The sequence below is a fragment of the Streptomyces sp. NPDC021224 genome (assembly GCF_044332905.1).
Taxonomy (GTDB): Bacteria; Actinomycetota; Actinomycetes; order Streptomycetales; family Streptomycetaceae; genus Actinacidiphila.
Window position 1 is genome coordinate 284006 of record NZ_JBIRPW010000006.1, and the last position, 115343, is coordinate 399348.

Here is a 115343-nt window from a genome sequence, read left to right on the forward strand (position 1 = left end):
GGCCGCGCCGACCGAGCCGTTCGCGGCGACCGGGCACAGGCCGGAGGCGGGGTAGCGGGTCGCGTCGGCCTCGCCCGGATCGACCTCGACCGGCTGCGGCACCGCCTTCGTCTCGGCCCACAGCTGCGCGCCGCCGCCGAGGTCGATGTACGCGCGGACGCGCACGGGGCTGTAGTTCTGCGTGAGGCGCACCCACGTCGGCAGGTTGACGGTCTGGGTCTTGGCCGGGCTCGTCACCACGGTGACGCCGGGCACCCGGGTGTTCGCGTACGCCAGCTTCGACAGCATCTCGACGGTGATGACGTTCGGGGTGCCGGCGGGCGGCAGCTTGCCGTTGTCGACCCAGAAGGGCAGCGTGCCGTTGCAGTCCATGGTGCGCGGGTCGTTGCCCATCTCCGGGTTGGAGATCGGACCCCAGAACTGGCCCTTGCCCTGCTTGTCGAGGTTGAAGTCCTTGTAGCCGTCACCCCCGCCGTCCCAGGTGTAGCCCTCCTGGTAGTGCCGCTGGAGTTCGTTCATGGCCTCCAGCGCGTAGTTCGCCTGGCCGGGCACATTGGTGTCGGCGACCTGCTTGAGGACCTTCTCCTTGAACGTCTTCGGGTCGCCGACCGGGCCGATCCAGCACGGCGGTGGCGTCCACGTCACGTTCGACGAGCCCATGGGCACGGTGGCGCCCTTGCTCGTCCTGCCGGACGGGTAGGTGACGTGCACCCCTGCCGCCAGCAAACCGCTGCCGTCGCTGCCGCCGGAGGCGGACTTCGACGGGCTGGTGTACGCGAAACCCGGACCCGCGGCGGCCAGCACCAGCACCCCGGCGACCACGAATCCGCGGCATATCGCCGCGGGCACTCCTACTGCATGCACTGCTTCGCCCCTTCCTGCACGGCGAGTCCCTGGACCTGCCAGAACGGGTGCGCCGTAGCGACCTTGACCACGACCAGGGAGTAGCCGAGGTAGTTGCGGGGGTCGTCACCGGTCACGCGCACCTTCCCGGTGGCGATCTCCTTGCTGTAGAGCTTCGACTGGTCCTCGCACAGCGTGATGCCCACCGACGTGGCCTTCGCGCCGCCGCTGCCCTCGGTGAAGGCGGGCAGGTAGAAGCGGTCGGTGCCGCTGAGCGTGAGCTTGCCGCTGATGTTGGCCCGCACGAAGTCCTTGCCGTGCTCCAGCGCGGTGTTCGCCGCGTGCGCGTACAGCGGCGGGTCCTGGAGGTTCTGCTTCACCACGGCGTGGTCGACCGCCTGGAGGTAGTTCGCGGCGGCCGTGAGCGCGGCGTTCTGCGCCGTGTCGGCCGGCATCGTCCAGTCGAAGACGACCTTCACGTCGGCGGGCAGCGCCACGGCGGGGTCGATCGTCAGCGGCGCCCCGGGCCTGGACCCGGACGACGACGGCGTTGTCGATGCCGGAGCGGAGGCCGTGGTGGCGGACGGCACATCGATCGTCTTGCCCTTGTCCGACCCCGAGCTGCTCCCGCACCCCGCCGTCGCCACCGCGGCGACCGCGGCGGCAACCGCCACCGCACAGCCTGTCAGCGCCCTGTGGGCTCGCATACGTTCGGCTCCCCGTCCGGCCGTCCCGACACGGGACCGCGGGGTACGGCGCAGACGCGTACCACCCAACTGGTCCCCGATTCCAGGAAACTCACCGTACAGAAAGCGGAAGGCGCAAACGAGTGCCCCGGTGTGCGGATTCGGTCACGGCCGTGTCTCGAACGCGCCCCCGCCGCGCGCCCGGATCACAACTCGCCGCGCCGGCTGAGCTGGGTGAAGGACAGCCAGCCGGGCAGCACGGGCAGCCAGAACGTCAGCAAGCGGAAGAACAGCACCGCGGGCGTGGCCACCTCCTTGGGCAGGCCCGCCGCGATCAGACCACCGGTCAGGGCCAGCTCGACCGCGCCCACCCCGCCCGGCGTCGGGGCGGCCGAACCCAGCGCGTTGCCCGCGAGGAAGACCACCGCGATCGTCGCGTAGCTCAGGCTCCCGCCGAAGGCGCGCACACAGCCGTCCAGGCAGACCACGAAGGTCACCGTGACCATCAGCGTGCCGCCCAGGCCCGTGGCGAGCTTGCCGGGGCGCTGGAGGACGTCCAGCATGCGCGGCACCACGCCCGCGAAGAGCGCCCGCACACGCGTCGAGACGAACTTGCGCAGCGCCGGCACCGCCGTGACGACCAGCACCAGCACGCCCGCCGTCAGCAGCCCCGCCATGACCGTGCGGGACGGCGACAGCGACGGCGTCTTCTCCGTGCCCGTGATGAAGCCGAAGATCATCAGCAGCAGCACATGCATCCCGAGGCCGACGAGCTGGGAGGCGCCCACGCTCGCCACCGCCAGGCCCGGGCGCACCCCGGCCTTCTGCAGGTAGCGGGTGTTGAGCGCCACACCGCCGACCGCGGCCGGCGCCACCAGCTTCACGAACGACCCGGCGACCTGCGCGTGCACCGTCCGCGGCAGCGACAGCCGCTCGGGGACGAAACCGGCCAGCGCGCACGCGGCCGCCACATAGCTCGCCGCCGAGCCCGCCACCGCCACCAGCGCCCACTGCCAGTCCGCGTGCGCGATGGCGTGGCCGATCGGCACCGAGCTGAGCTGCGACAGCAGGAAGTACGCGGCGAAGGCGCCCGCGATGACGGTGATCAGTGTGCGCGGCTTGATGCGCTCCAGCCGTACCGGCTCCACCGGGGCCTGCGGGCGGATCAGCAGCACCTGCTGCCGGATCCGCGACAGCAGATCCTCCTCGCGGGCCTCCTCCAGGGCGATCTCTATGGCCCGCTTCTCCGCCTTGCGCTCCGCCTTCGAGACCGCCTTGCCGTCCCGTTCGTCCGCCTCGGGCTGCTCGGCGTCGGCCCGCACCGCACCCCGGCGGCCCGCCGCCTCCAGGTGTTCCTGGGCCCGCCGCTGGTCGCGGGCCTCCTTCTCGCGCGCGGACGCCGCGAGCACCGCCTCCCGCTCGCGCTGCGCCCGCTCCCGGCCGAGCTGCTTGAGCTGGGCGCGGGTGGCGCGGCTCAGCGCGATCGGCTGGAGCAGCGGCAGCGCGTTCGCGGCCGCGTCCGGCCCGAGCACGGCGACCGCGGAGGCGACCGCGCGTTCCGGGCCGACCCGCAGCGCCATCGTCGTCAGCAACTGCGCGACGTCCATCCGCAGCACGATGTCCCCGGCCGCGATCTCGCCGCCCCGCAGATCGGTCAGGAAGACCCGCCCCGACCGGTCCACCAGCAGTGACTCGCCCACCAGGCGGCGGTGCGCGATACGCCGCGACTGGAGCGCCCGGACCTGCGTCCACGCCTCGCGCAGCAGTGTGTCGGTGATCTCCTCGTCGGCCAGCGCGTCCAGCCGCCGGCCGCCGATGTGCTCGTAGACCAGCATCACGGCGTCCGGGCCCAGCTCGGAGGTCGCGATGAGCTTCGGCGCGTTCGCGCCCGCGGCGATCGCCGCGTACGCCAGCAGGGCCTCCTGCTCCAGGGCCTGGCGCAGCGACAGCAGGCTGCGCCGCTCGTTGATGCCGCCGACCAGGGACAGCCGGCGCCAGGCGCGGTAGAAGAAGCCCTGCGCCTGCTGCTCGCGGTCGACCACCGTGACGTCCAGCGGCGGACCGTCCTCCAGCGTCACCAGGTAGCCGCGCCCGCGGTCGGTGTCCGCCGTCCCCGGCCCGTCCTGCCGCACCCGGCGGGCGGTCTGCGGGCTGAAACCGACCCGGCGCAGCCCGGCGAGCAGCTGGCGGCCGGTCGGCCGGACGTTCGGCGAGCCGACCGCGTAGACCGTGCCGTAGCCGATCGTCCAGCCGATCAGGACCGTCACGGCGATCGAGAACGGCGTCGTGTAGCCGCCGACCAGCACCGCGAAGGCGTCCAGCAGCAGCACGAACCACAGCGCCACCCGCCAGCGCGGGCGGCGCGCCATGCCCACCGCCGTCACATAGGCGATGACCGGCGCCAGATACCCGTGCACGGGGTCGGTCATGCCCGTGCCGGACGGCGAGTTGTGGGTGAGCGCGTCGCGGATCGGGCCGGGCGCCGAATTCGTCACCCACAGGTCGGTGGCCAGCGCGGTGCCGTGCGCCAGCACCGCGGCCAGCACCCCGTCCGCGATCCGCAGCCCGTCCCGCTTGGCCAGCCGCTCGATCGCGAACGCGACCGGCACGATCAGCACGGCGATGCTCGCCGTCAGCCCCGCGAACGACGACAGCACGTCGGGCGCGTGGTCCGTGCCCTTGGTGATGTCCGTCTCCAGGCCCGTCGTGGTCGCGTGCGCGAACCCCGCGACGGCCAGCACGACGGCGATGCCCAGCAGGCCGAGCAGGAAGCGTACGAGGTCGGCGGGCCGGTGCACGCGCGCGGCGAGCAGCGGCTCGTCGACGGCGACGGGCGCCGGGTAGGGCTCGGGCACGACGGTGTGCCCGTGCCCGTGGTCCTCGCCGTGCCCGGGTTCCTCTTCGTGCCCCGGGCCGTCGGCGGAGGGGGAGCCGCCCTCCCCGCCGTCGCCCCGGTCGGCGGGCGGAGTGTCGCCGGAGCCGCCGGTCGGACGGGGGGCGCCGCCGTCGGGGCCCTTCCCGCCGTGCCCGCCCCTGCCGCTCCCGTCACGCGCCGGGTCGGGGGGCGTGCCCCCGGCGTCCGGCCGGTCGGGGGCGCCGCCGGGCCCTTCACCGTCCCGCCCGGGGCCGCCGTCGGCGCCCCCGTCGTCGGAGGCGCCGTGGCCGGGCCGGTCGCGGTGGCCGTCGGCACCGGTGTGCGGACGGGGCCGGGCGCCGCCCCCGTTTCCGGGCGCGGGCAGCGCTCGACGGGCGCGGGAGGCCGCTCCGGCCTCGTCCGCGCCCGGCTGCTGATCCGCTTCGGTCTCTTCTTGATCTCGTATCACCAGTCACCGCCGGGACGATGGTGGCATGAGCACCGTACGGATGACACCGGAACCCCCCGGTGTCGGTGGTCTGCGGCAGGATTGGGCGGATGAGCGACGAGAGCGCGGAGAACGCCGGGAAAGCCCCCGACGGTCCCGGTGAATACGCGGACAAGGTGCTCGACACCGTCGACCTGATCCCGCCCGGACGCGTCATGAGCTACGGCGACGTCGCCGAGTGGCTCGGCGAGGGCGGCCCCCGCCAGGTCGGCCGGGTGCTCTCGCTGTACGGCAGCGGGGTGCCGTGGTGGCGCGTCGTCCGCGCCGACGGGGCGCTGCTGCCCGGCCACGAGCTGAGGGCACTGGACGCCTACCGGGCCGAGGGCACCCCGCTGCGCACCGCGGGTCCCGCCGCCGAGGGCCACGTACCGCGCATCGACATGCGCCGGGCGCGCTGGGACGGGCGCACGCCCGGCGCGGACGGCGGCTGACGGCCGGAAACTCATGCCTCCCAGCTTCCGCCATCCGTGGCCGGACCACGGCATCGCCCCGCCGGGCGGCCGCGCGGGGCACGGCGGCGCCGGGCGCGCGTCCTCAGCGGCGCGGGGTACGGCGCGGGCGACCACCCGCGGTCCGGTGATCCGGCGACGACCGGACCACCCCTCCGCGACGGTGACGACCGCCGCCGACGCCACGGCAGAGGCCGCCGCGAGCACCCGCCCGGCGCACGGCGGCGTGTCCGCCCGCCGGACGGCGTAGCGTCGGGGGCCGGCGCCCCGGGCCGCCGCGTACCGCCCGCGGCACAGCGGCGAGCGCCGCGGCGAGCCCACCCCGGCGTACAGCCGTACGCACCCCACCACCCGGCGCGCCCGCGCGCCCCCGCACCACCGACCACCACGAAACCGGCGAACCACGTGATCCTGTCTCCTCCTCCCGCCCCCGCGGCCTCCGCGGCAACCGGCTACCGGCTGCTGCGGACCCCGCCGGAGCCCGTGCGGCCCCCTGTGCTGGACGCGGACCAGCGGGCGGTGGTTGAGCACCGGGACGGTCCGCTGCTGGTGCTCGCCGGGCCCGGCACCGGCAAGACCACGACGCTCGTGGAATCCGTACTCGCCCGGGTGCGGGCCGGGACGGCGCCGGACCGCGTCCTCGTCCTGACCTTCGGCCGCCGCGCCGCCGTCGATCTGCGCGACCGGATGGCCGCACGCGGCCTCGCCGGGCTGCACGCGAGCACCTTCCACTCCTTCTGCTACGCCCTGATCCGCGAGGAGCAGAGCCCCGAGGCCTTCGAGGAGCCGGTGCGGCTGCTGTCCGGGCCCGAGCAGGACCTGCTGGTCCGCGAGCTGCTCGCCGGGCAGCCCGGGCTGGAGAAGGAGGGCCTCGGCCGGGTCCGCTGGCCCAAGGACCTGCGGGCGGCCCTCACCACGCGGGGCTTCGCCGACGAGGTGCGCGCGGTGCTGGCCCGCACCCGCGAGCTGGGCCTCGGACCGGACGCGCTCGCCGCCTTCGCCACACGCATCGGCCGCCCCGACTGGACCGCGGCGGCCGCCTTCCTGGACGAGTACCTGGAGGTCACCGAGCTGGGCGGGATGGTCGACTACGCCGAACTGGTGCACCGCGCGGTACTGCTGGCCCGGCGCCCCGAGGTGTACGAGCGGCTGTCGCGGCGCTACGACGCCGTCTACGTCGACGAGTACCAGGACACCGACCCCGCGCAGGTGCGGCTGCTGCGGGCGCTCGCCGGGCAGGGCCGCACGCTCGTCGCGTTCGGCGACCCGGACCAGTCCGTCTACGCCTTCCGCGGCGCCGACGTGAACGGCATCCTCGGCTTCCCCGAGCAGTTCCCCGGGCGCGACGGGCGCCCCGCGCCGGTACGGGTGCTGCGCGCCTCGCGGCGGGCGCGCGCCGGACTGCTCGCGGCGACCCGGCAGCTCGCCGCGCGCATGCCGCTGCCCCGCCTCCCCGCCGCCGCCGTCCGCGCCCACCGCGCACCGGCCGCGCTCGCGCCGGGCGGCACGGTGGCCGTTCGCACGTACCCGACGCCGGGCGCGGAGGTCGAGTCCGTCGCGGACACGCTGCGGCGCGCGCACCTGGAGGACGGGCTGCCCTGGCACGACATGGCCGTCCTGACCCGCTCCACCGCCGCCCTCGCCCCCCTCCGCCGCGCCCTCACCACGGCAGGCGTCCCCATCGACCTCCCCCCCTCCACCACCCCCCTCCACACCGACCCCGCCCTGACCCCCCTCCTCCTCGCCCTCCGCCTCGCCGCGACCTCCCTCCTCCCCGACCGAGCGACCGAGAAAGCCGCCGGGAACCCGCCGGAGGCGCCGGTCGGCGGGGACGCGCCGGGTGAGGACTTCTCCGGGCCCCGAGGGCAGGCGGGGACCGCCGGGGACCCGGCGGAGGCGGCGGACGGCGCCGGGGCCGTGCCCGCGGCCCAGACGCCTCCTGCGGGTCCGGTCGGCGGGGACGCGCCGGGTGAGGACTTCCGCGGGCAGGCGGAGACCGCCGGGGATCCGGCGGACGGCGCCCGATCCGTACCGCCCCCCGCCGGAAAGGCGGGCGCCGCCGGAGACGCTGTCTCCTCCGGGGCGGCGGACGGTGTGCGGGTCGGGGTCGAGGACGCGCTCACGTTGCTCGGGTCGCCGCTCGGGGGGATGGACGCCGGGGATCTGCGGCGGCTGGGGCGTGCGCTGCGGGAGGAGGAGCGGGCGGCGGGGGCCGCCGTACCGCGGCCGTCGGACGAGCTGATCGCGGAGGCGCTGAGCGAGCCGCGGCGGCTCGTCGCGCACGACGCCTCGTACGCCCGCGCCCCGCGGCGCCTGGCCGCGCTGCTGGGCCGGGCCCGTGCGGCGCTCGCGGCGGGCGGCACCGCCGAGGACGCCCTGTGGGCGCTGTGGGACGGCACCCCGTGGGCGGCCCGGCTGGAGCGGGCCGCCCTGCGCGGCGGCGCGGCGGGCCGCAACGCCGACCGCGACCTGGACGCGGTGTGCGCGCTGTTCGAGTCGGCGGCCCGCGCGGAGGAGCGCACGGGCGGCCGCGGCGCCCTGAACTTCCTGGAGGAGCTGTCCCACCACGACATCGCCGCCGACACCCTGAGCGGCCGCACCGTCCGCCCGGACGCGGTGCGCCTGATGACCGCGCACCGCGCGAAGGGCCTGGAGTGGCGGCTCGTGGTGGTCGCGGGCGTGCAGGAGGGCGTGTGGCCCGACCTGCGCCGCCGCGGCTCGCTGCTGGAGGCGGACCGGATCGGCCGTGACGGCATCGCCCCGCCGCTGAGCCAGGGCGCGCTGCTCGCGGAGGAGCGCCGGCTGTTCTACGTCGCGGCGACCCGCGCGTCCGAGCGCCTGCTCGTGACGGCGGTGCGGTCCGCAGCGGACGACGGCGACCAGCCGTCCCGCTTCCTCGCGGAGCTGGGCGTGCCGCCGCAGGACGTGACGCACCGGCCGCGCCGCCCGCTCGCGGTGGCCGCGCTGGTCGCGGAGTTGCGGGCGACGGCCGTCGACCCGGCGGCCTCGCCCGCGCTGCGGGACGCCGCCGCCCGCCGCCTGGCGCGGCTAGCGGCGCTGAACGACGACGGCCACCCGCTGGTCCCGGCGGCGCACCCGGGCCGCTGGTGGGGCCTGTACGAGCCGACGGCCTCGGCCGTACCGCTGCGGGACCGCGACCAGCCGGTCGCCCTGTCCGGCAGCGCGCTGGACCAGCTCGCCAACACGTGCGCCCTGCAGTGGTTCCTGGGCCGTGAGGTCAAGGCGGAGCCGCCCGCGACGGCCGCGCAGGGCTTCGGCAACGTCGTGCACGTGCTGGCCGACGAGGTCGCGTCCGGCCGCGCGCCCGCGGACCTGGACGTGCTGATGGCCCGGCTGGACAACGTGTGGGACGCGCTCGCCTTCGACGCGCCGTGGAAGTCGCGGCAGGAGAAGGACAACGCCCGCGCGGCCCTGGAGCGCTTCCTGCGCTGGCACGTCATGGAGCGCGGCCGCACCCCGGTCGCGTCCGAGCACGACTTCGACGTCACCCTCGCCGCGGGCGACGCCCAGGTGCGGATCCGCGGCAGCATGGACCGGGTCGAGACGGACGCGCAGGGCGCCGCCTATGTCGTGGACTTCAAGACCGGCCGTGCCAAGCCGACCGCCGCCGAGGTGGCCCGCCACCCGCAGCTGGCCGTCTATCAGCTGGCGGTGCGCGAGGGCGCCGTCGATCCGCTGTTCGGCGGCGCCACCCCGCCCGCGGGCGGGGCCGAACTCGTCCAGCTGCGGCTGGGCGCGGCCCGCCGCGACGGCGGCGAGACCGTACCTGCGGTGCAGCGGCAGGAGCCGCTCGCGGGGGAGTGGGCCGAGGACCTGCTGGCCACGGCCGCGGCCCGGGTGCTGGACGAGCGTTTCACCCCGGCCGCCGGCCAGCACTGCGCGCACTGCGCCTTCCGCGCCTCCTGCACGGCCCGCCCGGAGGGGCGGCAGGTCGTCGAGTGACGGGAAACCGCCTGCCGGGTGGCCGACATGTTGCCGCCGGGCGACGGGAAAGCGCGCCCGAGCTGCGCGAACGGGCGCGGTCGTCGGTGTCGGTGGCGCCCGCTATGGTTTTCCTGTGCCACCCGGGGTGGGGAAGCGCGCCCACGCGGGCGTTGCCGGCACGGTATCGAGGGGGTACGGGCCATGCCGGCCACACGAACGTTCATCGCGGCGCTCTGCGCCGTAGCGGCGGGAGGCGCCGCCCTCACCGGATGCGGCGGTGACAAGGGCGACGACGCGGCCCCGCTGCTGAAGCCGGCCGCGACGACGGCGGCGCCGACGACGGCCGCCGAGCCCTTCGCGGACAAGACGGCGGAGGAAGTGCTCAAGCAGGCCGAGCAGGGCATGCGCGACACGGGCGCCATGACGTACGAGCTGTCCGGTTCGGACGCGGACACCGGCCAGATGCACGTCAAGGGCACCTTGACGACGACGAACAAGTGCGCCCTCGCCGTGGACATGGGCCAGGGCAAGGTCCAGCTGATCTTCACCGGCGGCGACTACACGTACATGAAGGGCGACAACACCTTCTGGACGGAGAACGCCGACGCCGAGTCCGCGAAGGTCATCGGCGACAAGTGGGTGAAGATCCCCTCCTCCGAGTTCGACTCGGACGACAAGGACAACTTCAAGACCATGTGCGACCTCAACGGCATGATCGACACGCTCAGCGAGGACGACGGGGACACGACCAGCACGCTGACGAAGGGCCACACGGCCACGGTCGGCGGCCAGCAGGTGTTCCAGCTCCTTGAGACCGACAACAAGGACAAGACGACCATATCCGTCACGACGGGCGACAGCCCCGTCATCGTGCGGGCGGAGGGCACCAGCGACGGCCAGCCGATGCTCATGGTCTTCTCCGACTTCGGCAAGCAGCCGAACGTGACGGCGCCGCCGCCCTCGCTGACCATCGACCCGAGCAAGGTCGGCGGCCCCGGCGGCCTGCACATCTGACCGGCACGCCGGCCTGCCGCGGTGCCCCGTGCGGGGTATCGCAGCAGGCCAGCGGCTCCCGGTGTCGGCGGCTCCGGATAGCCTCCATGGGTGGCGACCCGCATCGAATCGCCCGAGCAGCTGAAGGAGCTGCTGGGCATCCCGTTCACCCCGGAGCAGACGGCGTGCATCGTCGCGCCGCTCGCCCCGGGTGTGATCGTGGCCGGCGCGGGCTCCGGCAAGACCACGGTGATGGCCGCCCGGGTGGTCTGGCTCGTCGGTACGGGCCAGGTCGCGCCCGAGCAGGTGCTGGGCCTGACCTTCACCAACAAGGCGGCCGGTGAGCTGGCCGAACGCGTCCGCAAGGCGCTGGTCCGGGCGGGCGTGACGGACGGCGACGCGGACGACGCCCCCGGCCGCCGCGAGGCCCCGGTGGCCGATCCCGGCACGGATTCCGGCGCCGATCCGGACGCCGGGCACCCCGGCGAGCCGCAGATCTCGACCTACCACGCCTTCGCCGGGCAGCTGCTCAAGGACCACGGCCTGCGCATCGGCCTGGAGCCGACCGCCCGGCTGCTGGCCGACGCCACCCGCTACCAGCTCGCCGCCCAGGTGCTGCGGGCCGCCCCCGGGCCCTACCCGGCGCTCACCAAGGGCCTGCCCACGCTCGTCGGGGATCTGCTGGCGCTCGCCGGGGAGCTGTCCGAGCACCTGGTGCCGCCCGAGCGGCTGCGCGCGTACGACGAGCGGCTGGCGGCCGAGCTGGCCGGTCTCGACCCCGCCCGCCGCGGCTTCGCCTGGGTGAAGGACGTCCGCCAGGCGGTGGCCGCCCGCCAGGACCTCGCCGGGCTGGCCGCCGCCTACCGCGAGGGCAAACGGCAGCGCGACCTGCTGGACTTCGGCGACCAGATCGCGCTGTCCGCGACGCTCGCGCAGACCCGCCCCGAGGTCGGCGCCGCGCTGCGCGAGCAGTACCGGGTGGTGCTGCTCGACGAGTACCAGGACACCTCCGTCGCCCAGCGGCTGCTGCTGGCCGGGCTCTTCGGCGGCGGCACGGGCCACGCCGTCACCGCCGTCGGCGACCCCTGCCAGGCCATCTACGGATGGCGCGGCGCCAGCGTCGCCAACCTCGACGACTTCCCCGCGCACTTCCCCCACGCCGACGGCCGCCCCGCCGACCGCTACGCGCTCAGCGAGAACCGCCGCTCCGGCGGCCGCCTGCTCGACCTGGCCAACACCCTCGCCGCGGAGCTGCGCGCCCGGCACGAGGGTGTCGAGGCGCTGCGGCCCGCGCCCGGCGCCGAGCACGACGGCCTGGTGCGCTGCGCCCTGCTGCCCACCCAGGCGGACGAGACGGCCTGGCTCGCCGACTCCGTCGCCCACCTGGTGCGTACCGGCACACCCCCCGGCGGCATCGCGGTGCTGTGCCGTACGGCCGCGCACTTCCCGGAGATCCACGCGGCGCTCGTGGCCCGCGAGGTGCCCGTCGAGGTCGTGGGCCTGTCCGGGCTGCTGCACCTGCCGGAGGTCGCCGACCTGGTCGCGGTGTGCGAGGTGCTGCACGACCCGACCGCCAACGCCTCCCTGGTACGGCTGCTGACCGGCCCGCGCTGGCGGATCGGCCCGCGCGACCTGGCCCTGCTGGGCCGCCGCGCCCGGCTGCTCGTCCGCCACGGGGCCGACGCGGGCGGGGACGGGCGGGACCGGCTGGCCGCCGCCGTGGAGGGCGTCGACCCGGCCGAGGTCGTCTCGCTGGCCGACGCGCTGGAGACCTTCGCCGATCTCCCCGGCCCCGACGACGGCCTGCCCTTCTCCGCCGAGGCCCGGGTGCGCTTCGCGCGGCTCGCGACCGAGATCCGCGACCTGCGCCGCTCGCTGGCCGACCCGCTGATGGACGTGCTGCACCGGGTGCTGGCCGTGACCGGCCTGGAGGTCGAGCTGTCGGCCTCCCCGCACGCCCTCGCCGCCCGCCGCCGCGAGACGCTCACGAACTTCCTGGACGTCGCCGCGGGCTTCGCGGCCCTGGACGGCGAAGCCACGCTGCTGGCCTTCCTGGGCTTCCTGCACACCGCCGCCGAGTACGAGAAGGGCCTGGACAGCTCGCTGCCGGGCGGCGAGAACACCGTCAAGGTGCTGACCGCGCACAAGTCCAAGGGCCTGGAGTGGGACGTGGTGGTGGTGCCCGGACTCGTCGACCGGGGCTTCCCCAGCACCCGAGGGCGCGAGCTGTGGCCCGTCAACGCCAAGGTGCTGCCGCACGGGCTGCGCGGCGACGCCGCCACCCTGCCCGACGTCCCGGAGTGGACGCGTGCCGGGCTCGACGGCTTCCGCGAGGCCATGAAGGAGCACCAGCGCATCGAGGAACTGCGGCTCGGCTACGTCACCTTCACCCGGCCCCGCTCCCTGCTGCTGGGCTCGGGCCACTGGTGGGGGCCGACGCAGAAGTCCCCCTTCGGGCCCTCCGCCTTCCTCGACGCCCTGCGCGCGCACTGCGAGGCCGGGTACGGCGAGATCGAGGCCTGGGCGGAGGAGCCCGAGCAGGGCGCCGCCAACCCTGCCCTGGAGGAGACCGCCGAACCCGCCTGGCCGCTGCCCCTGGACCCGCGGGCGCTGCACCGCCGCCGCACCGCGGCCCGCCGGGTGCTGGCCTACGCGGCGCGGGAGGAGGGCGGCGCCGAGGTGTACGGCGGCGGCCCGGCCGCGATCCCCGGGGCACGGGAGGCGGCCGACCCGGCGCACGGCTTCGACGACCGGGACCCCGACGACCCCGACGACCCCGACGACCCCGACGACCTCGGTGACCGGGGCTTCGGCGGTACGGGCGACGGCGTCACCGGCGGGGACGGGCTGGATCCGGCCGAGGCCCGGCTCGTCGCGTCCTGGGACCGCGACCTGGACGCGCTGGCCGACGAGCTGCGCCGCTCCCGCGCCACCGTGCGGGACGTCCCGCTCCCCCCCACCCTCACCGCGAGCCAGCTCATGCTGCTGGCCTCCGACCCCGACGCGCTGGCCCGCGAGCTGGCCCGCCCGCTGCCGCACCCGCCCGCGCCCGCCGCCCGCCGCGGCACCCGCTTCCACGCCTGGGTCCAGTCCCGCTACGACGCCCGCCCGCTCTTCGGACCCGAGGACCTGCCCGGTATCGAGGGCGGCGACGAGATCGCCGACGAGGCCGACCTGACGGCCCTCAAGGAGGCCTTCCTGCGCAGCCCCTACGCCGACCGCACCCCGTACCGGGTCGAGGTCCCGGTGCACCTCACGCTGGGCGGCCGGGTCGTGCGGGGCCGGATAGACGCGGTGTACCGCCACGCCGTGGCACCGGGCGGGACGCAACCGAGTCCCGGCCGGGACACCGACCCTGACGCGTACACGTACGAGATCGTCGACTGGAAGACCGGGCGTGACCCGGGGGCGACCGCCGACCCGCTGCAACTGGCGATCTACCGGCTGGCCTGGGCGGAGATGCTGGGCGTGCCGCCCGAGCGGGTGTCCGCGGCCTTCCTCTTCGTGCGCAGCGGCGAGATCGTGCGCCCGGCCCCGCTGCCGGACCGCACCGCGCTGGAGAGGCTGCTGGCAGCGGGCTGACCGGGCTCGGCGGGTCCCGTTCCGCGGGCGCACCGCGAGCCGGGCTACGCTCATAGGGCGCGCTCCACCTCGGACGACGTGGCGTATCCGTACCGTCACCGGGAATTTCCCTGGCCGCCGGAGGTTGGCACCTGCCGGACGACAAGGTGGTGCGCCGGTGTACGTACCCACGCTCGACGGGGAGATGGAAACGACCTTGACCGGACTTGACGCGAAGGACCGCCCGCTCGCCCTCACCTACACGGGGGTGGACCGCGCCGCGCACCACCGGACGGACGAGGCATGGCTCGCCGCGGCGTGGAGCCACCCGACGACCCGGGTCTTCGTGGTCTCCGGCGGGCAGGTGCTGGTCGAGGACGCCCCCGACGGCCGTACCGAACTGGTCATGACCCCGGCGTTCGACGCGCCGGAGACCGAGATGCACCGCTACTTCCTCGGTATCGACCCCGACGGCGTGCGCTACTTCGCCCTCCAGAAGGACGCGCTGCCCGGCCGGATGGACGGCGCCGCGCGGCCCGCCGGGCTGCGTGAGGTCGGCGGGCTGCTCTCGCCGCTGGAGGCGGGCCTCATGGTGCACGCGGTGGCACTGGAGAACTGGCAGCGCATGCACCGCTTCTGCTCCCGCTGCGGCGAACGCACCGTCATCGCCGCCGCGGGCCACATCCGGCGCTGCCCCGCGTGCCTGACCGAGCACTACCCGCGCACCGATCCCGCCGTCATCATGCTCGTCACCGACGACCAGGACCGCGCGCTGCTGGGCCGCCAGCTGCACTGGCCGGAGGGCCGCTTCTCCACGCTGGCCGGTTTCGTCGAGCCGGGCGAGGCGATCGAGCAGGCGGTGCGCCGCGAGGTCGCCGAGGAGGTCGGCGTCACGGTCGGCGACGACGTCACGTACATGGCGAGCCAGCCGTGGCCCTTCCCGTCCAGCCTGATGCTGGGCTTCTTCGCGCGCGCGACCTCGTCCGAGATCAGCGTGGACGGCGAGGAGATCCACGAGGCCCGCTGGTTCTCCCGCGAGGAGCTGCGCGCCGCCTTCGCCTCCGGCGAGGTGCTGCCGCCGTTCGGCATCTCCATCGCCGCCCGGCTCATCGAGCAGTGGTACGGAGCGCCGCTGCCCCGCCCCTGAGCGCGGGGCGGGGCAGCGGGGCCGTGCGGTACGGGGCCCCGGGGTACGGGGCCGTCGGGCGCGGTCCCGTGGCGGGCGGGCGGAGGCTCAGACGCCGAGCGCCTGCTTGACCTGGGCCAGGCTCGGGTTGGTCATGACGACCTCGGCAGCGCCCGAGGACGGGACGACCTGGACGGTGGGCACGGTCTGGTTGCCGCCGTTCGCCTCCTCGACGAACTTGGCCGAGTCCGGGTGCTCCTCGATGTTGATCTCGGTGTAGGCGATGCCCTCGCGGTCGAGCTGGGACTTCAGTCGGCGGCAGTAGCCGCACCAGCTGGTGCTGTACATGGTCACGGTGCCCGGCATCGGTGGTCGCTCCTCGTCGCGAGAAAATCTGGCACTTCGCTAACGCCGGGCCCCCGGCGGTCATTCCGGACCCGGCGCGGGGCCCGGTTCGGGTAGGGCCTGTGGACAACTTTCCCGGGCTGTCCGCCGGACCTGGCAGAGTGGCGGTGTGACTGCGACAACCCACGACACGCTCTTTCCCTCGGCGCCCGAGTCGGCGGACGCGGTGCTCGACGGCCTCGATCCCGAGCAGCGCGCCGTGGCGACGGCGCTGCGCGGCCCCGTGTGCGTGCTGGCCGGTGCCGGCACGGGCAAGACCCGGGCGATCACCCACCGGATCGCCTACGGCGTGCGGGCCGGTATCCTCCAGCCGGCGAGCGTGCTCGCGGTCACCTTCACCGCGCGGGCGGCGGGCGAGATGCGCGGCCGGCTGCGGCAGCTCGGCGCGGGCGGCGTCCAGGCCCGTACGTTCCACTCCGCGGCCCTGCGCCAGCTCCAGTACTTCTGGCCGCGCGCGATCGGCGGCGAGATGCCCCGGCTGCTGGAGCGCAAGGTCCAGCTGGTCGCCGAGGCCGGTGCGCGCAGCCGCATCCGGCTCGACCGCAACGAGCTGCGGGACGTCACCAGCGAGATCGAGTGGTGCAAGGTCACCCAGACCGTGCCCGAGGACTACCCGGCGGTCGCCGCCAAGACGGGCCGGGACGTACCGCGCGACCCCGCCGAGGTCGCCCGGATCTACGCCACGTACGAGCAGCTCAAGCGCGACCGCGGCATGATCGACTTCGAGGACGTGCTGCTGCTGACGGTCGGGGTGCTCCAGGACCGGCCGGACGTCGCCGACACCGTCCGCTCCCAGTACCAGCACTTCGTGGTGGACGAGTACCAGGACGTCAGCCCGCTCCAGCAGCGGTTGCTCGACCTGTGGCTCGGCGGCCGGGAGACCCTGTGCGTGGTCGGCGACGCGTCGCAGACCATCTACTCCTTCACCGGCGCCACCCCCGAGTATCTGCTCGGCTTCCGCTCCCGCTACCCGGACGCCACCGTCGTCAAGCTGGTGCGCGACTACCGCTCGACACCCCAGGTGGTGTCCCTGGCCAACGGCCTGCTCGGACAGGCCCGCGGGCAGGCCGCCGCGCACCGCCTGGAACTGGTCTCCCAGCGCGAGGCCGGCCCCGAGCCCTCGTACACCGAGTACGCCGACGAGCCCGCCGAGGCCGCCGGAGCCGCCCGGCGGATCCGCGAGCTGATGGACTCCGGGGTCCGCGCCAGCGAGATCGCGGTGCTCTTCCGGATCAACGCCCAGTCCGAGGTCTACGAGCAGGCCCTCGCCGACGCCGGGGTGCCCTACCAGCTGCGCGGCGCCGAGCGCTTCTTCGAGCGGCCCGAGGTGCGCGAGGCGGGCATGCTGCTGCGCGGCGCCGCCCGCGCCTCCACCGACCCGGAGGAGACCGCGGCCGGTGTGCCGGACCAGGTGCGGGCCGTGCTCAGCTCCCGCGGCTGGGCCTCGGAGCCGCCCGCCGGATCCGGCGCGGTGCGGGACCGCTGGGAGTCGCTGGCCGCGCTGGTGCGGCTCGCGGAGGACTTCGCGACCGCCCGCCCGGCCGCGACGCTCGCCGACTTCGTGGCCGAGCTGGACGAGCGGGCGGGGGTGCAGCACGCCCCGACCGTGGAGGGCGTCACGCTCGCCTCGCTGCACGCGGCCAAGGGCCTGGAGTGGGACGCGGTCTTCGTCGTCGGCCTGACCGAGGGCACGCTGCCCATCACCTACGCCAAGACCGACGAGCAGGTCGAGGAGGAGCGCCGGCTGCTCTACGTCGGCGTCACCCGGGCCCGTGAGCACCTGTCGCTGTCCTGGGCGCTGTCCCGCTCGCCCGGCGGCCGCGGCACCCGCAAGCCCTCCCGGTTCCTGGACGGGCTGCGGCCCGGCTCCGCACCGCGCGGCGCCCGGACGGCGGGCGGCGGCGCGGGCGGGGTGGAGCGCGGCTCCGGCGGGCGCAAGCGGCGCGGCCCGGTGCTGTGCCGGGTGTGCGGGCGGACGCTGTCGGACGCCCGCGAGATCAAGCTCATGCGCTGCGAGGACTGCCCGTCGGATCTGGACGAGGGCCTGTTCGAGCGGCTGCGCGCCTGGCGCTCGGAGCAGGCCAAGGCGCTCGGCCAGCCGGCCTACTGCGTCTTCACCGACCGGACACTGCTGGCGATCGCCGAGGTCAGGCCGGAGGACGCCGGGGGCCTCGCGGTGATCCCCGGGGTGGGCGCGCGCAAGCTCGACAAGTTCGGGGCCGACGTGCTCGCGCTGTGCGCGGGCGAGGCCGCGGGGGAGGCGGCGGACGAGGCCGGGGACGAGGCCGGAGGCGAGGCCGCGGACGGGGCCGAGGGGGCCGCGCGGGAAGCTTCCGAGAAATCTGAAGAAGGAGCCGAAAAATAGTTTGCGCATCCCGCGGGGGTCCCCATAGCCTTCACGAGCGCGGTTGAGAACGGCTCTTCCAAGAGCCCGCCCGATCGTGATGTAATACGCAAGAACGGTCCATCAGCCTTACGAGACGCCGAGAGGAGGCGAGCCAGATGTCCACGCAGATTCTGATCACGAAACTGACCGATCGTCCGGTCGCCCCCGCCATTCTCGGCATGCCCTCGGCTGCCACCGGTCTGATGTCCTCCGCGCTTCTCGCGGCAGCTCCGGCTGCCCGGCTGCGCAGTGAGCGACCGACCGAGGCGTCCGCGGTAGCGGCAGCGCAGGCGAAGGCGTATGCCTTCGGCCGCGCGGCGGCGGCAGCGGATGCCGGCAACCAGACCGTCATCGGTGCCGCAGGCGCCCATGGCTTCGGCAATGGACAGCAGAAGACGCAGCAGTTCGGTAAGTGGGCCTTCCGCGGGCTCGAACCCTGGAGTGATCCAGCCTGACATCGCATCAGGTCGGCACCTCAGGGCCGCGGAATCCCAGACCGGGATCCGCGGCCCTTCTGTTTTCCGCCCGCGGACGGACGCCGTCGTCCGCGGACAGACAGACACAACAGCACACCGGCCGACCCGGCCGGCCCGAAAGACGAGGAACGAACACACCGTGCACACCGCCCAGCACGCACCGTCCGGACCCGCCCCCGACCCGAGCCGCCCGCCCGCACAGCCCCCGGAGACCACCTTGCTTCCCCTGACCGAGCTCGACGACGAGATCGAGCGCCTCGGCGTGCCCGTCCCGTGCCGCACCTACGACCCGGAGGTCTTCTTCGCCGAGTCCCCGGCCGACGTGGAGTACGCCAAGTCCCTCTGCCAGACCTGCCCGGTCCGCGAGGCCTGCCTCGCCGGCGCCAAGGACCGCCGTGAGCCCTGGGGTGTCTGGGGCGGCGAGCTGTTCATCCAGGGCGTCGTCGTACCCCGCAAGCGTCCGCGTGGCCGTCCGCGCAAGAACGCGGTCGCGGCATGAACACGCGCAGGCTCACCACCCCGGGGACGATCGACCGTCCCGCCACCCACGATCCGATGAATCAGGCCCCGATGACTCCCAGCCGCCTCGAACAGACCGCTCGTACCTCTGACGCCATGGCGTCGCACCAGAACAGGAACCACCACATGCAACTCATGCCCGAAGCCCTGGCCCGTGCCCATATGCAACAGCGGATGTCGGAGGCCGAGCAAGAACGCAGGGCCTCCCACCTGCTGGCCGCCCGGCGGCTCCAGCGGCGCGCCGAGCGCGCCTCGCTGCGGGCCCGGCGGGCGCTGGCCCTGGCCGTGATGCAGTAACGGCCGCACCACCCGGCAGTACCGACGACACCGCGGGGCCGGTCCATTCGGACCGGCCCCGCGGTGCGTTGTCCGGCAACCGTGCGCGGGTGGAGGTATCGTCGCCCGGTGGATCACAAGAACGACCGGACCACCACCTGCGCGCGCTGCGGGGCCACGCGCGAGGGACTGCCGCTGACCTGGACCTGCTCCGTCGAGAACGGCCGCCGCGTCTACTTCTGCGACGACTGCGCCCGCCGCCATCTGCGCAGCATCGAGAGCCGCCTCGACTCCTCCTGGTGGTGACCGCCCCGCCCCGCTTCACCCGGCCGCGGCGACGCCCTCAGCCCGCCGCGGCGCCCTCGTCCGGCCCGGACTCCTTCCCGCCCTCCGCGGCGAAGCCGGGCAGCCACTCCTGGAGCTCCGCCCGCAGCCGCACGGTGGCGCCCAGCTGGCACAGCACGCCCACCGTGCTCAGCGTCACCCGGTGGATCAGCAGATAGGACGGCGGCAGGTTGAGCTGCTTGCCCAACTGGTGGGCGGGCGAGCGGGGATCGGCGATCCTGGCCGCCTGCGCGCGCATCCACGCCCGGTCGAAGGCGAACTCCTCGCGCCCGGCCGGTTCGATGATCGGCTTGAGGTAGTCGAGCACCGCGTCGGAGTCGAGCGTGATCGTCGGCTTGACGAAGCCCTCCTCGCGCAGCATCGCGTGCACCTGCTCCGCCTCGCCCTCCAGCGCCAGCCGCAGCGCGGTGCCGATCGGCAGCGGCAGGCCCTCGGGCAGCCGGTCGACCGTGCCGAAGTCCAGCACGCCCAGCCGCCAGCCGGACACCGGGCCCTCGTCCGTCAGCAGCCGGAAGTTGCCCGGATGCGGATCGGCGTGCAGCAGCCCGGTGCGGGCCGGACCCGCGAAGAGGAAGTGCGCCAGCAGCTGGCCCGCCCGGTCGCGCATCTCCGGGCTGCCCCCGGAGATCACCTCCGACAGCGGCACCCCGTCCATCCACTCGGTGACCAGCACCTGGTCGGCCTGGTGCACCACGTCGGGCACCACGACATCCGGATCCCCGGCGAACTCCACCGCGTGGGTGTGCTGCGCCTGCGCCTCCAGGGCGTAGTCCAGCTCCTCCGCGACCCGCTCGCGCAGCTCGGCCAGCAGCGGCTTGACGTCCATACCCGGCACCAGCGGCCCGAACAGCCGTGCCACCCGGCCCAGTTGCGACAGGTCCGACAGCAGCGCGGCGCCCGCGCCCGGATACTGCACCTTCACGGCGACCTTGCGTCCGTCGCCCCACACCGCGCGGTGCACCTGCCCGATCGAGGCGGCCGCGGCCGGGGTGTCCTCGAACTCGGCGAACAGCGAACGCCAGTCCGCGCCCAGCCGCTCGGCCAGCACCCGGTGCACGGTGCGGGCCGGCAGCGGCGGGGCCGCCTCCTGGAGCTTGGTCAGCGCCGCGCGGTAGGGGCTCGCGACGTCCTCGGGAAGCGCCGACTCGAAGACCGACAGGGCCTGGCCGAACTTCATGGCCCCGCCCTTCAGCTCGCCCAGCACCTTGAACAACTGCTCCGCGGTGCGTTCCTGCAACTCGACGGCCACCTCGTCGGCCGGCCTGCCCCCGAGCCGCTTTCCGAGCCCGAGCGTGGCCCGCCCGGCGAATCCCAGGGGCAGTGCAGCCAGCTTCGCGGTACGGGTCACAGCCTTGCGCGGAAGATCGGACATGCGCGCCTCATTTCGCGTCGGTCACTTCGCCATTGTGCCTGGCCCCGCCGCCTGCCCGGTCAAGAGCAGGTCAGAATACGTACGCTGTCACTCTCCGTGTCCACCCCTTCAGAATGCCGTATCGCGCCCCCTCCCCGTACAGGTTGTCCACAGGGTGTGGGGAAGGTCGCCCTGTCGGCCGCAGCCCCTGGGGGGCCGTAAAAACGCAGGTGGGCGACGGGTCTCGGAGGGGATCCGGTGAAGAAAGTCGTTCAATATGCGTAAGAAGGGTCGTGATTCCCCGGGCAACCGGCCTGGAGACGGGACTTCCCGGACGGACAGCAGGTACGGTCGACAGCGTGTCGGCCGATCCAGCGCACAATCTCGCCAGCCAGCCCGCCCGCAGCCACCGGACGAGCACGGTGGAAGTCCGCCGCAGTGCCCGGCGGCGGCGGACCGTGTCCGCCTATCGCGACGGCGACCGCACCGTGGTGCTGATCCCGGCCCGCATGTCGGCGGCCGAGGAGCAGCGCTGGGTCACGGTGATGCTGGAGAAGCTGGCCGCGCAGGAGAGCCGCCGCACCCCCGGCGACGCGGAGCTGGCCGCCCGCGCGGAACGGCTGTCCGGCCAGTACCTGAGCGGACGCGCCGTGCCCGACACGGTGCGCTGGGTCACCAACCAGAACTCCCGCTGGGGCTCGTGCACGCCGTCCGAGGGCACCATCCGGCTCTCGCACCGCCTGCAGGGCATGCCGGAGTACGTCATCGACTACGTCCTGCTGCACGAGCTGGCGCATCTGCTGGTGCCCGGCCACGGCCCCGCCTTCTGGAAGCTGCTGGACAGCTACCCGCGCACCGAGCGGGCCCGCGGCTTCCTGGAGGGGGTGGCGGACCGCGAGGCCAGGGGCGGCCGGGACGAGGGGGACGACCTCCAGGCCACCGAGGCCATGGGGGAATAGCCCCTGTCGGCATGACCGGTTAGCCTGTCGCAACGCACACGCACGCCAGACGGGACGGGGGCCGGTCGATCCATGGCCAGGGAATTCCAGCGCGGCCACAAGGCCAAGATCAGCGATCTGACCGCGGGTACGGATCTGTACGTCGGCGTCTCGATCGCCGCGCCGGGCCTCACCTTCGACATCAGCTGCTTCGGTCTGGACGCCAAGGAAGAGCTGTCGGACGACCGCTACTTCGTCTTCTTCAACCAGCCCAAGTCGCCCGAGGAGTCCATCCAGCTGCTGGGCGCGCAGTCCGGCGACACCGAGTCCTTCCGGGTCACGCTGGACCGCATACCCCCCGCGGTGCACCGGCTCAGCTTCACCGCGACCATCGACGGCGACGGCCAGATGTCGCAGATCGGCCCCGGCTACCTGCGGCTCGTCGCGGGCGGTGAGGAGGTCGTGCGCTATTCGTTCACCGGCGCGGAGTTCTCCACCGAGCGCGCGGTGATGCTCGCCGACATCTACCTCAAGGACGTGTGGCGCTTCGCCGCGGTCGGCCAGGGCTTCGACGGCGGGCTCGCCGCGCTGCTGCAGAACTTCGGTGGCGAGGTCGCCGAGGAGCAGCCCGCCGCGCCCGCCGCCGCCCCCGGTTTCGCGCCGCCCCCCGGCGCGCCCGCGCCCGCCCCGGGCTTCGCCCCGCCGCCGGGCGCCGCCGCCCCGGCCCCGCCCGCCTTCGGCACCCCGCCGCCCGCCCCCGCGGCCCCCGCGTTCGGTACGCCGCCGCCCGCCCCGGCCCCCGCGCCGCCCGCGTTCGGCACCCCGCCCGGCGACGTCCACCAGGCGCCCACCATGGTCGCCCCGCTGGGCCAGCCCACCGCGCCGCCCTTCGGCCAGGTCCCGCCCCCCGGCCCCACCCCCGGCGCCTTCCCGGGCCAGCCCGGCCCGCCGGGATACGCCCAGCCGCCCGGCCCGCCCGGCGCACCCGCCGGATTCGGCCAGCAGCCCCCGCCCGGATACGCGCAGCCGCCCTTCGGCGGCCAGCAGCCCGCCTTCGGCCGGCCCCCCGCCGCGGGGTACGGACAGCCGCCCGTTCCGACGCAGGGCGCGGGGATGGCCGTGGTCATGCAGAAGTACCGCGAGCTGCCCACCGGCCAGCGCTGGACGGCGCAGAATCCGAAGATGATGCGCGCCGACCTCGCCCAGGGCGGCGGTCAGCCGGTGCTCGCCCGGCAGGGCAGCATGGTGCTCTACCAGGGCAAGGTCGACTTCGCCTACAAGGGCGCGGGCTTCACCGGCCGCATCGTCGGCAACATGACCGGCCAGGAGATGCAGCTCATGCGCTGCACCGGCAACGGCCAGGTCTTCTTCGCCGAGAACGCCGCCTACCTGCACCCGATAGAGCTGCAGAACGACGCCATCTGCGTCTCCGCGGAGAATGTGCTCGCCTTCGACGAGAGCCTCCAGCACGAGGTGCGCCGGATCGAGGGCCACGGCATCCCCGGCGGCGCGCTGTTCACCATGCTCTTCCAGGGCACGGGCACGGTGGTCGTCAAGACCCACGGTGTCCCGGTGGTGCTGCCCGTCACCCCGACCACCTACGCCGACAGCAACGCCATCGTGGCGTGGTCGGCCGGCGCCCAGGTGATCGTCTCCAGCCAGGTGCGGCTGCGCAGGAGCGCCTACCCCGGCCACAGCGGCGAGACCGTGAACCTCCAGTTCCGCGGCGCTCCCGGCAACTTCATCGTCGTCCAGCCCTACGAGGTGTGACCCGCCATGGACCAGCAGATGATCGCGGGCTACGCACCCACGCCGGTGGCGGCCCGGATGGAGAACCACGGCTCCCACATGCTCAAGGTCGCCATGGTGACCGGCCAGGACCTCTTCGCGCGCACCGGCTCGATGGTCGCCTACGAGGGCTTCGTGCAGTACGAGCCGAATCCCCCGGCGGTGCGGCAGATGGCCTCGGCGTGGCTGACCGGTGAGGGCACGCCGATCATGAAGTGCAGCGGTGACGGCCTGCTCTACCTGGCCGACTACGGCGCCGACGTGGTGTGCCTGAACCTCAACAACGAGTCGGTGTCGGTCAACGGCACCAATCTGCTCGCCTTCGACGCCCATCTGACCTGGGGCGTCGAACGGGTCAAGGGCCTGGCCAAGTTCGCCGGGCAGGGCCTGTTCAACGTCGGGGTGTCCGGCAGCGGATGGGTCGCCGTCACCTCCCGCGGCACCCCCATCGTGGTCGACTGCGGCCGCGGCGAGGACGAGACGTACGTCGACCCGGACGCGCTGGTGGCCTGGTCGTCCGGCCTGAAGATGAAGGCCAAGCGGAGCTTCAGGGCCGGCTCGCTCATCGGGCGGGGCAGCGGGGAGGCCTTCCAGATCGCCTTCTCCGGGCAGGGCTTCGTGGTGGTACAGCCGAGCGAGGACAGCACCGACCGCCTGCGGGCGCGGGGCTGAGGGGGAGCGACACATCATGCAGAGTCCGCTGTTCGCGTACACCGAGGTCCAGAACCAGGACCACTACAGCCTGCAGAACTCCTACCTGCTGCGGGTGCGCCTCGACGGCAACACCGGGCCCGACTGCCTGGCCCGCAAGGGCTCGATGGTCGCCTACCAGGGGATGATCGAGTTCGACGGCGAGTACCAGTCCCACCAGCAGCGCGGTGCCCGCTACCGCACCGGCGAGGGCCTGGACCTGATGCGCTGCTCCGGCCAGGGCACCGTCTACCTGGCCAACCTCGCGCAGCAGATCCACATCCTCGACGTCGACCACGACGGCCTGACGGTGGACAGCGCCTACGTCCTCGCCCTCGACTCCGGCCTGCACTGGGACGTCATCGCGGTGGACAGCCAGTTCGGCCTGTCCGGCACGGGTCAGTACAACCTCAACATCGCAGGTCAGGGCAAGGTCGCCCTCATGACCTCGGGCAAGCCGCTGCTGATGCAGGTCACGCCGGACAAGTACGTGTCGTGCGACGCGGACGCCGTCGTCGCCTGGTCCAGCAGCCTGCGGGTCCAGATGCAGGCGCAGACCAGCAGCAGCTCGGTCTGGCGCCGCCGGGGCAACACCGGCGAGGGCTGGGAGCTGAACTTCGTCGGTCAGGGCTACGTCCTGGTGCAGCCCAGCGAGCAGATGCCGCCGCAGCACGCCGAGATCGGCGGCGGCCTGCGTGCCCAGTACGGCATGGGCCAGCAGGGCGCCCGCGGGCAGAACCCCGGCAACATCTGGTCCAACTGACCGTCCGGCCGACCCCGCCGACACGCAAGGAGGGCCGGGAGGACGCACCGCGTCCCCGGCCCTCCGGCACGCTCACAGCAGCGCGCGCGCCCCTGCCAGCAGATTGCGCACCGAGGTGTCGGCGACCTCGGCCACCTCGTCGTAACCGAACCACTTCAGATCCAGCGACTCGTCGCTCATCACCGGCGCCGCGCCCTCCGGCGCCAGCGCCGCGTACTGCACGTCCAGATGCCAGGCGCAGGGCGTCAGGTGCCGGTCCAGCCGCACCGGCTGCGACGCCAGCAGCCGCAGCCCCGCGAGGCCCGACTCCTCGGTCGCCTCGCGCAGCGCGGACTGCGCGAGCGCGCCGTCCTCCGGCTCGCAGTGGCCGCCCATCTGGAGCCAGATCTTGATCTTGGCGTGCAGCGTCAGCAGCACCCGCTCCCGCGGCGGGTCCACGACCAGCGCGCTCGCGGTGATGTGCCCGGCCTCGCACGGCTTCCACAGCCCGTTCTCGCCGTGCGCGGCCAGATGCGCCAGATAGTCCTTGCGCAGCACGTCCTGCTCGGCCGAGGGTGCCTGCCAGCCCTCCAGGACGGCGACGGTGTCCGTGTACAGTGCGCTCACTTGCCGCCGTCACCCTTCGACGGGCCCTCGGCGGAACCGCCCTCGTCACCCTCTCCGGCGTCCGCGTCGTCGGCGCGGTCCGTGGTGTCGGTGCTGTCGGCGCCGTCGGTGCCGTCCGCCGCCTCGCCGAGCATGCGGTCCAGCTCGGAGAAGTCGATGTCCAGGGACTCGCGGTGCACGAAGCCGTCCGGGTCGTCGAGGTCGGCGGCGGTCGGCAGCATGTCGGGGTGCGCCCACAGGCCGTCCCGCCCGTCGACCCCCCGGGCGTCCGTCAGCGACGCCCACAGCCGCGAGGCGTCCCGCAGCCGGCGCGGGCGCAGCTGCAGGCCGATCAGCGTCGCGAAGGTCTGCTCGGCGGGCCCGCCGGTCGCCCGGCGGCGGCGCAGCGTCTCGCGCAGCGCGCCCGCGGACGGCAGGTGCGGGGCGGCGGCGGCGTGCACCACCGCGTCCACCCAGCCCTCGACGAGCGCGAGCGCCGTCTCCAGCCGGGCCAGCGCGGCTTTCTGCTCCGGGGTGTCCTCGGGCTGCAGCATGCCGCCCTGGAGGGCTTCCTGGAGCTGCTCGGGCTGCGTCGGGTCGAGCTGGCCGATCGCCTCCTCCAGCCGCGCGGTGTCCACCTTGATGCCTCGCGCATAGCCCTCGACCGCGCCGAACAGATGGGCCCGCAGCCACGGCACGTGCGCGAAGAGCCGCTGGTGGGCGGCCTCGCGCAGGGCCAGATACAGCCGCACCTCCTCCATCGGCACCCCGAGCCCGGCGCCGAACGCCGCCACGTTGGCCGGCAGCAGCGCCGCCTTGCCCGCGGGGCCGAGCGGCAGCCCGACGTCGGTCGAGCCGACGACCTCACCGGCGAGCGTGCCGAGCGCCTGCCCGATCTGGGAGCCGAACATCGCCCCGCCCATGGAGCGCATCATGCCGAGCAGCGGCCCGGTCATGGCCTGCATCTCCTCCGGCATGACGTCGCCCATCGCGCCCGCGACGCGTTCGGCGAGCGGATTCACCAGGTCCTTCCACACCGGGAGCGTGCCCTCGACCCACTCCGCGCGGCTCCAGGCCACGGCGGTGCGGGCGCCCGAGGGCAGCGACGTCACACCGTCCAGCCACAGGTCGGCCAGCCGCACGGCCTCCTCCACCCACGCGCGGTCGGCGCGGCCGACGGAGGCGTCCTTGACGCCGTCCGCGGTGCCCTGCGCGACGGTCTGCCGGGCGATGTCCCGCGCCATGTCCCAGTTCACCGGGCCGCCGTCGTAGGAGAGCATCTGGCCGAGCTGCTGGAAGGCCGCGCCCAGGTCGCCGGGGTTCATCGAGCCGAACATCGCGGCGAAGGGGTTCTCGCCGCCCGCGCCGAAGGGATTGGCGCCGAAGGGGCCCGCGCCGCCGAAACCGAACGGATTGGCCGGACCACCGCTTCCCCCGGTGGCGTCGCCCTCCCCACCGCCCTTGCGCTGCTTGCCTTCGTCGCCGTCCTCGGGCTCCTCCGGAGGGACGCCGAATCCGAATGGGATGTCGCTCACGGGATTCCTCGGATCTGTGTCGTGGTGGGCTGTCGTGGTCGGCCGGGTGTGATGGGCTGTACCTCCAAGCCTAGACACCTGTCCGGCAGGATGGCTGCGTGCGTGGCGGGTACGGGCCGCGTACGCAAGGCCGCGTACGTAACTGAGACAACCGTGGGAGACACCCGGTGAGTTCCCCAGATGGACACGTTCGCCCAGAGCGGAGCGCCGCCCGCGGCGGTACGGGACCGGTGGTCGCCGTCACCGGTGCCGCGTCCGGCGTCGGGCTCGCGCTGGCCCGCCGCCTGACCGAGTCCGACCAGGTCAGGAAGGTGCTGGCGATCGACGAGCGGCGCGGGGAGGTGCCCGAGGCGGCGTGGCGCGTGCTCGACGTGCGCGACCCGGCCATCGCCGAGCGGCTGCGCGGCGCGGACGTGGTGGTGCACCTCGCGGTGGACCTCGACCTGGAGTCCGACCCCAAGGCCCGCTCGGCCTTCAACGTGCGCGGCACCCAGACCGTGCTCACCGCCGCCGCGGCGGCCGGGGTGCGCCGGGTCGTGCTGTGCACCTCCGCGATGGTCTACGGGGCCCAGGCCGACAACGACGTGCCGCTCGCCGAGGACGCGCCGCTGCGCGCCACGTCCGAGGCCAGCTTCGTCGACGATCTGCTGGAGATCGAGCGGCTGGGCCGCCGCGCCCCCCGCGCGCACCCCGGGCTGAACGTCACGATCCTGCGCCCCGCGGTGCTGGTCGGTGGCACAGACACCGCCCTGACCAGGTATTTCGAGTCGCCACGGCTGCTGGTCGTCGCGGGCAGCCGCCCCTGCTGGCAGTTCTGCCACGTCGAGGACCTGGTGTCGGCGCTCGAATACGCGGTGCTGGAGAAGGTCGAGGGGGAGATGGCCGTCGGCTGCGACGGCTGGCTGGAGCAGGAGGAGGTCGAGGAGCTGAGCGGCATCCGGCGCATGGAACTGCCGCCCGCCATCGCTTTCGGCGCCGCCTCCCGGCTGCACCGGCTGGGGCTGACACCCTCGCCCGCGGGCGACCTCGCCTACACCATGCACCCGTGGGTGGTCAGCGGCAGCAGGCTGCACGAGGCGGGCTGGCGGCCGCGGTGGACCAACGAGGAGGTGCTCGCCGAGCTGCTCAAGGAGGTCGCGGGCCGCAACTCGGTGGCCGGGCGGCGGCTCGGCCGCAAGGACGCCACGACGCTGGGCGCGGCGGGCGCCACGGTCGCGCTGGTCGGCACGGCGGCGCTGGTCCGCCGGGCGCGCAAGCGGCGCGGCATCTGAGCGGGCGGGACCGGGGGCGGGACGGGGCACGGGCGGGCAGCGGGGGAGGCGGGGGGAGGCCGGGGGAGGCGGGGCCGCACCGGAAGCGGCTTTCCGCGGCGCGGGAGGATGAGGAAGCATGGCTGGTATGACACCCACCGACCCCGCCGACCGCAGTGACGCCGCCGACCGTGGAGGAACGGCCGCCGACCGCGGGGGAGCGGCCGCCGACCGCGGGGGAGCGGCCGACCGCACCGACGCCGCCGGGCCGATCCGGCTGCTGGCCGTCCGCGACACCCCGCTGTCCGTGGACGAGGTCGTCACGGCGGTCGGCGACGACGCGGCGGGCGGTACGACGCTGTTCGTCGGGACGGTGCGCGACCACGACGGCGGCGCCCGCGCCGCGGTGACCGGGCTGACGTACACCGCGCACCCCACCGCGCAGGAGGCGCTGCGCCAGGTCGCGGAGAAGGTCGCGACCGACTTCCCGGTCACGGCGCTGGCCGCCGTCCACCGGGTGGGCGAACTGCGGGTCGGCGACCTCGCGGTGATCGTCGCGGTGTCGTGCCCGCACCGGGGCGAGGCCTTCGCGGCGAGCCGCAGGCTCATCGACGACCTCAAGAGCCAGGTGCCGATCTGGAAGCAGCAGACCTTCGCCGACGGCACCGAGGAGTGGGTCGGCGTCTGACCGCCCCGTCCCGCGCCGCGGGCGGTCGGCTGCCAGGGGGAATTCCGGTTGCGTAACCCCGCGCCCCGGCCGAGCGTTGACCTGGTGGGTGGTTAATCTGCTCATAGGTCGGTATGTGACGATTTCGTCATGCGTCGGGTCGGGAGTTCGCCGTGGCGGCACTTGCGTGGTTGGTCATTCCCCTGTTCGGTGTGCTGGTCGCCGTGGTCTGGGCGCGCTGGGCGGCCCGCGGCCGCACCAACTCCGACGGCGCGTCACTGGCGGGCTACGAGCGTTTCCGCACGGCCATGCAGCCCGGCGAGCGGCCGCAGCTGACGATCGGCAAGGGCGAGACGGACGAGACCGACGCCGAGCCCGTCTGAGGCCCGCCCGGCTACCCTTCCGGGCTCACCCGGGGGGCCGGACCGCACACCGGTCACGTACTGTCGTTCCATGCCCAGTCGTACCGCGACGCTGATCACCTCGACGCTCACGCTGATAGCGCTGCTCGGCGTCGCGCTGCTCGTCCCGACGCCCTACTCGGAGATGTCACCCGGCCCCACGGTGAACACCCTGGGGACCTACGGCGGCGACACCGTGATCCAGATCTCGGGGCGCAAGACCTACCCCGCCGACGGGCACCTGAACATGACCACGGTCCGGGTCACCGGGGCCGACTACCACATGAACCTGGTCGAGTCGGTCTTCGGCTGGCTGCGGCACGACGACAAGGTCGTCGAGCACGACACGCTCTACCCCAAGGGCCAGACGGCCGAGCAGGCCGACCAGCAGAACGCCGAGGAGTTCACGCAGTCGCAGGACAGCGCCAAGGTGGCGGCGCTGAAGGAGCTGAACATCCCCGTCCCGTCCCGCGTCGTGGTGGCCGCGGTGGTCAGCGGCGGCGCCTCGCAGGGCGTGCTGCACGCCGGCGACGTGATCAAGGCCGTCGACGGCACCGAGGTCAAGCAGCCGGACGACGTGGCGACGCTGGTCACCAAGCACAAGCCGGGCGAGCCGGTGGTCTTCACCGTCGTCCCCGCGGCGCAGGCCAAGGGCAAGGCGGTGGACGACGTGCCCGGCGAGAAGGTCACGGTCACCGCCCGGCAGTCCGCCGACACCGGGCCCAAGCGGGCCGTGGTGGGCATCCAGGCCGGGGTCGAGCACCTCTTCCCGTTCGCCATCGACATCAAGCTCGCGGACGTCGGCGGCCCGAGCGCGGGGACGATGTTCGCCCTGGGCATCATCGACAAGCTGACCCCCGGCAACATGACCGGCGGCCACTTCGTCGCGGGCACCGGCACGATCGACGACGACGGCACTGTCGGGCCGATCGGCGGCATCAGCCTCAAGACGATCGGCGCCCGCAACAAGGGCGCCCAGTACTTCCTGACGCCCGCCGACAACTGCGGTGAGGCCGCCAAGGACATCCCCGGCGGCCTCACCCTGGTCAAGATCACGACCCTGGACGACGCGGTGCAGGCGCTGGCGAACATCAAGTCCGGCAACACCAAGGCGCTGCCCAGCTGCACGAAGAGCTGACGCACCGCCGCACCCGCGGCAGTAAGCGCAGCCCCCGGCCGTATGCGCAGCCCGTCACATACGTGCCGCCCGTGGCGGTACGCGCCCGCGCTACGCCTCGAACGTCGCCGACAGCGCGTCCGCGAGCCCCGGCACCAGGCCGCCGCCGGTCAGCACCTCCGACGCGGTGTCCTTCGACCGCAGCCGCACCGCCGACTCGCGCGCGCCGTCCCGCAGCACCGCGACCGTCATGCGCACCTCCTGCCGCTCCGGGTGCGCGGCCACCCAGGCGGACAGCGACGCGTCGTCCATGCCCTTCGGGATCGCCGCCTCGGCGGACGGCGGCAGCATCAGCCGCTCCACGGTCAGGGCGCAGCCGGTGATCACGTCGGGCCAGGCGATGGTGGCCAGGAACTCGTCGAGCGGCGCGCCCTCCGGCAGCTCGTCCTGCTCGATCGGGGTGAGGGCCCCCGCGGCGGCGGCCGCCTCCTCGCCCGCCAGGCCGAGCTGCGCGGCGAGCGCGGGCTCCTGGGCCCTCAGCTGCGCGGTGTCGACAAGGGCGAACAGCCGGGCGGGCTGGTCCCAGCCGAGGCCGGAGGCGTAGTCGTCGATCTCCAGGACGGCACGGGTCAGCGGGTTCGCCGCGAGCGGCGTTCCATCGGTCGCGTTGTTGGACATGGTGCGTATCCTCCCCCTTCCCCTGCCGGAATCGGGAACCGGCCAAAGCGTGGTGAAGTTGCATGTGTGGGAGTCCGACCCGGGACCAGCGGACAAAAGCCGACATTCGCCACTATTCGAGGTGCGCAACCCTTGGTATTCCAGATGCCCGACCGCGGCGGCGCGGGGGCGGCAGGGCACAGCCGGAGGCCCGTGCGCCGCTCCCGCGCGGCCGTCGCGCTCATCGTGGTCCTCGGTGTCCTGGCTGTGCTGATGACCGGGCTCGTCACCTTCTCGGGCCTGTGGACCGACCTGCTCTGGTACCGCTCGGTGCACTACTCCTCGGTCTTCTCCACCATGACCCGCACCAAGGCCGCGCTCTTCGTCGGCTTCGGCCTGCTGATGGCCCTCGGCGTCGGCCTGAACATGTACCTCGCCTACCGGCTGCGCCCGCCGCTGAGCGCCATGTCCAGCGAGGAGCAGAGCCTGGACCGCTACCGGATGGGCCTGGCGCCCTACCGGGTGTGGGTGCTCACCGGGATCTGCGGGGCCCTCGGCATCATCTCGGGCAGCGCGGCGGCCACCCAGTGGCGCTCCTGGCTGCTGATGGCGCATTCGACGCCCTTCCACACCAAGGACCCGCAGTTCCACAAGGACGTGTCCTTCTACACCTTCCAGCTGCCCTGCTACCGCTTCCTCGTCGGCTTCGGCTTCGCGGTCGTCGTACTCTCCCTCGTCGCCGCCGCGGTGGTGCACTACCTCTACGGCGGGGTGCGCCTCACCTCGCCGGGTGCGCGCGCCACCGGGGCCGCCACCGCGCACCTGGCGATCCTGCTGGGCCTGTTCGTGTCCCTCAAGGCCGCCGCCTACTGGCTGGACCGCTACGCCCTGGCCGTGCGCTCCGGCGGCTACCGCACCGCCCGCGGCTGGACGGGCCTGCGCTACGTCGACGCCAACGCCTACCTGCCGGCCAAGACGATCCTCTGCGGCATCGCCGTGATCTGCGCGCTGCTCTTCTTCGCCACCGCGTGGCGCCGCACCTGGACGCTGCCGACCGTCGGCTTCGGCCTGATGGTGCTCTCGGCGATCCTCATCGGTGGGCTCTACCCGGCCGTCATGCAGAAGTTCCAGGTGCTGCCGCACGAGTCCGCCAAGGAGGCGCCCTACGTGCAGAAGAACCTGGACGCGACCCGGGCCGCGTACGGCCTGGCGGACGCCCAGGTCACGCAGTACCCGGCCGCCCCCGCGTCGTCCACCGCCACCGACGCCGCCGGGACGGGCGCCGCCGACGGCAGCCTGCGCCAGCAGGCCGCCGACGCGGCGAGCCCCACGGTGCTGGACCCCAAGGTGGTCTCGCCCGCCTTCCAGACGCTCCAGCGCGGCAGCTCCTCCTACGAGTTCCCCTCCACCCTGGACGTCGACCACTACCAGGACGGCGGCACCAGCAAAGACACCGTCGTCGGCGTCCGCGAACTCAACAGCGACGGCATACCGCACGGCGACTGGACCGACGACCACCTCGTCTACACCCACGGGTACGGCGTCGTCACCGCCGACGGCAGCACGACCAGCAGCGACGGCACCCCGCTCTTCGGCGACCAGGACACCAGCGCGCTCGGCCCCTCCGGCGACTACCAGCAGCGGATCTACTTCGGCGAGCAGACCCGGCAGTACGCCATCGTCGGCGGCGGCACCCAGGAGATGGACTACCCCGGCGGCACCAAGGGCGGCGGGACGACCACCTACCAGGGCAAGGGCGGTGTCAGCCTCAGCAACCCGCTCACGCGCGCCGCGTACGCGATCAGCCTCGGCGAGCCGCGCATCATGTACTCCGACGCCATCGGCAAGAACGCGAAGATCCTCTACAACCGCACCCCCAAGGAGCGCGTCGCGGCCGTCGCGCCCTGGCTGACGATCGACGGCGACCCCTACCCCACGGTGGTCGGCGGCAAGGTGCTGTGGGTCGTGGACGGCTACACCACGAGCGACGACTACCCCTACGCCAGCCGCACCACCCTCGCCGACGCGACGTCCGACTCGCTCACCGACAACCGCCGCCAGGTCCTGGGCGGGCAGAACGAGGTCAACTACATCCGCAACTCGGTGAAGGCCACCGTCGACGCCTACGACGGCACGGTCACCCTCTACCAGTGGGACGAGCAGGACCCGGTGCTCAAGACCTGGATGAAGGCCTTCCCGCACACCGTCGAACCCAAGGCGGCCATCCCCGCCGGGCTGCTGCCCCACCTGCGCTATCCGCAGGACCTGTTCAAGGTGCAGCGCGAGATGCTCACGACCTACCACGTCACCAAGGCCGCGGACTTCCGCGCGCCCGGCCAGGTGTGGGACGTGCCGGACGACCCGGCGGCGGCCAAGGCCGGCAAGGCGGTGCCGCCGTACTACCTGGATCTGCGGATGCCCGGCGGCAGCGGCGGCGGAAGCGGCACGAGCGCCAAGACGTATTCGCTCACCAGCACCTTCACTCCCGCCAAGGGGGAGAACATGAGCGCGTTCATGGCCGTGGACGCCGACGCCACCAGCCCCGACTACGGCACGATCCGGCTGCTGCGGATATCCGCGGGGGCGGACGCGGACGGCCCGGCGGCCGTCCAGTCCGCGATCGACGCGGCGGGCCGCTCCGCCCCGGCCGCCGACCAGCTCACCCGCCTCGGCGCCGACTCCACCGTCGTCCACGGCAACCTGCTGACCATCCCGCTGGACCGCGGCCTGCTCTACGTCGAGCCGGTCTACGCGCGCGCAGCCAAGGCGGACTACCCGCAGCTGGTCAGCGTCGCCGCCGTCTACGGCGACCGCACCAGCTACCGGCCGACGCTCGACCAGGCCCTCGACGACCTCCTCGGACCCGCCGCGTCCAAGACCGCCGCCACACCCGGGACGGACCAGGACGCCACGCTCGACCAGGCCCTCGACGACGCGCAGCAGGCCTACGCCGACCGGCAGGCCGCCGAGCGCAAGGGCGACCGGGCCGCCTACGACGCCGCCCAGCGACGGCTGGACGCGGCGCTGTCGAAGGCGCGCACGGCGGAGAAGGCCACGGCGACCCCCGAGGCTCCGGCGACCCCCGAGGCTCCGGCGACGCCCGAGGCTCCGGCGGAGCAGCCCACGGCCACCCCGGGGGTTTCCGCGGGGGCGGGTGGAAAAGACTGAAAGAGCGGCGGGCACTCCGTGATACGGTGAGAACACAACGACGCGGGGTGGAGCAGCTCGGTAGCTCGCTGGGCTCATAACCCAGAGGTCGCAGGTTCAAATCCTGTCCCCGCTACCAATCGAGACCCCCTCCGGCTTCCGGCCGGAGGGGGTCTCGTGCGTGGTGGGCGTCCCGTCGGGCGACCCCCGCTCGTGCGGGGCGCGGCGGCGCGGGCCCGCCGCTTCCGCGCTGCGGCAGACGGGTGATGACGGAGCGTGAACGCCCGTGACGCGGAGGTGCGAAGCTCTGCTAGATTGCCCTCGAGCGATCGACGCGGGGCGCAGTGGCCCGGCGAACGCGCGGCGTACCGGGCTCGCGGCCCGGAAAACCGCGGGTCCGCTGCCAGTCCCTGCTGCCGCATGAACTAGGCCCGAAGTCAAGCGACTTCGGGCCTCTTCGCTTGTTCGGATGAATCCGGGGAAGGAGCGTTTCGTGTGACGCCATGTCGGGAAGTCGACAAAACGCTGTAGAGACCGGCGGGTTGGGGTATACCAGGTGTACGCCGTTAGCGGGTGGTGCGACGATGGAGCTCATGGGGGATGGTGCAAGACTGCTGAACACTCGTCAGAACCGTGGTCGCCACGGTCCGGCGGGCGAGCTCGTGCTGCCCGCCGCCACTGACCCGAGCGCCCCGGAGGCCCCGGCCCCGGGCGCGCCCGCCGCCGTGCCCGCCGGCCCGGCCGCCCCGCTCACCATTACGGCACCCGTCGCCGCCCTGGTCCCCGCCCCGCGCCCCGCCGAGCCCGGCGTCCTCGCCGAGGGTGCCTTCGCCGGGAAGACGCCCGAGCGCGGTACCGCGCTGCCCGCCGGACAGGGCGCGGGTGCGGGCGTACCCGCCGGGGTGCCCACCGCGCTCACCGCCTCCGACATCGCGCGGGCCGCCGGACCGGCGCCCGCCGCGGCCGAGGCGGACGCCGACACGCCCTTCGAGCTGCCCGACGAGGACACCCTCGCGCTGCGCGAGGAAGCCGAGATAGAGGCCCGTCACCGGCGCGCCGCCGAACGCGGCGACCCCGGCGCGATGAGCGCGCTCGGCACCTTGCTGCTGCGCCGCGGCGACCTCGACGGCGCCGAACCGTACCTGCGCGCCGCCGTCCAGCACGGCGACCGCGCCGCCGCCAACAACCTGGGCCTGCTGCTGCACCAGCGCGGCCGTGCCGACGAGGCCGCCGGATGGTGGCGCATCGCCGCCGTCGCCGGTTCCGCCGCGGCCGCGCACGCCCTCGGGCGGCACTACCGCGAACGCGGCGACGAGCCCGGCGCCGAGTACTGGCTGCGCCAGGCCGCCGAGTCCGGCCACGTCCTGGGCGCCTACGCGCTCGCCGACCTGCTCGACCACCGCCGCGACGGCGCCGCCGAGCGGTGGTTCCGCGCCGCCGCCGAGCACGGCCACCGCGAGGCCGCCTACCGCCTCGCCCGCTTCTGCGCGGCCCGCGGCGAGAGCCACGAGGCCGAGCAGTGGTTCCGACAGTCCGCCGCCCGCCGCCACCGCCGCGCCGCCCTGCGGCTCGGCAACCTGCTGGAGGAGCGCGGCGAGACCAAGGAGGCCGCGCACTGGTACCTCACCGCCGCGCGCGACGGCGAGGCCAAGGCCGCGTGCGCCCTCGGCTTCCTGCTGCGCGACGCCGGCGACCTCGACCAGGCCGCCACCTGGTGGCGCCGCGCCGCCCAGGCGGGGGACGGCAACGCGGCCAACGCGCTCGGCGCGCTGCACGCCCAGGAGGGCGAGCCGCAGACCGCCGAGCGGTGGTACCGCGCCGCCCTGGACGCCGGCGACATCAACGGGGCCTACAACCTCGGCCTGCTCTGCGCCGGTCAGGGCCGCGCCCCGCAGGCCGAGCAGTGGTACCGCAAGGCCGCCTACGCCGGACACCGCGAGGCCGCCAACGCGCTCGCCGTCCTGCTGCTCCAGCACGGCGACGCGGACGGCGCCGAGCCGTGGTTCTCCAAGGCCGCGGAGGCCGGCAGCATCGACGCCGCCTTCAACCTCGGCATCCTCCACGCCGGGCGCGACGAGCCCGCCGCCGCGCGGATCTGGTACGACCGTGCCGCCGCGGCCGGGCACGCCGGAGCCGCCCTCCAGGTGGCCATCGCCCTGCAGCACGAGGGCGACCACCACGGCGCCGAACGCCACCTGCGGTGCGCCGCGGGCGGCGGCAGCCCCGAGGCGGCCTTCCGCCTCGGCGCGCTGCTCGACGCCCGCGCCCGCGAGTTCGAGGGCGCGGAGGTCTTCGGCGACGAGGCGGCGGAATGGTACGAGCGGGCGGCGCGGCAAGGGCACAGCCGCGCGCAGGTCCGGCTCGGCATGACCGCCGCGCAGCGCGGCGACATCGAGCTGGCCGCGCACTGGTACCGCCTGGCGGCGGAGGCCGGTTCGCGCAACGGGGCTTTCAACCTCGGCCTGCTGCTGGCCCGCGAGGGCAGCGAGCCCGAGGCCGCGCTGTGGTGGACCCGCGCCGCCGACGCGGGCCACGGCCGCGCGGCCCTGCGCCTCGCCCTGCTCTCCGCCCGCCACGGGCGCCTCGCCGACGCGCAGACCTGGTGCGCCCGCGCGGTGGCCTGCGGCCCGGCCGAGGTCGCCGAACGCGCCACCCGCCTGACGGCGGCCCTGACGAGCGAACTCACGGCGTAGCCCCGCGGGGGCGGGTCGGGCTCACGCCTGCGCCGCGGGGGCGGGCCGGGCTCACGCCTGCGCCGCGGGGCGCCTCACGGCGCAGGCGCGGCCTGAATCGTCCGCCCCGCGGCCCAGCGGATTTGCGCTGATCAAAAGCCCTCCGCTAAGGTAAAAGCACAACGACGCGGGGTGGAGCAGCTCGGTAGCTCGCTGGGCTCATAACCCAGAGGTCGCAGGTTCAAATCCTGTCCCCGCTACCACGGACGAAGGCCCGGAGGCATCTGCCTCCGGGCCTTCGTTTTTTGTTCTGCTTCGGGCAAAGTCCGGGCATATCAGGTGGAGGCGGGCACCCCGAAAGGGAATGCTGAAGAGAGGATGAACTGACGGATCCTCAGGAGGCGCGCGTGTGGCGGTGGCTGCGGAGTCGGGATCGGCGCGATCGGGGCACGGCGGCCGCCGAGGCCGGCGCACGCTGGGCCGCGTGGTGCCGGGAGGTGGAGTGCGGCCGGGCCGCGGACGCGGAGGTGCTGCTCCACCGGTTGCTCGATCTGCCCGCCCAGGGCGCACCGTTCGAGCGTGCGGCCGCCCTTGCCGCGCTGAGCGCGGCCCCGCCCCGGCTGCTGCTGCGCCTCGACCGTGCCGCTCGCCGCGCCGACACCCCGCAGGCGGCGGGCTGGGACGTACTCGCCCTGCTCCTGCGGTCGTTCGCGCCCGACGGCCGGGTACGGGAGGCCGCCGTCACGGGGCTGGCCGACCGCGGCGGGCCCGCGGCCGCCGCGGGCCTGGCGCTGCGCAGCGCGGACTGGGTCGAGCCCGTACGGACCCGGGCGACGGCCGCGCTGCTCGCCCGCAGCGCCCCCGACGAGGTGGCCGCCGCCGTCCGCGTGCTGCTGCGGCTCGCGGGCCGCCGCCGTACGGGTGCGCTGCTCAGCGACTACCGCGGGCTGCTGTGCCGCCCCCCGTACCGGCGGGCCCTGCGGGCGCTCGCGGCGGATCCGGACGGGCCCGCCCGTCGCTTCGGCCTCGCACTCGCCGTGGAGGTGGGGGAGTACGCGTGCGGCGACCTGCTCAGCACGGCGCTGCACCACCACGACCACGAGTGCCGCACGCTGTGCGCGCAGCGCCTGCTCGACCTCGACCCCGGCCAGGCGGCCCGGCTCCTCCAGGCCCGCGACGCGGGGGTGCGTGAACTCGCGGTCTCGGCGCTGCCCCTGGACGTGCCCGCGACCCGACTGGTCGCCCCGCTCGCGGACCGCGCGCGCATCGTACGGGCGACAGCCCGCTGGCTGCTGTACGGGCGCGGTGAGCCGCCCTCCGCGGTCTACCGGCGGCAGATCGCCCGCGCGGGACGGACGACACCCGCCCGGCACCTGGCCGGCCTCGCGGCCGGGCTCGGGGAGTGCGGGGACGCGGGGGACGTGCCCGTGCTCATGCGGCTGCTGGACCGGCGGCGGTCCGCGCCCGCGGCGGTGCGGCGTGCCGCGGTCCACGCGGTGGGGCGGCTGGCGCCGCGGGCCGAACTCGTGGCCCTGCTCGGGCCGCTGGCCCACGACTCCGACCCCGGGGTCGCCCGGGAGGTCTTCGCCGCGTTCGCCGCGCGGGCCGCGGGCGGGGTCCCGGCGGAGATCCGCTGGCTCGGTTCCGTCCGCCCCGAACCCGCGGTCCGCCGCGCCGCGGCCCGCCTGTGAACTCTGCCGCGCGGGGCGAGCGTTCTCGGGGCGCGGCCCCTCCGCGGGGGGAGGTCCTACACCGCGACCGGCGAGCCGGCGGCAGCCCAGACACGGAGGATGTCGCGGACGGAGACGACGCCGACCGGGGCGGGGCCGTCGAGGACGATGAGGTGGCGGAACCCGCCGCGGACCATCGCGGCGGCCGCCTCCTCCAGCGTCCACTGGGGCGCGGCGAAGACGACGTCGGTCGTCGTGTGGGCGTGGGCCGGTTCCTCGTCGGGGCTCATGCCCGCGCCGACCGCGTCGAGGACGTCGCGTTCGGTGAGGATGCCGAGCCCGCAGGCGTCGTTGTCGGCGTCGAGGACGATGGCCGCGCCGACCCGGCGGGCGGACATCAACTGGGCGGCCTGGCGGAGCGTGTGTGCGGGGCCGATGGTGAGAACCACCGTGCTCATCGCGTCGCGGACCAGCATGGGTAGGGCACCTCCTGGCTGTGCGGCGGACATGCGTGCCGGACCGGCTGCGTTCCTGTGGAATGCCCGTGAAAGCCTTCACAAGTTCACAAGCGGCGGCGCTTACATAGTTACACGCACGGCCCGCGGAGGGAAGGAGGCGCGCGGCGCCCGCGGCCCGCGCGCGGAGGTGCTCTCCCGGCGCGGCGCGCTCCTCCGCGCCGGGGGTGGGGTCAGGAGTCGCCCAGGTAGCCCAGCAGCTCGTCGTGCAGCAGGCCGTTCGAGGCGGCCGCGTTGCCGCCGAAGGGGCCCGGCGTCCCGGCCAGGGAGGTGAAGCGGCCGCCCGCCTCGCGGACGATCACGTCGTTCGCCGCCATGTCCCACAGGCTCAGCTCGGGTTCGGCGCAGATGTCGACGGAGCCCTCGGCCACCATCATGTAGGGCCAGAAGTCGCCGTAGCCGCGGGTCCGCCAGCAGTTGCGGGACAGGTGGAGGAAGTTGTCGAGGCGGCCCAGGTCCTCCCAGCCGCCGAGCGAGGCGTACGCGAAGGACGCGTCCTCCAGGCGGTTGACCTTCGAGACGTGGATGCGGCTCGCGGAGGTCAGGCTGCGCCCGGTGAACGCGCCGCTGCCCGCGGCGGCCCACCAGCGGCGGCCGAGCGCCGGGGCGGAGACCAGGCCGACCACGCCCTCGTCGCCCTGCTCGCCGCGCACCACGAGCGCGATCAGGGTGGCCCACACGGGCACCCCGCGCACGTAGTTCTTCGTGCCGTCGATGGGGTCGACGATCCAGCGGCGCGAACCGGCGCCGTCGGTCCTGCCGTACTCCTCGCCGAGCACCGCGTCGCGCGGCCTGGCACGGGCGAGCTGCCCGCGGATCAGCTCCTCGGCCTCCTTGTCGGCCTCGCTGACCGGCGTCAGGTCCGGCTTGGTCTCGACCTTGAGGTCGAGTGCCCGGAAGCGGGCCATGGTCGCGGCGTCGGCGGCGTCGGCCAGCACATGGGCGAGCCGAAGGTCGTCGTTGTAGTCGGGCATGTGCCGAACAGTAGCGCGGCGGGGTGCGCGCCCGGCCGCCACCGGCCCGTGACGCGAGGCCTTGACAGGCCCTGGTGGTGCGTCAATTCTCCCCGTACGGCCTGTCCGTCCGACCCGCCGCCCGCCGTGGCGGCCCGGAGGCACCGCCTGGAGGCGCCGATGCCTACCGCGCGAGACGCACTCATGGACGCTGCCTTCGCCGCGCTCGGCGACAGGCCCTGGGCGGCGGTGCGCATGACCGAGGTGGCCGCCGCGGCCGGGGTGTCCCGGCAGACCCTCTACAACGAGTTCAGCAGCAAGGACGGCCTGGCCAAGGCGCTCGCCCGGCGCGAGACCGAGGACTTCCTGACGGGCCTGGACGGCGCGCTGGCCTCGGCCCGGTGCGCGGGCGCCGACGCGGGGGAGTGCTTCGCGGCCGCCGCGCGGTGGACGCTGCGCAGCGCCCGCCGCAGCCCGCTGCTGCACGCCGCGCTGACCGGGCCGGGCCCGGCGGGCTCCCCGGTCCCCGGCGCCGGGCTGGTGGCCGCGGTGCACGCCCGTACGGTCGCCGTCCTGGTCGACGGCTGCCCGCGGCTGCTCCCGGAGGACGTCGGCTGGGCGTGCGAGGCGGCGCTGCGGCTCACGCTGTCGTACGTGATCGCGCCGGCCGCCGACGACGAGGAGTCGTGCCTGCGGATCGGCCAGCTGATCCGCGGCCTGCTCGACCCGCCCGCACACGGCCGCAGGTGACGCGGCCGCGGGTGGCGCGGCCGTACGCGATGCGGCCGTACGCGACGCGGCCGTACGTGGCGGGACCGGAGCGACCGGCCGCCGGTGTCAGTGCGAGGAGCCGGAGATCTGCAGGCCGATGACGCCGACGATGACCAGCGAGATCGAGGCGAGCTTGAGCGACGAGACCAGGTCGCCCAGGAAGGCCATGCCGTAGATCGCGGTGCCCGCGGCGCCGATGCCGGTCCACACCGCGTAGGCGGGGCCGACGTCCAGCTTCTTCAGAGACAGCGTCAGCAGTCCGAAGGAGGCGAGCGCGAACGCCGCGAAGGCGATCGTCGGCCACAGCCTGGTGAAGCCGTGGGACAGCTTCAGGCAGACCGCGAAGCCGGTCTCCATGAGACCCGCGACCACCACCAGGAGCCAGGCCATCCGGGCGCCTCCGTTTCGGCTCGTTCGTCGGCTCGTTCACCGCGCGCGGCACGCAGCTGTCGCACCGCCGCGCACGCGGGTTGCTGCCGCTCGTCCCCACGTGCGCTGCCGATCATCACACAGCGCGGCCGAAAGTGGAGCGGACGCCCAAACCGTACCGGTCAGTCGCCCTCGCGCCGCTCCCGGGTGGCCAGCAGGCGGCGCAGCGAGTCGAGCCGGGCCGGTTCGGCGTGTCCGGCGACCACCCAGGCGTCCAGCGCGCAGTCTTTCTCGTCGTGCGAGCAGCCGCGCGGGCAGTCCACCGTGCCGGGCTCCAGGTCCGGGAAGGCGTGGATGACACGGGAGGGGTCGATGTGGTGCAGCCCGAAGGAGCGTACGCCGGGGGTGTCGATCACCCATCCGGCCTCGCCCTCCGGCCCGTCGCCGGGCAGCGGCAGGGCCAGCGCGGAGGTGGTGGTGTGCCGGCCGCGGCCGGTGACCGCGTTGACGTGGCCGGTCGTGCGCTGCCGCTCCACCAGCGCGTTGACCAGCGTGGTCTTGCCGACGCCGCTGTGTCCGACGAAGGCGGTGACGCGTCCGGCGAGCAGCTCGCGCACCGCGTCCGCGCCCCCGGTCGGCAGGGTGTCGCGGCTGGTCACGACGTAGTCCAGGTCCAGGGCGCCGTACGTCTCCAGCAGCGGGCCGGGCGGGGCGAGATCGGACTTGGTGAGCACCAGCAGCGGCCGCAGCCCGGCGTCGTACGCGGCGACCAGGCAGCGGTCGATCATGCGGGGGCGCGGCTCGGGGTCGGCCAGTGCGGTGACGATGGCCAGCTGGTCGGCGTTGGCGACCACGACGCGCTCGTAGGGGTCGGTGTCGTCCGCGGTGCGGCGCAGCACCGAACGGCGCTCCTCGACCCGGACGATGCGGGCGAGCGTGTCCTTGGCGCCCGACAGGTCGCCGACGACCGCGACCCGGTCGCCGACCACCGCGGACTTGCGGCCCAGCTCCCGCGCTTTCATCGCGGTGATCTCGCGGTCGCCGACGAGGACGGTGAGCCGCCCGCGGTCGACGGTGAGCACCATGCCCTCGGCGGCGTCCGCGTGCTGCGGGCGGATGTTGGTCCGCGGGCGGCTGCCCTTGCGGTTGGGGCGGACTCTGACGTCGTCCTCGTCCGGGTTCTTGCCGTAACGCCGCACTGCTCAGCCCCGCCCCGCCGTACCCGTACGGCCGCCGGGACCGGCGGCCTTCTCTGCCTGGGCCGCGGCGGCCCCGCCCGTCGCGTCGCCCTCGGCCACGTCGCCGCCGCCCAGCATCGCCGTCCACAGCTCGGGGAAGTCCGGCAGGGTCTTGCCGGTCGTCGCCACGTTCTCCACCCAGATCCCGTCCACGGCCAGGCCCAGCACGGCCGCCGCGGTGGCCAGCCGGTGGTCGTCGTACGTGCGGAACTCGCCGCCGTGCAGCGGGCGGGGGCGGATGCGCAGCCCGTCCGGGGTCTCGTCGACGTCGCAGCCGAGCGCGCCCAGTTCCTTGGCGAGCGCCGCGAGCCGGTCGGTCTCGTGCAGTCGCAGATGGGCGATGCCGGTCAGTTCCGACGGATCCTCGGCCAGCGCCGCGACGGCCGCGATCACCGGGGTCAGTTCGCCGACCGCGCCGAGGTCGGCGGTGATGCCGCGGATCCGGCCGGTGCCGCGGAAGGTCAGCGCGCCGTCGCTCTGCTCGTACGCGCCCCCCATCCGGGTGAAGATCTCCCGCAGCGCGTCACCCGGCTGGGTGGTGCGGCGCGGCCAGCCCGGCACGGTGACCTTGCCGCCGGTCACGAGCGCGGCGGCGAGGAAGGGCGCGGCGTTGGACAGGTCCGGCTCCACCGTGAGGTCGCGCCCGAGCAGCGCGCCCGCGGTGACCCGCCAGACGTTCGGGGCGCCGCCGTCCTCCGGGGCGTCGACCCGGGCGCCGGCCTTGCGCAGCATGTCGACCGTCATCCGGATGTGCGGCACCGAGGGCAGGGTGCGGCCAGTGTGCCGCACCTCCAGGCCCTTGTTGAAGCGCGGCCCGGACAGCAGCAGCGCGCTGACGAACTGCGACGAGGACGACGCGTCGACGTCCACCGCGCCGCCGGTCAGCGACCCGGCCCCGTGCACCGTCAGCGGCAGCGAGCCGCGGCCCTCGTCGTCTATCCGCGCGCCCAGGGCGCGCAGCGCGTCGATCACGCCGTGCAGCGGGCGCTCGTACGCCCGGGCGTCGCCCTCGAAGCGGACCGGGCCGTCGGCGAGCGCGGCGACCGGCGGCAGGAAGCGCATCACCGTCCCGGCGTTGCCGACGTCCACGGTGGCCGGGCCGTACAGCCCGGCGGGGATGATCCGCCAGGCCTCGCCGCCGTCGGGGTTGACGGTCTCGTCGATCTGGACGCCCATGGCGCGCAGCGCCTCCGCCATCAGGACGGTGTCCCGGCTGCGCAGCGGGCGGCGCACCCATCCGGGTTCCGCGGAGTGCGCGGCGAGCACCAGGGCACGGTTGGTCACCGACTTCGATCCCGGCACCGTGACGGTCGCGTCAACGGCGCCCGGCGCGGTGGGGGCGGCCCACCAGAGGGGGGAGTGCGCGGCGCTGTCGCTCATGAGCCCCAGCGTAGTGGCTCGGGTACGGGGGGATAAGTTGGCGAATACGTCGAAACCTCCCGGAAACCTGCGGTCATACGGTGGCCATCAGGACCGGAAGCTCTGATTCCGCGGTCGCGTACGGTCATCGCCGGTCATCGGGCACCCCCGTGGCCCCGCCCGGCGACCGCCCCGGCGCGCACCGTGCCGATCAGCGGCCGATCGGGTGGGCGGGTCAGCGGCTCGGCTGACGAACGGACGAGCGGACCAGCGGACGAGCCGCTCAGCGGTCCGGCGGTTCAGCGCATGAGCAGCCAGCGGCCGCCGCCCACCAGCGCGCACACCGCCACCCCGTAGAAGAAGAACAGCCACAGCGCGGCGGGCGTCCGGGTCAGCCGCGCGAGCTGGTCGGCGTCCGAGGCCCCGCTGCGGTCCCGGCGCCTGCTCGCCTGGAGCTCCGCGACCGGCCGGGCGCCGCCCGCGAGCAGGAACCACACCACCAGGTACGCGAAGGCCGCCTGCACCTCGGCCTTCGTCAGCCACGACACCAGCAGGAACACCGCCCCGGTCAGCACCACCGTGAGGGCGCCGTACGCGTTGCGGATCATGACCAGCATCACCAGCAGCAGCGCGGTCGCGCCCCACAGCAGTGCGGTTATGTGACCGGCGGCCAGCAGTGCCGCGCCCGCGAGGCCGAGCAGTGGCGGCGCGGTGTACCCCGCGGCGGCGGTCAGCACCATGCCCGGACCGTGCGGCTTGCCGCGCGAGACCGTCAACCCGGAGGTGTCGGAATGCAGCCGTATGCCGTCGAGTCGCCGCCCCATGAGCAGCGCCACCAGGCCGTGCCCGCCCTCGTGCGCGATCGTGACCGCGTTGCGCGCGACCCGCCACGCCCCGCCGGACAGCACCACGGCGAGCGCCACCGCCGCCGTCGCCCCAACGAGCCAGCGCGGCGGGTCGGCCTGGGTCCCGGTCAGCCGGTCCCACATCTCGCTGATGTCCGCGACGTTCATTCGGTGCCCGTTTCCCCACAAGCCGGTGGTTCGTCCGCTTTTTTCGTACGCCCGTGCGAGTCGGCTCCCGGTGCCGCCCGCGGTCGTGGCAGTGTGTCACTCATGTGCGGTCGATATGCGGCGAGCCGGAAACCCGAAGATCTCACGGGCATCTTCGACGTCCAGAAGTGGGAGCCCACCGAGGCCCTCGCCCCGGACTACAACGTGGCGCCCACCAAGGACGTCCCTGTCGTACTGGACCGCCCGGTGAAGGATTCCGGTTCCCCGGATCCGGTACGGCAGCTGCGCGTGCTGCGCTGGGGCCTGGTGCCGTCCTGGGCGAAGAGCCCCGACGTCGGCGTCAAGATGATCAACGCGCGGGCCGAGACCGCCGCCGAGAAGCCCTCCTACCGCCGCGCCCTGGCCGCCCGCCGCTGCCTGATACCCGCCGACGGCTACTACGAGTGGGTCACCGGCGCGGGCGAGCGGCAGCTGGAGGAACAGGGCAAGCGCAAGCGCGCCCGCAAGCAGCCGTACTTCGTCACCCCCGCCGACGGCTCGGTCTTCGCCATGGCCGGGCTGTACGAGTTCTGGCGCGACCGCACGCTGCCCGACGACCACCCGCGCGCCTGGTGGACCACCTGCACCGTCATGACGACCGCCGCCGAGACCACCGACCTCGCCGGGTGGGACGGCCACGGCCCGCGCTCCCTCGCCGACATCCACCCCCGGATGCCGCTCATGATCACCCCCGACCACTGGGACGCCTGGCTCGACCCGCGCACCACCGACCCGGACGCGCTCCAGGACCTGCTGGCCCCGCCGCCGCCCGGACTGCTGCGCGCCTACCCGGTCGGCACCGCGGTCAGCAACGTCGCGAACAACGGGCCCGAACTGCTGGACGAGCTGCCCGCGCCCGAGGAGGAGACCCTCTTCTGATGCCCCCCGCACCACCCGAGCCCGCCGCCTCCGCCCCCGCGCCCGGCCGCGTCCAGGACGTCGACACCCAGGCCGGTCCCGCCCGCATCAGCTGGTACGGCGCCGCCCGGCCGCGCAGCGTGCTCGCCCTCGGCCACGGGGCGGGCGGCGGCATCGAGGCCGCCGACCTGGTCGCGCTCGCCGCCGCGCTGCCCGCCGCAGGTGTCGAGGTCGCCCTCGTGGAGCAGCCCTGGCGGGTCGCCGGGCGCAAGCTCGCCCCCGCCCCCGCCGCCCTCGACACCGCCTGGACCGCCCTGTGGCCCGCGCTCGCCGCCCCCGGCCTGCCCGTCGTCGCCGGCGGCCGCAGCGCGGGCGCCCGGGTGGCCTGCCGTACGGGCGAGGCGCTCGGCGCCGCCGCCGTCCTCGCCCTGGCCTTCCCGCTGCACCCGCCGGGCCGCCCCGAATCCTCCCGCGCCGCCGAGCTGACCGGCGCCGCCGCCGTCCTGCCGCTGCTGGCCGTCCAGGGCGGCAACGACCCCTTCGGCAAGCCCGCCGAATTCCCGCCGCGCCACCGCCCCGTCGAGGTGCCCGGCGCCAACCACTCCTTCGCCGTCCCCAAGCGCGCCGCCCTCACCCAGGAGGCCGCACTCGCCCTGCTGACCGGGGCCGTCACCGACTGGCTCGCCGGGCTCGGCCACGCCACCGGCCCCACCGGCGGCCGCACCGGCACCCGCAGCGGCCGCCGCTGAGCCGCACGCCCCCGGGCCGCGTTCCGCGGCGGCCGGGAATGGGGGCGGCGGCACCGGCGTTGTGGCAAGCGTCAGAACGTACAACAGCACCCCAGCAGCTTTGGTGAAGTGGCGAGAGAGGCACCCGCATGGTTTCAGCCGCATGCCGGCCCCGGGCCGAGGCCGCCGCCCAGCAGGCGGCGGCAGCGCCCTACCTGAACTGGGCCGACTGGACCACAGGTGGCGAGGGCAAGGACGCCGCCAAGGGCGGACCGGGCGTGACCCTCGCCAGTGCAATATCCTCCGAGACGAGCGTGTCCGCTTTGGGGCTCGCTGGCGTTTCTGAGGAGGTGGGTCCGGTCACCGGCACCGACGACAGCACGGCGGAAACCGCGGGTGCGTCCGGTCAGGAAGCAGCGGAAAGCAGCGCGGAGCGCGCCCAGCGCTTCGAGCGGGACGCCCTCGGGTTCCTGGACCAGATGTACTCGGCCGCGCTGCGGATGACCCGCAATCCGGCCGATGCGGAGGACCTGGTGCAGGAGACGTACGCGAAGGCGTACGCGTCCTTCCACCAGTTCCGCGAGGGCACGAACCTCAAGGCCTGGCTCTACCGCATTCTCACCAACAGCTTCATCAACTCCTACCGCAAGAAGCAGCGCGAACCGCTGCGCAGCGGCTCGGAGGACATCGAGGACTGGCAGCTGGCGCGCGCCGAGTCGCACATGTCGACCGGTCTGCGCTCCGCGGAGTCGCAGGCGCTCGACCACCTGCCCGACTCCGACGTCAAGGCGGCGCTCCAGGCGATCCCCGAGGAATTCCGTATCGCGGTCTATCTCGCGGACGTCGAGGGGTTTGCCTACAAGGAGATCGCCGACATCATGGGAACGCCCATCGGCACGGTGATGTCCAGGCTGCACCGCGGCCGCCGTCAGCTGCGCGAGCTGCTGGAGGACTACGCACGTGACCGCGGACTGGTCCCGGCGGGCGCGGGAAGCGAGAAGGGCGCGGATTCATGAGTTGCGGCAACGCGCATGAGACGGACTGCTCGGAGGTGCTGGGGCACCTCTACGAATACCTCGACAACGAGATGTCCGAGGACGCGTGCACGAAGTTCCGGGAGCACTTCGAGGAGTGCCATCCCTGCCTGGAGAAGTACGGGCTGGAGCAGGCGGTGAAGAAGCTCGTCAAACGGTGCTGTGGGTCTGACGACGTCCCGACCGACCTCCGGTCGAAGGTGATGATGCGGATCGAGTCGATCCGCGCCGACGAATCCGCCGCCGAACAACCCACGGCCTGACCCTCCCCCTGCGGCGGGCAGCACCCGTTTTTCAGGGGCGCGGGGAACTGCGCGAGCAACCACCCACCGGCCGGTGGTCCGGTACGGACCGAAGCGACCCTTTGGGTCGGTGACGACCCGCGCCCCGGTGGGGGCTGGGGGCACCTCCCAGGCGAAGCTCTGGGGGAGCGCAGTTCCCCGCGCCCCTTTGGGGCGCAAGCTCCCCCGCGAGGGGATTCGTACGGGGGTACCCCGTTCGGGGGATGGCCCGGGCAAGGGGACCCGGGGGCAGGGGCGGGCCCCTAGCGTGGGAAGGGCCGGGGGAACGTACCCCGGTGAAGAGGGGTGCGACGTGGCCGAGCGGCAGGCAGAAAGCTTTCTGCCTCGTGCTGCGGCCCTGGTCGCCGCGATGCAGCTCAAGGACCCCTACACCCGCGGGCACGGCGACCGCGTCGGCCAGGCCAGCGCCCTGATCGCCGCCGAACTGCGCCTCGCCGAGGACCTCGTGGCCGACCTGCGGCTCGCCGGCACCCTGCACGACATCGGCAAGCTCGCCGTGCCCGGCCGCCTGCTGCGCAAGCCCGGCCCGCTCACGCCCGCCGAGCAGGACGTCGTACGGCGGCATCCGCGGCACGGCTACGCGCTGGTCAGCGGCAACCAGGTGCCCGCGGTCGCGCGGGTCGCGGTGCTGCACCACCACGAGTGCTTCGACGGCGGCGGCTACCCGCACGGCCTCGCCGGGCACCGCATTCCCTGGCCGGCCCGCATCGTGTCGGTGGCCGACGCGCTCGACGCCATGACCTCCCACCGCAGTTACCGCCCGGCGCGCCCGGTGAGTGCCGCGCTCGCGGAGCTGAGCCGGTGCGCGGGCAGCCAGTTCGACCCGTCGGTGGTCGCCGCGCTCTCCCGGGCCCTGGCGCGTCACCCCTGGCCACCGCCCGTGACCCGCACGGTGTACGGGCGGCCCGCCTACCGCTCGTAGGCCTTTCGGGTGACGGCGACTCGCCCGGGTGCTGGTGGAGCGGCCCGCCTCGGCATGGTTGGATGCCCACGGGTATGGCAAGGAGGCAGGGAGAGCCCGCTGCCGGACGGCGGCGGGAGGCACACGGACGTCGGGCTGAGAGCGCGGCCGAAATGTGCGAGGTTGGTGTGTGGAGCCGCTTGTCCGACGACGTACGGGCGGTACGCGATGGGGCCGCACCCCGCGGTGCGCGCCCTCCGGGGGACGACGTGATCGTGGTGCGGAAGGCGACGTCCTGGCAGTGATCGGCTGAGCGGGCAGGCGGTAACGACGTTGAAGATCTTCGGCAGAGTGCGGCACCGGCCGTCGCCCACCTGGCGGCAGGCCACCGACCAGGCGTTCTCACTGATCGACGACGGACGCTACGAGGACGCGGGCGCGCTGCTGACCCGGGCGGCCGACCTGGAGCCCTGGCTCTCCGAGTCCTGGTACAACCTCGCACTGCTGCACAAGTTCCGGCACGACTGGGCACAGGCCCGGACCGCCGGGCTGCGCGCGGTCGCCCTGCTGGACAAGCCGGTCGGCGCGCCCGACTGGTGGAACCTCGGCATCGCCGCGACCGCCCTCCAGGACTGGCCCCTCGCCCGCCGCGCCTGGCAGGCGTACGGCCTGCGGATGCCGGCCGGCACCGCCGCCCGCAGCGGCGAGGAGTCGGCGCGGCTGCCGCTGGGCAGTGCCACGGTGCGGCTGTCGCCGGAGGGTGAGGCGGAGGTCGTGTGGGGCCGCCGGCTCGATCCGTGCCGGGTGGAGGTGCTGTCGATCCCGCTGCCGTCGTCCGGACGGCGCTGGGGCGAGGTCGTGCTGCACGAGGGTGTCGCGCACGGTGAGCGGGCCACCGCGGGTGGTTCCGGCTCCGGATCCGGCGGGGCGGTCTACCCGGTGTTCGACGAGATCGAGCTGTGGGCGCCGTCCCCCGTCCCGACGTGGCTGGTGCTGCTCGAAGCGGAGGCCCCGGCGGACCGGGACGCCCTGGAACGGCTCGCCGCGGAGGCCGGCTACGCCGCCGAGGACTGGTCGTCGTCGGTACGGCTGCTGTGCCGGACGTGCTCCGAGAGCCGCATGCCCACGGACGACGGCTCCGCGCGCCGCGACCCGCACGACCACGGGGAGCCCGGCCACCCCGGGCATCTCAGCCACCTCAGCGACTCGGGGGGCGGGTCGCACTGGTCGCAGGAACGCGAGTGCGGGATCGCCGCTCCGGCCGGGCTGGTCCAGGGCCTGCTCGACAGCTGGGTCGCGGACTCGCCCGCCACCCGCGCGTGGCGCGACCTGGAAGAGGTCTGCTGACCCCTGCGGGGTCCGCCGGTGTACCCCGCCGGGTGCCGCTCTCCGCCGGTGGCGCGGGCGGCGCCGTACGAGGCGGGGCGGCCGGGGGCGTACCCGGCCGGGCCCGCGGTCCACTCCCGTACTCTGGACGGGTTAGTGAACCGGCCTGGAAGGCGATAGCAGAACGATGGCGCAGACCGCTGACACCGCCCCTCCGGAGGAGGGGGAGACGTTCGTCGACGACGTGACCGACGGCGCCGCCCGTGAGGAAGCCCACCGGGTGCGCGGCACCGTGCGGCCGATCACGGTGGTCGGCAACCCCGTGCTGCACCGGGAGTGCCGTGACGTCACCGACTTCGGCGCGGAGCTGTCCGCCCTCGTCGACGACATGTTCGCCAGCCAGCGCGCGGCCGAGGGCGTGGGCCTGGCCGCGAACCAGATCGGTGTGGACCTGAAGGTCTTCGTCTACGACTGCCCGGACGACAACGACGTCCGGCACGTGGGCGCCGTGTGCAACCCCGTGCTGGAGGACCTGCCCGCGGACAAGCGGCACCTGGACGACTCCAACGAGGGCTGCCTGTCGGTGCCGGGCGCGTACATGGAGACGCCGCGCCCGGACTACGCGGTGGTCCGCGGGCAGGACCTGGAGGGCAATCCGATCGTCGTGCGGGGCACCGGCTTCTTCGCGCGGTGCCTCCAGCACGAGACCGACCACCTCTACGGGCGGCTCTACATCGACCGGCTCTCCAAGCGCGACCGCAAGGACGTCATGCGCCAGATGGCGGAGGCGACCCCGAAGTTCGCGACGGTGCCGAACGACTGAGGCCGCCCCCGGGACGTCCTAGAACTCCTCGTCGAGCGCGACCGAGCCCTCCACCGCCACCTGGTAGGCGGAGGGCCGGCGCTCGAAGAAGTTGGTCAGCTCCTGCACGCCCTGCAGCTCCATGAAGGAGAAGGGGTTGCGGGAGCCGTACAGCGGCGGGAAGCCGAGGCGGGCGAGCCGCTGGTCGGCGACGCACTCCAGGTACTCGCGCATGGAGTCGGTGTTCATGCCCGGCAGCCCGTCGCCGCACAGGTCACGGGCGAACTGCAGCTCGGCCTCGACGGCCTCCCGCAGCATGTCCGTGATCTCCTGCTGCATCCGCTCGTCGAAGAGCGACGGGTCCTCCTTGCGCACCGTGTCGACGACGTCGAAGGCGAAGCTCATGTGCATCGTCTCGTCGCGGAAGACCCAGTTGGTGCCGGTCGCCAGGCCGTGCAGCAGCCCGCGCGAGCGGAACCAGTAGACGTACGCGAAGGCGCCGTAGAAGAACAGGCCCTCGATGCAGGCCGCGAAGCAGATCAGGTTGAGCAGGAAGTTGCGGCGGTCCTCGTGGGTCTCCAGGCTGTCGATCTTCTCGGCGCCCTGACCGTCGAAGTTCGCCATCCAGCGGAAGCAGAACTGCGCCTTCTCGCGGATCGACGGGATCTCCTCGACCGCGTCGAAGGCCGCGGCCCGGTCGGCCGGATCGGGCAGGTAGGTGTCCAGCAGCGTCAGGTAGAACTGGACGTGCACGGCCTCCTCGAAGAGCTGGCGGGACAGGTAGAGCCGCGCCTCGGGGGAGTTGATGTGCTTGTAGAGCGTCAGCACCAGGTTGTTGGAGACGATCGAGTCGCCCGTGGCGAAGAACGCCACCAGCCGGCCGATGAGGTGCTGCTCGCCCGGGGTGAGCTTGGCGAGGTCGGCGACGTCGGAGTGCAGATCGACCTCCTCCACCGTCCAGGTGTTCTTGATCGCGTCGCGGTAGCGCTCGTAGAAGTCCGGGTAGCGCATGGGCCGCAGGGTGAGTTCGAAGCCCGGGTCGAGCAGGTTCTTCGTGGGGGTGGTGCTGGTCATTACTGGCAGGCCTCGCAGGACTCGGGGTTTTCCAGGGAGCACGCGACGGCGTCGGCGGCCGCGGCGGCGGATGCGGGAGCGGGTACGGGGACGGAGGCGGGGGCGGAGCCCTGCGCGGCGCGGGCGATCCGGGTCGCCGGGCGCGAGCGCAGGTAGTACGTGGTCTTCAGGCCCTGCTTCCAGGCGTAGGCGTACATCGAGGAGAGCTTGCCGATGGTGGGCGTCTCCATGAACAGGTTCAGCGACTGGCTCTGGTCCAGGTACGGGGTGCGGGCCGCGGCCATGTCGATGAGGGCGCGCTGCGGCAGCTCCCACGCGGTGCGGTACAGCTCGCGCACCTCGGCCGGGATCCAGCTGAAGCCCTGGACGCTGCCGGAGGAGTCGCGCAGCGCCTCGCGGGTCTGCTCGTCCCACACGCCGAGCCGCTTGAGGTCGGCCACCAGGTAGGAGTTGACCTGGAGGAACTCGCCGGACAGCGTCTCGCGCTTGAAGAGGTTGGAGACCTGCGGCTCGATGCACTCGTAGGAGCCGGCGATCGAGGCGATGGTCGCGGTCGGGGCGATGGCCAGCAGCAGCGCGTTGCGCATGCCGTGCGCCGCGACGCGCTCGCGCAGCGCCGCCCAGCGCTCGGGCCACACGGTGGCGGTGTCGTAGTGGTCCGGGTGCAGCACGCCCGCGGCGGCCCGGGTCTCGGCCCAGGCGGGCAGCGGGCCGTGCCGCTCGGCGAGGTCGCAGGACGCCTCGTAGGCGGCCAGCATGACGCGCTCGGCGATCTTCGTGGACAGCGCGCGGGCCTCGGGGGAGGCGAAGGGCAGCCGCAGCTTGAAGAAGACGTCCTGGAGCCCCATCACGCCCAGGCCCACCGGCCGCCAGCGGGAGTTGGAGCGGCCCGCCTGCTCGGTCGGGTAGTAGTTGATGTCGACGACCCGGTCCAGGAACGTCACCGCGGTGTGCACGGTCTCGTCCAGCCGCGTCCAGTCGATGTCCCCGTCGGCGGTGACGAACGAGCTGAGGTTGACCGAGCCGAGGTTGCACACCGCCGTCTCGGAGTCGTCGGTGACCTCCAGGATCTCCGTGCACAGGTTGGACGAGTGCACGGTACGGCCGGGCAGCGCGGTCTGGTTGGCGGTGCGGTTGGCGGCGTCCTTGAACGTCATCCAGCCGTTGCCGGTCTGCGCGAGGGTGCGCATCATGCGGCCGTACAGCTCCCGGGCCGGGATGGTGCGCTGGGCGAGCCCGGCGGCCTCGGCGGCGCGGTAGGCGGCGTCGAAGTCGTCGCCCCACAGGTCGACGAGCTGCGGCACGTCGGCGGGCGAGAACAGCGACCAGGAGGCGTCCGCCTCGACCCGGCGCATGAACTCGTCCGGCACCCAGTGCGCCAGGTTCAGGTTGTGCGTACGCCGGGCGTCCTCACCGGTGTTGTCGCGCAGCTCCAGGAACTCCTCGACGTCCGCGTGCCAGGTCTCCAGGTAGACGGCGGCGGCGCCCTTGCGGCGACCGCCCTGGTTCACCGCCGCGACCGAGGCGTCCAGCGTCTTCAGGAACGGCACGATGCCGTTGGAGTGCCCGTTGGTGCCGCGGATGAGCGAACCGCGGGCGCGGATCCGGGAGAAGGGCAGGCCGATGCCGCCCGCGTGCTTGGAGAGCCGCGCCACCTGGTGGTAGCGGTCGTAGATCGAGTCCAGCTCGTCCAGCGGCGAGTCCAGCAGGTAGCACGACGACATCTGCGGGTGCCGCGTACCGGAGTTGAAGAGGGTGGGGGAGCTGGGCAGGTAGTCCAGCGCGCTCATCAGCCGGTAGAGCGCGGCCACCTCGTCCAGCGCCGGGGCGCTCTCGTCCTCGGCCAGCCCCGCGGCCACCCGCAGCATGAAGTGCTGCGGGGTCTCGATGACCTTGCGGGTCAGCGGGTGGCGCAGCAGGTAGCGGGTGTAAAGGGTGCGCAGGCCGAAGTAGCCGAAGCGGTCGTCGGCGCCCTCGGCGAGCGCGCGCTCGACCAGGGCGTCCAGCCGGGCCGCGTGCCGGGTGACGAAGTCGGCGGTGCGGTCGGCGACCAGGCCCTCGCGGTGCCCCACCGCGATCGAGGCCGTGAAGGACACCGCGCCCTGCGACGCGGCCTCCTCGGCGATCGTCACGGTCAGCAGCCGCGCCGCGAGCCGCGAGTACGCCGGGTCCTCCGAGATCAGCCCGGCCGCCGCCTCGGTGGCCAGCACCCGCAGCTCCGCCGTGTCCGCGGCCGCGCTGCGCCCCCGCAGCGCCGCACCGGCGACCCTGCCGGGGTCGGTGTCGGGAAGGTCGGTACACAGCTTCACGAGGGTACGCAGCAGGTCGCCGTTGTCGGGCGCACCGGTGGTGGTACCGGGGGTACCGGCGGGGGCTGCGGGGGCTTCTGGCGCGATGGTCACGGTGATGCGGTCTCCCTCGTGAGCGGCGGCGGCCACGCGGGGAGGGACGGAGGGGGCCGCGACCGCCCTGCGGGCATGCCGAGCCGCGTCCGCTGAGCCCACTCCACGAGGCCCGGACACAGCGGCGCCGCGGTCGGCCGACCGGGACGCCGTCTGCCGGCAGGCGATCGGGCTCCGCCGCCGTGCGCTTTTCTGCGCGTAAGCGCATGGGGGCACGGCAGCTCACCGTTGCGGGGCAGCGCCGGATTCGCACCGGCTTCCCCTGCGGGCAGCGGAGTTGAGCATACATCTAGTGCTGCCGCACTTGGACGGGGCTACATGTTGTGTCGCCGGGTACTCCGTGTGCGCCTGGGGCACGGGGAACTGCGCGAGCGACCTGCCACCGGCCGGTGGTCCGGCACGGACCGGGCTGCCCCTTCGGGCCGGTGACGACCCGCGCCCCCGGTGGGGGCTTGTCGCGCAGTTCCCCGCGCCCCTGAGGGGCGCGGGCCCTACGCCGGTTCGGGGAGGCCCGGGGAGACGGCCGGGTCGGGCGGCGTGGTGGGGCTGGGGATCTCCGGGGCGGACTGGGCGGTGTAGTCCGCCGGGGAGGTCTCGTCGGCGCCCGCAGGCGCCTTGAGGGCCCGCAGGACGACCGTCAGGACGATCGCGACGGCCGCGTTGAGCACGAACGCGGTCAGGCCGATGTAACCCTTCTCACCGATCCACGGGATCATGTCCGCGTTCCCGCCGAAGTGCGACTGCGACGGGCTGGACTGCTCGTAGGCCTTCCACGTGCCGTAGAACATGCCCGCCGCCCAGCCGGCGAGCAGGGCCCAGCGGTGGAACCAGCGGGTGAACAGGCCGCCCACGATGGCCGGAACGGTCTGCAGTATCCAGATGCCGCCCAGCAGCTGGAAGTTGATGGCGACGGTTTTGTCCATGGTGAGGACGAAGACCAGCGCGCCGACCTTGACCACGAGTGAGACGGCCTTGGAGACCGCGGTCTCCTGCGCGGGGGTGGCGTCCGGCTTGATGAGGTCCTTGTAGATGTTGCGGGTGAACAGGTTCGCCGCGGCGATGGACATGATGGCCGCGGGGACGAGCGCGCCGATGCCGATCGCGGCGAAGGCGACGCCCGCGAACCACGACGGGAAGATGTTCTCGAACAGCTGCGGGATGGCCAGCTGGTTGTTGTACTTCGGGTTGCCCGCGCCGACGCCGTCCGCGATGGCCATGAAGCCGAGCAGCGCCAGCAGGCCGAGCATGAGGGAGTACAGCGGCAGGATCGTGGTGTTGCGGCGGATGGTGTCGCGGCTCTTGCCGGACAGCACGGCGGTGATCGAGTGCGGGTAGAGGAAGAGGGCCATCGCCGAGCCCATCGCGAGCGTGGCGTACGCCCACTGGGCCTTCGGGCCGGTCACCAGGGAGCCGCGGGGGACGCCCTGCTTGTTCGTGACGGCGTAGGCGTCGCCGGCCTTGCGGAAGATGTCGTCGAAGCCGCCCAGTTTGTACGGGATGTAGATGATGGCGACCGCTATCACGATGTAGATCAGCGCGTCCTTGACGAACGCGATGAGCGCGGGCGCGCGCAGCCCGGAGGAGTACGTGTAGGCGGCGAGCACGCCGAAGGCGATGAGCAGCGGCAGGTCCTTGAGGAACCAGTTGGTGCCGTCGCTGCCGCCCACGCCCATGACGTCCAGGACGGCCTGGATGCCGACCAGTTGGAGGGCGATGTAGGGCATCGTGGCGATGATGCCGGTGATGGCGACGGCCACCGACAGGCTCTTGGAGCCGAACCGTCCGCGGATGAAGTCCGAGGAGGTGACGTAGCCGTGCCGGCGCGAGACCGACCACAGCCGCGGCAGGAAGAGGAAGACCAGCGGGTAGGTGATGATCGTGTAGGGCACCGCGAAGAAGCCCGCGGCGCCGCCCGCGAAGATCGCGGCGGGCACGGCGACGAAGGTGTACGCGGTGTACAGGTCGCCGCCGAGCAGGAACCAGGTCACCCAGGTTCCGAAACTGCGTCCGCCCAGGCCCCATTCGTCCAGGTGCAGCGGATTCGCGGCGCGCCGCCAGCGCGCGGCGAAGAAGCCGAGCACGGTGACGGCCAGGAAGAAGAAGATGAAGACGCCGAGCGCGACGCCGTTGACGCCGTCCTTCACGCGTCCTCACCCCCCTTGCGGGCGCGCTCCTCGCGCCGTACGAGCACGTAGGCGGTGAAGGTGAGCGCGGCCGCCACCGGCACCCAGGCCATCTGGTACCAGTAGAAGAACGGGATGCCGATGAAGGCCGGCGTCGTGCGGGCGTACGAGTCCACCCACAGCAGGGCGACGAACGGTGCGAGCAGGCACAGCGCGGCGACGACCCGGGTGGGGGTGACGACCGGTGGCCGTGGGTCCGGTGGTGCTTGTGACATGTGCTGGTGCTCCCGTCCCCTAGAGCAGCGTGTAATGGCCAGGAAATCTAGGGGAGGCTAGCGTCGGCAGTCACTACCCGTGCACGGATTCCTTCCCAGGTCAGCCGCGCGGGTGACCGGAAAGCACCGGTAGGGGCACCTGTGTCAGTCGGTCGGGCGGCTGAGGCGGGCCACGAACTTGTACCGGTCGCCGCGGTAGACCGAGCGCACCCACTCGACCGGTTCACCCGTGGTGTCGATCGAGTGCCGGGAGAGCATCAGCATCGGCAGGCCCACGTCGGTGCCCAGCAGTCCGGCCTCGCGCGGGGTCGCCAGCGACGTCTCGATGGTCTCCTCGGCCTCGGCGAGCCGGACGTCGTAGACCTCGGCCAGCGCGGTGTAGAGCGAGGTGTACTTGGCGAGGCTGCGGCGCAGCGCCGGGAAGCGCTTGGCGGACAGGTGGGTGGTCTCGATGGCCATCGGCTCGGAGTTGGCGAGCCGCAGCCGCTCGATGCGCAGCACGCGGCCGCCGGCCTTCATGTCCAGCAGTCCGGCGAGCCGGTCGTCGGCGGTGATGTAGCCGATGTCCAGCAGCTGGGAGGTGGGTTCGAGGCCCTGGGCGCGCATGTCCTCGGTGTAGGAGGTCAGTTGCAGCGCCTGCGAGACCTTGGGCTTGGCCACGAAGGTGCCCTTGCCCTGGATACGCTCCAGCCGGCCCTCGACGACGAGCTCCTGGAGGGCCTGCCGGACGGTGGTACGGGAGGTGTCGAACTCGGTGGCGAGGGTGCGTTCGGGCGGGACCGGGGTGCCGGGCGGCATGGTCTGGGTGATGTCCAGCAGATGGCGCTTGAGCCGGTAGTACTTGGGCACCCGTGCGGTACGGCCGGCGGTGCCGCCCGTCGTCGTCTCCGCACTGGTGACCGCGTCGCTCTCCATGACGTCTACTCCCGACTGCGCTCGTGCTGCCGTGGTCCGGCTCCTCCGTTGATCGCGGCTCACATGGTGGCACGCGCGGCTCCGCGGGAGAGAGGCGGCGGGGTCCTGGTCCCCCTCAGGTGTCGGTCCGATAACAGACCCGACGGGTGTTCTTATACACCCTTGACACCCCTAAAGGTCTAGGCCAAGCTCCCGGTACTGGTCTAAACCATTAACGACCAAATCCCAGACCCACGAGCAAGTATCGGACTCCGCGGCGTACGCGGAGTCCGGCATTTCCGGCGGTGGGGGGAGTTTCGGGCATCCTGAGGAGGGTGGCGTGAAGCGCAAGCTCATCGCGGCGATCGGCGTCGCGACCATGATCGTCGGTATCGCGGCATGTGGATCGGACAAGAAGGACGACAACAAGGCCTCGTCGTCGGGGGGCGACAAGGGGTCCAGCGCGTCGTCGATCACCGTCTGGCTGACGGTGGACGCGCAGCACAACTGGCCGGAACTGATCAAGACGGCTGACGACGCCCTCACCGCGAAGCACCCGGGTCTGAAGGTCAAGCACGAGTACTACGCCTGGCCGGACAAGAATGCCAAGCTGGACGCCGTGCTCGCCACCGACAAGGCGCCCGACGTCGTGGAGATGGGCAACTCCGAGATGGTGCCCTACATGGCCGAAGGCGCGTTCGCCGAGGTCGACCCGTCGAAGTTCGACAACTCCGCCCAGTGGCTGGACGCCCTCAAGCAGTCCGTCAGCTACGACGGCAAGACGTACGGCGTGCCCTACTACGCCGCCGCCCGCATCGCCACGTGGCGCAAGGACATCGCCGCCGCGTCCGGCATCAAGGCCACCCCGAAGAACTGGACCGAGCTGACGCAGGACCTGGACAAGATCCAGTCCAAGCAGGGCGCGAAGTTCAACGCCTGGTACCAGCCCTCCCGTGACTGGTACGCGGCCATGTCCTTCGTCTACGACGCGGGCGGCGCCATCGCCACCAACGAGGGCGGCCAGTGGAAGGGCTCGCTGGAGAGCCCGCAGGCCATCCAGGGCCTCACCGCCTGGAAGGACGCCATGGGCAAGTACATGCACGGCGACCTCACCAAGGACGAGTCGGACCGCTACATCGTCTACGGCCAGGGCAAGTCCGACCTGATCTTCGCCCCCGGCTGGGAGGGCCCGTCCGCGGCCGACCCGAAGTTCGACAAGACCGGCGGCAAGCTCAAGGACAACCTGGAGAACTTCGTCATGCCGGGCCCGTCCGGCAAGAACCTGCCGGTCTTCCTCGGCGGCTCGGACCTGGCGATCCCCACGAAGTCGAAGAACGCCGACCTGGCGGCCGAGTGGATCAACGACTTCACGAACACCGCGGGCCAGAAGGTCCTCATGAGCAAGGGCAACCTGCCGAACAACAACACGCAGCTGGAGACGCTGAAGAGCGACCCGGCCTCCGCGGTCACCGCGACCGCCGCGGGTTCGAGCTGGTTCGTTCCGACCGCGCCCGGCTGGGGCACCGTGGAGAAGGCGCAGACCCTCCAGACCATGCTGCAGAACATCGCCACCGGCAAGGCCTCCGTCCAGGACGCGGCCAAGACGGCTGACGCGGCCATGGACAAGGTCCTCAACGTCAAGAACTGACCATCCTCGCAACGTAGACCAGGACCGCTGAGGAGCACGTGATGAGTGCCGCCGAGACCACCACCACCAAGGTGCCGCCGCCACGGCGGCACTCATCACCTCCCGGGCACGGCCCCGGGAGACGCCGCGCCGCACGCGGTCGCCGGGTCCACATCAGCCGGGCGCTGACCCCCTGGCTGCTGCTGGCACCCTGCCTCCTCGTGCTGGTGCTGGTGCTGGGCTACCCGCTGATCAAGCTGGGCGTCCTGTCCTTCCAGGACTACAAGAAGCCCCAGCTGTGGGGCTTCAAGCCCGCCACCTGGGTGGGCTTCGACAACTACACGACGATCCTCAAGGACAGCGAGTTCTGGGACGTCGTCGTCCGCACCATCGTCTTCGCCGGCGCCGCGGTCATCCTCACCATGGTGCTCGGCATGCTGATCGCGCTGCTGCTGCAGCGCGTGTCCGGCTGGGTGCGGACCCTGGTGAACATCGCGCTCGTCGCGAGCTGGGCCATGCCGGTGGTCGTGGCCGTCACCGTCTTCAAGTGGATGTTCGACAGCGACTACGGCGTCGTGAACTGGGTGCTGACCAAGCTGCCGGGTGTGGACTACACCGGGCACAACTGGTTCGCCTCCGGTCCCGAGGGCCTGTCGGTGATCATGCTCCAGGTGGTGTGGGGCGCGATCCCGTTCGTCGTGATCACCCTGGGCGCCGGCCTCACCCAGGTGCCCAAGGAGCTGGAGGAGGCGGCCCGGCTCGACGGCGCCGCGGCCTTCGGGGTATTCCGCTACGTGACGTTCCCGATCATCAAGCCGCTGGTCGTCATGATGACCACGCTCTCGGTCATCTGGGACATGGGCGTCTTCGCCCAGGTCTGGCTCATGCGCGGCGGCCACCCCGAGCCGGAGTTCCAGCTGCTGACCACCTACTCGTACGAAAAGGCCTTCGGCGTCAACGACTACGCCGCCGGCTCCGCCATCGCGCTGCTGACCGTCCTGCTGCTGCTCGGCGTGGTCGCGGTGTACATGCGGCAGATGCTGAAGATCGGAGAGGTGGAATGAGCGCCCTGACCTCGCGGCCGAGCGCCGCCCCGGTGATCACCGCCACCGCGGCCGAGCGCCGCAGGCGCAAGGCCAAGATCGGCTGGAACGTCCTCGGCCTGCTGGTCTTCGTGGTGACCGTCTTCCCGGTCTACTGGATGGTCAACACGGCCTTCAAGCCGGCCAAGGACGCGATCGACCCCAAGCCGCACTTCTTCCCGTTCCCGGTGTCGCTGGAGAACTTCCGGCGCGCCCTGAACATCTCCGACTTCTGGGGCCCGGTCGAGCGCAGCCTGATCGTCAGCGCCTCCACCGTCGTGGTCGGCGCGGTCATCGGCCTGCTCGCGGCGCTCGCGATCTCCCGCTTCGCCTTCCGCGGCCGCAAGGCCGTCATCGTCGGCATCCTGACCGTCCAGATGGTCCCGCTGGTCGCGATGATCATCCCGGTCTTCCTGCTGCTCAACCAGATCCACCAGATCGACAAGCTCAGCGGCCTGGTGCTGACGTACCTGACCTTCATCCTGCCCTTCACGGTCTGGACGCTGCGCGGCTTCATCGTCAACATCCCCAAGGAGCTCGAAGAGGCCGCGATGGTCGACGGGTGCAGCCGCACCGGCGCCTTCGTCCGCGTCGTCTTCCCGCTGCTGGCCCCCGGCCTGGTCGCGACCTCGATCTACGGCTTCATCCAGGCCTGGAACGAGTTCCTCTACGCCCTGCTGGTGATGAGCCAGGAGCACGAGACGGCCACCGTCTGGCTCGGCACCTTCACCACCCAGCACGGCACCGAGTACGCGCCGATGATGGCCGGTTCCACCATGATGGGCATCCCCGTGGTGATCCTCTTCCTGCTCGTGCAGCGCAAGATGGCCGCCGGCCTCACCGCCGGGGCGGTGAAGGGATGACCGCCGCCGTCACCGGCACCGACACGCCCGCGCCGTCGCTCGTACGCGACGCGCTCACCGTCCTGCAGCCGGGCTTCGAGGGCACCGAGGCCCCCGAGTGGCTGCTGCGGCAGCTCGCCGAGGGCCTGGGCGCGGTCGCGCTGTTCGCCCGCAACATCGAGTCGCCCGCGCAGCTGGCCGCGCTCACCGCCCAGCTGCGCGCGGTGCGGCCGGACGTGCTCGTCGCCGCCGACGAGGAGGGCGGCGACGTCACCCGGCTGGAGGCGCGCGGCGGATCGTCCTTCCCGGGCAACCTCGCGCTCGGCGCCGTCGACGACGTCAAGCTCACCCGCGCGGTCGCCGCCGAGCTGGGCCGCCGGCTCGCCGACTGCGGGGTGAACCTCAACTGGGCGCCCTCCGCCGACGTCAACTCCGACCCGGACAACCCGGTCATCGGCGTGCGCTCCTTCGGCGCCGACCCCGACCTGGTCGCCCGCAACACCGCCGCCTACGTCGAAGGCCTGCAGTCCGCGGGCGTGGCCGCGTGCGTCAAGCACTTCCCCGGCCACGGCGACACCGCCGTCGACTCGCACCACGACATGCCGCGTATCGACGTCGACCTGGAGACCCTGCACTCCCGCGAGCTGGTGCCCTTCCGCGCCGCCCTCGCCGCGGGCAGCAAGGTCGTGATGAGCGCGCACATCCTCGTGCCCGCCCTCGACCCCGAACTGCCCGCGACCCTCAGCCCCGCCGCGCTCACCGGCCTGCTGCGCGCACCCCGCGAGCGCGGCGGCCTCGGCCACGAGGGCCTCATCGTCACCGACGGCATGGAGATGCAGGCCATCTCGGCGACGTACGGCATCGAGCGCGGCACCGTCCTCGCGCTGGTCGCCGGCGCCGACGCGATCTGCGTCGGCGGCGGCCTCGCCGACGAGGAGACCGTGCTCGCCCTGCGGGACGCGATCGTGGACGCCGTCGAAGCCGGCGAGCTGTCCCGCGAACGGCTCGCCGACGCGGCCGAGCGGGTCCGCGACCTCGCCGCGTGGGCGGCGGCGCAGCGGCCGGGCGCAGCGGAGGGGACCGCACCCGGCAGCACCGCGGCCGCCCCCGGCGAGGCCGAGGCCTCCGAGGTCGGCCTGGAGGCCGCCCGCCGCGCCCTGCGCGTCACCCGCGCACCGGGCTTCGCCCCCCTGGAGTCCGCGCCCTACGTCGCGGCCTTCACCCCGGTGGCCAACATCGCGGTCGGCGAGGACACCCCCTGGGGCGTCGCCGCCGAGCTCGAACGGCTGCTGCCGGGTACGGAGACCGGTACGTACCGCGCCGCGGAGGAGGCGGAGTCGGCGGAGGAGCCGGCCGATGCTTCGGAGGAGGCCCCCGAGGGCCCCGAGGCCCCCGAGGTCGCCGCGCAGGTCCTGGCGGCGGCGGGGGAGCGGCGGATCGTCGCCGTCGTCCGCGACGTCCACCGGCACGCGTGGATGTCCGAGGCGCTGGCCGGTGTGGTCGCCGCCCGCCCCGACACGGTGGTCGTCGAGATGGGCGTCCCGCAGGCTCCGCCCACGGGAGCGCTCCACCTCGCCACGCACGGCGCGGCCCGCGTCTGCGGTGAGGCTGCCGCGGAGGCGATCGTCAGCGCGCGCTGACCCCTTCGCGGGGGGCGCTTTGACCCGGACGCCGGGCCCGGCCGTAATCCTTGAGCCGAGCCCGGCGTCCGGCATTTCGCCTTGCGCATGCGGCGCGGGGTGAGCGTTTCAGGCTGCGCCTGCCGCGCCGGGCAACTACTAGGGGCGCGTGGGGGCACCTCCCAGGCGGAGCCTGGGAGGTGCCCCCACGCGCCCCTAAAACGAGCCCCCCTGCGCCGCAGAGAGCCCCCACGCGGCAGGGGCTACAGCCCCTGCCAGTGCGGCTTCGCCGCGAAGGTCGCCCGGAAGTAGGGCGCAAGCTTCAGCTTGGACGCGGCCGCCTCGTCGACGACCACCGTCGCGTGCGGGTGGAGCTGGAGCGCGGACGCGGGCACCACCGAGGCGACCGGGCCCTCCACGCTCTGCGCCACCGCTTCCGCCTTGCCCTCGCCCGTGGCGAGAAGCACGAGGTGGCGGGCCTCCAGGATCGTCCCGATGCCCTGCGTGATGACGTGGTGCGGCACCTGCTCGATCTCGCCGTCGAAGAAGCGGGCGTTGTCGACCCGGGTCTGCTCGGTGAGCGTCTTGATCCGGGTGCGCGAGGCCAGCGACGAGCACGGCTCGTTGAAGCCGATGTGCCCGTCCGTGCCGATCCCCAGCAGCTGGAGGTCCACGCCGCCCGCGGCGGCGAGAGCCGCGTCGTACGCCTCGCACGCGCCCTGTACGTCCTCCGCGCTGCCGTCCGGGCCCATGAAGGACTCCGGGGACAGCCCGAGCGGCTCCACGACCTCGCGCAGCACCACGGAGCGGTACGACTCGGGGTGGCCGGCCGGCAGGCCCACGTACTCGTCCAGCTGGCAGACCCGGGTGCGGGAGACGTCCACCGCGCCGCCGCGGACCTTGGCGGCGAGCGCCTGGTAGACGGGCAGCGGGGTGGAGCCGGTGGCGACCCCGAGCAGCGCGTCGGGCTTGCGGCGGATGAGCGCGGCCATGGTCTCCGCGATCACTTCGCCGCCTGCCGCCGCGTCCGGGACGATGACAACTTCCACGCTGGGCCTGCCGTTTCTGGAGCGGTGAGTGTGGTATAGACCAATCTAGCAGGTGTTCCCCCGCAGGCCGAGGGCCACCCGTACCCCTGCCGGCACCCCGCGCGGCGGCCCGCTCCGCGCGCGGGCCGCCGCCTCCTGTGGTCGACTGTTGGAGTGCTCCCCGGCGGGACGGAGGCGGGTGGACATGACGGACGGCACGGCGCCCCCGGGCCCGGCCCGCGGCGCGGAACGGCCCGGCGCGATCATGGCGGCGGAGATGGCCGAGCAGCCCGCGGTCCTGCGGCGCATCCTCGACCGGGCGGTCCCGGACATCACCGCGACCGCCCGCGCCGTCGCGGGCCGCCGCCCCCGCTTCGTGCTGCTCAGCGCGCGCGGCACCTCCGACCACGCGGCCCTCTACGCGAAGTACCTCATCGAGGTCGAGCTGGGCCTGCCGTGCGGCCTCGCCTCCATGTCCACGATCACCGCGTACGGGGCCCGGCCGCAGCTCGCCGACGTCCTCGTGGTGGCCGTCAGCCAGTCCGGCGGGTCACCCGACCTCACCGCCACCACGCAGGCCGCCCGGGAGGCCGGGGCGATCACGCTGGCGCTGACCAACAACCCCGACTCGCCGCTCGCCGAGGTCGCCGAATTCCACATCGACCTCCTCGCGGGCCCGGAGCGGGCCCTCCCGGCGACCAAGACGTACACGGCGGAGCTGCTGGCCCTGTACTTCTTCGTGACCGCCCTGGGCGGCCAGGACGGCCTCCCCGCCGCCCAGGGCCTGCCCGAGCTCGCCGAGCGCGTCCTCGACCGCGGTGACGAGGTACGCGACCTCGCGGGCCGCTACCGCTTCGCCGAGCGCATGGTCATCACGTCCCGCGGCTACGGCTACCCCACGGCCAAGGAGGCCGCCCTCAAGCTCATGGAGACCAGCTACGTGCCCGCCCTGTCCTACTCCGGGGCGGACCTGCTGCACGGGCCGCTGGCCATGGTCGACAACATCTCGCCGGTCATCGCGATCGTGACGGAGGGGCGTGGCGGTCAGGCGCTCCAGCCGGTCCTGGACCGGCTCCGCAGCAGAGGGGCCGACCTGGTGGTGGTCGGCCCCGAAGCCGCGGTCCGCGCGGCGTCGGGGGGCTTCGCCCTCCCCACCCAGCACCTCCAGGAGGCGCTGCAGCCCGTCCTGGAGATCCTGCCCCTCCAGCGGCTGGCCTACGAGGTCGCGATGGCGCGCGGCCAGAACCCCGACTCCCCGCGAGCCATCGCCAAAATCACGGAGACCCGTTGACCCTCCCTACCGCGTAGGGCCCGCGCATGCCGCGCCGGGCAACAAACCAGGGGGCGCCCCGGAGCCCTGCGTCGCACAGCGCCCGTTTTTCAGGGGCGCGTGGGGGCACCTCCCAGGCGGAGCCTGGGGGAGAACTGCGCGCTCAGCCCCCACCGGCCGGTGGTCCGGATCGGACCGAAGCGACCCTTTGGGTCGGTATCCGACCCGCGCCCCGGTGGGGGCTGGTCGCGCAGTTCCCCGCGCCCCTAAAAACGGGTGCCCCACGGCGCAGCCGCAGCCCCGAAAACGGGTGCCCTGCGGCGCGGGCGCAGCCCGAAAACGGGTGCCCCCCGCGCGGGCGCAGCCTGAAAAAACGCTCACCCCCCCCAGCGCGGGCGCAGCCCGAAAAAGGGGAGCCCCGCAGCGTAGGTGCAGCCTGAAACGGGTGCCCTGCGGGGCAAGGCTCGCCCCGCAGGGGCGGAAGGCCCGACAGCCCGGCGGGGCGGAGGAGGGGCCGGGTCTGCGCCGAGGCCCGGAGACAACTTCGGGCCGCGGTGCAGAGAGGACCCTCAGCCTCATCGCACCGCAGCCCGGAGCTTGCGCCGGCGGCCGTGGCCGACGGGGTGTGCGGTCCCCGCGGACCCGTTAGGCGCCGACAGCGAGGCGGCGGCGTAGTCAGGGCAGAGAACGCCCCGCCTCGTTCCGCGCTCCTGTGCGGGGAGGGCGGACGTCGTGTTCCGGCGCCCATTGTGGACTAGACCAATGGGCCCTGTAAATGGGTCGGCCCCGATTTCGTGCCGCGCCTGAACAAAGTGTGCCCGCAAAACCCGCCGGGCGCACCCCCCTGGGGCCTGCGGGTACGCTCGCAGACGTGCCCTCCATGAACGACCTCGTACGCGAGCACACCGCGCTGGACGCCTCCGACCTGGAATGGCTGCACCTGCTGGTGTCCGAATGGCAGTTGCTGTCCGACCTGTCCTTCGCGGACCTCGTGCTGTGGGTGCCCACCCGGGACGGCACGCGGTACGTCTCGGTCGCGCAGATGCGCCCCAACACCGGCCCGACGTCGTACCAGGACGACATGGTCGGCCACCTGGTGCCGCGCGGGCGGCGGCCGCTGCTGGACGCCGCGCTCGACGAGGGGCGGATCGTCCGCGAGGGCGACCCGGAGTGGCGCGAGGAGGTCCCCGTACGGGTCGAGTCCATCCCCGTACGGCGCGACGGCCGGGTGCTGGGCGTGATCGCCCGCAACACCAACCTGCTGACCGTCCGCACCCCCAGCCGGCTGGAGCTCACCTACCTCCAGAGCGCCAGCGACCTCGCGCAGATGATCGCGGCCGGTTCCTTCCCCTTCCCGGCCGAGCAGGTCGACATGGACGCCTCGCCGCGGGCCGGTGACGGGCTCATCCGGCTGGACGCCGACGGCACCGTGCAGTACGCGAGCCCCAACGCGCTGTCCGCCTACCACCGGCTCGGGCTGGCCGCCGACCTGGTCGGCCACCACCTGGGCAAGACCACCGCGGAGCTGGCCCCGGAGTCGAGCGGGCCGGTGGACGAGGCGCTCGTGACGATGGCGAGCGGCTGGGCGCCGCGGGAGTTCGAGGTCGAGGGCGGTGACGGGGTCATCCAGCTGCGCGCGATCCCGCTCAAGCCCAAGGGGGTCCGCACCGGTTCGCTGGTGCTGCTCCGCGACGTCACCGAACTGCGGCGGCGCGAGCGCGAGTTGATGACCAAGGACGCGACCATCCGGGAGATCCACCACCGGGTGAAGAACAACCTTCAGACGGTCGCGGCGCTGCTGCGGCTGCAGGCCCGCCGGATGGACTCGGCGAGTGCCCGTTCCGCGCTGGAGGAGGCGGTGCGCCGGGTCGGCTCGATCGCCATCGTGCACGAGACGCTGTCCCAGACACTGGACGAGCGCGTGGAGTTCGACGAGATCGCCGACCGGGTGCTGGCGATGGTCGCCGAGATCTCCCCGGGCCGGGTCACCGCCCGCCGCTCCGGCCGTTTCGGCGTGCTGACCGCGCGGACGGCCACCCCGCTGTCGATGGTGCTGACCGAGCTGTTGCAGAACGCCCTCGAACACGGCTTCGGGCCGGGGGAGTCGGGCTCGGTCGACATCACCGCGACCCGCGGCCGGGAGCTGATCACCATCACGGTGCAGGACGACGGCCGCGGCCTGCCGCCCGGTTTCGACGCGCAGCAGACCGGCAACCTGGGCCTGCAGATCGTCCGCACCCTCGTGGTCGGCGAGCTGGGCGGCACCTTCGACATGGTGCCCGCACCGGACCGCGGCACCCGGGTCATCCTCGAACTCCCGCTCACCGGCTGACCGTTCGCGGACACGCGAAAGCCCCCGTACCGCCATTGGTACGGGGGCTTCCGGATGCTGCGTGCTGCGCGTGGGACAGGTGCTGCGCGCTGCGGCTCGGTCGGAAGGTGTTGCGCGTCAGGCGCTGGCGTTGCGGGCCCGGTTGCGGGCGGCGCGGCGCTTCATCGCGCGACGCTCGTCCTCGCTGAGGCCACCCCAGACACCGGCGTCCTGACCACTTTCGAGCGCCCACTGCAGGCACTGCTCCATGACGGGGCAGCGGCGGCAGACGGCCTTGGCTTCCTCGATCTGCAGCAGCGCAGGACCGGTGTTGCCGATGGGGAAGAAGAGCTCAGGGTCTTCCTCGCGGCAAACGGCGCGGTGACGCCAGTCCATGGCTGCTCCAACTCCTCGTGTGACAAGCTCGTTGCTTGTGAATGTGAACGCTTTCACGAATCCCTTCACAGGGAACGGGACGCCACCCAGTCTTCACTGGTGCAGTCCCGCGGTGTGAGGTCTCAGATTCGGGCTCTCAAGGGGGCCGGTTGGTCGGCCGTCCCGATCGCCATGTAGAGACTCGCAAACCTCGGCTGGAGATACAACCCCTTCAAGGAAGTTTTTTTTGATTCCTCGGTGTCGCGTCGATCACAGCCGTACTTCCATGGGGTGCGGGGCAGCCTAAACGTTCGAGTAAAAGGACTTTAGGCTCTTCGACTTACACAATCACACGCAGTGCACGGCGTACGCCTGTGAAGGTCGCACTCGTACGCAGCCCCAGGTGGTCACCGTCCACCTGGAAGGGCAGTGGAGCCTGCGATTGCAAGGTGAAGTCGGTCAGATCGTGCAGTGCGACCGCGTGCTTGCCGCGCGGGCCGCGCTCCGGAGTGGACCGGAGCAACTGTGCAGCGTAACGCGTTCCCGACAATGCGGACATCTTGCGAATGCCCAGCAGGTCAAGCGCGGTGTCGAAGGATGCGTCGGGAGATGCGTAAATAGGACGGTTGCCCAGATACGTCCACGGTGCGGCATTGCACACTATCGCCGTCGACAGCCCGGCCAGCGGCTCCTCGCCCGGCCGCGCCAGCGTGATCGTCCCGCTCCTGCGGTTCGGATCGGCGACGAACTGCCGGGCCACCTGCCGCAGATACAGCGCATGCGTCGAACGCTTGCCCAGCTCCCGCTGCTGCTCCACCCGCCCCACCACGCCGGCGTCGAACCCCAGGCCCGCGCAGAAGGTGAACCAGCGGTCCGGCACCCCTTCGTCCTCGGTCCCCGGCGTGCCGCTCACCAGCCCCAGCCCCACCGTGCGCGACGACCCGGCGCGCAGCGCGTCCAGCAGCGCCCCGGTCGCCTCCACGGCGTCGTTGGGCAGCCCCAGCGCGCGGGCGAAGACATTGGTGGAGCCACCGGGCACCACCGCGAGCTGCGGCAGCGCCTCCGGGTCGGGGCCGTGGTGCAGCAGCCCGTTCACCACCTCGTTGACCGTGCCGTCGCCGCCGAGCGAGACGACCAGCTCGGTCTGACCGCCCTCCACCGCGCGCCGCGCCAGATCGCGGGCATGCCCGCGGTACTCGGTCGTGGCGACCTCCAGCTTCAGGTCGCTGGCCAATGCGGTGCTGATCACGTCGCGCACCCGAGCGCTGGTGGTGGTCGCGGCAGGGTTGACGACGAGAAGTGCACGCATGGTCGATAGCGTACCTACGCTTTTTCGGCTCGGGCTACGCTGAGTGGTGTGAGCCAGACCCCCCAGGACCCCGCGCCCGACCTCGACACCACCGTCGCGGCGGAGCCCGCGGAAGAGGCCGCCGAGCCCGTACCGGCCGCTCCCACGCGCGGCGGGCGCGCCCGGCTGCACGGCGCCGCCGCCATCGCCGGGCTCGAAGGGCTCGTCATCGCCGTGTGGGGCGTCACCATGTTCTTCACGGGCAGCGACCACGCGGTGCTCGCCGGGCTCACCGTCCTGGTCTTCGCGGCGATCCCGCTGTCCGCGGCGTACGGGCTGCGCCAGGCGCGCCGCTGGAGCCGCGGCCCCGCGCTCATCATGCAGCTGCTGGCGCTGCCCGTGGCGTGGACCATGCTGCGCTCGTCCTCCGGAGGGGTGGTGGCGGGCGGCGCCGTGCTCGGCCTTCTGGCCCTCGCGGGCCTTGTCCTCCTCGCCCACCCGGCCACCACGGACGCGCTCGGCATCCGCCGCCTCAACCACTAGGACCTCCCCCTTACGCAGGGGGACGAGCGTTTCCAGGGAGCTTGCGCGCGCCGCGCCGGGCCCCCGTTTCCGAGGGTGCGGCTGCGCCGCTGGGCACACGTTTTCAGGGGCGCGTGGGGGCACCTCCCAGGCGGAGCCTGGGGGAGAACTGCGCGAGCAACCACCCACCGGCCGGTGGTCCGGTACGGACCGAAGAGACCCTTTGGGTCGGTATCCGACCGGCGCCCCGGTGGGGGCTGGGAGGTGCCCCCACGCGCCCCAAAAAAACGCGTGCTGCCCGGCGCGGGGCTCCGGGGCGGGCCCCGGGAAACGGGGGGCGCCCGACGAGGGGCTACTCGTCGATGAGGAGCTTGTCGCGCAGCTGCGCGAGGGTCCGCGCGAGAAGGCGCGAGACGTGCATCTGGGAGATGCCCACCTCCTGCGCGATCTGCGACTGCGTCATATTGCCGAAGAACCGCAGCAGCAGAATCGTCTTCTCCCGCGGCGGCAACTGCTCCAGCAGCGGTTTGAGGGACTCGCGGTACTCGACGCCCTCCAGGGCCTCGTCCTCGGAGCCGAGGGTGTCGGCGACGGCGGGGGACTCGTCGTCGGTGTCGGGGACGTCGAGGGAGAGCGTGCTGTACGCGTTCGCGGACTCCAGGCCCTCCAGGACCTCTTCCTCGGAGATCTTGAGGTGCTCGGCGAGTTCGTGGACGGTGGGGGCGCGGCCGTGCCGCTGGGAGAGTTCGCCGGTCGCGGTGGTGAGGGCGAGGCGCAGTTCCTGGAGGCGGCGGGGGACGCGTACGGCCCAGCCCTTGTCGCGGAAGTGCCGCTTGATCTCGCCGACGACCGTGGGCGTCGCGTACGTCGAGAACTCGACGCCGCGGTCGACGTCGAACCGGTCCACCGACTTGATCAGGCCGATCGTGGCGACCTGGGTGAGGTCGTCGAGCGGCTCGCCGCGGTTGCGGAAGCGGCGGGCGAGGTGCTCGACCAGCGGCAGGTGCATCCGGACGAGCTGGTTGCGCAGCTCGGCCCGTTCGGGGGAGCCCTCCGGGAGCTTGCTCAGCTCGACGAAGAGGGCCCGCGCCCCGGAGCGGTCCTGCGGGTCGTGCTCCTGCTGGTCGTGCGCGTGCTCCTGGTCCATCGTCGTCGCCTGCTCCGCCGCGTCTTCATCCACGTCGTTCCGGTCTGCGGGATCGACGGGGTGGGGCCTGGCGCCCTCGCCCGCCGTGTGCCGCCGCTGCTGCCCGGCCGGGGCCGAGCGGTCCGGGGCCTGGGCGGGCAGCGCGGCTCGGCCGCGCGCCGCGGGCACGTCGCGCTCCGCGGGGGTGCCGGGGTTCTCGTCCCGGGACAGCTCAGCACTCATCGCGATATCCCCGTCTTCCCCGTCGATTCCTGCACGGTTGTACCGTCACCGGCCCGCAGCTGGACCGGGGACACGCTGACCTGGGCGGTGCGGGCGGCGGGGCCGCCGCCGCGCCCGCCGGTGTCACGACAGCCCTGGAACGGCGCCGCGCTTCTTGTGCAGACTGATGCTGACCGTCTTGTCCTCCGCGACGGTGGAGTCCACCTCGCCGGCCAGCGCGGAGAGCACCGTCCAGGCGAACGTGTCGCGCTCCGGTGCCCGCCCGTCGGTCGTGGGGGCCGCGACGGTCACCCACAGCGAATCCCCGACGAGCCGGAAGACGCAGCTCAGCACGCTGCCGGGGACCGCCTGCTGGAGCAGGATCGCGCACGCCTCGTCGACGGCGATCCGCAGGTCCTCGATCTCGTCGAGGGTGAAGTCCAGCCGTGCCGCCAGTCCGGCCGTGGCCGTCCGCAACACCGACAGATACGCCCCTGCCGCGGGCAGCCGGACCTCGACGAAGTCCTTCGACCCGGGGTCGCCTGCGCTCTGGGACACCCTCACCTCCACGGTGGCACACAGTGATTGCTCTGGTTCGCAGCGACGCTATCGCGATCCGCGCCCTGCTGTCGCCCGGACGGAGGACGGTCGCCGCCATGGGTGAACCGGTCCGCGGCCCGCGCGGGGTGCGAGCGCGATACCGCGCTGTCACCCATGGTAAGCGCAAGGGTACGGACGGTCCGTCAGGGGTGGGGGTCTCAATTCGCATACGGGTTCGCCGGGTTGTCGGTGCCGGTGCCCGCGCCGGTTCCGGTGCCCGGGGCGCCGGGGGCCTGCGCGGCGAGCGCCGCCAGGGCCGGGCCGGTCAGCCGCTGCACGGTCCACTCGTCCTGCGGGCGGGCGCCGACCGCGCGGTAGACGGCGAGCGCCTTCTCGTTCCAGTCGAGCACCGCCCACTCGAAGCGCGACCAGCCGCGTTCCACGCAGATCGCGGCGAGCGCGGCCAGCAGCGCCTTGCCGTGCCCGGCGCCGCGCGCCTGCGGCCGTACGTACAGATCCTCCAGGTAGAGGCCGGGTGTGCCGGTCCAGGTGGAGAAGTTGCGGAACCACAGCGCGAAGCCGACCGGCTCGGCGTCCGGGCCGTCCGTGGCGACGAGCGCGTGGGCGACCGGGTCGGGGCCGAAGAGGGCTTCCCGCAGCTGCTCCTCGGTGGCCCTGGCCTCGCTCAACGCCTTCTCGTAGTCGGCGAGTTCGCGGATCAGGGCGTGCAGGACGGGCACATCGGCGGGCGTCGCGGCGCGGATCATGCCCCAAGATTACGGTCGCTTCATGTGACAGGCGTAAGGGGCGCACGGGAGCACATCATCCGGTGATCACCGCGGCGACGCGGGTGCCCGGCGGGAAGGCGCCCTCGTCCGCCAGCGTCATGACGCCGTGCAGCATCTTCGCGACGTACACCGGTTCCGGCACCAGGCCGTGCCGTTCGGCGAAGTCCGCGGCGAAGGCGGCCAGTTCGGGGGTGCTGCGGGCGAAGCCCCCGTGGTGGAAGCGCGGCTCCAGCCGCCAGCGGCCGCGGCGGGCGCCGTAGGCGGCCTGCTGGAGGCGCAGCACCTCGGCGTCGAGGAAGTCGCCGCGCAGCACGGGGAAGCCGAGGGCGGTCTGCGTGTCGTCCAGCCCGGCTGCCAGGCCCGCGAGCGTGCCGCCCGTGCCGCACGCGACGGCCACCACGTCGGCGGCGCCGCGCAGCTCCCGGCCCAGTTCGGCGCAGCCCCGTACGGCGGCCGCGTTGGAGCCGCCCTCCGGGAGGACGTAGGCGCGGCCGTGGCGAGCCAGCAGCGCGGCGACCAGCTCGGGGGTGTCCTTGCGGCGGTAGGCGGCGCGGTCGGTGAAGTCCAGCTCCATGCCGTCGGCGGCGGCCCGCGCGAGGGACGGGTTGAGGGGGCGGCCGGCCAGCTCCTCGCCGCGGACCACGCCGACGGTGCGCAGGCCCAGCAGGCGCCCGGCGGCGGCGACGGCCCGCAGGTGGTTGGAGTAGGCGCCGCCGAAGGTGAGCAGCGTGTCGTGGCCCTGCTCCAGGGCGGCGGCGAGGTTGGGCCGCAGCTTGCGGAACTTGTTGCCGGGCAGCGCGGGGTGCACCAGGTCGTCGCGTTTGAGCAGCAGCCGTACCCCGTGCCGGGCCAGCCGTTCGTCCGCGGCCTCGGTCAGTGGTGAGGGCGGCCGCGGGGCCAGCGGGGAGGGCGGGGGAGGGGCGGGGGTGCTCACCCGGACATTGTCCCCCGGGTGTCACCCGGACGTGTGACACGCGTAGCGCGGGCCGGGCCGTCCGGCGGTGGACGGCGGCCGCTGTCCACGGGGCGGGATTTCGCCCCCACGGTTCCCAGAAGGGGCTTTGCCGGGTGCATCCTTGGTCGGGTGTACCACATAGTCCAGGAACCACCCACCGACCGGTCCCTCGACGCCACTGCGCCCAGTGACTCGGCCGACGCTCTCACCGCGATGGTGCGGGGGCTGCTGCCCTCGCTCACCCCCGCCGCCGCCCGGATCGCCACGCTGATCGTGGAGGATCCGGCGCAGGTGGCCCGCAGCACCATCTCCGAACTCAGCACGCTGGCCGGCACCAGTGAGTCGTCGATCGTCCGCACCGCCCGCGCGCTGGGCTTCGCGGGCTACCCGGAGCTGCGGCTCGCGCTCGCGGTGTCGGCGGCCAAGCAGGAGCCGCGTTCGACGCTCACCTCGGGCATCAGCCCGGACGACTCGGCGGCCACCGTCATCGGCAAGCTCGTCCACACCGAGACCCAGGCCGTCCGCGAGACGGCGACCCAGCTCGACCCGGAGGCGCTGGACGGCGCTGTGCGCGCCGTGGTCGGCGGCGGGCAGCTGCACATCGCGGGGGTCGGCGCCTCGGGGCTGGTCGCCCAGGACCTCCAGCAGAAGCTGGCCCGCATCGGGCGGGCCTGCCACGCGCACACCGATTCGCAGTCGGCGCTGACCAGCGCGGTGCTGCTGGGCCCCGGCGACGTCTTCCTCGCGGTGTCGCACTCGGGGGAGAGCCGCGACGTCCTGGAGCCGCTGCGGCGGGCCGCGGCCGAGGGCGCGACCACCGTGGTGATCACCAACCACCCGCTGTCGACGGCGGCCAGGACCGCCGACCACGTGCTGGTCTCGGCGGGCCGGGAGACGACCTTCCGGCCGGGCGCGATGGCCTCGCGCATCAGCCAGCTGGTCGTCGTCGACTGCCTGTTCGTGTGTGTGGCGCAGCGTACGTACGACAAGTCCTCGCGCGCCCTGCACCTGACGCACGAAGCCCTGGAGTCCGACCGCCCGGCCTGAGCCGGGCGGCGGGCACGGGCTCACCCGCGGTCCCCCGCGCCCCCCATCGGCGCGGGGAACCGCGAGTCGTCAGCCGGCGGGGACGAGGTCCACGTCGGCGGCGTTCACGAAGGCGACCCGGTGGTTGTAGACGATCTCGTACACCTTGGTCTGCCCGAGGAAGTCGTGCTGGTCGTACGGCGCCGAGCCGTCGTAGTAGATGGCGAAGTAGGAGTCGGTGCGCACGGCGGGACCGGCGGCGACGTAGGACTGCCCGGCCGGGATCGTGTACTTGGCGCGGGCCAGTTGCGGGCGCGGCGCGGTGCCGCCCTCGAAGGCGACGAAGTCGGCGGGGTAGGCGGACGCCTCGGGGTAGGCCGTGGTGTAGACGGGCACGGAGGTCCGGCCGGGCTTGGGCACGATGCGCTCGGCCTTGACGGGCACGGTCGTGGGGTGCGCGGCGGAGTCCTGGAGCCACGCCTTCGTGCCGCCCCACCAGATCGCCGTCCAGCCGGGCACCCGGTCCGCGACGACGTACTGCTCACCGGCGGGCGCCTTGTCGCCCCAGTCGTTCATGGCCGTCGTCCCGGCCGAGCCGTCCGGGTGCAGGTACGGGTCGGCGACCAGCGGCGCGTCGGTGCTGGGCGCGGTGTGCAGCGGCACGAACGAGGCGGCCTGGCCGGGCGCGGAGACCGGGCAGTCGAAGCTGCGGTAGGGGCCGGGGAACTGCTTGTAGCCCTGCACGTCGTCGCAGTAGGTCGTGGACTGGAGGTTGTGCGCGTAGCCCGGCTTGACGGCGACGGTGGGGCTGCCGGCCGGGGCGGTCGCCCGGATGGGCGCGCCCAGCAGGTCGAAGAAGTGCTCCCAGTCCCAGCCGGGGCCCGGGTCCCAGTGCTGGGTGGCGATGCCCGCCTCGGTGCCGCCGGGGATGTTGTCGTGGCCGAGGATGTGCGCGCGGTCCAGCGGGATGTCGTACTTCGCGGCGAGGTAGCGCACCAGTGAGGCGGTCGAGCGGTAGAGGTCCTCGCTGAACCAGGTGGCGCCGTGGGTGGCCCACGCCTCCTGCTCGATGCCGACGGAGTGCTGGTAGAAGGACCGGTTGGCGCTGTCCCAGGCGATGTCCTCGGTGGGGATCATCTGGGTGACCTGGCCGTCGCCGGACCGTACGACGTAGTGCGCGCCGGCCGCGTAGGTCGGGTCGCGGAACAGGTCGAGGGTGCCGTCGTAGGTCTCGTCGGTGCTGTGCAGGGTGATGTAGCGGATGTCGAGGTCGCCGTTCGGCCGGTCGGCGAGGTCGTGGCTGCCGTAGTCGGCGAGGTCCGAGGGGTCGAGCAGGGTGTACGCGCCGGGGATGACGTCGCAGTGCAGCGACTTCGGGCACTCGGCGGGGGTGCTGCTCCTCGGCGGCGTCACCTCCTTCAGGCCGAGCTTGCGGACGTCCGCGCGGTTCGGGTGCAGGTGGCGGACGGGGGTCAGGGTGATCAGCTGGCCGTCGGCGGTGGTGCGGGAGGCGCCCGCGGCCAGCGTGGACCACACCCCGTCGGCGAAGGCCTGGGCGACGGTGTCCTCGGTGGACTGGCTGTAGCGGGCCGCGGCCGCGTACCAGCCGTCGGTGGTGCGCGGCAGCCGCCCGTGGCCGTAGCCGCGCGCGTAGGAGGCCAGCAGCGCGGCGCCGCCGCGGATGTTCTGCGCCTCGTCGCCGGTGACGGCCGCGGTGTCCGCGCCGAGCAGCGCGGCGGCGGCGCCCGCGGTGTGCTCGGCGGGGGCGGTGAGCAGGTCGGCGTAGCGCGGGGACTGGGTGCTCAGGCCGTCGTCGTCGAGCGTGGCGGCCGTCAGGTTCGTGAGGTTCATGGGGCCGTAGCCCGCCTCGGCGTTGGGCTGGCCGGAGTGCGCCTCCCAGCGCGTCTCGTAGTACGACACCGCCTCCAGGACCGGCAGCGGGACACCGAACTCCCGTGCCGCCGCCGTGAACTCCGCCTGCCGCCCGGTCTGCGGGTCGGCGGCCCCGGCGGTCGCCACGCCCCCGGCGGCGGCGCTGGTGAGCCCGCCGAGCAGCGCCAGGGCTGCGGCGAGCGTCAGGGCGCGGGTGTGGCGGGCGGTGCGGTGTGGGCGGCGCGGCATTCAGGCTCCCTCGCGGTACGGGTGGGCGTGCGGTGAGAGGCGGAGAGATACGTGCAGTGCGCAGCCTGACGAGCAGGAGTGGAAACGAGCAACACCCGGGGCGTAAATCCTGAAAGTTTTTGCCGGGTCCTGGTGGGGAGCGGTGGGAGCCGGTGAATCGTGCGCGGTTCCGGGCGGTTTTCCCGGGGGCCCCGCGGCCGGGGCGCGGCGTCGGGCGGGGAGGCGGGACGCCGGCGGCCCGGCGGTGGTGGCCGGCCCGCCCCGTACGGGGGGCGGGCCGGTCACGTACGGCACCCCCGTCCGCCGGTACGGGGAGCCGGCGCGCGGGGGTGCTCGGGGTGCCCGGTGTCACTCCGGACGGCCTTAAGACTGTGCCGTCCCGGATTTTGTGACACCTTCCAGTATGTGACGCTCGTCACATCCGGGGTCGGTCCGGGCGCTCGTGCCTCAGCGGCGGGCGACGCCCTCCGCGCGCGCCGCGGCGGCGACCGCCGCCGTCACCGCGGGCGCCACCCGAGGGTCGAACGGCGACGGGATGACGCACTCCGCGCTCAGTTCGGCCGCGACCACCCCGGCCAGCGCCTCCGCGGCGGCGAGCTTCATGCCCTCGGTGATGGCCGAGGCCCGCACCTGGAGGGCGCCCGCGAAGATGCCAGGGAAGGCCAGCACGTTGTTGATCTGGTTGGGGAAGTCGCTGCGCCCGGTGGCGACGACGGCGGCGTGCCGGCGTGCCACGTCCGGGTGGACCTCGGGCGTCGGGTTGGCCATCGCGAAGACGAAGGCGCCCGGCGCCATGCTCGCGACCGCAGCCTCGGCGACCGTGCCGCCGGAGACGCCGATGAAGACGTCCGCGCCCGCGAGCGCGTCCTCCAGCGAGCCGGTCAGCCCCGCGCGGTTCGTATACGACGCCAGCTCGCGCTTGACCGGGTTGAGGTCGTCGCGGCCGGCGTGGACCACGCCCTTGCGGTCGGCGACCGCGACGTCCCCGATGCCCGCCTCCAGCAGGATGCGCGCGATGGCCACACCCGCCGCCCCGGCGCCGGAGATGACGGCCCGCAGGCCGTCGAGCCGGCGGCCCGTCAGGGTGGCGGCGTTGCGCAGCGCGGCGAGCGTGACGACGGCGGTGCCGTGCTGGTCGTCGTGGAAGACCGGGATGTCCAGCCGCTCCTTGAGCCGCCGCTCGATCTCGAAGCAGCGCGGCGCGGAGATGTCCTCCAGGTTGATCCCGCCGAAGGACGGGGCGAGCCGCACCACGGTCTCCACGATCTCGTCGACGTCCCGGCAGTCCAGCGCGATGGGCACCGCGTCGACCCCGCCGAACTGCTTGAACAGGATCGCCTTGCCCTCCATGACCGGCAGTGACGCGCGCGGTCCGATGTCGCCCAGGCCCAGCACCGCGGTGCCGTCGGTGACCACCGCCACCGCCTGCGACGTCCAGGTGTAGTCGTGCACCAGCTCCGGTTCCTCGGCGATGGCCGTGCAGACCTCGGCCACCCCGGGCGTGTAGGCGAGCGACAGGTCGGCGGCGTCCCGCACCGGCACCGTGGAGGTGATCTCCATCTTGCCGCCGCGGTGCAGCGCGAAGACCGGATCGAGCGGGATGTCCTCCGCGTCGCCGCCGGTATCGCCGTCCGTCCTGGGATTGACGGTCTCGATTGCCACGTGTTGACCCCTTTGTCAGTGGTTGAGGGAAATGCTCGTCCCGCACGCGAGCGCGCGCACGGGAGGAGGCGGGCCGGCGTCCTGCCCACGGCGAACGAGTGAGCGAATCGGCGGACTGGGGACGCCTGGTGCGCCGCACGCGCACCGGCCCCGGATGAGGGGTGAGAATCCGTTCTACCGGATGACTGTTACCGCGAGCCGCAACCACCGTGTGGCCGTGCGGCCCTGACGGGCATGGCCCCCTCGTGGTCCTGCCGTGGTGTGCCGGCCCGAGAGGAGCCCGGGGATCGCCCGTTATGCGATTTTGACACAACGGGGACCCCGAGCGGCGCAGTCCGGATGGCAAGATGCACAGATCACACACGGTGGCGACACCCGAAGGCGTGTGCCAGCCCCGAGCACCACCACTCACCTCTTCAGGAGGACGCAGCGATGACGGCACGCATGTCCCGGCGTACCACCGCCCTGTCCCGGCTCAGTGCGGTCGCCGCCGTCGCGGCGGCCGGTGCCCTGGTCCTGACCGGGTGCGGCGACCAGACCAAGGACGACTCGCCCGCGGCGGGCAGCAGCCCCTCCACGGCCGCCGACGGCGCCACGACCAGCGCGACTCCCGACTCGCTGTTCGCCAAGCTGCCGCAGAAGTACCAGTCCTCGAAGGTCATCCAGGTCGGCACGGACGCCTCGTACGCCCCGATGGAGCAGACGAAGGACGGTCAGATCGTCGGTATCGACCCGGACCTCGGCGCGGCGCTCGGCGAGAAGCTCGGAGTGACGTTCAAGTTCACCAACGGCAAGTTCGACGGGCTCATCACGTCGCTCCAGACCGGCCGTTCGGACATCGTGATGTCCGCTATGAGCGACACCAAGGCCCGCCAGCAGGGTCTGGACGAGAAGGGCAAGAAGATCGGCAACGGGGTCGACTTCGTCGACTACTACAACTCCGGCTCCTCGCTCCTGGTGCAGAAGGGCAACCCGAAGGGCGTCAAGCAGCTCTCCGACCTGTGCGGCATGACCGTCGCCGTGCAGCGCGGCACGATCTACGAGGACGCCTTCAAGAAGCAGAAGACCGCGTGCGGCGCCAAGGGTCTGACGATCCAGGCCTTCGACACCGACGCCGAGGCGCAGACCCGGGTCAAGGCCGGCGGCGCGGTCGCCGACCTCAACGACACCCCGGTGGCCGCCTACATCGCCCAGACCTCCAGCAACGGCGCCGACTTCGAGGTGGCCGGCGACCCCTTCGACGCCGGGCCCTTCGGCATCGCGGTGAGCAAGGACGACCCCCAGCTGCGGGATGCCCTGAAGGCCGCGATGGACGCGATCGTCGCGGACGGCACGTACAAGAAGATCCTGGACAAGTGGAACGCCTCCACGGGCGCGATCCCCGCCGTCGCGATCAACGGCGGCTCGTGACGTGAGCGGGACGTCCGCCGGCCGCGTCCCCGAGGACGCGGCCGGCCCCTCCACGGAACCTGTCCCGGCTCCCGCCCCCGCCGGGCTGCCCTACGAGGCCATCCGGGCCGTCCCGGTACGCCACTACGGGCGGTGGGTCGCCGCCGTCGTCGTGGTGGCGCTGCTGGGCTGGCTGGCGTACGGCTTCTCGCAGGGCAAGATCATCTGGCACACCGTCGGGATCAAGCTCTTCGACCACACGGTGCTCACCGGCGTCTGGCACACCGTGCTGATCTCGGTGTGCGCGATGGCCATGGGCCTGGTGCTCGGTGTGCTGTTCGCCGTGATGCGGCTGTCGAAGAACCCGGTCACCGGCGCGGTCGCCTGGCTGTACATCTGGTTCTTCCGCGGCACACCGGTCTACGTGCAGCTGCTCATGTGGTTCAACCTCTCGTTGATCTTCCACACGATCAACCTGATGCCGCTGTACAAGAACGACACCGTCGCCGTCATGACCCCGTTCGTGGCCGCCCTGCTGGGCCTCGGCCTCAACGAGGGCGCGTACATGGCGGAGATCGTCCGGGCCGGCATCCAGTCGGTCGACGAGGGCCAGACGGAGGCCGCGCACGCGCTCGGCATGACCGGGCCGCGCACGATGGCCAGGATCGTGCTCCCGCAGGCGATGCGGGTGATCATCCCGCCGACCGGCAACGAGTTCATCAACATGCTCAAGACCTCTTCGCTGGTGTCGGTCGTGCAGTACGCGGAGCTGCTGCGCGCCACCTCCGACATCGGCGTCAGCTCCAACGCGATCATGGAGATGTTCTTCGTCGCGTCCGTCTGGTACCTGGTGCTGACCAGCGTCTTCAGCGTCGGCCAGTTCTATCTGGAGCGGCGCTTCGCGCGCGGCTCGCAGCGCTCGCTGCCGCTGACCCCGTGGCAGAAGGTCAGGGCCAACCTGGCCGGCATGGCCACCCTGCGCCGACCGAAGGTGGGCTGACCCATGAGCACCCCCAGCCTCGACAAGTCCGCCCCCCCGGTCTCCGGGGTGGAGCCGATGGTGCGGGCCGAGAGCGTCCACAAGTCCTTCGGCGCCGCGCACATCCTCAAGGGCATCGACCTCCAGGTCGCGCCCGGCGAGGTGTGCTGCCTCATCGGCCCGTCCGGCTCCGGCAAGTCCACCTTCCTGCGCTGCATCAACCACCTGGAGAAGATCAACGCCGGGCGGCTGTACGTCGACGGTGTGCTCGTCGGCTACCGGCAGCGCGGCGACCGGCTGCACGAGCTGCGCGACCGCGAGGTGGCCGCCGGGCGGCGCGGCATCGGCATGGTCTTCCAGCGCTTCAACCTCTTCCCGCACATGACGGCGCTGGAGAACGTCATGGAGGGCCCCGTCCAGGTCAAGCGCGAGTCCCGGGCCGCCGCCCGGGAGCGGGCCGGGGCGCTGCTGGAGCGGGTGGGCCTGGCCGACAAGGCCGCGAACTACCCCGCGCAGCTGTCCGGCGGCCAGCAGCAGCGCGTCGCCATCGCCCGCGCGCTGGCGATGGAGCCCAAGCTCATGCTCTTCGACGAGCCGACCTCCGCGCTCGACCCGGAGCTGGTCGGCGACGTCCTGGACGTGATGCGCGGCCTCGCCGACGACGGCATGACCATGATCGTGGTGACGCACGAGATGGGCTTCGCCCGGGAGGCCGGCGACTCGCTCGTCTTCATGGACGACGGTGTCGTCGTCGAGTCCGGCCGCCCCCGCGAGGTGCTGGCCGACCCGCAGCACGAGCGGACCAGGGCGTTCCTGTCCAAGGTGCTCTGACGGCGGCCCGCCGGGACCCGCCAGGAGCCACCGGTTCCGCCCCCGGGCCGCCCTTCCGCCGGACGGGTGGCCCCGGGCGTGTTGCCCGGCGTAATAGCCTGGAAGCCCACCGGGCTGTTACGCGGCCCGGCGGCACCCGCCGAGGACGAGGACCGAGGGACCAAGAGGACCACCGTGGATCTGGCCTACTACGCGGACCTGGCCGTGCGCCTGGTCAACACCGAGCAGCCGCTGCGCGGCGAGGACGCCCTCACCTCGGCCGACGCCGTACGGGAGCTGCTCGGGCCCGGCACCCACGCCGCCTCCCGGGCGGTGGAGGCGGACGTCGCGCGGCTGCGCGCCGTGCGCACCCGGCTGCGCGGGGTGTTCGAGGCCGCCGACGAGGGCGACGAGGTACGGGCCGTCGACCTGCTCAACGCGCTGATGCTGGAATTCCCGGTCAGCCCGCAGATCTCCGGCCACGACACCCTGGACGACGAGACCGGGCGGCCCGACTGGCACATGCACCTCGCCGACCAGGCCGTCAACGCCACCGCGGGCTACTCCGCGACCGCCTGCATGGGCCTGGCCTTCCAGCTCACCACGCTGGGCGTGGACCGGCTCGGCGTGTGCGAGGCGGCGCCCTGCCGCAACGCCTACGTCGACACCTCGACGAACCGGTCCCGCCGCTACTGCTCCGACCGCTGCGCCACCCGCGCCAACGTCGCCGCCTACCGCGCCCGCAAGCGCCTGGAGAGCGACCGGTCGGGCCGCAGTGGCCGTACGCACGACGCGGCCCACGAGGCGACCCCGGCGACCGACCGCTGAAGCTCGCGCGGCGGCCGGAACCGCCCGCGGGCCCGCGCGGTGATCAGGTCGTCCGGCACCACGCCGAACTCCCGGCTGTCGTTCTGCACGAAGGTGTTGTCGCCGCGTACCCACCAGCCCCCCTCGCGCCGCTCCACGGCCCGCTTCACGATCAGCAGATCCTGTTGCAGCGGATGGCGCATGATCACGACGTCACCCTCGCGTACCAGCTCGGCGCCGCTGCTGATCTTCTGCACCAGCAGCCAGTCGCCGTTCAGCAGCGTGGGCGCCATCGACGGGCCCGTGACCTCGACCAGCTGCCACGACAGCCTGGCCCCCTGCTCCCGCATTACCGCCTCCCGGCTCGTTCCTCCACCAGCCCCAGGGTGTCACCAGACTTTTGGCCTAAGCCACCTGGGGCACCCGAGAAAACGACTCCTCCAGGGAGTAATGTCCCACCTGAAAGACGATCACGAGGAAGGACAGCCATGTTCACTCGCCTGTTCGCGCCCAAGGTGAAGGTAAGCGCACACTGCGACCTCCCCTGCGGCGTGTACGACCCGGCCCAGGCCCGCATCGAGGCCGAGTCCGTCAAGGCGGTCCAGGAGAAGTACCAGGCCAACGAGGACGCGGACTTCCGTACCCGCGCCGTCGTCATCAAGGAGCAGCGCGCGGAGCTGGCCAAGCACCACGTCTCGGTGCTCTGGAGCGACTACTTCAAGGCCCCGCACTTCGAGAAGTACCCCCAGCTGCACCAGCTGGTGAACGACACCCTGAAGGCCCTCAGTGCCGCCAAGGCCTCCAACGACCCGGCCACCGGGCAGAAGGCCCTGGACCTGATCGCCGAGATCGACAAGATCTTCTGGGAGACCAAGAAGGCCTGACCCGGACCGGGCCGGCCCGCAACCGCGCGGGCCGCGCCGTCTGTCCGTCCGCACCCGCTCCGCGGGCCGCCCCAGGGCGGCCACGTCGGAACGGGTGCGGTCTTCTTTTCGGCCGTCCTCCCGGGCCGCCGGGGTGCGCGGCCCGCGCCCGGCGTCGCCTGTTCGGTGCTTCCTGTGGCCGAACAGGCGACGCTGAGTAGTTTCTCTCTTACTCTCTGTGGTGGCACCCGGCGTTCCGTCCGGTATTTTCCTGTTCCTCCCGTACCGGCGGGACTCCTGGCGTTCCACTCCATCTGCTTCCACCACAGGAGAGAAGTGTTCAGGAGCAAGACGTGGCTGGGGGTGCTGGGCGCGCTGTGCGCGGCCGGCGCCCTGATGCCGCCGCAGCCGGCCACCGCCTCGGCGGGCGAGGGCAAGCTGACGGTCAACCTCTTCCGCGACTTCGCCGCCAAGGGCGATCGCAACGACGCCATCCAGGTCCCGCTGGGGCCCGGCCGGGTACGGCTGTGCGAGGACCGCCGCAGCCGCACCTGCCGCGAGTACCCGATCGGCCGCGACGGCACGGTCACCATCGACACCACCAACTGGAGCCGTTCCAACGGCCAGTACAAGGTGGAGCTGCTGGACTGGCCGAACAAGTACGACCCGCAGACCGGGCAGGGCTTCCTCAGCCCCTCGCTGGCGGGCACCGGGCTGTCCTCCCACCTGGCCTTCGTGGACCTCAACGACGGCAACGACGCCACGCTGAACTTCGGCGTCTGGAACCCCGAGGACTACTGCCAGGACAACCCCGACCTGGTGACGCCCTGTCAGCAGGCGGCCACCAAACCCGGGCAGAAGACCCTGGTCACCTTCCCGTACAGCTCGCGCGGCGACACCCAGGGCAACCAGAGCAACCCGCGCCGCCTCACCTCCGTCGCCCAGACCGGCGCGCTCTACGGGCTGGCCTACCGCAAGAAGGACCGGCGCATCTTCTCCGGCGCCTACGCCAAGCGGCACACCACCTACGGGCCCGGCGGCCCCGGTGCGATCTACGTCACCGACCGCGACACCGGCGCCACCACCCTGTTCACCACGGTGCCGAACGCGGGCAGCACGCCCCACAACCAGGGCAACCGGCTCGACGCCCCCTTCGCGGCGGTCGTCGGCCAGGAGTCGCTGGGGGACGTCGAGATCTCCGGCGACGGCTCGCGGCTCTACGTCGTCAACATGAAGGACCGCAAGCTCTACACGTACGACGCCACCCAGCCCACCGCCGCGGCCCCGCTCGGCGCGCCGGTCGACATCCCGGACTCGGCGTGCGCGAACCCGGACGACTGGCGGCCCATGGGCCTCGGCTGGCGCGACGGCGTGCTGTACGCGGGCGGTGTGTGCTCGGCGCAGTCCAGCCAGAACGTGTCCGACCTCAAGGCCGTGGTGTGGCAGTTCAACCCGGCGACCGGCACCTTCCTGGGCACCCCGCTGGTGGACCAGCCGCTGAACTTCCCGCGCGACCCGGCCGTCGTCCCCACCCCCGGCAACTGGAACCCGTGGACCAGGGACGACCTCACGCAGTTCCCCGTCGCCCCCGGGACGGGGGTCTGGGCCTACCCGCAGCCGATGCTCAGCGACATCGAGGTCGAGCGGGACGGCTCGCTCGTCCTCGGCTTCCGTGACCGCACCGGCGACCAGCACGGGCTGCAGATCTACAGCCCCAACCCGAACGCGAACCCGGACAAGCTGGAGACCAACGCCACCGGCGGCGACATCATCAAGGTCTGCCGCGACACGGCCGGCGACTTCGTCTGGGAGGGCGGCCCCGGCTGCCCCCGCAGCGGCAACGAGTTCTACACCGGCGACTACTACTACACCGGGCAGTACCACCAGGAGACCGCGCAGGGCGCCCTCGCGCTGCCGCTCGGCAACGGCCGTATCGCCAGCACCATGCTCGACCCGGCCCGCGAGCTGTTCGCCGGCGGCGTCGGCTGGTTCGACCGGGAGACCGGCAGCCGCGGCAACGACCCCTCCCAGCAGGGCTTCGGCGTCGTCTACGCCAACGACGGCGGCTTCGGCAAGGCCAACGGCCTCGGCGACCTGGAGCTGCTGTGCGACGAGCCGCCGGTGCAGATCGGCAACCGGGTCTGGTACGACGACGGCGGCGGCACCCAGGGCAGCCAGGAGACGCACGGCATCCCCGGCGTCACCGTGACCCTGCGCGACAGCAGCGGCCGGGTCGTGGCCGTCAAGCGCACCGATGCCAACGGCGAGTACTACTTCGACCACCGCGACGGGCTGCGCCCGGAGACCGCCTACACGCTCACCTTCGACAAGTCGACCGCCGACGTGTCGGCCATCCCCGACGGCCCGCTCGACCCGGGCGAGCTGTGGTGGACCCGCGAGGGGCGCCCCGGGGACGACATCAACTCCGACGCGGTGCCGACCGGTGACGACGAGGAGTCCGACACCGCCGTCGCGACCGTGACGACCGGCCCGCCCGGCACCGTCGACCACTCGATCGACGCGGGACTGTGGATGGGCACCTGACCCCGGACGGGTGAACCGCGGGGAGGGGCCGGACCCCACCGGGCCCTCCCCGCGGCACGTACCGGTCGCTCAGCCGAACAGCGACGACCCCAGCGGGCGCGCCGCCGAGAAGCCGGGCAGGACCAGGAAGCTCCCCGAGGCCGTCGCCGTGGCGAAGGCCATGAGCGCGTCCCCGTCGTCCAGCCGCGCCTGCGTCCGGGTGAACGTGCTCAGCTCGCGCTGGAAGGACACGAACAGCAGGCCCTGGTCCGCGGGGGAGTTGGCGTAGCTGTAGCCGCGCCGCAGCATCAGGCCGCTGCCGGTCTCGGCCGGGTGCGCCCGCCGTACGTGGGCCATCGCCGGGACGAGGTACCGGCCCGCCGCCGACTTCGCCCCGAGGTCCACCGCCGCGTCCGGGCCCCCGCCGGACAGCGGCGCCCCGTCCGCGCGCCGCCGCCCGACCGCCCGCTCCTGCGCCGGGACGCCCAGCGCGAGAAAGCCCGGCACGTCCAGCCGCATCCGGCGGACCACCGCGACCGTCCCGTCCCGTACCGGCCCGGGGCCCGGCAGCCACACCTCGCGGGACATCTCCTCCGGGGTGCGCGGCACGGAGACGCCGTCGAGGAAGCCCAGCAGGTTGCGTACCGGGCCGGGCGCGGCCGCGGGCGGCCGGAAACCGTACTGCGACCAGCGCGGACGGACCGACCGGGCGGCCAGCAGGGCGCGCAGCGACATCCCCGCGAGCGTCACCACCTGCGGGTCGGTCGCGCAGATCTGGAGCATCAGGTCGCCGCCGCGGTCCGCGTCCGCGACGGCCTCGCGCGCGAACGCGGGCAGCGCCTGCGCGCCCGGCAGCCGCTCGCCCGCCATCCGCACCACCCGCGGACCGGCCCCGGCCGTCACCGTCAGATCGCCCGGCGGCAGCCCCGCCAGGAGCGGGTCCGCCCCGGCGAGCAGCCCGCCGATCCGCCCGCCCAGCTCCGCCAGCACCGACCGGGCGGCGTCCCGGCCGCCGGGCAGGTCGAAGACCGCCAGCTCCAGGTGCGGCTGCGGCTGCGCGGGCCGGTCCACCCCCGCCTGCCGGGCGCCCCGCGCGGCGACCGCGGCCGCGCCCCCGGCGCCGGGCGCCCTCCCGGCCGCGGGGGTGCGGGCCGTCCCGGTCGTGCACCCGGCGAGCAGGGCGGGCGTCAACACGGCCGCGCCGCCCAGCAGATGGCGCCGGGGGAGGGCGGGCCGGAGATCCGGTGCTCCCGTCATGTCGGCACTCTCGGTAGTCACGTGAACACTCTAAGGTGCTCTCCGAGAGGGCCGGCACCCGGGCCGCCCCGCCCGAGGAGAGCGAACCGTGCCCCCTGCCTTCCCCCGCCGCCGCGGGCCCGCCCGCTGGACGTTCCTGGCCCTGGCCGCCGTACTGACCGTGCTGTGCGGGGGCTGCGGTCCCCTGGCCGGGGACGCCAAGGCGGGCGGCCCCGTGGGCGTCATCCGCGTCCCGGCGCAGGCGCCGACCATCCAGGCCGCCGTGGACCGCGCCCGGCCCGGCGGCCTCGTCCTGGTGTCACCCGGCGTCTACCACGAGAGCGTCCGGATCCGCACCGAACGGGTGGTCCTGCGCGGCACCGACCGCAACCGGGTCGTCATCGACGGCCAGGGCCGCCGCAACAACGGCGTCGTCGTCACCGCCCCCGGTGTCTCCGTGGAGAACCTCACCGTGCGCAACCACCTGCTCAACGGCGTCCTCGTGACCGGGATGACGGACGGCGCCGACGGCATCGCCCGCGGCAGCGACGGCTACACCCGCCTCGACCCGGCCAGGTACCCGCCGCTGACCGGCTTCCGGGTCCGCTACGTCACCGCGCACGCCAACGGCCTCTACGGCATCTACGCCTTCAACGCCCGGCACGGCGTCCTGGAGGACAACCACGCCTCCGGAAGCGCGGACTCCGGCCTCTACGTCGGCCAGTGCAAGCCCTGCGACATCCTGGTGCGCGGCAACGTCGCCGAGTACAACGCCGTCGGCTACGAGGGGACGAACGCCGGCGGCGACATCTGGGTGCTCGGCAACCGCTTCACCCGCAACCGGGTCGGCATGACCGTCGACTCCGAGTACCTGGAGGCCTACGTGCCGCAGAGCGGCGCGACGGTCGCGGGCAACCTCGTCGCCGACAACACCGAGGCGGCCACGCCCGAACAGGCCGACGGCGGCTTCGGCATCGGCATCGGGATCGCAGGCGGCACGGACAACGACATCCGGCGCAACCTCGTCACCGGCAACTCCCGCGCCGGAGTCGTCCTCGCCTCCAACGAGGACCTCCCCCCGCTGCGCAACCGCCTCACCGCCAACACCGTGACCGGCAACGGTGTGGACATCGCCTACCAGGCCTCCCAGCGGGCCCCCGGCCAGGGCAACTGCCTCCAGGACAACACCGCGCACAGCACCCTCCCCGCCGGTCTCGCCGCCACCGCCCGCTGCCCGCGGGGCAACACCCGCTCCGCCGGGCCCGCCCTCCGCATCACCCCCGCCCCCGCCGGGATCCCCTTCCTGGACGTCGCCCCGCCGCCCGCCCAGCCCCAGTTGCCGCACGCCGCCACCGCCCCCGCGCAGCCCGCCACCGGCCTGCCCGGGGCCGTCCACCCCGAGCACGTGCCGCTGCCCGGCCCCGGACTGCTCGCCGACGACAGCCGCACGGCCCGCACCAACTCCCCCCGGGAGGCGGGCCGATGACCCGCCGCCCCCGCCGCGCCCGTACCGCCCTCGCGGCGGCCCTCACCGCCGCCCTGCTCCCGCTCGCCGGGTGCGGCCACTCCGGCGGCACCCCGCACCCGGCGCCGCTGACCGGGCAGCAGGCCGAGTCGCTCGCCCTCACCCGCTTCACCAACTACCGGGCGGGCAGCGCCCACGTCACCGCGACCGTGCCGCTGCCCGGCAGCCGGGTCGTCCTCGACGCCCGCCTGGACTGGCGCGCCCACACCGGTTACGGCCTGCTCCGCGACGCCACCCCCGGCACCGCGCGGCACTGGCAGCACCTGCTGCGCTGGAACCGCACCACCGTCGCCGCGCACTTCGACTGGCCCGGCCCGGCCCCCGCGCAGCCGCCCACCGGCGGCTGGAGCCCCGAACGCCCCCTGGACCCGGACACCTCGACCGTCGACACCGCCCTCGCCCTGCTCCTCGGCCTGGCCGCCGACCGCCCCGACAACGCCCAGCTCCTCGCCCGCAGCGGGGCGGCCAGGATCGGCGCCGCCACCGTCGGCGGACGGCCCGTCACCGAATACGCGGGCCCCGCCGCCCCCGGCACGCCGGCTCCCTCCGCCCCGGGTACGCCGTCGCCCGCGCCGGGCGGCCACACCCGCTACTGGATCGACGCCGCCGGTCTGCTGCGCCGCTTCTCCGCCGAGCTGCCCGGCTCCCCGGACTGGATGACCGCCGACCTCACCGCCCCCTACCCCGGCCCGGCCCCGGCCGGGCCACCTGCCGCCACCCCGTGAACGTGCGTTAGCGTGCGGGGATGTTTGCTGTGTATGCCGCGCGCATCGACAAGAAGCAGCCGCTGACCGGGCTGGAGTCGGGGGAGAGACCGGAGCCGGGGAAGCGGGAGGGCTGGACGACCGTACGGGTCAGGGCGGCCTCGCTCAACCACCACGACCTGTGGTCGCTGCGCGGGGTGGGACTGGGCGAGGAGAGCCTGCCGATGATCCTCGGCTGCGACGCCGCCGGGACCGACGAGGACGGCAACGAGGTCGTCGTCCACTCCGTCATCGGGCAGACCGGCCACGGGGTCGGCCCGCGCGAGCGGCGCTCGCTGCTGACGGAGAAGTACCAGGGCACCTTCGCCGAACTGGTGAGCGTGCCCGCGTGGAACGTGCTGCCCAAGCCCGCCGGGCTGAGCTTCGAGGAGGCGGCCTGCCTGCCGACCGCGTGGCTGACGGCGTACCGGATGCTCTTCACCAACGCCGGGGTGCGCCCCGGGGACGCGGTGCTCGTGCAGGGCGCGGGGGGCGGGGTGGCGACAGCCGCGATCGTGCTCGCTCGTGCCGCAGGGCTGAGAGTCTACGCAACCAGCCGTGACGAGGGGAAGAGGCAACGGGCGCTGGAACTGGGCGCGCACGCCGCCGTGGAGCCCGGCACCCGGCTGCCCGAGCGGGTGGACGCGGTCATCGAGACGGTGGGCGCCGCCACCTGGTCGCACTCCGTCACATCCCTGCGCCCCGGCGGCACCCTGGTCATCTCCGGCGCCACCAGCGGGCCCAACCCGCCCGCCGGGGAGCTGAACCGCATCTTCTTCCTGGAGCTGAAGGTCGTCGGCTCGACCATGGGCTCCAAGGAAGAGCTGGCGGACCTGCTGAACTTCTGCGCGCTCACCGGCGTACGCCCGGTCGTCGACAGCGTGCTGCCGATGGACCGGGCGCGCGAGGGCTTCGAGCGGCTGGAGAGCGGCGACGTCTTCGGGAAGATCGTGCTCACCAACCGCTGACGCCCGGCCGTTCAGGGCTGCTTGCCGCCGTGCAGCGTCGCCGCGATACGGGCCGCCGCCGCCTTGAGGTGGCGGCGGACCTCGCGCAGCTGCGGGTCCGTCACCCCGTGGTCGCGGGCGGTGTCGCGCACGTCGTCCCGGAAGCGGTCGAGCAGCCGCTCCAAGTCCCGCACCGGGTTGTCGGACGGCGGCGCGTCGTCCTGCCCGTCCTTCGCTTCCTCCCCGGCGGACGGCTCGTGCGGCGGCGACCACGGGGACTTCGGCGCGTCCGGGCCCGCGGCCGTACCCATGCCCGGGATGCCGAACCGGCCCAGTTCGCGGCTCAGTTCGGCCAGGCCCTCGCGCAGGCCGGACTGCCAGTCGCCGGTCCTGGCGTGCTCCTGGACCTGGCTCTGCACCTGGTGCGCGATGCGCTGGAACTCGTCCCGCGCGCTGTCCACCGCGTCCCGCGCGTCCTTCGCCTGCTTGCGCGCCGCCCGCGCCTCCTCCTTCGCCCGGCGGCTCTCCTCGCGGGCCTGCTTGGCCTGCTCCTTCCACTCCCTGGTGGCCTCGCGGTACGGATACCCCGCGTCCTCCGGCTTCGTCCTGGCCTGCTGGGCGGCGGCCCGCACCTCGCGGCGCAGGTCGCCCGCCGCGCCCCGGACGTCCTCGCGGATCTCGGCGGCGAGGGTGGAGACCGACGCGCGGATCTCCGCCTCCAGACCGGCGATCTCGTCGGCCCGCGCGGCAAGCTCCGCCCGGCCCTCGTCGGTGAGGGAGTAGACCTTGCGGCCGCCCTCGGTGGAGTGCGTGACCAGGCCCTCCTTCTCCAGCTTGGCCAGCCGTGGGTAGACCGTGCCGGCCGAGGGCGCGTACAGGCCGTGGAAGCGTTCCTCCAGCAGCCGGATGACCTCGTAGCCGTGCCGCGGCGACTCGTCGAGGAGCTTGAGCAGGTACAGCCGCAGCCGGCCGTGGGCGAAGACGGGCGCCATGGTGATCAGAGGTCCTTCCGGAACGAGGGCGCGTCCTCCAGGGGAGGCCTGCGCAGCAGCGCGATGGAGCCGGAGACGGTGGTGGCACGCAGCCGGGTGCCGCCGTCGCCGACCCGGCCGGTGATGCGCTTGGCGCCCCACATGCCGCTGACCTCCAGTTCGTCGAAGGCGCAGGAGACCTTGCCGCTCGTGGTGTTCGCCTCGACATCGGCGTCGCCCGGCTCGGGGATGCGGATGGCGATCTCGCCGGAGACCGTCGTGAGGTGGACGTCCGCACCGGCCGTGGGGTCGAGGTCCAGCACCATCGACCCGCTGACCGAGTCCGCGTGCACGCCGGGGCCGCTGCCCTCGACGACGGTGAGGTCACCGCTGACGGTGTTGACCCGCAGATCGCCGGACAGCGACTGCGCCTCCACGTTGCCGGCGACGGTGTGCGCCTTCACCGGGCCGGTGAGGCCCACGAGGGTGGTGTCGCCGTTGACGCCCTGCACCACGGTGGAGCCGCTGATCCCGGAGATCACCGCACCCGCGGTCACCACGCCGACCTCCACGGAGGTCTGCTGCGGCACCGCGAGCGAGATCACCGCGCGCCGCCGCCAGCTGTGCCGCTCGCGCCACTTGAGGAAGCCCTTCCAGTTCAGGTCCTCGTACGCGACGGTCAGGGTGCGGCCCTTCTGCGTCACGATCAGCGGCGGTCCGGCCAGCTCGGTGATCTCCATCCGGGCGGGGCCCTCGCCGGTGCCCACGACGTTGACGGCGCCGCCGACGATGCGGACGCAGAGCGTGTCGAGGGCGCCCTCGAACTCGAACGTGCCGGGTTCGCTGACGGTGCGGTCGTTCATCGTGCGCCTCCTTGTGGGCGAGCGGGACGCGATATACCGCGTCTGCTTGAGTCACACGATATATCGCGTCCCGCTCGTGTCAAGAATGAGGCTCAGCCCCTCACCCCGGGGCGCAACCGGCGGGCTAGTCGTCGGCGTCATCCTCGTCGTCGAGGCGGGCGAGCCATGTCGCGAGGCGCTCGACCGGGATCTCGAACTCGGGATTGAGGTCGACGAACTCGCGGAGGCGGTCGGCCAGCCATTCGAGCGTGACCTCCTCCTCTCCGCGCCGGTCGGCGAGTTCCTCGATGCCGCGGTCGGTGAAGTACAAGATCTGCTCCAGAACAGGGGTGGGACGGTAACAGGACGGGGAAGAACTGCGGAGGACGGGGACGGGAAACAGCTGCAACCGCAAGGATAGGAGCAGCCCCGGAGGGGGACGCGAGCGACGGCGTGAGGGGGACGGGGTGACACCGCACAGCGCCGATTCCGACCCGGCCGACGACGCGGACCCGGCCGACTACCTCGTTCCGCTGGCCCGCAGGGCCACCGTCCGTATCCACGGGGCCGGTGCCGGGCACCCGCTCTACGGCAGCGGCTTCTTCGTCGCCCCGCAGTGGGTGCTGACCTGCGCCCATGTGGTGAGCCGCGCGCCGGGCGAGGCGGCCGGGCCGGACAGGGCGCAGGAGGAGACGGCGGCGGGCGAGCCGGTGGAGGCCGCTGAGGCGAAGGTCACGGTCGGCTGGGGCGAGCGCATGCTCGACGGTGTCGTGGAGTGGGCCGAGCCCGCCGTGTGGGAGGGCCGCGGTGCGTGGCCCGCACCCGACCTGGCCCTGGTGCGGCTGCTGGATCCGGTGGACCACCCGTGCGTGTACCTCAGCGAGCGCACCCCGCGCACGTATCCCGCGAGCCTCGTGGCGTACCTCGGCTACACCGAGCTGACCGGTGACGTCGAGGCGTTCGACGGCCGCTGCACGGTCCGCGGCCAGCTCGGCAGCATGCTGCGGCTCGGCGACGACGAGATCCCGCACGGCGTGTCCGGCGGCCCGGTGCTGGACCTGGTGCGCGGCGAGGTCATCGGGGTCGTCAAGGCGCAGCGCACCGCGCACCAGGACGGCGGGCTCGCCGTCCCCGTCCAGCAGTTACGGCGGCTGCCCGGCGTCGAGCGGGGCCCGGCCGTGGACCGCCACCAGCCGGAGCCGGTCGCCGACCTCTACCAGCGGGTGATGTCGGCGCACGACCTCTACCACGCCGACCGGCACAACTCCGTCAGCGGCAGCGGCGACACCTGGACCGACGTGCACAGCGAGATCGACGCGTGCGCGGGCCGCGCCCTCACCCCGGGCCTGCGCACCAAGCTGCTCGGCCTGCTCGCACAGCTCCCGCCGCCGTCCGACGCGGAGACCCTGCGCAAGATCGTCGAGAACGCCCGCCGCACCTCCTTCGAGGTGGACCTCGCCCCGCGCGCCTGGCGGGACGGCCTCGGCCTGCTCTACGAGCTGCGGCGCGGCACCACCGAGATGCAGGCCGTGCTGCGCTACGCGATGCTCGCCGCGACCGCCGACCGGCTCGGCGACCTCGACGACCCCGCCGAGCGCGCGGTGTGGGAGTGGGCGGAGGCCCACGCGGGCGAGGCCGCCCTGGAACGGGTCTTCCGCTTCACCCTCGGCGAGGAGCGGCGCTCGCGCGCGGGCTCGCGCGGCCGGACGAGCGTCGACCTCACGCCCGAGCAGTGGACCGGGCCCGAGGCGGTCCTGCTGCTCTTCCCGGGGGACGGCTGGGATCCCAGCCGCTTCGACTGGCGGGTCACCGTGATGCACCCGGAAGGGCGGGTGCAGGTCATCGAGGACGGCTTCCGCACCGAGCTGGCCGCGCTGCCCGGGGCGCTGCGCCAGCCGCTGCGGGAGGCCTTCCGCCGCTGCGACTCCGCCCGCGTCCTGGCCCCGCTGCAGCTCGCGGTGCCCGGCGACTTCATCCCGCTCGCCGCCGCCGACTGGCCGTTCGGACCGGGCGGCGGCACGCTCACCCCCGACCGGCCGGTCGTGATCCGGCGCACCGACACACCCCCCGAGGACGCGGAGCAGGCCGCCCGGCGGGTCGCCCGCTGGGACACGCTCACCACCCAGCGCCCCCGCCCCGACGTCCTGGACTGCGACGACGGCGTTCCCAGCGAGCTGCCCGGCGAGAGCGCGCTGCGCGACCGGCTCAACGACACCCTGCCGGTGCTGTGCCGCAGCGCGGACACCGCGCACGACGCCCTCAACCGGGTCTTCCTGAGCGGCTACAGCGTCGCGCTGTGGCGTCACGAACCGGTCGGCCAGGACATGCTGTGCGCCGACTTCCACCGCGGGGTGGCCCACACCGTACGGGTCGCGCGCACCGCGGGCCGGCTCCCCGCCGCCCTCGCCGACCTGCGCGCCAAGGTCGCCCGCAAGGTGCCGGAGAGCTACTGGGCGACCGGGCTGACGATGCTGTGCACGGATCCGACGCGCCCCCTGCCGGGGGCGGACGACCTATTGGAGGCACCGTGACGACGGATGCGAGGTACCGCGGTGAGTGAGACGGCCGACACCACAGGCGTGCCGGAGACGGCGGGCGCGGCGGAGGCGGCACCGGGCGGACAGGCCGGCGACTGGCTCATCTACCGCGGCACCGGCGAGCCGCACACCCGTATCGACGCGCTGCCCGCCCCACCACCCTGGCGGGACTTCGACGGCGGCCCCCTCGTCGCGCCCGGACCCGGCCCGGACAGCTCGTCCACCCGCCGCCTCGGCGCCTTCCGGCACATGGCCGAGATGCACCGCCCCAGCCCCGAGGAGCTGGAGATGGTCAACGCGGCGCTGTACCTGCGCCGCCCGCTTCTGGTGACCGGCAGCCCCGGCTCGGGCAAGAGCACCCTGGCGCACGCCGTCGCGCACGAACTGGGCCTCGGCCGGGTGCTGCACTGGCCGATCGTCAGCCGCAGCGTCCTCCAGGACGGGCTCTACCGCTACGACGCCATCGCCCGCCTCCAGGACACCCAGATCGCCGCCAACACCGGGACGGCCCCGCCCGGCGGCATCGGCAGCTACATCCGGCTCGGCCCGCTCGGCACCGCGCTGCTGCCGACCAGGAAGCCCCGCGTGCTGCTCATCGACGAGCTGGACAAGAGCGACATCGACCTGCCGAACGACCTGCTCAACGTCATGGAGGAGGGCGAGTTCGGCGTCCCGGAGCTGGAGCGGCTCGCCGAGCGCGAACCGCAGGTCGACGTCATGACCGACGACGGCGCCAAGGTCACCGTCAACGAGGGCAGGATCCGCTGCCACGCCTTCCCGTTCGTGATCCTCACCAGCAACGGCGAGCGGGACTTCCCGGCGCCGCTGCTGCGCCGCTGCATCCACCTGGAGCTGGACCGCCCCGACCACCAGCGGCTCTCCACCGTCGTGCGCGCCCACCTCGGTGACGAGGCGGCCGAGCTGAGCGAGGAGCTGGTGACCCGCTTCCTGGACCGCTCGCGCAGCGAACTGCTGGCCACCGACCAGCTGCTCAACGCGATCTACCTCACCCACCATGCCGCGCCCCCCACCCGCTCCCGGCTCGCGGACATGCTCATCCAGCGGCTCGACCGGCCCAGGTGAGGCGGCTGTGGACGCCGAGCACGAGACCTCCGCGCCGCCCGGCCCCGGCGGGCCCGGTCCGGACGGCCCGCCCGACCCGGTCGCCGAACTCGTCGGGCGGCTGAGCGGCGCCGGGCTGCACCCGGGCGAGGACGAACTGGCCGACGCCCTGTGGCTGGCCCGCTGGTCGCAGCCCACCGCCCGCGAGCCCGTACCGCCGCCCGGCCCCGTCGACCGGCCGCCGACCGGTGGCGGCGGCGCGGGCACCCCCGGCGACCTGCCGCAGGTGCCCGCCGACGGCAGCGACGGCGCCGGGAGCCGGCTCGCCCCGCCCGAGGACGAGCCCCCCGGCATGCTGCACCTCTACCCGGGCGGCGGCGACACCGGCCGCGCCCGGACCGGTCCGGCGGGCCTCGCCGTCGCCGTACCCGAGGCGCCCGCGCTGCCCCGGCTGCTCGAACTCCAGGCCGCCCTGCGCCCGTTGCAGCGCTACCACACGCCCGCCCGCCCGCTGCGCAGCCTGCTCGACGAAGCCGCGACCGCCGAGCGCACCGCGCTGGCCGGCGGCCTGCTGCTGCCCGTCTTCCGCCCCGACCGGCGCGGCAACGCCACCATGCAGCTGCTCATGGACGCGTCCTCGTCGATGTACGTGTGGGAACGCATGCTGCGCGACCTCGGCGGCGTCTTCGAACGCCTCGGCGCCTTCCACGAGGTGCAGGTCCGCTACCTGCACGCCGGGCCCGAGGGCAGCCCCGCCGTCAGCCGCCACTTCGACCCCGAGCCCGCCGAACTGCGCTCCGCCGAGCAGCTCGGCGACCCCACAGGACGCCGGATCACCCTGCTGGTCAGCGACTGCGTGGGCCCGCTGTGGCGCTCCGGGCAGGCGCACCGGCTGCTGCACCGGCTCGCCGCGTACGGGCCCGTCGCCGTGCTGCAGCCGCTGCCGACCCGGCTGTGGGCCCGCACCCGGCTGCCCGTCTCCTACGGGGTGCTGCACCGCGCGGAGGGGCCGGTGCCCGCCGCCGCGCTGCGCTTCTCGGCCGGCGCCGGGGGCTTCACCACCCCGCCCGCGGGCGACGCCCTGCCCGTACCCGTCCTGCCGCCCACCGCGCAGGCACTCGGCGCGTGGGCGCGGCTGCTGGCCGGGACGGGGGCCGGGGAGGTGCCCGCCGCCGTCGGCTGGGTGCGCTCCGACCAGCCCGCGAGCCCCGGCCGCCCCCGCCGCGCCCCGCAGCCGCCCGGCCCGCTCGTCGAGACGTTCCGCTCCTCCGCCTCGCCCGCCGCCTCGCACCTGGCCGTCTACCTCTCGGCGGCGCCGCTCTTCCTGCCCGTCATGCAGATCGTCCAGCGCACCATGCTGCCGCTGTCCGGCCCCGCGGAACTGGCCGAGGTGCTGCTCAGCGGACTGGTCGTCCGCACGGACGGCGACGACCACCGGTGGTACGAGTTCACGCCCGGCGTACGCGACGAGCTGCTGCTGCCGCTCGGCCGCGACGAGGCCGCGCTGGTGCTCAAGCACTGTTCGGCGTACGTCGAGCAGCGTTTCGGCCGCGGCGGGCCCAACTTCCTCGCGATGGCCGTCAACCAGCTCACCGACGGCCCCGCCGACCCCGTCGCCGACGCCGCCGTGGCCGCCGCCGCGCGCCGGGCAGCCCTCGCCGAGGGCGGCACCGCGGGCGCCGACGGCTCCCAGCCCTTCGCGGAAGTGGCCGCGCGGGTGCTGGAGCGCTTCGTCGCGCCGGACGGCACGGAAGCCGGGACGGACGGCGGCGCCGACGGCACGCCGGGCACGACCGGCGGCCGCCTCACCGCCGCGGGCCGTACCGGAACCGGCGCGGCGGCACTGGAGGAGGCCAGGGAACTCGTCGCGGCCTTCCTGTCCGAGGACATGGTGCAGAACCTGATCGACGCGGTGGCGCTGCTGCGCACCGCCACCCGGCAGGAGCGCGGGCACGCCACCGACCCGGAACTGTGGGCCGAGTTCGCCGAGCAGCTCATCCGGCTGTGGCGGCTGCGCCGCAGCCCCGAGCTGCTGCGCGAGGCGCAGGAGGCCGCGAAGATCGCCGTCTCGCACCCCGGTTCGGTCCGCGCCCGCGAGGTCCTCGCCTGGGTGCTGCGCGCCTGCGCCGACGACCGCACCGCGGTCGGCGACATCCGCGGCGCCCTGGAGCACCTGCGCCGCGCCGACCGCGAACTCACCGCGCTGTGCGCCGTACCGGGCCTGGAGGCGGGCGGGGTGCTGCGCGCCACCCTGGAGCGGGTCCAGGTGCTGGAGAGCCAGTGGGAGCTGAGCGGCGACACCGCGCTCCTGGAGGAGACCGTCGGCATGCTGGACGCCTTCGCCGACGCCTGGCCGCCCACCGAGGCGCGCCCCAGCGCACTGGCCACCGCCCGCGGCCGTGCCCTCCTGCGGCTGTCCGGCACCACGCCGGACACGGAACGCAGGCAGCTGTACGCGCAGCAGGCCGCCGCCTCCTTCACCGGAGCGCTGGAGGAACTGGAACGGGCGGGCGCCGCCGCTCCCTCTGGCGCCGCCGGTGGTACGGGTGGTGCGCCCGGGGCGGGAGCGGGCTCGGAACGGATCGTCCGCGCGCTGCTCGAACTCGTCGACGCGCTGCTCGCCGCCGGCGGCCGGCTGCCCGAGGCGCAGCGGCACGTCGACCGGGCGCTCGGCCTGACCCGCGACCGGCTCCAGCGCGCCGAGATCTTCGCCAGAGCCGGCCGGATCCGCGCCGCCCGCTACACCGAGGGCGGCCCGCCCGGCGAACTGGAGGCCGCCGCGGGCCGGTTCGCCGAGGCCTGCCGGCTCACCCCGCGCGACCGCCCCGAATACAGCAGCCTGGTCGCCGAATGGGGCGCCGTCCTGCTGAACCGCTCCGGGCTCCCCGGCGGCGAGACCTTCGTCAACACCGCCGTGCAGGTGCTGCGCGAATGCCGCACCGAGACCCCGGAGAGCGACCCGCGGCTGCCGTCGCGCCTGCTGATGCTCGGCCAGGCACTCGTGCTCCGCTACCTCGCGGAGGGCGACCTCGTCGACCTGCGGGAGGCCGAGTGGGTGCTCGGCCGCGCCGCCCAGCCCGCCGTCGATCCCGACCAGATCGCCCGCATCGCCTTCGAACTGGGCCAGGTCCACCGGCTGGCCCACGCCTACACCGGGCGGAGCGAACGCCTCGACCTCGCCGACGACGCCTACCGGCGCGCCGCCGAGGCCGCGACCGGCGCCGCGACCGGAGCGGCCGACCCGCTGCCCATGGTGCGGCTGGCCGCGCAGGCGCATCATTGGCGTGGAGCGGTCAACGAAGCAGCGCACCGCAGACGGGCCGCGACGGACGCGTACCGCGCCGCGACCGGCTGGTGGCGCAGGCTGCCCGACGAGGGCGGCGAGCCCGGACTCCGGTCCGCGGAGCGGCTGGCGGCACTGAGCAACGACGTCTGAAACCGACTCACCCCCCGACGGAGGGCCGCGATGCACACCGACCCGCACGACACCGAACCCGCCCCCGACGTCCTCGCCCTCGACCTGGAATCCCTCCGCACGGTCGACCACCCCGTCCTCGCCGCCCTGGTGGAGGACCTGCGCGAGCGCGCCGCCGCCCCCGGCGGAGGCGCGCTGTGGGGCTTCGACAACGCGATGTGACCCCCGCAGCCCCCGCACACCCCCCACACCCCGCCCGGAACACCTCTCAACAGGACGCCCGTCGCGGAGTTACGGCCAAAAGCCGCGCACCGCGTTTGCACCCCGCCACCCGGCGGGAATCACCGCGTGGGCCGACGGGGCGGCCCCGACGGACGGGGAGGCGGAAGTGGCGCAGCGGCCGACGCGCAAGGGCCCGCGCCCCGCTGCCCCGCACCCTGCGGCCACCCCGGACGGTTTCCCGCCGGGACCCGGGGACGGGGGAGCCGGCGCTCTCGGTACACGGCCCGGCGCCGCGACCGGCGCTGCGGCCTGGGCGGACGGGGTCGGCACCCCGGACGACGCCGCGGCGGGCCCGGGGCCCGGGGACGCGCGCCCCGGTGACGTGGGCGGTGCGGGGAAGCCCGGTACGCCGGGTGGAGCCGCGACGGGCGCGGGGCCCAAGGGCATGGGGGCCGGGGGTCCGGGCGGTGAGCCCGTGCGGCAGTTCGTGCTCAAGACGCACAGCCGGTGCAACCTCGCCTGTACGTACTGCTATCTCTACGCCGGGCCCGACCACGGATGGCGGGGGCGGCCGCGGCAGCCCGCCGCGGGAGTCGTACGGCGGACCGCCGAGCGGATCGCGGAGCACGTCGTCGCGCACGGGCTGCGGGAGGTCGCCGTCGTCCTGCACGGCGGCGAGCCGCTGCTGGCGGGTGCCGAACGGCTGGCCGACGACGTCGGGCTGGTCCGGCGGACCGTGCCCGCGACCGTGCACGCCACCGTCCAGACGAACGCCACGCTGCTGACCACGGACGCCGTCCGTACGCTCGCCGCGGCCGGGATACGTGTCGGGGTCAGCCTGGACGGCGGGCGGGCGGCGCACAACACCGCGCGGGTGGACCACGCCGGACGGCCGGGCTGGCCCGCCGCGTCCGCCGGGCTGCGGGTGCTCGCCGAGACCGCGCCGGAGGCGTACGCGGGGGTGCTCAGCGTCGTGGACCTGCGGTACGACCCGGTGGAGGTCTACGAGTCGCTGCTGGACTTCGGGCCGCCCGCGATCGACCTGCTGCTGCCGCACGGCAACTGGTCCGCGCCGCCGCCGGGACTCCCCGCGCCGCCCGGCGACCCGGCGCCGTACGGCCGCTGGCTGACCGCCGTCTTCGACCGCTGGTGGCAGGCGGACCGGCGGCGCACCCGGGTGCGGCTGTTCGAGGAGTGCGTCGCGCTGCTGCTCGGGGTGCCCGCGGCCACCGAGCGGCTCGGGCTGCAGCCCTTCACCGCCGTCGTCGTCGAGACGGACGGCAGCATCGAGCAGGTCGACTCGCTCAAGTCCGCCTACGAGGGCGCCGCCGCCACCGGGATGGACGTCTTCCGGCACAGCTTCGACGACGTCCTCACCCACCCCGGAGTGGCCGCCCGCCAGGCGGGCCTGACCGCTCTCGGCCCGGTCTGCCGGGCCTGCCCGCTGGTGACCGTCTGCGGAGGCGGCCACTACGCCCACCGCTACCTGGCCGGCGAGGGGTTCCGCAACCCCTCCGTCTACTGCGCCGACCTCGCGTTCCTGATCCGCCACATCGGCGCCCGGCTCGCCGCCGCGGCGGGCGCCGGATCCGGCGGCCACGCCCCCCGGGAGACAGTCCGGTGAACGTACCCGATGCCCTGCTCCGCACCCTCGGCACCACCGGCGGTGACGCCGCCGCGCTGGAGATGCTCGTGGCCGAGCAGCGCCGCCGCCGGCGGCTGATGCTGCGCGCGCTGCTCGACGCCGTCGCCGAGGCCCCGCCGTCCGTGCTGCCGCCCGCCGCCGCGGCCCGCGTGCAGGCCGACTGGCAGCTGCTGGTCGCCGCCGAGCGGGCCGACCCGGCCGCCGCCCGGCGCGTCGTCGACTACCCGCTGACCGGCGGCTGGGCCGAACGCGCCCTGCGCGCCCTGACGCAAGGGGCCGGTCCGGGGCCCGCGGCCCTGCTCGCCCACCTCGGGGCGCTGGCCGCCGCCGCGGCCGCGCGCGCCGGGCTGCGCTTCACCGCGGACGTGCCCGTGCACGACGGCGTGCTGGCCCTGCCCACCCTGGGCGGCTGCGCCGTCCCCGGCGGGCCCGGCACAGTAAGGGTGGCGGGGGAGGGGAACCGGCTGTGGCTGCACCTGGCGCCGGGCGGGGCGACCGCGGGGGACGGCCCCGCCGGGCACGACGGCCCGCACCCGGGCGGGACGGCCACCGGAGCCGCCCGGGTCGAGGTGCGGCGGGGGCCGGACGGGGTGTGGCGCTCCGCCGCCGAAGCCTGGCGGCCGATCCGCGCGCTGTGGGGGCCCGGCGGCCGCCCGGTGCTGGTCGACGACAGCGACCCGTACCGCGACGAGGAGCGCAGCACCAACCCGTACGGCCTGAGCGCCTCCGGCTCGCTCGGGGTGAGCCGGCACGCCGCCTGGCGAAGCGCCTGGCGGGACGCCCGCCCGCTGCTGCTGCTCGGCACGGGCGAGCGGGCGGTGGAGGCCGACAGCCTGCTGGACTGCTTCGTCCCGCTGGCGGGCTCGCCCACCGCCCGCTCCAGCGCGACGCGCGGCGACGCCTTCGGCGCGGTGCTCACCAGCGTCCCGCGCAGCGGCCTGGAACTGGCCGGGACGATCGTGCACGAGCTGCAGCACACCAAGCTGCTGGCCCTCTCGTCGGTGACCGTGCTGCACACCGCGGGCGACGAGCCGCGCTACTGGGCCCCCTGGCGGCCCGACCCGCGCCCCTTCGACGGGCTCTTCCAGGGCGCGTACGCCCATCTCGCGCTCGCCGACTTCCACCAGCGGGTCGCGCTGAGCGGCGCGCCGCCCGCCGTGCGGGACGCGGCCTGGGCCGACCACAGCCGCTGCCGCCAGCAGGTGGAGGCCGCGCTGCCGCAGCTGCTCGGGTCCAGCCGGCTCACCCCGCAGGGCCGCACCCTGGTCACCGCGATGGCCGCGCACCACGCCCGGCTCAAGGACCACGCCCCGCCGGACGGCCATCTGGCGCGGGCCACCGCCTACGTCGAGACGTCCCGGGTGATGTGGCGCCGCCAGGTCGTCTGAGGGCCGGCCGGACGGCGGGGCGCGGGGCGGAACACCGCCGTACCGGGCACCCCGGCACCCGATCCGCGGCCCCCGACCGGACCCGCGACCCGGCCGCCGACCCGACCGCCGACCCGGCCGCCGACCGGACGGCGGTCCGAAGTGACCGGAACGCCCCCGAAACGGCATGACGTCGCGTCAACGGGGGATCAATCAGTGTAGTTTCTGGCCCAGGCCGCCTGGCGGCCCGTCAGAACGGCGCATGCACCACACGAGGGAGACGGTCGAATGCCCGGAGGGCGCAGCACGGCGGCACTCGCACGCGGACCGGTGACGATCAGCTTCGCCGGGTACAACCGCGCCTGGGCCTCCTGGATCGCCAGCAGGCTGGAGAAGCACGGCGTGCGGGTGGTGCTCCAGCGCCTCGACATCACTCCCGAGGCCAGCCTCGAAGAGGTCCTGGGCGATCTGCTGCTGGCCGAGGGCCGGGTGCTGATCGTGCTGTCCGAGTGGTACTTCCGGCTCGGCCCGCGCACCCACGAGGAGTGGAACTCCGCGCTGCGCCATGTCGTCCCGCCCAACAGCGAGCGCTTCGCCGCCGTTTCGGTGACCTCGGCCGCGCTGCCCAGCGCGGCGGTCGCGCTGTCCGCCGCGGATCTGTGGGGCCTGGGCGCGGTCGAGGCCGAGCGGCGGCTGCTCGCCCGGCTCGGCATCACCCCCTCGCGCGCCGCCGCCGGGGACACCTTCGGCGGCACCGGCGGTCCGCGCTTCCCGCTGGAGCAGCCCGCGGTCTACGGCGGGGTGCCGCGCCGCAACACCCGCTTCACCGGCCGCGAGGAACTCCTCGGCGAGCTGCACACCACCCTCCAGCAGGCCGCCCCCGGCGCCGCCGTCGTCACGCTCTACGGCCTGTCCGGCGTCGGCAAGACGCATATCGCGACCGAGTACGTCCACCGCTTCCAGACCGAGTACGACGCCGTGTGGTGGGTGCGCGCGGCCGAGCGCGGCACGCTGCGCGAGAAGCTCGCGGGCCTCGCCCCGGCCCTCGAACTGGTCACCGGGCGCGAGTACGGCGAGCGGCTGCGCGCCGTGCGCGACGCGCTGCGCCGCGGGGAGCCGTACGGGCGCTGGCTGGTCGTGCTGGACGGCGCCGACCAGCCCGACGACGTCTACGACCTGGTGCCCAGCGGGCCGGGGCACGTACTGATCACCTCGCAGAACCGGGAGTGGGGCGAGCACAACAGCTCGCTCATCGAAGTGCCGGTCTACGACCGGGTGGAGTCGGTGGCGTTCGTGCGCCGGCGCGCGCCGCGGCTGGACGAGGCCGAGGCCGACCGGCTCGCCGACGCCCTCGGCGACCTCGCGCTCGCCCTGGACCAGAACGCGGGCGCGCTCAACGACTCCAACACCTCCGTCGACGAGTACATCGAACTGCTGCGCCGCGGTGCGGACGTCGAACCGGGGCTGAAGGTCGCCGCCGACTTCCAGATGACCTACTACACGGCCTTCTCGATACTGCTCAACCGGCTCCGCGAGGACAAGCCCGAGACCGTCGACCTGCTGCGGCTGTGCGTCTTCTTCGCCCCGGGCCCGATCCCGGTGCGGCTGCTGCGCGAGATGCAGATCCGCGACGTCCCCGAGAAGCTCGCCGGGCTGCTCGGCGACTCGGTGCTGTGGAACAACGCGATCGACAAGCTCGCCCAGTGGTCCGTCATCCAGGTCGACCCGCAGGAGATCGCGGCCGAGGAGACCGTCGGCACCAACGAGGTCGTCCAGATGCACCGGCTGGTCCACCAGGCCGTCCGCGCCGAGATGCCGCAGGACGAGCAGGCCGACTACTCCCGTGTCGTCCGCAAGATCCTCGCCGCGGCCGACCCCGCGCGGCCCGCCGACACCCGGCTGTGGACGCGCTACGCGGAGATCGTGCCGCACCTGGAGGCCTCCGGCGCGCTGGCCAGCACCAACCCGGAGATCCAGGTCATGGTGCTCAACTGCCTGCGCTACCTGTACCTGTCGGGCGAGTACCGCACGGGGCTGGCCATCGCCGAGGTCGCCGCCGCCGAGTGGCCGCGGCTGCTGCCCGCCGGGCACCCCAAGCTGTGGGACCTGATCCACCACCAGACCAACCTGATGCGCGCCACCGGCGACATCCGTGCCACCGAGGCCCTGGACCGCGACGCCTACGACCGGCTCCGCCAGGACCGCGGCGACCGCGACCTGCTGGTGCTGCGCGCCGCCGGGAACCTGTCCGCGGACCTGCGCAGCCTCGCCCAGTTCGACGAGGCCCTGCGGCTGCTGGAGTTCGCCCGCGACGGCTACCGCGAACTCGTCGGCGAGCTGGACTCCAGGACGCTGAGCACGCAGAACAACCTCGCCATGACCTACCGGCTGCTGGGCCGCTACGACCAGGCCCTGCGGCTGGACCAGGCGACCATGGAGGCCCGCCGCGAACTGCTGCGCGAACGGCACAACTGGACGCTGTCGTCGGAGAACTCCTTCGCGCACGACCTGCGCCTGCTGGGCCGCTACGAGGAAGCGACCTCCGTGCAGGAGCGCAACTGCGAGATGCACCGCAACGTCCTCGGCGCCGACAACCCGCAGACGCTGCGCGCCGAGCACAACCTCTCGCAGTGCTACTACCGGGGCGGTGACCGCGAGCGCGCGGCCGCGCTGATGGCCGGGCTGCTGGAGCGCTGCGAGCGCGTCCTCGGCGACAGCGACCCGCAGACGCTGCGCGTCAAGGCCAGCTACTCCGCCTTCCAGCGCGAGCACGGCGACCTCGACCAGGCCCGCGAGATGGGCGAGTTCGTGCTGCGGGAGTACCGCCTCCAGCTCGGCGAGCAGCACCCCTACACCGCGGGCATCCTCGGCAACCACGGGCTGATCCTGCGGGCCGCGGGCGAACGCCAGCAGTCGCAGCTGGAGATCGAGTCCGCGCTGATCACCATGACGGCCGCGGTCGGCGAGGACCACCCCTGGACCCTGGGCTGCGCCCTGAACGCCACCGCCACCCGCAACCTCGCCAGCGACCCCGAGGGCGCCGCGGACCTGGCGCGGATCACCACCGAACGCGCCACCGCGGCGCTCGGCAAGGACCACCCGCTGACGCTGTCGTGCCGGATCGCGCTCGCGACCGACCTGCGCAACCTGCGCCGCCGCCCGGAGGCCGACAAGGTCGAGGAGGAGGCGCTGGCGATCCTGTCCGGGACGCTCGGCGCGCAGCACCCGCACACCGTCGCCGCCCGTTCCCGTACCCGGCCCTACTGGGACTTCGAGCCGTTCAGCTCCTGACCGCACCGGGCCCGCGGATCCGTCCGCGGGCCGTACACCGACCGCACAGAGCAGTGACAGAGCAGTGGGGGAGACGCACCCGTGGCGATAGTCCGCTTACCCGCCGGCGAGTCCGGCGGGACACCGTTCCTGATCGAGGTGGACGGCCCGCCCGCCGCCGGTGACGCCTCGGGTGTCTACGACGGCATCGAGACCCGCGCCAACCCCGCCCAGCGGGTCATGGACGCCGCCCGGGACGTCTACGGCGACGGGCTCGACCTCGCCCGCCGGCTCGCCGAGGAGGCGGCCCGCCGCTTCGCCGGGATGGACGAGGCGGTCCGGCCCGCCGAGATCGAGATGCAGCTCGCGGTCAAGCTGGACGCCACGCTCGGCGCCTTCCTCGTCCAGAGCGGCGCCGAGGCCCAGTTGCAGGTGACCTTCCGCTGGACACCGGGCGGCGGCACCCCGTGACCGCCGCCGAGGAGACCGGCGCCGGCATCGCGATCCTCCCCTACAGCCAGGTCGTCGGGCAGCACGACCTCAAGCTCGCGCTGGAGCTCAACCACATCGCCCCGTCGATCCGCGGGGTGCTGCTCGCCGGGGCACCCGGCACCGCCAAGTCGACCGTCGTCCGCGCCTTCTCGCTCATGGTGCAGGGCCGGCTGCCGGTCACCCTCACCATCGACGCGACCGACGACCGGGTGCTCGGCGGCTGGGAGCTGGGCGACCTGCTGGAGGGCCGCACCACCCGCAAACGCGGCCTGCTGGAGGACGCCGGGGACGACGGGCTGCTCTACGTCGACGAGGTCAACCTCCTCAACGACCACGTCGTCAACATCATCCTCGACGTCGCCTCCACCGGTGTGCTGTCCGTGCAGCGCGAAGGCATCAACACCGTGCGCAAGGTCAACTTCGGCCTCATCGGCACCATGAACCCCGAGGAGGGCGGGCTGCGCCCGCAACTGCTCGACCGCTTCGGGCTCATGGCCGTCGCCACCGAACTCGACGACACCCAGCGCCGGGCGATGCTGCACGCGGTGCTGCGCTTCGACGAGGAGCACGCCCACCCCGGCGGCACCGACGGATCGGTCGCCCGCTGGCGCGCGCAGGACGCCGAGGTACGGGAGCGGCTGCGCGCCGCCCGCGAGCGGCTCTACGCGGTGCAGGTACCCGACGCCGTCGAGGCGCTGGCCGTCGCCGTCGGGCGGGAGCTGCGGACCGTGGGCCACCGCGGTGAGGTCGTCATGGTCCAGGCCGCCCGCGCGTACGCCGCCCTCCAGGGCGACACCGCCGTGACCGCCCGGCACCTGCGCACCGTCGCCCCCTTCGCGCTGCGCCACCGCAAGGCCGAATCCGCCCAGGGCGGCCCCGTCGACTGGTCGGCCGAGGACGACGACGTGCTGGAGCGACTGCTGTCATGACCTCCGCCGCGCTCCCGCGCCGGGCGCCCGCCGACCGGCCGGAACTCGCCCGGCTCCTGCGGGCGTTCGCCTGCGCGGCGGTGGAACCCGGGCTCGCCGGGGTGCTGCTCTTCGATGTGCCCGACGACGCGCTCGACACCGTCACCGCACTGTTCGCCGCCGTCTTCGGACGCGACACGGCCGCCGTCGTGCTCGGCGCCGCCGCCCGCGAGGACGAGCTGTGGACCCGGATCGGCCTCGAACCCGGCGACGGCGGCCTCACCGTACGGGCCCGGCGCGGCGCGCTCGTCGAGGACGACCCCGGCGCCGCGCCCGCCACCGCCGTCGTCCCCGACCTCGCCCGGCTCGGCCTGCCCGGACTGCGGGCCGCCGTGACACTCGTCGGCGCGGACGTGGCGTCCGTGCAGCGGCACGGCGTCGGCGTCGTCTGGCGGCCGCGCGCCCGGTGGCTCGCCTTCTGCCGCTCGGCGGACGCCGGACGCATCTCCCCGCACCTCCTCGACCGCTTCCCGCTGCGGCTGTCGCTGCCCGGCCTGGTCCTGCCCGCCGAGCCGGGCACACCCGGCGAACTGTGGCGCGGCAGCGCCGAACGGGCCGCCCTGGACCAGGCCCGCACGGCCGCCGCACCCGTACGGGTCGGGGCCGCCGCGCTGGAGCGGGTCGCGCAGGCCGCGCCCGCCGCGGGCGGCGGCGAACGCCGGGCCCTCGCGCTCGGCCGGATCGCCCGCGCCCTCGCCCGCCTCGACGGCGCCGGCACCGCGGAGCCCGGCCACGTCGACGCCGCCGCCCGGCTCATCGGGCTGCCCGCCGAGGCCCCGCCGCAGGCCGCCGCACCCGAAGAGGCGGGCCTGCCGCCGGTCCCGCCGCCGCCCGCCGCCGCCGGACGGGGCACCGGCGGAACACCGGACACCGCGGGCGGCGGCACCACCACGCGGCTGGCGCACACCGGAGGGCCCGCCGAGAGCCTGGAGCCGCAGCCCGCCGCCGCCGGGCCCGACCGCCCCGCCGGGCCGCCCTACCCGGAGGACGACGCGGAACCGCTGCACGACCACGCGCCGCTGCGCGGTGCCTGGCGGCGCACCGTGCACAGCGAACGCGGGCCCGTCGTCGGGGTGCGGCGCGCCTCCGACCTGCGGGACCTGGCGCTCGTCCCGACCGTCGTCGCCGCGGCCTCCAAGCGGCGGCTGCGCGGCGAACTCACCGTCACCGCCGAGGACCTGCGCAGTCACATCCGCGCCGCCGAGCCCGACCGCATGCTCGTCCTGCTGCTCGACCACACGTGCCGCCGCGGCCGCGACTGGCAGGCCGTCCTCGCCCCCTACCTGCGCTGGGCCTACACCGGCCGGGCCGCGGCAGCGGTCGTCGAGGTCGGCGGCGCGGGCGCCCCCGACGAACTGCGGGCCGAGGCCTTCCTCGCCCGCAACGTCCTGGAGCCGCGGCTCTCCGCGGCCCTGCACCGCCGCCCCGGCCGCTCCAGCCCGCTCGCCCACGGGCTGCTGCTGGCCGGGCAGTTCGTCCGCCGGGCCTTCCAGCAGCAGCCCACCGCGCTGGCCGAGGCGTGGTTCGTCGCCGTGACCGACGGCCGCGGCAACGTCCCCCTCGGCGCCAGCCTGACCGGCCGCCTCACCCCGCCCGTCGGCCGCCGCGGCATCGACGACGCCCTCAGCGCCGCCGCCCAGCTCGGCGCCCTCAACCGGATGCGCCTCCACACGGTGGTCGTCGACGCCGGAGCCGAGCCCTACCCCGACCTCCCCTTCACCCTGGCCGACGCCCTCGGCGCCCTGACGGTCGCCGGCCCCGACGGGGAGCCCGCCGATGACGACTGAGCACGGCGCCCGGACGGCGCCGGCCCGGCGTGCGGTGGTGGCGGTCCGCGCGGTGCCGGGCGCGGCGGACGTGCGTCGCACGGGCGGGCGTACAGGCGGGCGTACGGGGAGTGCGGAGGTGGACGGTGGGCGATGAGGAGGGGCGGATACGGCGGACCGGGGGCGGGTGGCTGGCCGGGGCGTGGGGGGCCTTCCGGTCGCCGCGGCCCGTGGCCGTGTCGGCGCCGAAGCGGCCCGAGGTGCCCGGGGCGGCGGACGCGGAGGCCGGGCGCAACGAGTCCACGGGCCTCGGCAGCCTCCCCGCGGACCCGCGCCGCAGGCTCCCGCCGGGCATGGCGAAGCTGCTGGTCCAGCCCGCCAGGACCGCCGACGGCCGCAGCGGCTACCTGCTCACCGGCACCGCGGACGACAGCGCGCCGCTCTCCGCGGCGGGGCCGCACCTGCCGCCCACCGACATCCGGCTCTCCCGCCTCCAGCAGCAGGGCAGCGGGGACGGCACCGCGGCGGGCATGCCGAGCGAGGTCTACCGGGCCGTCCGGCACTGGTCGCAGCAGAGCCGGCAGCGGCCCCTGGTGTCCTGGCTCACCGACCTCCGCGCCCGGCACGGCGAGGCCCTGCACCTCGTCGTCTGGGACGACACGGAGTTCGAGATCCCCTGGGAACTCCTCACCCTGCCCCCGGCGGACGACCCGGCGCCCGTGCCCGTACCGCCCCTGCCCGTACTGCCCGTACCCGTACCGCCCGTACCCGTACCCGTACCGCCCGCACGCGGGCCGGACCCCGCGCCACCCGGCGGGGCGCCGCTCGGCGCGGTCGTCCCCGTCGCCCGCTGGACGACGACGTGCGAGGAGGCCGCTCCGCTGCTGGCGGGGCCCGCCGACTGCGCGGGCGGCGTCCTGAGCTACTTCGACGCCGACATGGCGGGCGACAGCGAGGCCTTCCGGCACGTCGCGCACCGCCCCTGCGCCACCCGGGACGACTTCCTGGCCGCCCTCGGCGGCGCGGGCGACACCCCGACCGGCCTGGTCTACCTGGGCGCCCACGGCAAGCACGGCGCGAGCCTGGAGAATCTGAGCCTCGGCGGGCTCACCTGGTACGAGCTGAACGAGCAGGCCATGCCCGCGCTCGCGACGGGCGGCACGGCGGTCGTGCTGAACGTCTGCCACGCCGGGCGGGTCGTCGCCAACCACGGCGGCGGCGAGGACGCGCTCCGCGGCTTCACCGAGCTGTTCCTGCGGGGCGGGGCCACCGCGTGCGTCGCGGTCGGCGGCGCGGTGGACGACACGATCGCGCGCGAGCTGCTCGCGCACCTGATGGACCACACCGGCCGTACGCCGGAACGCTCCCTGGCGCTGATGCTGCGCGACTTCCGGGCGCGCGCGGCCGACGCGCTCCCGCACCCGCTGCCCCGCGCCCGGGGCGGCGACGGCACGGTCGACCTCAGGGGCCAGCGCGCGGTCCTGCGCTTCCTGTACCCCTTCATGTACGTCTACTACGGCCACCCGCACACCACGCTGCGGCTGTCCCCGTCCGCCGCGGACGGTGCCGCGTGACGGCCGCGGGCGGGACCGAGGGCGGGACCGAGGGGGCGGGGCTGCGGATCGAACCCGTCGTCAGCCGCCCCCGTACCGCGTACGCCGGGCAGGCCTACCTCGTCACCGTGGACCTGCGGGGCGCGGGCGCGGACGGCGGGTGGCCGTACGAGGAGGAGGAGTTCGCCTTCGGGATCACCCTCGACGGGCAGCCGCGGCTGCGCTGCGAGGCGCTGGGCCACCCCGGTGTGGTGCTGCACCGCTTCGGCGACACGTACGGCCCGGCGCGCTTCCTGGTGACCGCCGGTCAGGACGTCGGCCCCGCGGAACTGCGGCTGACCGTCTCCAACGGCTGGGGCGTGCCGGTGCGGACGGCGCGGCTGCGACTCGACGTGCTGCCCGCACCCTCCGCCCCGGACACCACGGGCAGCAGCGCGCCCGTCGGCGTGCCCTACCCGGCCGCGGGCACGGCGCCCGGCCCGGCCTCCGACGTCACCGCGCACGGCCCGGCGAGGCCCCTCCTGGGGATCCCCGGCCCGCGGCCCGTCCCGCGCGCCTTCCCGGAGCCGGAGTCGGAACCCGAACCCGAGGCCGTGCCCGCCCTCGCCTCCGGAGGCCGCGTCACCATCAGTTTCGCGGGCTACAACCGGGCCTGGGCCTCCTGGGCCGCGGGCGTCCTGGAGCGGCACGGCGTCCACGCGGTGCTCCAGCGCTGGGACGTGGCCCCCGGCGCCTCCCTCGCCGACGGCCTGCGCGATCTGCTGCTCTCCCGCGACCAGGTCCTCCTGGTGCTGAGCGCCTGGTACTTCGCGCTCGGCGGGCGCACGGAGGCGGAGTGGCAGGCGGCTCTCGACGAGGTGGTGGCCCCGCGCCCGGACCGCTTCCGGGCCGTCGCCGTCTCCCCCGAGGTGCTGTCCGCCGCGACCGACCTGCTCGTCCCGGCCGATCTGCGGGGCACGGGCCCCGTGGAGGCCGAGCGGCGGCTGCTCGCCCGGCTCGGCGTCTCCCCCTCGCACACCGCCGGGAGCGGTCTCGGCGGCACCGGCGGTCCGCGCTTCCCGCTGGAGCAGCCCGCGGTCTACGGCGGGGTGCCGCGCCGCAACACCCGCTTCACCGGCCGCGAGAAGGTCCTCACCCAGCTCGCCGAGGAGTTCCAGCAGGCCGAGCAGGGGGCGGGTGTGGTGACCCTGCTGGGCCTGTCCGGCGTCGGCAAGACGCAGATCGCGACCGAGTACGTCCACCGCTTCCAGGCCGAGTACGACGCGGTGTGGTGGGTGCCCGCGGCCGAGCGCGGCACCCTGCGCGAGAAGCTCTCCGCGCTCGCCCCCGCCCTCGGCCTGGTCACGGGCCGGGAGTACGGCGAGCGGCTGCGGACCGTGCGCGAGGCGCTGCGGCGCGGGAAACCGTACTGGCGCTGGCTGGTCGTGCTGGACGGCGCGGACCGGCCGGACGACGTCTACGACCTGGTGCCCAGCGGGCCGGGGCACGTACTGATCACCTCGCAGAACCGGGAGTGGGGCGAGCACAACAGCTCGCTCGTCGAGGTGCCCGTCTTCGAACGGGTGGAGTCGGTGGACTTCGTGCGCCGCCGGGCACCGCGCGTCGGCGAGGCGGAGGCGGACCGGCTCGCCGACGCGCTCGGCGACCTCGCGCTCGCCCTGGACCAGAACGCGGGCGCGCTCGACGACTCCGCCACGCCCGTGGACGAGTACATCGAGCTGCTGCGCCGCGGCGGGGACGTCGAACCGGGGCTGAAGGTCGCCGCCGACTTCCGGATGACCTACTACACGGCCTTCTCGATCCTGCTCGACCGGCTCCGCGAGGACAGGCCCGAGACCGTCGACCTGCTGCGGCTGTGCGTCTTCTTCGCCCCCGGCCCGATCCCCGTCCGCCTGCTGCGCGAGACGCGGATCCACGACCTGCCCCCCTCGCTGACCGCGCTGCTGCGCGATCCGCTGGTGTGGGGCGCGGCGCGGAACAAGCTCGCGCAGTGGTCGGTGATCCAGACCGAGCCGCACGAGGCGGCGGGCGAGGCCATCCAGTTGCACCGGCTCGTGCACCAGGCGGTACGGCAGGAGATGCCCGCCGAGGAGCGGGAGGTCTCCTCCCGGGTCGTCCGCGACATCCTCGCCGCGGCCGACCCGGCGCGGCCCGCCGACGCCCGGGAGTGGCCGCGCTACGCCGAGATCGTGCCGCACCTGGAGGCGTCCGGCGCACTCGCGAGCACCGATCCCGCGACCCAGGTCATGGTGCTCAACTGCCTGCGCTACCTGTACCTGTCGGGGGAGTACGGCACCGGTCTGCGGATCGCCGAGGTCGCCGCCGCCGAGTGGCCGCGGCTGCTGCCCGCCGGGCATCCGAAGTTGTGGGACCTGATCCACCACCGGACCAACCTGCTGCGTGCCATCGGCGACTTCCGCGCCACCGAGGCCCTCGACCGGGACGCCTACGAGCGGCTGCGCGAGGACCGCGGCGACCGCGACCCGCTGGTGCTGCGCGCCGCCGGAAACCTCGCCGCCGACCTGCGCAGCCTCGGCCGCTACGACGAGGCGTTCACCCTCTCCTGGCAGGCCCGTGACGGTTACCTGGAGATGCTCGGCGCGCAGGACTCGCGCACCCTCAGCGCGCAGAACAACCTCGCGGTCACCTACCGGCTGCTGGGCCGCTACCAGGAGGCCCTGGAACTGGACCGGTGGACGCTCCAGGCGCGGCGCGAGATCCTGCGGGGGCGGCACAACTGGACCCTGTCGTCGGAGAACTCCTTCGCCCACGACCTGCGCCTGCTGGGCCGCTACGAGGAGGCGACCTCGGTCCAGGAGCGCAACTGCGACACGCACCGCAGCGTCCTCGGCGCGGACAACCCGCAGACGCTGCGCGCCGAGTACAACCTCGCGCAGTGCTACCAGAGCAGCGGCGACCGGCCCCGCGCGGCCCGGCTCATGACACGCCTGCTGGAGCGCTGCGAACGCGTCCTCGGCGACACCGACCCGCTCACCCTGCGCGTCGAGGCCAGCTTCTCCGCCTTCGCCCGCGAGCACGGCGACCTCGACCAGGCCCGCGAGATGGGCGAGGACGTGCTGCGGGAGTACCGGGCCCGGCTCGGCGAGCAGCACCCCTACACCGCGGGCCTGCTCGGCAACCACGGGCTGATCCTGCGGGCGGCCGGTGAACGCCGGCAGTCGCAGCGGGAGATCGAGTCCGCGCTGGTCACCATGACGGCCGCGGTCGGCGAGGACCACCCCTGGACGCTGGCCTGCGCCCTGAACGCCACCGCCGCCCGCGCCCTCGCGGGCGATGCGCGGAGCGCCGCCGAGCTGAGCCGGGAGACCGCCCGGCGCGCCGCGGCCGCCCTGGGCGGGGAGCATCCGCTGACGCTGTCGTGCCGCATCGCGCTGGCCGCCGACCTGCGCGCGCTGCGCCGCGGACCGGAGGCCGACACCGTCGAGGAGGAGGCGCTCGGGCGCCTGGCCGCGACCCTCGGCCCACGGCACCCGCACACCCTCGCCGCCCGCTCCCGCAACCGGCCCTTCTGGGACTTCGAGCCCTTCACCACCTGACCGCCCGCACCCGCGAAACGGCGGGTGGCCCGTACCGGCGAACCGGTACGGGCCACCCGCCGTCGTCGTGCGACCGGGCGCCGCGGCGTCAGATCTCGAAGACCTCGTTGACCAGCTCCTCCTGCTGCGCCTGGTGGCGCTTGGCGGAGCCGACCGCGGGGGAGGAGGACGCCGGGCGGGAGACGCGGCGGAGCCGGTCCGCGTTGTCGGGGGCCGCACCGAGCAGCAGGTCCAGGTGGTCGATCAGGTTGAGGGCGATGAAGGGCCACGCGCCCTGGTTCGCCGGCTCGTCCTGCGCCCACACGAACTTCTGCGCCTTCGTGTACGGCGCGATGGCCGCCTGGATCTCCACGCCGGGCAGCGGGTACAGCCGCTCGATGCGGATGAAGGCCACGTCGTTCGCCCCGCGCTTCTCCCGCTCCGCGACGAGGTCGTAGTAGACCTTGCCCGAGCAGAAGACGACCTTGCGGACGGCCTCGGGGTCGACCGAGTGGTCACCGATGACCGGCTGGAACGAGCTGTTGGTGAAGTCCTCGGCCTTGGACGCGGCCGCCTTCAGCCGGAGCATCGACTTCGGGGTGAAGACGATCAGCGGCTTGTGGTGCGGGTTGTGCACCTGCCAGCGCAGCAGGTGGAAGTACTGCGCCGGGGTCGTCGGGACGGCCACCGTCATGTTGTTCTGGGCGCACAGCTGGAGGAAGCGCTCGATACGGGCGGACGAGTGGTCCGGGCCCTGGCCCTCGTAGCCGTGCGGCAGCAGCAGCACCACCCCGGAGGTCTGGCCCCACTTCTGCTCCGCCGAGGAGATGAACTCGTCGACGATGGTGGCCGCGCCGTTGACGAAGTCACCGAACTGCGCCTCCCACATCACCAGCGCGTCCGGGCGGGCCAGCGAGTAGCCGTACTCGAAGCCCATCGCCGCGTACTCGCTGAGCAGCGAGTCGTAGACGTTGTAGCGGGCCTGGTCCTCGGACAGGTAGAGCAGCGGGGTGTAGTCCTCGCCGGTCTCCCGGTCGATGATGACCGCGTGCCGCTGGCCGAAGGTGCCGCGGCGCGAGTCCTGGCCGGCGAGCCGGACCGGGGTGCCCTCCAGCAGCAGCGAGCCGATCGCCAGCGTCTCGCCCATGCCCCAGTCGATCGTGCCGTCCTCGACCATGGCCGCGCGGCGCTGGAGCTGCGGCAGCAGCCGCGGGTGGACGGTGACGTGCTCGGGGATGTTGACCTGCGAGGCCGCGATGCGCTTGACGACCTCGGAGGAGACCGCGGTCGGCACCGACACCGGGAACTGCGACTGGTTGCCGGACTGCTCCTGCTCGGACGGCGCGGCGGTGGCCTCGCGGACCTCGGTGAAGACCTTCTCCAGCTGGCCCTGGTAGTCCTGCAGCGCCTGCTCGGCCTCTTCCAGGGTGATGTCGCCGCGGCCGATGAGCGACTCGGTGTAGAGCTTGCGCACCGAGCGCTTCTTGTCGATCAGGTCGTACATCAGCGGCTGGGTGAAGGCCGGGTTGTCGGACTCGTTGTGACCGCGCCGCCGGTAGCAGATCAGGTCGATCACGACGTCCTTGTTGAACGCCTGGCGGTACTCGAAGGCCAGCCGCGCCACGCGGACCACGGCCTCCGGGTCGTCGCCGTTGACGTGGAAGATCGGCGCCTCGATCATGCGGGCCACGTCGGTGGCGTACATCGACGAGCGGGCCGACTCCGGGGCGGCGGTGAAGCCGACCTGGTTGTTGATGACCACGTGCACGGTGCCGCCGGTGCGGTAGCCGCGCAGCTGCGACATGTTGAGCGTCTCGGCCACGACGCCCTGGCCGGCGAAGGCCGCGTCGCCGTGCAGCGCGATGGGCAGCACGGTGAAGTCGGTGCCGGCC

General features: G+C 73.8%; 91 protein-coding genes, 2 tRNA genes, 1 pseudogene and 1 riboswitch (2 of these 95 running past the window's edge). Of the genes and pseudogenes, 60 read left to right on the top strand and 34 right to left on the bottom strand.

The window, feature by feature from the left end:
• The 3 genes from ACH4PY_RS17830 to ACH4PY_RS17840 form a co-directional block, all read right to left on the bottom strand.
• On the bottom strand, positions 1–864 hold the 5' portion of the coding sequence (locus ACH4PY_RS17830; protein WP_398182873.1) for a hypothetical protein. It extends 210 nt beyond the left edge of the window; only the first 864 of its 1074 coding nucleotides appear in the window; it begins with the start codon at positions 862–864; its stop codon lies beyond the left edge, outside the window.
• Positions 852–1550, bottom strand: coding sequence for a hypothetical protein (locus ACH4PY_RS17835; protein ID WP_398182875.1), 699 nt, complete (start codon positions 1548–1550; stop codon positions 852–854). Before ACH4PY_RS17835 ends, ACH4PY_RS17830 begins: the two co-directional genes overlap by 13 nt.
• Before the next feature lie 185 nt (positions 1551–1735).
• Positions 1736–4852: a lysylphosphatidylglycerol synthase domain-containing protein gene (locus ACH4PY_RS17840; protein WP_398182882.1), complete on the bottom strand. Its 3117-nt coding sequence runs from the start codon at positions 4850–4852 to the stop codon at positions 1736–1738.
• Positions 4853–4941: 89 nt separating this feature from the next.
• On the opposite strand from ACH4PY_RS17840, the gene ACH4PY_RS17845 reads away from it, so the two are divergent.
• From ACH4PY_RS17845 to nudC, 5 genes are all read left to right on the top strand, one after another.
• A complete protein-coding gene (locus tag ACH4PY_RS17845; protein ID WP_398182886.1) occupies positions 4942–5322 on the top strand; it encodes an MGMT family protein in 381 nt (126 codons plus the stop codon).
• Positions 5323–5745: 423 nt separating this feature from the next.
• Entirely contained in the window at positions 5746–9303 is a 3558-nt protein-coding gene (locus tag ACH4PY_RS17850; RefSeq protein ID WP_398182889.1) for an ATP-dependent helicase, read from the top strand.
• Positions 9304–9486: 183 nt separating this feature from the next.
• Positions 9487–10299, top strand: coding sequence for a hypothetical protein (locus ACH4PY_RS17855; protein WP_398182891.1), 813 nt, complete (start codon positions 9487–9489; stop codon positions 10297–10299).
• A gap of 90 nt (positions 10300–10389) precedes the next feature.
• Positions 10390–13860 (top strand): ATP-dependent DNA helicase, encoded by a 3471-nt coding sequence (locus ACH4PY_RS17860; protein ID WP_398182894.1) that lies wholly within the window; start codon positions 10390–10392, stop codon positions 13858–13860.
• Positions 13861–14044: 184 nt separating this feature from the next.
• On the top strand, positions 14045–14986 hold the full coding sequence (nudC, locus tag ACH4PY_RS17865) for an NAD(+) diphosphatase (protein ID WP_398183412.1): 942 nt from the start codon (positions 14045–14047) through the stop codon (positions 14984–14986).
• Positions 14987–15073: 87 nt separating this feature from the next.
• On the opposite strand, the gene ACH4PY_RS17870 is transcribed toward nudC, so the two are convergent.
• Complete coding sequence (locus ACH4PY_RS17870) at positions 15074–15331, bottom strand: glutaredoxin domain-containing protein (RefSeq protein WP_398182897.1); 258 nt, start codon at positions 15329–15331, stop codon at positions 15074–15076.
• 148 nt (positions 15332–15479) lie between these two features.
• Between ACH4PY_RS17870 and ACH4PY_RS17875 the strand changes: the two genes are divergently transcribed.
• From ACH4PY_RS17875 to ACH4PY_RS17895, 5 genes are all read left to right on the top strand, one after another.
• Positions 15480–17735 carry an ATP-dependent DNA helicase UvrD2 gene (locus tag ACH4PY_RS17875; protein WP_398182900.1) on the top strand — a complete coding sequence of 752 codons (2256 nt, stop codon included), beginning with the start codon at positions 15480–15482 and terminating at the stop codon, positions 17733–17735.
• A gap of 137 nt (positions 17736–17872) precedes the next feature.
• A complete protein-coding gene (locus ACH4PY_RS17880; RefSeq protein WP_398182903.1) occupies positions 17873–18211 on the top strand; it encodes a hypothetical protein in 339 nt (112 codons plus the stop codon).
• Positions 18212–18371: 160 nt separating this feature from the next.
• Complete coding sequence (locus ACH4PY_RS17885) at positions 18372–18731, top strand: WhiB family transcriptional regulator (RefSeq protein ID WP_031520210.1); 360 nt, start codon at positions 18372–18374, stop codon at positions 18729–18731.
• Positions 18728–19048 (top strand): hypothetical protein, encoded by a 321-nt coding sequence (locus tag ACH4PY_RS17890; protein WP_398182908.1) that lies wholly within the window; start codon positions 18728–18730, stop codon positions 19046–19048. The genes ACH4PY_RS17885 and ACH4PY_RS17890 overlap by 4 nt, the downstream gene beginning before the upstream one ends.
• Before the next feature lie 108 nt (positions 19049–19156).
• On the top strand, positions 19157–19333 hold the full coding sequence (locus ACH4PY_RS17895; RefSeq protein WP_398182911.1) for a hypothetical protein: 177 nt from the start codon (positions 19157–19159) through the stop codon (positions 19331–19333).
• A 37-nt stretch (positions 19334–19370) separates the two neighbouring features.
• On the opposite strand, the gene ACH4PY_RS17900 is transcribed toward ACH4PY_RS17895, so the two are convergent.
• Positions 19371–20744, bottom strand: a complete 1374-nt coding sequence (locus ACH4PY_RS17900; protein ID WP_398182914.1) for an ABC1 kinase family protein — start codon at positions 20742–20744, stop codon at positions 19371–19373.
• A 338-nt stretch (positions 20745–21082) separates the two neighbouring features.
• Here ACH4PY_RS17900 and ACH4PY_RS17905 point away from each other — a divergent pair, with 338 nt between their 5' ends.
• The 4 genes from ACH4PY_RS17905 (at position 21083) to ACH4PY_RS17920 (ending at position 24902) form a co-directional block, all read left to right on the top strand.
• Positions 21083–21682: a M48 family metallopeptidase gene (locus ACH4PY_RS17905; protein WP_398182917.1), complete on the top strand. Its 600-nt coding sequence runs from the start codon at positions 21083–21085 to the stop codon at positions 21680–21682.
• A gap of 72 nt (positions 21683–21754) precedes the next feature.
• Positions 21755–23431, top strand: a complete 1677-nt coding sequence (locus ACH4PY_RS17910; protein WP_398182920.1) for a TerD family protein — start codon at positions 21755–21757, stop codon at positions 23429–23431.
• A gap of 6 nt (positions 23432–23437) precedes the next feature.
• Entirely contained in the window at positions 23438–24121 is a 684-nt protein-coding gene (locus tag ACH4PY_RS17915) for an AIM24 family protein (RefSeq protein ID WP_398182923.1), read from the top strand.
• Positions 24122–24137: 16 nt separating this feature from the next.
• Entirely contained in the window at positions 24138–24902 is a 765-nt protein-coding gene (locus ACH4PY_RS17920) for an AIM24 family protein (protein WP_398182926.1), read from the top strand.
• A 72-nt stretch (positions 24903–24974) separates the two neighbouring features.
• Here the strand turns inward: ACH4PY_RS17920 and ACH4PY_RS17925 are convergent, their stop codons facing one another.
• Positions 24975–25508: an NUDIX hydrolase gene (locus ACH4PY_RS17925; RefSeq protein WP_398182929.1), complete on the bottom strand. Its 534-nt coding sequence runs from the start codon at positions 25506–25508 to the stop codon at positions 24975–24977.
• Positions 25505–27022 (bottom strand): zinc-dependent metalloprotease, encoded by a 1518-nt coding sequence (locus ACH4PY_RS17930; RefSeq protein WP_398182932.1) that lies wholly within the window; start codon positions 27020–27022, stop codon positions 25505–25507. The genes ACH4PY_RS17925 and ACH4PY_RS17930 overlap by 4 nt, the downstream gene beginning before the upstream one ends.
• Positions 27023–27189: 167 nt before the next feature.
• Here ACH4PY_RS17930 and ACH4PY_RS17935 point away from each other — a divergent pair, with 167 nt between their 5' ends.
• The 4 genes from ACH4PY_RS17935 to ACH4PY_RS17950 all read left to right on the top strand — a co-directional run bounded on the left by ACH4PY_RS17935 (position 27190) and on the right by ACH4PY_RS17950 (position 30478).
• Positions 27190–28293: an SDR family oxidoreductase gene (locus tag ACH4PY_RS17935; RefSeq protein ID WP_398182935.1), complete on the top strand. Its 1104-nt coding sequence runs from the start codon at positions 27190–27192 to the stop codon at positions 28291–28293.
• A gap of 127 nt (positions 28294–28420) precedes the next feature.
• Positions 28421–28960: a molybdenum cofactor biosynthesis protein MoaE gene (locus ACH4PY_RS17940; protein ID WP_398183415.1), complete on the top strand. Its 540-nt coding sequence runs from the start codon at positions 28421–28423 to the stop codon at positions 28958–28960.
• Positions 28961–29130: 170 nt separating this feature from the next.
• Entirely contained in the window at positions 29131–29322 is a 192-nt protein-coding gene (locus ACH4PY_RS17945; RefSeq protein WP_398182938.1) for a hypothetical protein, read from the top strand.
• A gap of 70 nt (positions 29323–29392) precedes the next feature.
• Positions 29393–30478 (top strand): PDZ domain-containing protein, encoded by a 1086-nt coding sequence (locus ACH4PY_RS17950; RefSeq protein ID WP_398182941.1) that lies wholly within the window; start codon positions 29393–29395, stop codon positions 30476–30478.
• A 90-nt stretch (positions 30479–30568) separates the two neighbouring features.
• Here ACH4PY_RS17950 and ACH4PY_RS17955 read toward each other — a convergent pair whose 3' ends face one another.
• Positions 30569–31135 carry a PPA1309 family protein gene (locus tag ACH4PY_RS17955; RefSeq protein ID WP_398182944.1) on the bottom strand — a complete coding sequence of 189 codons (567 nt, stop codon included), beginning with the start codon at positions 31133–31135 and terminating at the stop codon, positions 30569–30571.
• Positions 31136–31279: 144 nt separating this feature from the next.
• Between ACH4PY_RS17955 and ACH4PY_RS17960 the strand changes: the two genes are divergently transcribed.
• From ACH4PY_RS17960 to ACH4PY_RS17980, 5 genes are all read left to right on the top strand, one after another.
• Positions 31280–34282: a UPF0182 family protein gene (locus ACH4PY_RS17960; RefSeq protein WP_398183417.1), complete on the top strand. Its 3003-nt coding sequence runs from the start codon at positions 31280–31282 to the stop codon at positions 34280–34282.
• A gap of 41 nt (positions 34283–34323) precedes the next feature.
• Positions 34324–34400: transfer RNA gene (locus ACH4PY_RS17965), tRNA-Met, on the top strand.
• Positions 34401–34854: 454 nt separating this feature from the next.
• The gene (locus tag ACH4PY_RS17970) at positions 34855–36954 is read left to right on the top strand and encodes a tetratricopeptide repeat protein (RefSeq protein ID WP_398182946.1); all 2100 of its coding nucleotides are present in this window, start codon (positions 34855–34857) and stop codon (positions 36952–36954) included.
• Between the two features lie 165 nt (positions 36955–37119).
• Positions 37120–37196: transfer RNA gene (locus tag ACH4PY_RS17975), tRNA-Met, on the top strand.
• Between the two features lie 234 nt (positions 37197–37430).
• Entirely contained in the window at positions 37431–38624 is a 1194-nt protein-coding gene (locus tag ACH4PY_RS17980) for a hypothetical protein (RefSeq protein WP_398182949.1), read from the top strand.
• Between the two features lie 56 nt (positions 38625–38680).
• On the opposite strand, the gene ACH4PY_RS17985 is transcribed toward ACH4PY_RS17980, so the two are convergent.
• A complete protein-coding gene (locus tag ACH4PY_RS17985; RefSeq protein WP_398182952.1) occupies positions 38681–39079 on the bottom strand; it encodes a cyclic nucleotide-binding/CBS domain-containing protein in 399 nt (132 codons plus the stop codon).
• A 212-nt stretch (positions 39080–39291) separates the two neighbouring features.
• Complete coding sequence (gene hisN, locus ACH4PY_RS17990; protein WP_398182955.1) at positions 39292–40092, bottom strand: histidinol-phosphatase; 801 nt, start codon at positions 40090–40092, stop codon at positions 39292–39294.
• 159 nt (positions 40093–40251) lie between these two features.
• Between hisN and ACH4PY_RS17995 the strand changes: the two genes are divergently transcribed.
• Positions 40252–40821: a TetR family transcriptional regulator gene (locus ACH4PY_RS17995; RefSeq protein ID WP_398182958.1), complete on the top strand. Its 570-nt coding sequence runs from the start codon at positions 40252–40254 to the stop codon at positions 40819–40821.
• An 87-nt stretch (positions 40822–40908) separates the two neighbouring features.
• Here ACH4PY_RS17995 and ACH4PY_RS18000 read toward each other — a convergent pair whose 3' ends face one another.
• From ACH4PY_RS18000 to ACH4PY_RS18015, 4 genes are all read right to left on the bottom strand, one after another.
• Positions 40909–41232, bottom strand: a complete 324-nt coding sequence (locus ACH4PY_RS18000) for a DMT family transporter (RefSeq protein ID WP_398182961.1) — start codon at positions 41230–41232, stop codon at positions 40909–40911.
• Between the two features lie 161 nt (positions 41233–41393).
• Entirely contained in the window at positions 41394–42410 is a 1017-nt protein-coding gene (gene rsgA / locus ACH4PY_RS18005; RefSeq protein ID WP_398182964.1) for a ribosome small subunit-dependent GTPase A, read from the bottom strand.
• A gap of 3 nt (positions 42411–42413) precedes the next feature.
• On the bottom strand, positions 42414–43829 hold the full coding sequence (aroA, locus tag ACH4PY_RS18010) for a 3-phosphoshikimate 1-carboxyvinyltransferase (RefSeq protein ID WP_398182967.1): 1416 nt from the start codon (positions 43827–43829) through the stop codon (positions 42414–42416).
• A gap of 278 nt (positions 43830–44107) precedes the next feature.
• Positions 44108–44821, bottom strand: coding sequence for a M50 family metallopeptidase (locus tag ACH4PY_RS18015; protein ID WP_398182970.1), 714 nt, complete (start codon positions 44819–44821; stop codon positions 44108–44110).
• A 102-nt stretch (positions 44822–44923) separates the two neighbouring features.
• On the opposite strand from ACH4PY_RS18015, the gene ACH4PY_RS18020 reads away from it, so the two are divergent.
• The 7 genes and pseudogenes from ACH4PY_RS18020 to def all read left to right on the top strand — a co-directional run bounded on the left by ACH4PY_RS18020 (position 44924) and on the right by def (position 50832).
• The gene (locus tag ACH4PY_RS18020; protein ID WP_398182973.1) at positions 44924–45739 is read left to right on the top strand and encodes an SOS response-associated peptidase; all 816 of its coding nucleotides are present in this window, start codon (positions 44924–44926) and stop codon (positions 45737–45739) included.
• A complete protein-coding gene (locus tag ACH4PY_RS18025; RefSeq protein WP_398182976.1) occupies positions 45739–46467 on the top strand; it encodes an alpha/beta family hydrolase in 729 nt (242 codons plus the stop codon). Before ACH4PY_RS18020 ends, ACH4PY_RS18025 begins: the two co-directional genes overlap by 1 nt.
• 329 nt (positions 46468–46796) lie before the next feature.
• Positions 46797–47462 carry a sigma-70 family RNA polymerase sigma factor gene (locus ACH4PY_RS18030; RefSeq protein WP_398183420.1) on the top strand — a complete coding sequence of 222 codons (666 nt, stop codon included), beginning with the start codon at positions 46797–46799 and terminating at the stop codon, positions 47460–47462.
• The gene (rsrA, locus tag ACH4PY_RS18035; RefSeq protein WP_398182980.1) at positions 47459–47743 is read left to right on the top strand and encodes a mycothiol system anti-sigma-R factor; all 285 of its coding nucleotides are present in this window, start codon (positions 47459–47461) and stop codon (positions 47741–47743) included. Before ACH4PY_RS18030 ends, rsrA begins: the two co-directional genes overlap by 4 nt.
• 376 nt (positions 47744–48119) lie before the next feature.
• Positions 48120–48668, top strand: a pseudogene (locus ACH4PY_RS18040) (HD-GYP domain-containing protein); the annotation flags it as partial.
• Positions 48669–49016: 348 nt separating this feature from the next.
• On the top strand, positions 49017–50030 hold the full coding sequence (locus ACH4PY_RS18045) for a tetratricopeptide repeat protein (protein ID WP_398182983.1): 1014 nt from the start codon (positions 49017–49019) through the stop codon (positions 50028–50030).
• Between the two features lie 166 nt (positions 50031–50196).
• On the top strand, positions 50197–50832 hold the full coding sequence (gene def / locus ACH4PY_RS18050; RefSeq protein WP_398182986.1) for a peptide deformylase: 636 nt from the start codon (positions 50197–50199) through the stop codon (positions 50830–50832).
• 18 nt (positions 50833–50850) lie between these two features.
• Here def and ACH4PY_RS18055 read toward each other — a convergent pair whose 3' ends face one another.
• From ACH4PY_RS18055 to ACH4PY_RS18075, 5 genes are all read right to left on the bottom strand, one after another.
• Positions 50851–51885 carry a ribonucleotide-diphosphate reductase subunit beta gene (locus ACH4PY_RS18055; RefSeq protein WP_398182989.1) on the bottom strand — a complete coding sequence of 345 codons (1035 nt, stop codon included), beginning with the start codon at positions 51883–51885 and terminating at the stop codon, positions 50851–50853.
• On the bottom strand, positions 51885–54287 hold the full coding sequence (locus tag ACH4PY_RS18060) for a ribonucleoside-diphosphate reductase subunit alpha (RefSeq protein WP_398182993.1): 2403 nt from the start codon (positions 54285–54287) through the stop codon (positions 51885–51887). Before ACH4PY_RS18060 ends, ACH4PY_RS18055 begins: the two co-directional genes overlap by 1 nt.
• Before the next feature lie 140 nt (positions 54288–54427).
• Positions 54428–54579: riboswitch (cobalamin riboswitch) on the bottom strand.
• 199 nt (positions 54580–54778) lie between these two features.
• Positions 54779–56431 (bottom strand): monocarboxylate uptake permease MctP, encoded by a 1653-nt coding sequence (mctP, locus tag ACH4PY_RS18065; protein ID WP_398182996.1) that lies wholly within the window; start codon positions 56429–56431, stop codon positions 54779–54781.
• On the bottom strand, positions 56428–56685 hold the full coding sequence (locus tag ACH4PY_RS18070) for a DUF3311 domain-containing protein (protein ID WP_398182999.1): 258 nt from the start codon (positions 56683–56685) through the stop codon (positions 56428–56430). The genes mctP and ACH4PY_RS18070 overlap by 4 nt, the downstream gene beginning before the upstream one ends.
• Before the next feature lie 144 nt (positions 56686–56829).
• The gene (locus tag ACH4PY_RS18075; RefSeq protein ID WP_031520277.1) at positions 56830–57600 is read right to left on the bottom strand and encodes a GntR family transcriptional regulator; all 771 of its coding nucleotides are present in this window, start codon (positions 57598–57600) and stop codon (positions 56830–56832) included.
• 319 nt (positions 57601–57919) lie between these two features.
• Here ACH4PY_RS18075 and ACH4PY_RS18080 point away from each other — a divergent pair, with 319 nt between their 5' ends.
• Genes ACH4PY_RS18080 through ACH4PY_RS18095 form a run of 4 tightly spaced genes read left to right on the top strand, consistent with a single transcriptional unit; the run spans position 57920 to position 62770 of the window.
• On the top strand, positions 57920–59227 hold the full coding sequence (locus ACH4PY_RS18080) for an extracellular solute-binding protein (RefSeq protein ID WP_398183003.1): 1308 nt from the start codon (positions 57920–57922) through the stop codon (positions 59225–59227).
• Positions 59228–59268: 41 nt separating this feature from the next.
• Positions 59269–60270, top strand: a complete 1002-nt coding sequence (locus tag ACH4PY_RS18085; protein WP_398183006.1) for a carbohydrate ABC transporter permease — start codon at positions 59269–59271, stop codon at positions 60268–60270.
• On the top strand, positions 60267–61151 hold the full coding sequence (locus tag ACH4PY_RS18090) for a carbohydrate ABC transporter permease (RefSeq protein WP_398183009.1): 885 nt from the start codon (positions 60267–60269) through the stop codon (positions 61149–61151). The genes ACH4PY_RS18085 and ACH4PY_RS18090 overlap by 4 nt, the downstream gene beginning before the upstream one ends.
• A complete protein-coding gene (locus tag ACH4PY_RS18095; protein WP_398183013.1) occupies positions 61148–62770 on the top strand; it encodes a glycoside hydrolase family 3 protein in 1623 nt (540 codons plus the stop codon). Before ACH4PY_RS18090 ends, ACH4PY_RS18095 begins: the two co-directional genes overlap by 4 nt.
• Positions 62771–63012: 242 nt before the next feature.
• On the opposite strand, the gene nagB is transcribed toward ACH4PY_RS18095, so the two are convergent.
• Positions 63013–63798, bottom strand: a complete 786-nt coding sequence (gene nagB, locus ACH4PY_RS18100; protein WP_398183016.1) for a glucosamine-6-phosphate deaminase — start codon at positions 63796–63798, stop codon at positions 63013–63015.
• Between the two features lie 184 nt (positions 63799–63982).
• Between nagB and ACH4PY_RS18105 the strand changes: the two genes are divergently transcribed.
• Both ACH4PY_RS18105 and ACH4PY_RS18110 read left to right on the top strand, forming a co-directional pair.
• A complete protein-coding gene (locus tag ACH4PY_RS18105) occupies positions 63983–65068 on the top strand; it encodes an SIS domain-containing protein (RefSeq protein ID WP_398183019.1) in 1086 nt (361 codons plus the stop codon).
• An 859-nt stretch (positions 65069–65927) separates the two neighbouring features.
• Entirely contained in the window at positions 65928–67379 is a 1452-nt protein-coding gene (locus ACH4PY_RS18110) for a sensor histidine kinase (RefSeq protein ID WP_398183424.1), read from the top strand.
• Between the two features lie 117 nt (positions 67380–67496).
• Here the strand turns inward: ACH4PY_RS18110 and ACH4PY_RS18115 are convergent, their stop codons facing one another.
• Both ACH4PY_RS18115 and ACH4PY_RS18120 read right to left on the bottom strand, forming a co-directional pair.
• Positions 67497–67754, bottom strand: a complete 258-nt coding sequence (locus ACH4PY_RS18115) for a WhiB family transcriptional regulator (protein WP_031520293.1) — start codon at positions 67752–67754, stop codon at positions 67497–67499.
• Between the two features lie 319 nt (positions 67755–68073).
• Positions 68074–69042: a diacylglycerol/lipid kinase family protein gene (locus ACH4PY_RS18120; protein ID WP_398183023.1), complete on the bottom strand. Its 969-nt coding sequence runs from the start codon at positions 69040–69042 to the stop codon at positions 68074–68076.
• Positions 69043–69090: 48 nt separating this feature from the next.
• Between ACH4PY_RS18120 and ACH4PY_RS18125 the strand changes: the two genes are divergently transcribed.
• The gene (locus ACH4PY_RS18125) at positions 69091–69564 is read left to right on the top strand and encodes a hypothetical protein (protein WP_398183026.1); all 474 of its coding nucleotides are present in this window, start codon (positions 69091–69093) and stop codon (positions 69562–69564) included.
• Positions 69565–69895: 331 nt separating this feature from the next.
• On the opposite strand, the gene ACH4PY_RS18130 is transcribed toward ACH4PY_RS18125, so the two are convergent.
• The 4 genes from ACH4PY_RS18130 to ACH4PY_RS18145 form a co-directional block, all read right to left on the bottom strand.
• Positions 69896–70912 carry an RNA polymerase sigma factor SigF gene (locus ACH4PY_RS18130; RefSeq protein WP_398183028.1) on the bottom strand — a complete coding sequence of 339 codons (1017 nt, stop codon included), beginning with the start codon at positions 70910–70912 and terminating at the stop codon, positions 69896–69898.
• A gap of 123 nt (positions 70913–71035) precedes the next feature.
• Positions 71036–71449 (bottom strand): anti-sigma regulatory factor, encoded by a 414-nt coding sequence (locus ACH4PY_RS18135; protein ID WP_031520302.1) that lies wholly within the window; start codon positions 71447–71449, stop codon positions 71036–71038.
• A 200-nt stretch (positions 71450–71649) separates the two neighbouring features.
• Complete coding sequence (locus ACH4PY_RS18140; protein ID WP_398183032.1) at positions 71650–72198, bottom strand: GNAT family N-acetyltransferase; 549 nt, start codon at positions 72196–72198, stop codon at positions 71650–71652.
• A gap of 55 nt (positions 72199–72253) precedes the next feature.
• On the bottom strand, positions 72254–73153 hold the full coding sequence (locus ACH4PY_RS18145) for a 1-aminocyclopropane-1-carboxylate deaminase/D-cysteine desulfhydrase (RefSeq protein ID WP_398183035.1): 900 nt from the start codon (positions 73151–73153) through the stop codon (positions 72254–72256).
• A 150-nt stretch (positions 73154–73303) separates the two neighbouring features.
• On the opposite strand from ACH4PY_RS18145, the gene ACH4PY_RS18150 reads away from it, so the two are divergent.
• Positions 73304–74221, top strand: a complete 918-nt coding sequence (locus ACH4PY_RS18150; RefSeq protein ID WP_398183038.1) for a MurR/RpiR family transcriptional regulator — start codon at positions 73304–73306, stop codon at positions 74219–74221.
• Between the two features lie 69 nt (positions 74222–74290).
• Here ACH4PY_RS18150 and ACH4PY_RS18155 read toward each other — a convergent pair whose 3' ends face one another.
• Both ACH4PY_RS18155 and ACH4PY_RS18160 read right to left on the bottom strand, forming a co-directional pair.
• Positions 74291–76321: an N-acetylmuramoyl-L-alanine amidase gene (locus tag ACH4PY_RS18155; protein ID WP_398183041.1), complete on the bottom strand. Its 2031-nt coding sequence runs from the start codon at positions 76319–76321 to the stop codon at positions 74291–74293.
• Positions 76322–76768: 447 nt separating this feature from the next.
• Positions 76769–77983, bottom strand: coding sequence for an NADP-dependent malic enzyme (locus tag ACH4PY_RS18160; protein WP_398183044.1), 1215 nt, complete (start codon positions 77981–77983; stop codon positions 76769–76771).
• Between the two features lie 432 nt (positions 77984–78415).
• Here ACH4PY_RS18160 and ACH4PY_RS18165 point away from each other — a divergent pair, with 432 nt between their 5' ends.
• From ACH4PY_RS18165 to ACH4PY_RS18180, 4 genes are all read left to right on the top strand, one after another.
• Positions 78416–79393 carry an ABC transporter substrate-binding protein gene (locus tag ACH4PY_RS18165; RefSeq protein WP_398183047.1) on the top strand — a complete coding sequence of 326 codons (978 nt, stop codon included), beginning with the start codon at positions 78416–78418 and terminating at the stop codon, positions 79391–79393.
• Position 79394: 1 nt separating this feature from the next.
• Positions 79395–80372, top strand: coding sequence for an amino acid ABC transporter permease (locus ACH4PY_RS18170; protein WP_398183050.1), 978 nt, complete (start codon positions 79395–79397; stop codon positions 80370–80372).
• A 3-nt stretch (positions 80373–80375) separates the two neighbouring features.
• A complete protein-coding gene (locus tag ACH4PY_RS18175; protein WP_398183054.1) occupies positions 80376–81182 on the top strand; it encodes an amino acid ABC transporter ATP-binding protein in 807 nt (268 codons plus the stop codon).
• Positions 81183–81356: 174 nt separating this feature from the next.
• Positions 81357–81989 (top strand): CGNR zinc finger domain-containing protein, encoded by a 633-nt coding sequence (locus tag ACH4PY_RS18180; protein ID WP_398183058.1) that lies wholly within the window; start codon positions 81357–81359, stop codon positions 81987–81989.
• On the opposite strand, the gene sodX is transcribed toward ACH4PY_RS18180, so the two are convergent.
• Complete coding sequence (gene sodX, locus ACH4PY_RS18185; protein WP_398183062.1) at positions 81893–82318, bottom strand: nickel-type superoxide dismutase maturation protease; 426 nt, start codon at positions 82316–82318, stop codon at positions 81893–81895. The genes ACH4PY_RS18180 and sodX overlap by 97 nt on opposite strands.
• A 138-nt stretch (positions 82319–82456) precedes the next feature.
• Between sodX and sodN the strand changes: the two genes are divergently transcribed.
• Positions 82457–82852: a superoxide dismutase, Ni gene (sodN, locus tag ACH4PY_RS18190; protein WP_031522406.1), complete on the top strand. Its 396-nt coding sequence runs from the start codon at positions 82457–82459 to the stop codon at positions 82850–82852.
• Between the two features lie 315 nt (positions 82853–83167).
• A complete protein-coding gene (locus ACH4PY_RS18195) occupies positions 83168–85375 on the top strand; it encodes an SdrD B-like domain-containing protein (protein WP_398183066.1) in 2208 nt (735 codons plus the stop codon).
• 69 nt (positions 85376–85444) lie between these two features.
• Here the strand turns inward: ACH4PY_RS18195 and ACH4PY_RS18200 are convergent, their stop codons facing one another.
• On the bottom strand, positions 85445–86632 hold the full coding sequence (locus ACH4PY_RS18200; RefSeq protein ID WP_398183069.1) for a Dyp-type peroxidase: 1188 nt from the start codon (positions 86630–86632) through the stop codon (positions 85445–85447).
• Positions 86633–86699: 67 nt separating this feature from the next.
• Here ACH4PY_RS18200 and ACH4PY_RS18205 point away from each other — a divergent pair, with 67 nt between their 5' ends.
• Genes ACH4PY_RS18205 through ACH4PY_RS18215 form a run of 3 tightly spaced genes read left to right on the top strand, consistent with a single transcriptional unit; the run spans position 86700 to position 89826 of the window.
• A complete protein-coding gene (locus tag ACH4PY_RS18205) occupies positions 86700–88076 on the top strand; it encodes a nitrous oxide reductase family maturation protein NosD (protein ID WP_398183072.1) in 1377 nt (458 codons plus the stop codon).
• Positions 88073–88840: a hypothetical protein gene (locus ACH4PY_RS18210; protein WP_398183075.1), complete on the top strand. Its 768-nt coding sequence runs from the start codon at positions 88073–88075 to the stop codon at positions 88838–88840. Before ACH4PY_RS18205 ends, ACH4PY_RS18210 begins: the two co-directional genes overlap by 4 nt.
• Positions 88841–88860: 20 nt before the next feature.
• Positions 88861–89826 (top strand): zinc-binding dehydrogenase, encoded by a 966-nt coding sequence (locus ACH4PY_RS18215; RefSeq protein WP_398183078.1) that lies wholly within the window; start codon positions 88861–88863, stop codon positions 89824–89826.
• 11 nt (positions 89827–89837) lie between these two features.
• Here ACH4PY_RS18215 and ACH4PY_RS18220 read toward each other — a convergent pair whose 3' ends face one another.
• From ACH4PY_RS18220 to ACH4PY_RS18230, 3 genes are all read right to left on the bottom strand, one after another.
• The gene (locus ACH4PY_RS18220; RefSeq protein ID WP_398183081.1) at positions 89838–90797 is read right to left on the bottom strand and encodes a helix-turn-helix transcriptional regulator; all 960 of its coding nucleotides are present in this window, start codon (positions 90795–90797) and stop codon (positions 89838–89840) included.
• Positions 90798–90802: 5 nt separating this feature from the next.
• Positions 90803–91639: a DUF4097 family beta strand repeat-containing protein gene (locus ACH4PY_RS18225; RefSeq protein ID WP_398183083.1), complete on the bottom strand. Its 837-nt coding sequence runs from the start codon at positions 91637–91639 to the stop codon at positions 90803–90805.
• Between the two features lie 124 nt (positions 91640–91763).
• On the bottom strand, positions 91764–91949 hold the full coding sequence (locus ACH4PY_RS18230; RefSeq protein WP_398183086.1) for a DUF6104 family protein: 186 nt from the start codon (positions 91947–91949) through the stop codon (positions 91764–91766).
• 136 nt (positions 91950–92085) lie between these two features.
• Between ACH4PY_RS18230 and ACH4PY_RS18235 the strand changes: the two genes are divergently transcribed.
• The 12 genes from ACH4PY_RS18235 to fxsT (ACH4PY_RS18290) all read left to right on the top strand — a co-directional run bounded on the left by ACH4PY_RS18235 (position 92086) and on the right by fxsT (ACH4PY_RS18290) (position 113472).
• Positions 92086–94149 carry a trypsin-like peptidase domain-containing protein gene (locus ACH4PY_RS18235; protein WP_398183089.1) on the top strand — a complete coding sequence of 688 codons (2064 nt, stop codon included), beginning with the start codon at positions 92086–92088 and terminating at the stop codon, positions 94147–94149.
• Positions 94150–94197: 48 nt separating this feature from the next.
• The gene (locus ACH4PY_RS18240; RefSeq protein ID WP_398183427.1) at positions 94198–95238 is read left to right on the top strand and encodes an AAA family ATPase; all 1041 of its coding nucleotides are present in this window, start codon (positions 94198–94200) and stop codon (positions 95236–95238) included.
• Between the two features lie 7 nt (positions 95239–95245).
• Positions 95246–98653 (top strand): SAV_2336 N-terminal domain-related protein, encoded by a 3408-nt coding sequence (locus ACH4PY_RS18245; RefSeq protein WP_398183092.1) that lies wholly within the window; start codon positions 95246–95248, stop codon positions 98651–98653.
• A 30-nt stretch (positions 98654–98683) separates the two neighbouring features.
• Entirely contained in the window at positions 98684–98854 is a 171-nt protein-coding gene (fxsA, locus tag ACH4PY_RS18250) for an FxSxx-COOH cyclophane-containing RiPP peptide (RefSeq protein ID WP_398183095.1), read from the top strand.
• Positions 98855–99299: 445 nt separating this feature from the next.
• Positions 99300–100478 carry an FxsB family cyclophane-forming radical SAM/SPASM peptide maturase gene (locus ACH4PY_RS18255; RefSeq protein WP_398183098.1) on the top strand — a complete coding sequence of 393 codons (1179 nt, stop codon included), beginning with the start codon at positions 99300–99302 and terminating at the stop codon, positions 100476–100478.
• A complete protein-coding gene (locus tag ACH4PY_RS18260) occupies positions 100475–101887 on the top strand; it encodes an aKG-HExxH-type peptide beta-hydroxylase (protein WP_398183101.1) in 1413 nt (470 codons plus the stop codon). Before ACH4PY_RS18255 ends, ACH4PY_RS18260 begins: the two co-directional genes overlap by 4 nt.
• Positions 101888–102154: 267 nt before the next feature.
• Entirely contained in the window at positions 102155–105157 is a 3003-nt protein-coding gene (fxsT, locus tag ACH4PY_RS18265; protein ID WP_398183104.1) for an FxSxx-COOH system tetratricopeptide repeat protein, read from the top strand.
• Positions 105158–105238: 81 nt separating this feature from the next.
• Complete coding sequence (locus ACH4PY_RS18270) at positions 105239–105607, top strand: CU044_2847 family protein (RefSeq protein ID WP_398183107.1); 369 nt, start codon at positions 105239–105241, stop codon at positions 105605–105607.
• The gene (locus ACH4PY_RS18275) at positions 105604–106557 is read left to right on the top strand and encodes an AAA family ATPase (RefSeq protein WP_398183110.1); all 954 of its coding nucleotides are present in this window, start codon (positions 105604–105606) and stop codon (positions 106555–106557) included. Before ACH4PY_RS18270 ends, ACH4PY_RS18275 begins: the two co-directional genes overlap by 4 nt.
• Complete coding sequence (locus ACH4PY_RS18280) at positions 106554–108383, top strand: magnesium chelatase (RefSeq protein WP_398183113.1); 1830 nt, start codon at positions 106554–106556, stop codon at positions 108381–108383. Before ACH4PY_RS18275 ends, ACH4PY_RS18280 begins: the two co-directional genes overlap by 4 nt.
• A gap of 125 nt (positions 108384–108508) precedes the next feature.
• Positions 108509–109936, top strand: a complete 1428-nt coding sequence (locus ACH4PY_RS18285; RefSeq protein ID WP_398183116.1) for a hypothetical protein — start codon at positions 108509–108511, stop codon at positions 109934–109936.
• Positions 109937–110508: 572 nt separating this feature from the next.
• Positions 110509–113472 (top strand): FxSxx-COOH system tetratricopeptide repeat protein, encoded by a 2964-nt coding sequence (gene fxsT, locus ACH4PY_RS18290; protein ID WP_398183431.1) that lies wholly within the window; start codon positions 110509–110511, stop codon positions 113470–113472.
• Between the two features lie 88 nt (positions 113473–113560).
• Here the strand turns inward: fxsT (ACH4PY_RS18290) and ACH4PY_RS18295 are convergent, their stop codons facing one another.
• A protein-coding gene (locus ACH4PY_RS18295; protein ID WP_398183119.1) for a multifunctional oxoglutarate decarboxylase/oxoglutarate dehydrogenase thiamine pyrophosphate-binding subunit/dihydrolipoyllysine-residue succinyltransferase subunit crosses the window boundary here: on the bottom strand, positions 113561–115343 show its 3' portion. 2039 nt of this gene lie beyond the right edge of the window; the window shows 1783 of its 3822 coding nt (coding positions 2040–3822); its start codon lies beyond the right edge, outside the window — the gene reads right to left on this strand; its stop codon occupies positions 113561–113563.

Coding starts and splice junctions, on each gene's coding strand:
- ACH4PY_RS17835 (WP_398182875.1), bottom strand. CDS start 1,550: ATGCGAGCCCACAGGGCGCTGACAGGCTGTGCGGTGGCGGTTGCCGCC.
- ACH4PY_RS17845 (WP_398182886.1), top strand. CDS start 4,942: ATGAGCGACGAGAGCGCGGAGAACGCCGGGAAAGCCCCCGACGGTCCC.
- ACH4PY_RS17855 (WP_398182891.1), top strand. CDS start 9,487: ATGCCGGCCACACGAACGTTCATCGCGGCGCTCTGCGCCGTAGCGGCG.
- nudC (WP_398183412.1), top strand. CDS start 14,045: ATGGAAACGACCTTGACCGGACTTGACGCGAAGGACCGCCCGCTCGCC.
- ACH4PY_RS17870 (WP_398182897.1), bottom strand. CDS start 15,331: ATGCCGGGCACCGTGACCATGTACAGCACCAGCTGGTGCGGCTACTGC.
- ACH4PY_RS17880 (WP_398182903.1), top strand. CDS start 17,873: ATGTCCACGCAGATTCTGATCACGAAACTGACCGATCGTCCGGTCGCC.
- ACH4PY_RS17890 (WP_398182908.1), top strand. CDS start 18,728: ATGAACACGCGCAGGCTCACCACCCCGGGGACGATCGACCGTCCCGCC.
- ACH4PY_RS17900 (WP_398182914.1), bottom strand. CDS start 20,744: ATGTCCGATCTTCCGCGCAAGGCTGTGACCCGTACCGCGAAGCTGGCT.
- ACH4PY_RS17910 (WP_398182920.1), top strand. CDS start 21,755: ATGGCCAGGGAATTCCAGCGCGGCCACAAGGCCAAGATCAGCGATCTG.
- ACH4PY_RS17915 (WP_398182923.1), top strand. CDS start 23,438: ATGGACCAGCAGATGATCGCGGGCTACGCACCCACGCCGGTGGCGGCC.
- ACH4PY_RS17920 (WP_398182926.1), top strand. CDS start 24,138: ATGCAGAGTCCGCTGTTCGCGTACACCGAGGTCCAGAACCAGGACCAC.
- ACH4PY_RS17940 (WP_398183415.1), top strand. CDS start 28,421: ATGACACCCACCGACCCCGCCGACCGCAGTGACGCCGCCGACCGTGGA.
- ACH4PY_RS17950 (WP_398182941.1), top strand. CDS start 29,393: ATGCCCAGTCGTACCGCGACGCTGATCACCTCGACGCTCACGCTGATA.
- ACH4PY_RS17955 (WP_398182944.1), bottom strand. CDS start 31,135: ATGTCCAACAACGCGACCGATGGAACGCCGCTCGCGGCGAACCCGCTG.
- ACH4PY_RS17960 (WP_398183417.1), top strand. CDS start 31,280: ATGCCCGACCGCGGCGGCGCGGGGGCGGCAGGGCACAGCCGGAGGCCC.
- ACH4PY_RS17970 (WP_398182946.1), top strand. CDS start 34,855: ATGGGGGATGGTGCAAGACTGCTGAACACTCGTCAGAACCGTGGTCGC.
- ACH4PY_RS17985 (WP_398182952.1), bottom strand. CDS start 39,079: ATGCTGGTCCGCGACGCGATGAGCACGGTGGTTCTCACCATCGGCCCC.
- hisN (WP_398182955.1), bottom strand. CDS start 40,092: ATGCCCGACTACAACGACGACCTTCGGCTCGCCCATGTGCTGGCCGAC.
- ACH4PY_RS17995 (WP_398182958.1), top strand. CDS start 40,252: ATGCCTACCGCGCGAGACGCACTCATGGACGCTGCCTTCGCCGCGCTC.
- ACH4PY_RS18000 (WP_398182961.1), bottom strand. CDS start 41,232: ATGGCCTGGCTCCTGGTGGTGGTCGCGGGTCTCATGGAGACCGGCTTC.
- aroA (WP_398182967.1), bottom strand. CDS start 43,829: ATGAGCGACAGCGCCGCGCACTCCCCCCTCTGGTGGGCCGCCCCCACC.
- ACH4PY_RS18015 (WP_398182970.1), bottom strand. CDS start 44,821: ATGAACGTCGCGGACATCAGCGAGATGTGGGACCGGCTGACCGGGACC.
- ACH4PY_RS18020 (WP_398182973.1), top strand. CDS start 44,924: ATGTGCGGTCGATATGCGGCGAGCCGGAAACCCGAAGATCTCACGGGC.
- ACH4PY_RS18025 (WP_398182976.1), top strand. CDS start 45,739: ATGCCCCCCGCACCACCCGAGCCCGCCGCCTCCGCCCCCGCGCCCGGC.
- rsrA (WP_398182980.1), top strand. CDS start 47,459: ATGAGTTGCGGCAACGCGCATGAGACGGACTGCTCGGAGGTGCTGGGG.
- def (WP_398182986.1), top strand. CDS start 50,197: ATGGCGCAGACCGCTGACACCGCCCCTCCGGAGGAGGGGGAGACGTTC.
- ACH4PY_RS18055 (WP_398182989.1), bottom strand. CDS start 51,885: ATGACCAGCACCACCCCCACGAAGAACCTGCTCGACCCGGGCTTCGAA.
- ACH4PY_RS18070 (WP_398182999.1), bottom strand. CDS start 56,685: ATGTCACAAGCACCACCGGACCCACGGCCACCGGTCGTCACCCCCACC.
- ACH4PY_RS18075 (WP_031520277.1), bottom strand. CDS start 57,600: ATGGAGAGCGACGCGGTCACCAGTGCGGAGACGACGACGGGCGGCACC.
- ACH4PY_RS18085 (WP_398183006.1), top strand. CDS start 59,269: ATGAGTGCCGCCGAGACCACCACCACCAAGGTGCCGCCGCCACGGCGG.
- ACH4PY_RS18090 (WP_398183009.1), top strand. CDS start 60,267: ATGAGCGCCCTGACCTCGCGGCCGAGCGCCGCCCCGGTGATCACCGCC.
- ACH4PY_RS18095 (WP_398183013.1), top strand. CDS start 61,148: ATGACCGCCGCCGTCACCGGCACCGACACGCCCGCGCCGTCGCTCGTA.
- ACH4PY_RS18105 (WP_398183019.1), top strand. CDS start 63,983: ATGACGGACGGCACGGCGCCCCCGGGCCCGGCCCGCGGCGCGGAACGG.
- ACH4PY_RS18110 (WP_398183424.1), top strand. CDS start 65,928: ATGAACGACCTCGTACGCGAGCACACCGCGCTGGACGCCTCCGACCTG.
- ACH4PY_RS18115 (WP_031520293.1), bottom strand. CDS start 67,754: ATGGACTGGCGTCACCGCGCCGTTTGCCGCGAGGAAGACCCTGAGCTC.
- ACH4PY_RS18120 (WP_398183023.1), bottom strand. CDS start 69,042: ATGCGTGCACTTCTCGTCGTCAACCCTGCCGCGACCACCACCAGCGCT.
- ACH4PY_RS18130 (WP_398183028.1), bottom strand. CDS start 70,912: ATGAGTGCTGAGCTGTCCCGGGACGAGAACCCCGGCACCCCCGCGGAG.
- ACH4PY_RS18140 (WP_398183032.1), bottom strand. CDS start 72,198: ATGATCCGCGCCGCGACGCCCGCCGATGTGCCCGTCCTGCACGCCCTG.
- ACH4PY_RS18155 (WP_398183041.1), bottom strand. CDS start 76,321: ATGCCGCGCCGCCCACACCGCACCGCCCGCCACACCCGCGCCCTGACG.
- ACH4PY_RS18165 (WP_398183047.1), top strand. CDS start 78,416: ATGACGGCACGCATGTCCCGGCGTACCACCGCCCTGTCCCGGCTCAGT.
- ACH4PY_RS18175 (WP_398183054.1), top strand. CDS start 80,376: ATGAGCACCCCCAGCCTCGACAAGTCCGCCCCCCCGGTCTCCGGGGTG.
- sodX (WP_398183062.1), bottom strand. CDS start 82,318: ATGCGGGAGCAGGGGGCCAGGCTGTCGTGGCAGCTGGTCGAGGTCACG.
- sodN (WP_031522406.1), top strand. CDS start 82,457: ATGTTCACTCGCCTGTTCGCGCCCAAGGTGAAGGTAAGCGCACACTGC.
- ACH4PY_RS18210 (WP_398183075.1), top strand. CDS start 88,073: ATGACCCGCCGCCCCCGCCGCGCCCGTACCGCCCTCGCGGCGGCCCTC.
- ACH4PY_RS18215 (WP_398183078.1), top strand. CDS start 88,861: ATGTTTGCTGTGTATGCCGCGCGCATCGACAAGAAGCAGCCGCTGACC.
- ACH4PY_RS18220 (WP_398183081.1), bottom strand. CDS start 90,797: ATGGCGCCCGTCTTCGCCCACGGCCGGCTGCGGCTGTACCTGCTCAAG.
- ACH4PY_RS18225 (WP_398183083.1), bottom strand. CDS start 91,639: ATGAACGACCGCACCGTCAGCGAACCCGGCACGTTCGAGTTCGAGGGC.
- fxsA (WP_398183095.1), top strand. CDS start 98,684: ATGCACACCGACCCGCACGACACCGAACCCGCCCCCGACGTCCTCGCC.
- ACH4PY_RS18255 (WP_398183098.1), top strand. CDS start 99,300: ATGGGGGCCGGGGGTCCGGGCGGTGAGCCCGTGCGGCAGTTCGTGCTC.
- fxsT (WP_398183104.1), top strand. CDS start 102,155: ATGCCCGGAGGGCGCAGCACGGCGGCACTCGCACGCGGACCGGTGACG.
- ACH4PY_RS18280 (WP_398183113.1), top strand. CDS start 106,554: ATGACCTCCGCCGCGCTCCCGCGCCGGGCGCCCGCCGACCGGCCGGAA.